Origin of the sequence: Nocardia brasiliensis (genome assembly GCF_042691675.1) — a bacterium.
GTDB lineage: Bacteria > Actinomycetota > Actinomycetes > Mycobacteriales > Mycobacteriaceae > Nocardia > Nocardia brasiliensis_D.
The window spans coordinates 2,843,025-2,956,370 of sequence record NZ_CP170507.1; the positions used below are offsets into that span (position 1 = coordinate 2,843,025).

Annotated in this window: 107 protein-coding genes and 4 pseudogenes (2 of these 111 running past the window's edge); 69 read left to right on the top strand and 42 right to left on the bottom strand. The window is 67.9% G+C overall.

The annotated features are described in order from the left end of the window. From ACFK0J_RS13245 to recN, 7 genes and pseudogenes are all read left to right on the top strand, one after another. Window positions 1-464 (top strand): annotated as a pseudogene (locus ACFK0J_RS13245) (tetratricopeptide repeat protein); its annotated part reaches 526 nt to the left of the window's first position; the annotation flags it as partial. A 576-nt stretch (window positions 465-1,040) separates the two neighbouring features. Continuing rightward, window positions 1,041-1,352, top strand: a complete 312-nt coding sequence (locus tag ACFK0J_RS13250; protein ID WP_378739836.1) for a hypothetical protein — start codon at window positions 1,041-1,043, stop codon at window positions 1,350-1,352. 140 nt (window positions 1,353-1,492) lie between these two features. Further along, window positions 1,493-2,401 (top strand): HAD-IIA family hydrolase, encoded by a 909-nt coding sequence (locus tag ACFK0J_RS13255; protein WP_378742821.1) that lies wholly within the window; start codon window positions 1,493-1,495, stop codon window positions 2,399-2,401. A 13-nt stretch (window positions 2,402-2,414) separates the two neighbouring features. Continuing rightward, window positions 2,415-2,726: a hypothetical protein gene (locus tag ACFK0J_RS13260; RefSeq protein WP_378739838.1), complete on the top strand. Its 312-nt coding sequence runs from the start codon at window positions 2,415-2,417 to the stop codon at window positions 2,724-2,726. A gap of 1 nt (window position 2,727) precedes the next feature. Then, on the top strand, window positions 2,728-3,549 hold the full coding sequence (locus tag ACFK0J_RS13265) for a TlyA family RNA methyltransferase (protein ID WP_378739841.1): 822 nt from the start codon (window positions 2,728-2,730) through the stop codon (window positions 3,547-3,549). Next, window positions 3,546-4,505, top strand: coding sequence for an NAD kinase (locus ACFK0J_RS13270; RefSeq protein ID WP_378739844.1), 960 nt, complete (start codon window positions 3,546-3,548; stop codon window positions 4,503-4,505). The genes ACFK0J_RS13265 and ACFK0J_RS13270 overlap by 4 nt, the downstream gene beginning before the upstream one ends. Further along, window positions 4,483-6,258 (top strand): DNA repair protein RecN, encoded by a 1,776-nt coding sequence (gene recN, locus ACFK0J_RS13275; protein WP_378739846.1) that lies wholly within the window; start codon window positions 4,483-4,485, stop codon window positions 6,256-6,258. Before ACFK0J_RS13270 ends, recN begins: the two co-directional genes overlap by 23 nt. On the opposite strand, the gene ACFK0J_RS13280 is transcribed toward recN, so the two are convergent. Further along, the gene (locus ACFK0J_RS13280; RefSeq protein WP_378739848.1) at window positions 6,255-6,674 is read right to left on the bottom strand and encodes an SRPBCC family protein; all 420 of its coding nucleotides are present in this window, start codon (window positions 6,672-6,674) and stop codon (window positions 6,255-6,257) included. The genes recN and ACFK0J_RS13280 overlap by 4 nt on opposite strands. A 115-nt stretch (window positions 6,675-6,789) precedes the next feature. Further along, window positions 6,790-7,515 (bottom strand): annotated as a pseudogene (locus tag ACFK0J_RS13285) (M23 family metallopeptidase); the annotation flags it as partial. A gap of 513 nt (window positions 7,516-8,028) precedes the next feature. On the opposite strand from ACFK0J_RS13285, the gene steA reads away from it, so the two are divergent. The 13 genes and pseudogenes from steA to ACFK0J_RS13350 all read left to right on the top strand — a co-directional run bounded on the left by steA (window position 8,029) and on the right by ACFK0J_RS13350 (window position 22,279). Continuing rightward, window positions 8,029-9,243, top strand: a complete 1,215-nt coding sequence (gene steA, locus ACFK0J_RS13290) for a putative cytokinetic ring protein SteA (RefSeq protein ID WP_378739850.1) — start codon at window positions 8,029-8,031, stop codon at window positions 9,241-9,243. A 13-nt stretch (window positions 9,244-9,256) separates the two neighbouring features. After that, window positions 9,257-10,201, top strand: a complete 945-nt coding sequence (locus tag ACFK0J_RS13295) for a copper transporter (protein WP_378739853.1) — start codon at window positions 9,257-9,259, stop codon at window positions 10,199-10,201. Between the two features lie 217 nt (window positions 10,202-10,418). Beyond that, entirely contained in the window at window positions 10,419-12,140 is a 1,722-nt protein-coding gene (locus ACFK0J_RS13300; protein WP_378739856.1) for a CTP synthase, read from the top strand. A gap of 4 nt (window positions 12,141-12,144) precedes the next feature. After that, entirely contained in the window at window positions 12,145-12,807 is a 663-nt protein-coding gene (locus tag ACFK0J_RS13305; protein WP_378739858.1) for an NUDIX domain-containing protein, read from the top strand. Between the two features lie 13 nt (window positions 12,808-12,820). Then, a complete protein-coding gene (xerD, locus tag ACFK0J_RS13310) occupies window positions 12,821-13,774 on the top strand; it encodes a site-specific tyrosine recombinase XerD (protein ID WP_378739860.1) in 954 nt (317 codons plus the stop codon). Window positions 13,775-13,845: 71 nt separating this feature from the next. Beyond that, on the top strand, window positions 13,846-13,986 hold the full coding sequence (locus tag ACFK0J_RS13315) for a hypothetical protein (RefSeq protein ID WP_378739862.1): 141 nt from the start codon (window positions 13,846-13,848) through the stop codon (window positions 13,984-13,986). Between the two features lie 225 nt (window positions 13,987-14,211). Beyond that, entirely contained in the window at window positions 14,212-15,156 is a 945-nt protein-coding gene (locus tag ACFK0J_RS13320) for a ParA family protein (RefSeq protein WP_246634729.1), read from the top strand. A gap of 554 nt (window positions 15,157-15,710) precedes the next feature. Further along, window positions 15,711-16,544, top strand: coding sequence for a segregation and condensation protein A (locus tag ACFK0J_RS13325; RefSeq protein ID WP_378742823.1), 834 nt, complete (start codon window positions 15,711-15,713; stop codon window positions 16,542-16,544). Between the two features lie 161 nt (window positions 16,545-16,705). Continuing rightward, the gene (gene scpB / locus ACFK0J_RS13330) at window positions 16,706-17,350 is read left to right on the top strand and encodes an SMC-Scp complex subunit ScpB (protein WP_378742825.1); all 645 of its coding nucleotides are present in this window, start codon (window positions 16,706-16,708) and stop codon (window positions 17,348-17,350) included. Between the two features lie 633 nt (window positions 17,351-17,983). Continuing rightward, window positions 17,984-18,964: pseudogene (locus ACFK0J_RS13335) on the top strand (pseudouridine synthase); the annotation flags it as partial. Further along, window positions 18,964-19,707, top strand: coding sequence for a (d)CMP kinase (cmk, locus tag ACFK0J_RS13340; RefSeq protein WP_378739864.1), 744 nt, complete (start codon window positions 18,964-18,966; stop codon window positions 19,705-19,707). The pseudogene ACFK0J_RS13335 and the gene cmk, both read left to right, overlap by 1 nt. Beyond that, window positions 19,704-21,122: a ribosome biogenesis GTPase Der gene (gene der / locus ACFK0J_RS13345; protein ID WP_378739867.1), complete on the top strand. Its 1,419-nt coding sequence runs from the start codon at window positions 19,704-19,706 to the stop codon at window positions 21,120-21,122. The genes cmk and der overlap by 4 nt, the downstream gene beginning before the upstream one ends. 245 nt (window positions 21,123-21,367) lie before the next feature. Beyond that, the gene (locus ACFK0J_RS13350; protein WP_378739870.1) at window positions 21,368-22,279 is read left to right on the top strand and encodes an AraC family transcriptional regulator; all 912 of its coding nucleotides are present in this window, start codon (window positions 21,368-21,370) and stop codon (window positions 22,277-22,279) included. On the opposite strand, the gene ACFK0J_RS13355 is transcribed toward ACFK0J_RS13350, so the two are convergent. Next, on the bottom strand, window positions 22,246-23,130 hold the full coding sequence (locus tag ACFK0J_RS13355; RefSeq protein WP_378739873.1) for a hypothetical protein: 885 nt from the start codon (window positions 23,128-23,130) through the stop codon (window positions 22,246-22,248). The two genes, ACFK0J_RS13350 and ACFK0J_RS13355, sit on opposite strands and share 34 nt — an antisense overlap. Window positions 23,131-23,269: 139 nt before the next feature. Between ACFK0J_RS13355 and ACFK0J_RS13360 the strand changes: the two genes are divergently transcribed. Then, window positions 23,270-23,608 carry a DUF3703 domain-containing protein gene (locus ACFK0J_RS13360; protein ID WP_378739875.1) on the top strand — a complete coding sequence of 113 codons (339 nt, stop codon included), beginning with the start codon at window positions 23,270-23,272 and terminating at the stop codon, window positions 23,606-23,608. A 109-nt stretch (window positions 23,609-23,717) separates the two neighbouring features. After that, on the top strand, window positions 23,718-24,476 hold the full coding sequence (locus ACFK0J_RS13365; protein ID WP_378739877.1) for an acyl-[acyl-carrier-protein] thioesterase: 759 nt from the start codon (window positions 23,718-23,720) through the stop codon (window positions 24,474-24,476). A gap of 46 nt (window positions 24,477-24,522) precedes the next feature. Here the strand turns inward: ACFK0J_RS13365 and ACFK0J_RS13370 are convergent, their stop codons facing one another. Continuing rightward, window positions 24,523-26,010: a mannitol dehydrogenase family protein gene (locus ACFK0J_RS13370; protein WP_378739879.1), complete on the bottom strand. Its 1,488-nt coding sequence runs from the start codon at window positions 26,008-26,010 to the stop codon at window positions 24,523-24,525. A gap of 258 nt (window positions 26,011-26,268) precedes the next feature. On the opposite strand from ACFK0J_RS13370, the gene ACFK0J_RS13375 reads away from it, so the two are divergent. After that, a complete protein-coding gene (locus tag ACFK0J_RS13375) occupies window positions 26,269-27,351 on the top strand; it encodes an amidohydrolase family protein (RefSeq protein WP_378739881.1) in 1,083 nt (360 codons plus the stop codon). A gap of 87 nt (window positions 27,352-27,438) precedes the next feature. On the opposite strand, the gene ACFK0J_RS13380 is transcribed toward ACFK0J_RS13375, so the two are convergent. Beyond that, on the bottom strand, window positions 27,439-28,188 hold the full coding sequence (locus tag ACFK0J_RS13380) for an IclR family transcriptional regulator (RefSeq protein WP_378739883.1): 750 nt from the start codon (window positions 28,186-28,188) through the stop codon (window positions 27,439-27,441). A 305-nt stretch (window positions 28,189-28,493) separates the two neighbouring features. Here ACFK0J_RS13380 and ACFK0J_RS13385 point away from each other — a divergent pair, with 305 nt between their 5' ends. Beyond that, a complete protein-coding gene (locus tag ACFK0J_RS13385) occupies window positions 28,494-29,315 on the top strand; it encodes a hypothetical protein (RefSeq protein WP_378739885.1) in 822 nt (273 codons plus the stop codon). Window positions 29,316-29,444: 129 nt separating this feature from the next. Here ACFK0J_RS13385 and ACFK0J_RS13390 read toward each other — a convergent pair whose 3' ends face one another. Next, the gene (locus tag ACFK0J_RS13390) at window positions 29,445-29,636 is read right to left on the bottom strand and encodes a hypothetical protein (RefSeq protein WP_378739887.1); all 192 of its coding nucleotides are present in this window, start codon (window positions 29,634-29,636) and stop codon (window positions 29,445-29,447) included. 67 nt (window positions 29,637-29,703) lie between these two features. Further along, window positions 29,704-29,910 carry a CsbD family protein gene (locus ACFK0J_RS13395; protein ID WP_378739889.1) on the bottom strand — a complete coding sequence of 69 codons (207 nt, stop codon included), beginning with the start codon at window positions 29,908-29,910 and terminating at the stop codon, window positions 29,704-29,706. Between the two features lie 167 nt (window positions 29,911-30,077). Here ACFK0J_RS13395 and ACFK0J_RS13400 point away from each other — a divergent pair, with 167 nt between their 5' ends. From ACFK0J_RS13400 to ACFK0J_RS13445, 10 genes are all read left to right on the top strand, one after another. After that, window positions 30,078-30,644 (top strand): RNA polymerase sigma factor, encoded by a 567-nt coding sequence (locus ACFK0J_RS13400; RefSeq protein ID WP_378739891.1) that lies wholly within the window; start codon window positions 30,078-30,080, stop codon window positions 30,642-30,644. Further along, window positions 30,635-31,231, top strand: a complete 597-nt coding sequence (locus ACFK0J_RS13405) for an Asp23/Gls24 family envelope stress response protein (RefSeq protein WP_378739893.1) — start codon at window positions 30,635-30,637, stop codon at window positions 31,229-31,231. Before ACFK0J_RS13400 ends, ACFK0J_RS13405 begins: the two co-directional genes overlap by 10 nt. Continuing rightward, window positions 31,228-31,605: an Asp23/Gls24 family envelope stress response protein gene (locus ACFK0J_RS13410; RefSeq protein WP_378739895.1), complete on the top strand. Its 378-nt coding sequence runs from the start codon at window positions 31,228-31,230 to the stop codon at window positions 31,603-31,605. The genes ACFK0J_RS13405 and ACFK0J_RS13410 overlap by 4 nt, the downstream gene beginning before the upstream one ends. A gap of 76 nt (window positions 31,606-31,681) precedes the next feature. Beyond that, entirely contained in the window at window positions 31,682-31,996 is a 315-nt protein-coding gene (locus tag ACFK0J_RS13415) for a hypothetical protein (protein ID WP_378739897.1), read from the top strand. 96 nt (window positions 31,997-32,092) lie between these two features. Then, window positions 32,093-32,581 (top strand): Asp23/Gls24 family envelope stress response protein, encoded by a 489-nt coding sequence (locus ACFK0J_RS13420; RefSeq protein ID WP_378739899.1) that lies wholly within the window; start codon window positions 32,093-32,095, stop codon window positions 32,579-32,581. Further along, window positions 32,582-32,770: a hypothetical protein gene (locus tag ACFK0J_RS13425; RefSeq protein WP_218476315.1), complete on the top strand. Its 189-nt coding sequence runs from the start codon at window positions 32,582-32,584 to the stop codon at window positions 32,768-32,770. Further along, the gene (locus ACFK0J_RS13430; protein ID WP_378739901.1) at window positions 32,767-33,093 is read left to right on the top strand and encodes an Asp23/Gls24 family envelope stress response protein; all 327 of its coding nucleotides are present in this window, start codon (window positions 32,767-32,769) and stop codon (window positions 33,091-33,093) included. The genes ACFK0J_RS13425 and ACFK0J_RS13430 overlap by 4 nt, the downstream gene beginning before the upstream one ends. Beyond that, on the top strand, window positions 33,090-33,629 hold the full coding sequence (locus ACFK0J_RS13435; protein WP_378739903.1) for a DUF6286 domain-containing protein: 540 nt from the start codon (window positions 33,090-33,092) through the stop codon (window positions 33,627-33,629). The genes ACFK0J_RS13430 and ACFK0J_RS13435 overlap by 4 nt, the downstream gene beginning before the upstream one ends. Beyond that, entirely contained in the window at window positions 33,626-34,201 is a 576-nt protein-coding gene (locus ACFK0J_RS13440) for an alkaline shock response membrane anchor protein AmaP (RefSeq protein WP_378739905.1), read from the top strand. Before ACFK0J_RS13435 ends, ACFK0J_RS13440 begins: the two co-directional genes overlap by 4 nt. A 349-nt stretch (window positions 34,202-34,550) precedes the next feature. Beyond that, window positions 34,551-34,919: an STAS domain-containing protein gene (locus tag ACFK0J_RS13445; protein WP_378739907.1), complete on the top strand. Its 369-nt coding sequence runs from the start codon at window positions 34,551-34,553 to the stop codon at window positions 34,917-34,919. A gap of 68 nt (window positions 34,920-34,987) precedes the next feature. Here the strand turns inward: ACFK0J_RS13445 and ACFK0J_RS13450 are convergent, their stop codons facing one another. The 4 genes from ACFK0J_RS13450 to ACFK0J_RS13465 form a co-directional block, all read right to left on the bottom strand. Then, window positions 34,988-35,431 carry a response regulator gene (locus tag ACFK0J_RS13450; RefSeq protein WP_378739909.1) on the bottom strand — a complete coding sequence of 148 codons (444 nt, stop codon included), beginning with the start codon at window positions 35,429-35,431 and terminating at the stop codon, window positions 34,988-34,990. A 49-nt stretch (window positions 35,432-35,480) separates the two neighbouring features. Next, on the bottom strand, window positions 35,481-37,196 hold the full coding sequence (locus ACFK0J_RS13455) for a CHASE3 domain-containing protein (RefSeq protein ID WP_378739911.1): 1,716 nt from the start codon (window positions 37,194-37,196) through the stop codon (window positions 35,481-35,483). Beyond that, window positions 37,193-38,452, bottom strand: coding sequence for a PP2C family protein-serine/threonine phosphatase (locus ACFK0J_RS13460; protein ID WP_378739913.1), 1,260 nt, complete (start codon window positions 38,450-38,452; stop codon window positions 37,193-37,195). The genes ACFK0J_RS13455 and ACFK0J_RS13460 overlap by 4 nt, the downstream gene beginning before the upstream one ends. Window positions 38,453-38,709: 257 nt before the next feature. Continuing rightward, complete coding sequence (locus ACFK0J_RS13465) at window positions 38,710-38,997, bottom strand: hypothetical protein (RefSeq protein WP_378739915.1); 288 nt, start codon at window positions 38,995-38,997, stop codon at window positions 38,710-38,712. Between the two features lie 429 nt (window positions 38,998-39,426). Here ACFK0J_RS13465 and ACFK0J_RS13470 point away from each other — a divergent pair, with 429 nt between their 5' ends. Further along, window positions 39,427-42,009, top strand: coding sequence for an MFS transporter (locus ACFK0J_RS13470; protein WP_378739917.1), 2,583 nt, complete (start codon window positions 39,427-39,429; stop codon window positions 42,007-42,009). 78 nt (window positions 42,010-42,087) lie between these two features. On the opposite strand, the gene ACFK0J_RS13475 is transcribed toward ACFK0J_RS13470, so the two are convergent. The 3 genes from ACFK0J_RS13475 to ACFK0J_RS13485 are packed head-to-tail and all read right to left on the bottom strand — an operon-like array spanning window position 42,088 to window position 44,265. Further along, window positions 42,088-42,729, bottom strand: a complete 642-nt coding sequence (locus tag ACFK0J_RS13475; protein ID WP_378739920.1) for a histone deacetylase — start codon at window positions 42,727-42,729, stop codon at window positions 42,088-42,090. Window positions 42,730-42,753: 24 nt separating this feature from the next. After that, window positions 42,754-43,419 carry a class I SAM-dependent methyltransferase gene (locus tag ACFK0J_RS13480; protein WP_378739923.1) on the bottom strand — a complete coding sequence of 222 codons (666 nt, stop codon included), beginning with the start codon at window positions 43,417-43,419 and terminating at the stop codon, window positions 42,754-42,756. A 51-nt stretch (window positions 43,420-43,470) separates the two neighbouring features. Next, window positions 43,471-44,265, bottom strand: a complete 795-nt coding sequence (locus ACFK0J_RS13485) for an SAM-dependent methyltransferase (protein WP_378739925.1) — start codon at window positions 44,263-44,265, stop codon at window positions 43,471-43,473. A gap of 202 nt (window positions 44,266-44,467) precedes the next feature. On the opposite strand from ACFK0J_RS13485, the gene ACFK0J_RS13490 reads away from it, so the two are divergent. From ACFK0J_RS13490 to ACFK0J_RS13515, 6 genes and pseudogenes are all read left to right on the top strand, one after another. Continuing rightward, window positions 44,468-45,445, top strand: a complete 978-nt coding sequence (locus ACFK0J_RS13490; protein WP_378739927.1) for a winged helix-turn-helix transcriptional regulator — start codon at window positions 44,468-44,470, stop codon at window positions 45,443-45,445. A 76-nt stretch (window positions 45,446-45,521) separates the two neighbouring features. After that, entirely contained in the window at window positions 45,522-46,982 is a 1,461-nt protein-coding gene (locus tag ACFK0J_RS13495; RefSeq protein ID WP_378739929.1) for a carotenoid oxygenase family protein, read from the top strand. After that, on the top strand, window positions 46,979-47,989 hold the full coding sequence (locus ACFK0J_RS13500) for an LLM class F420-dependent oxidoreductase (RefSeq protein WP_378739931.1): 1,011 nt from the start codon (window positions 46,979-46,981) through the stop codon (window positions 47,987-47,989). Before ACFK0J_RS13495 ends, ACFK0J_RS13500 begins: the two co-directional genes overlap by 4 nt. Then, a complete protein-coding gene (locus ACFK0J_RS13505; protein WP_378739933.1) occupies window positions 47,982-48,941 on the top strand; it encodes an acetyl-CoA C-acyltransferase in 960 nt (319 codons plus the stop codon). Before ACFK0J_RS13500 ends, ACFK0J_RS13505 begins: the two co-directional genes overlap by 8 nt. Window positions 48,942-48,976: 35 nt before the next feature. Then, a pseudogene (locus ACFK0J_RS13510) lies at window positions 48,977-49,502 on the top strand (thiolase domain-containing protein); the annotation flags it as partial. A 218-nt stretch (window positions 49,503-49,720) separates the two neighbouring features. Then, on the top strand, window positions 49,721-51,403 hold the full coding sequence (locus tag ACFK0J_RS13515; RefSeq protein ID WP_378739934.1) for a hypothetical protein: 1,683 nt from the start codon (window positions 49,721-49,723) through the stop codon (window positions 51,401-51,403). Between the two features lie 173 nt (window positions 51,404-51,576). Here ACFK0J_RS13515 and ACFK0J_RS13520 read toward each other — a convergent pair whose 3' ends face one another. From ACFK0J_RS13520 to ACFK0J_RS13530, 3 genes are all read right to left on the bottom strand, one after another. After that, complete coding sequence (locus ACFK0J_RS13520; RefSeq protein WP_378739936.1) at window positions 51,577-52,467, bottom strand: class I SAM-dependent methyltransferase; 891 nt, start codon at window positions 52,465-52,467, stop codon at window positions 51,577-51,579. 208 nt (window positions 52,468-52,675) lie between these two features. Then, on the bottom strand, window positions 52,676-53,047 hold the full coding sequence (locus tag ACFK0J_RS13525) for a helix-turn-helix domain-containing protein (RefSeq protein ID WP_378739938.1): 372 nt from the start codon (window positions 53,045-53,047) through the stop codon (window positions 52,676-52,678). 575 nt (window positions 53,048-53,622) lie between these two features. Continuing rightward, a complete protein-coding gene (locus ACFK0J_RS13530) occupies window positions 53,623-54,330 on the bottom strand; it encodes a GntR family transcriptional regulator (protein WP_378739940.1) in 708 nt (235 codons plus the stop codon). Between the two features lie 157 nt (window positions 54,331-54,487). Here ACFK0J_RS13530 and ACFK0J_RS13535 point away from each other — a divergent pair, with 157 nt between their 5' ends. The 4 genes from ACFK0J_RS13535 (at window position 54,488) to ACFK0J_RS13550 (ending at window position 58,890) form a co-directional block, all read left to right on the top strand. Next, a complete protein-coding gene (locus tag ACFK0J_RS13535) occupies window positions 54,488-55,765 on the top strand; it encodes an MFS transporter (protein WP_378739942.1) in 1,278 nt (425 codons plus the stop codon). A gap of 10 nt (window positions 55,766-55,775) precedes the next feature. Next, the gene (locus ACFK0J_RS13540; RefSeq protein WP_378739944.1) at window positions 55,776-56,441 is read left to right on the top strand and encodes an allophanate hydrolase subunit 1; all 666 of its coding nucleotides are present in this window, start codon (window positions 55,776-55,778) and stop codon (window positions 56,439-56,441) included. Further along, window positions 56,438-57,316 (top strand): biotin-dependent carboxyltransferase family protein, encoded by an 879-nt coding sequence (locus ACFK0J_RS13545; protein WP_378739947.1) that lies wholly within the window; start codon window positions 56,438-56,440, stop codon window positions 57,314-57,316. Before ACFK0J_RS13540 ends, ACFK0J_RS13545 begins: the two co-directional genes overlap by 4 nt. 257 nt (window positions 57,317-57,573) lie before the next feature. Further along, window positions 57,574-58,890: a lipase family protein gene (locus tag ACFK0J_RS13550; protein WP_378739949.1), complete on the top strand. Its 1,317-nt coding sequence runs from the start codon at window positions 57,574-57,576 to the stop codon at window positions 58,888-58,890. On the opposite strand, the gene ACFK0J_RS13555 is transcribed toward ACFK0J_RS13550, so the two are convergent. The 4 genes from ACFK0J_RS13555 to ACFK0J_RS13570 all read right to left on the bottom strand — a co-directional run bounded on the left by ACFK0J_RS13555 (window position 58,821) and on the right by ACFK0J_RS13570 (window position 68,167). Beyond that, complete coding sequence (locus ACFK0J_RS13555) at window positions 58,821-65,078, bottom strand: amino acid adenylation domain-containing protein (RefSeq protein ID WP_378739951.1); 6,258 nt, start codon at window positions 65,076-65,078, stop codon at window positions 58,821-58,823. The genes ACFK0J_RS13550 and ACFK0J_RS13555 overlap by 70 nt on opposite strands. Before the next feature lie 138 nt (window positions 65,079-65,216). Then, window positions 65,217-66,092, bottom strand: a complete 876-nt coding sequence (locus ACFK0J_RS13560) for a PaaX family transcriptional regulator C-terminal domain-containing protein (protein WP_378739953.1) — start codon at window positions 66,090-66,092, stop codon at window positions 65,217-65,219. Beyond that, on the bottom strand, window positions 66,073-67,308 hold the full coding sequence (locus ACFK0J_RS13565) for a kynureninase (protein WP_378739955.1): 1,236 nt from the start codon (window positions 67,306-67,308) through the stop codon (window positions 66,073-66,075). The genes ACFK0J_RS13560 and ACFK0J_RS13565 overlap by 20 nt, the downstream gene beginning before the upstream one ends. Window positions 67,309-67,312: 4 nt before the next feature. Further along, window positions 67,313-68,167, bottom strand: coding sequence for a tryptophan 2,3-dioxygenase (locus ACFK0J_RS13570; protein ID WP_378739958.1), 855 nt, complete (start codon window positions 68,165-68,167; stop codon window positions 67,313-67,315). A gap of 91 nt (window positions 68,168-68,258) precedes the next feature. Between ACFK0J_RS13570 and ACFK0J_RS13575 the strand changes: the two genes are divergently transcribed. Next, window positions 68,259-69,338 (top strand): alpha/beta hydrolase, encoded by a 1,080-nt coding sequence (locus ACFK0J_RS13575; RefSeq protein ID WP_378739961.1) that lies wholly within the window; start codon window positions 68,259-68,261, stop codon window positions 69,336-69,338. 4 nt (window positions 69,339-69,342) lie between these two features. Here ACFK0J_RS13575 and ACFK0J_RS13580 read toward each other — a convergent pair whose 3' ends face one another. After that, window positions 69,343-69,801, bottom strand: a complete 459-nt coding sequence (locus tag ACFK0J_RS13580) for a nitroreductase family deazaflavin-dependent oxidoreductase (protein ID WP_378739963.1) — start codon at window positions 69,799-69,801, stop codon at window positions 69,343-69,345. A 35-nt stretch (window positions 69,802-69,836) separates the two neighbouring features. Further along, window positions 69,837-70,799 carry an endonuclease/exonuclease/phosphatase family protein gene (locus ACFK0J_RS13585; RefSeq protein WP_378739965.1) on the bottom strand — a complete coding sequence of 321 codons (963 nt, stop codon included), beginning with the start codon at window positions 70,797-70,799 and terminating at the stop codon, window positions 69,837-69,839. A gap of 157 nt (window positions 70,800-70,956) precedes the next feature. On the opposite strand from ACFK0J_RS13585, the gene ACFK0J_RS13590 reads away from it, so the two are divergent. The 3 genes from ACFK0J_RS13590 (at window position 70,957) to ACFK0J_RS13600 (ending at window position 74,422) form a co-directional block, all read left to right on the top strand. Further along, window positions 70,957-72,243 (top strand): transcriptional regulator, encoded by a 1,287-nt coding sequence (locus ACFK0J_RS13590; RefSeq protein WP_378739967.1) that lies wholly within the window; start codon window positions 70,957-70,959, stop codon window positions 72,241-72,243. 80 nt (window positions 72,244-72,323) lie between these two features. Further along, a complete protein-coding gene (adh, locus tag ACFK0J_RS13595; protein WP_378739969.1) occupies window positions 72,324-73,847 on the top strand; it encodes an aldehyde dehydrogenase in 1,524 nt (507 codons plus the stop codon). Continuing rightward, the gene (locus tag ACFK0J_RS13600; RefSeq protein WP_378739971.1) at window positions 73,847-74,422 is read left to right on the top strand and encodes a DUF779 domain-containing protein; all 576 of its coding nucleotides are present in this window, start codon (window positions 73,847-73,849) and stop codon (window positions 74,420-74,422) included. Before adh ends, ACFK0J_RS13600 begins: the two co-directional genes overlap by 1 nt. A gap of 9 nt (window positions 74,423-74,431) precedes the next feature. Here the strand turns inward: ACFK0J_RS13600 and ACFK0J_RS13605 are convergent, their stop codons facing one another. Beyond that, the gene (locus ACFK0J_RS13605; protein WP_378739973.1) at window positions 74,432-75,439 is read right to left on the bottom strand and encodes a 1-aminocyclopropane-1-carboxylate deaminase; all 1,008 of its coding nucleotides are present in this window, start codon (window positions 75,437-75,439) and stop codon (window positions 74,432-74,434) included. A 37-nt stretch (window positions 75,440-75,476) separates the two neighbouring features. Then, complete coding sequence (locus ACFK0J_RS13610) at window positions 75,477-76,139, bottom strand: GntR family transcriptional regulator (RefSeq protein ID WP_378739975.1); 663 nt, start codon at window positions 76,137-76,139, stop codon at window positions 75,477-75,479. Between the two features lie 230 nt (window positions 76,140-76,369). Between ACFK0J_RS13610 and ACFK0J_RS13615 the strand changes: the two genes are divergently transcribed. The 5 genes from ACFK0J_RS13615 (at window position 76,370) to ACFK0J_RS13635 (ending at window position 80,992) form a co-directional block, all read left to right on the top strand. Beyond that, the gene (locus tag ACFK0J_RS13615; RefSeq protein WP_378739977.1) at window positions 76,370-78,025 is read left to right on the top strand and encodes a hypothetical protein; all 1,656 of its coding nucleotides are present in this window, start codon (window positions 76,370-76,372) and stop codon (window positions 78,023-78,025) included. Continuing rightward, window positions 78,022-78,444, top strand: a complete 423-nt coding sequence (locus tag ACFK0J_RS13620; RefSeq protein WP_378739979.1) for a FixH family protein — start codon at window positions 78,022-78,024, stop codon at window positions 78,442-78,444. The genes ACFK0J_RS13615 and ACFK0J_RS13620 overlap by 4 nt, the downstream gene beginning before the upstream one ends. Window positions 78,445-78,510: 66 nt before the next feature. Continuing rightward, window positions 78,511-79,659, top strand: coding sequence for a hypothetical protein (locus ACFK0J_RS13625; protein ID WP_378739981.1), 1,149 nt, complete (start codon window positions 78,511-78,513; stop codon window positions 79,657-79,659). Next, entirely contained in the window at window positions 79,656-80,201 is a 546-nt protein-coding gene (locus tag ACFK0J_RS13630) for a hypothetical protein (RefSeq protein ID WP_378739983.1), read from the top strand. Before ACFK0J_RS13625 ends, ACFK0J_RS13630 begins: the two co-directional genes overlap by 4 nt. Window positions 80,202-80,230: 29 nt before the next feature. Continuing rightward, a complete protein-coding gene (locus ACFK0J_RS13635; protein WP_378739985.1) occupies window positions 80,231-80,992 on the top strand; it encodes a type 1 glutamine amidotransferase domain-containing protein in 762 nt (253 codons plus the stop codon). Window positions 80,993-81,093: 101 nt separating this feature from the next. Here ACFK0J_RS13635 and ACFK0J_RS13640 read toward each other — a convergent pair whose 3' ends face one another. From ACFK0J_RS13640 to ACFK0J_RS13650, 3 genes are all read right to left on the bottom strand, one after another. Then, window positions 81,094-82,056, bottom strand: coding sequence for a ferritin-like domain-containing protein (locus ACFK0J_RS13640; RefSeq protein ID WP_378739987.1), 963 nt, complete (start codon window positions 82,054-82,056; stop codon window positions 81,094-81,096). Window positions 82,057-82,269: 213 nt separating this feature from the next. Beyond that, window positions 82,270-83,781 carry a M28 family metallopeptidase gene (locus tag ACFK0J_RS13645; protein ID WP_378739990.1) on the bottom strand — a complete coding sequence of 504 codons (1,512 nt, stop codon included), beginning with the start codon at window positions 83,779-83,781 and terminating at the stop codon, window positions 82,270-82,272. Between the two features lie 130 nt (window positions 83,782-83,911). Beyond that, window positions 83,912-84,688, bottom strand: a complete 777-nt coding sequence (locus tag ACFK0J_RS13650) for a hypothetical protein (protein ID WP_378739992.1) — start codon at window positions 84,686-84,688, stop codon at window positions 83,912-83,914. Window positions 84,689-85,043: 355 nt separating this feature from the next. On the opposite strand from ACFK0J_RS13650, the gene helR reads away from it, so the two are divergent. Continuing rightward, window positions 85,044-87,239, top strand: coding sequence for an RNA polymerase recycling motor ATPase HelR (gene helR / locus ACFK0J_RS13655; protein WP_378739994.1), 2,196 nt, complete (start codon window positions 85,044-85,046; stop codon window positions 87,237-87,239). A gap of 18 nt (window positions 87,240-87,257) precedes the next feature. On the opposite strand, the gene ACFK0J_RS13660 is transcribed toward helR, so the two are convergent. Beyond that, window positions 87,258-88,136: a LysR family transcriptional regulator gene (locus ACFK0J_RS13660; protein WP_378739996.1), complete on the bottom strand. Its 879-nt coding sequence runs from the start codon at window positions 88,134-88,136 to the stop codon at window positions 87,258-87,260. 177 nt (window positions 88,137-88,313) lie between these two features. Between ACFK0J_RS13660 and ACFK0J_RS13665 the strand changes: the two genes are divergently transcribed. Then, complete coding sequence (locus ACFK0J_RS13665; RefSeq protein WP_378739998.1) at window positions 88,314-89,255, top strand: SMP-30/gluconolactonase/LRE family protein; 942 nt, start codon at window positions 88,314-88,316, stop codon at window positions 89,253-89,255. A 95-nt stretch (window positions 89,256-89,350) separates the two neighbouring features. Here ACFK0J_RS13665 and ACFK0J_RS13670 read toward each other — a convergent pair whose 3' ends face one another. The 7 genes from ACFK0J_RS13670 to ACFK0J_RS13700 form a co-directional block, all read right to left on the bottom strand. Beyond that, window positions 89,351-89,818 (bottom strand): hypothetical protein, encoded by a 468-nt coding sequence (locus ACFK0J_RS13670; protein ID WP_378740000.1) that lies wholly within the window; start codon window positions 89,816-89,818, stop codon window positions 89,351-89,353. 62 nt (window positions 89,819-89,880) lie between these two features. Next, a complete protein-coding gene (locus ACFK0J_RS13675; RefSeq protein WP_378740002.1) occupies window positions 89,881-90,279 on the bottom strand; it encodes a hypothetical protein in 399 nt (132 codons plus the stop codon). A gap of 232 nt (window positions 90,280-90,511) precedes the next feature. Beyond that, window positions 90,512-91,354 carry a hypothetical protein gene (locus tag ACFK0J_RS13680; protein ID WP_378742827.1) on the bottom strand — a complete coding sequence of 281 codons (843 nt, stop codon included), beginning with the start codon at window positions 91,352-91,354 and terminating at the stop codon, window positions 90,512-90,514. 121 nt (window positions 91,355-91,475) lie between these two features. Next, a complete protein-coding gene (locus ACFK0J_RS13685) occupies window positions 91,476-91,724 on the bottom strand; it encodes a hypothetical protein (protein ID WP_378740004.1) in 249 nt (82 codons plus the stop codon). Between the two features lie 51 nt (window positions 91,725-91,775). Next, window positions 91,776-92,858: a hypothetical protein gene (locus ACFK0J_RS13690; RefSeq protein WP_378740006.1), complete on the bottom strand. Its 1,083-nt coding sequence runs from the start codon at window positions 92,856-92,858 to the stop codon at window positions 91,776-91,778. Continuing rightward, a complete protein-coding gene (locus ACFK0J_RS13695; protein ID WP_378740008.1) occupies window positions 92,848-94,020 on the bottom strand; it encodes an ATP-binding protein in 1,173 nt (390 codons plus the stop codon). The genes ACFK0J_RS13690 and ACFK0J_RS13695 overlap by 11 nt, the downstream gene beginning before the upstream one ends. A 71-nt stretch (window positions 94,021-94,091) precedes the next feature. Beyond that, window positions 94,092-95,489: a cytochrome P450 gene (locus ACFK0J_RS13700; RefSeq protein WP_378740011.1), complete on the bottom strand. Its 1,398-nt coding sequence runs from the start codon at window positions 95,487-95,489 to the stop codon at window positions 94,092-94,094. A 308-nt stretch (window positions 95,490-95,797) separates the two neighbouring features. On the opposite strand from ACFK0J_RS13700, the gene ACFK0J_RS13705 reads away from it, so the two are divergent. Further along, a complete protein-coding gene (locus ACFK0J_RS13705; RefSeq protein WP_378740013.1) occupies window positions 95,798-97,195 on the top strand; it encodes a glycosyltransferase 87 family protein in 1,398 nt (465 codons plus the stop codon). Between the two features lie 4 nt (window positions 97,196-97,199). Here ACFK0J_RS13705 and ACFK0J_RS13710 read toward each other — a convergent pair whose 3' ends face one another. Continuing rightward, window positions 97,200-97,748, bottom strand: a complete 549-nt coding sequence (locus ACFK0J_RS13710) for a TerD family protein (protein WP_378740015.1) — start codon at window positions 97,746-97,748, stop codon at window positions 97,200-97,202. A gap of 248 nt (window positions 97,749-97,996) precedes the next feature. Between ACFK0J_RS13710 and ACFK0J_RS13715 the strand changes: the two genes are divergently transcribed. Further along, window positions 97,997-98,203: a hypothetical protein gene (locus ACFK0J_RS13715; protein WP_378742829.1), complete on the top strand. Its 207-nt coding sequence runs from the start codon at window positions 97,997-97,999 to the stop codon at window positions 98,201-98,203. Here ACFK0J_RS13715 and ACFK0J_RS13720 read toward each other — a convergent pair. Together ACFK0J_RS13720 and ACFK0J_RS13725 are read right to left on the bottom strand one after the other, a co-directional pair. Next, window positions 98,126-98,953, bottom strand: coding sequence for a hypothetical protein (locus tag ACFK0J_RS13720; protein ID WP_378740018.1), 828 nt, complete (start codon window positions 98,951-98,953; stop codon window positions 98,126-98,128). The two genes, ACFK0J_RS13715 and ACFK0J_RS13720, sit on opposite strands and share 78 nt — an antisense overlap. A gap of 45 nt (window positions 98,954-98,998) precedes the next feature. Beyond that, window positions 98,999-99,772 (bottom strand): DUF4239 domain-containing protein, encoded by a 774-nt coding sequence (locus tag ACFK0J_RS13725; RefSeq protein ID WP_378740021.1) that lies wholly within the window; start codon window positions 99,770-99,772, stop codon window positions 98,999-99,001. 323 nt (window positions 99,773-100,095) lie between these two features. On the opposite strand from ACFK0J_RS13725, the gene ACFK0J_RS13730 reads away from it, so the two are divergent. The 9 genes from ACFK0J_RS13730 (at window position 100,096) to ilvD (ending at window position 109,051) form a co-directional block, all read left to right on the top strand. Next, the gene (locus ACFK0J_RS13730) at window positions 100,096-100,365 is read left to right on the top strand and encodes a DUF2277 domain-containing protein (protein WP_378740024.1); all 270 of its coding nucleotides are present in this window, start codon (window positions 100,096-100,098) and stop codon (window positions 100,363-100,365) included. Window positions 100,366-100,456: 91 nt separating this feature from the next. Then, window positions 100,457-101,041, top strand: coding sequence for a biotin transporter BioY (locus ACFK0J_RS13735; protein ID WP_378740027.1), 585 nt, complete (start codon window positions 100,457-100,459; stop codon window positions 101,039-101,041). Beyond that, a complete protein-coding gene (locus tag ACFK0J_RS13740; RefSeq protein ID WP_378740030.1) occupies window positions 101,034-102,149 on the top strand; it encodes a class I adenylate-forming enzyme family protein in 1,116 nt (371 codons plus the stop codon). The genes ACFK0J_RS13735 and ACFK0J_RS13740 overlap by 8 nt, the downstream gene beginning before the upstream one ends. Beyond that, entirely contained in the window at window positions 102,146-103,273 is a 1,128-nt protein-coding gene (locus ACFK0J_RS13745) for a thiolase family protein (RefSeq protein ID WP_378740032.1), read from the top strand. Before ACFK0J_RS13740 ends, ACFK0J_RS13745 begins: the two co-directional genes overlap by 4 nt. Beyond that, window positions 103,270-103,950 carry an energy-coupling factor ABC transporter ATP-binding protein gene (locus ACFK0J_RS13750; RefSeq protein ID WP_378740034.1) on the top strand — a complete coding sequence of 227 codons (681 nt, stop codon included), beginning with the start codon at window positions 103,270-103,272 and terminating at the stop codon, window positions 103,948-103,950. The genes ACFK0J_RS13745 and ACFK0J_RS13750 overlap by 4 nt, the downstream gene beginning before the upstream one ends. Further along, complete coding sequence (locus tag ACFK0J_RS13755; RefSeq protein ID WP_378740036.1) at window positions 103,947-104,549, top strand: energy-coupling factor transporter transmembrane component T family protein; 603 nt, start codon at window positions 103,947-103,949, stop codon at window positions 104,547-104,549. The genes ACFK0J_RS13750 and ACFK0J_RS13755 overlap by 4 nt, the downstream gene beginning before the upstream one ends. Beyond that, the gene (locus tag ACFK0J_RS13760) at window positions 104,542-105,957 is read left to right on the top strand and encodes a class I adenylate-forming enzyme family protein (protein WP_378740038.1); all 1,416 of its coding nucleotides are present in this window, start codon (window positions 104,542-104,544) and stop codon (window positions 105,955-105,957) included. Before ACFK0J_RS13755 ends, ACFK0J_RS13760 begins: the two co-directional genes overlap by 8 nt. A 558-nt stretch (window positions 105,958-106,515) precedes the next feature. Beyond that, window positions 106,516-107,283, top strand: coding sequence for an alpha/beta fold hydrolase (locus ACFK0J_RS13765; protein ID WP_378740040.1), 768 nt, complete (start codon window positions 106,516-106,518; stop codon window positions 107,281-107,283). Between the two features lie 61 nt (window positions 107,284-107,344). Next, entirely contained in the window at window positions 107,345-109,051 is a 1,707-nt protein-coding gene (gene ilvD / locus ACFK0J_RS13770) for a dihydroxy-acid dehydratase (protein WP_378740042.1), read from the top strand. Between the two features lie 5 nt (window positions 109,052-109,056). Here the strand turns inward: ilvD and ACFK0J_RS13775 are convergent, their stop codons facing one another. From ACFK0J_RS13775 to ACFK0J_RS13785, 3 genes are all read right to left on the bottom strand, one after another. Further along, window positions 109,057-110,421, bottom strand: coding sequence for a DUF5933 domain-containing protein (locus ACFK0J_RS13775; protein WP_378740044.1), 1,365 nt, complete (start codon window positions 110,419-110,421; stop codon window positions 109,057-109,059). 74 nt (window positions 110,422-110,495) lie between these two features. Continuing rightward, window positions 110,496-110,669 (bottom strand): hypothetical protein, encoded by a 174-nt coding sequence (locus ACFK0J_RS13780; RefSeq protein WP_378740047.1) that lies wholly within the window; start codon window positions 110,667-110,669, stop codon window positions 110,496-110,498. A 120-nt stretch (window positions 110,670-110,789) separates the two neighbouring features. Next, window positions 110,790-111,548 (bottom strand): DeoR/GlpR family DNA-binding transcription regulator, encoded by a 759-nt coding sequence (locus ACFK0J_RS13785; protein WP_378740049.1) that lies wholly within the window; start codon window positions 111,546-111,548, stop codon window positions 110,790-110,792. 74 nt (window positions 111,549-111,622) lie between these two features. On the opposite strand from ACFK0J_RS13785, the gene ACFK0J_RS13790 reads away from it, so the two are divergent. Together ACFK0J_RS13790 and ACFK0J_RS13795 are read left to right on the top strand one after the other, a co-directional pair. After that, complete coding sequence (locus ACFK0J_RS13790; protein ID WP_378740052.1) at window positions 111,623-112,828, top strand: MFS transporter; 1,206 nt, start codon at window positions 111,623-111,625, stop codon at window positions 112,826-112,828. 361 nt (window positions 112,829-113,189) lie between these two features. Beyond that, a protein-coding gene (locus ACFK0J_RS13795) for a hypothetical protein (protein ID WP_378740055.1) crosses the window boundary here: on the top strand, window positions 113,190-113,346 show its beginning. Its footprint extends 728 nt past the window's final position; 157 of the gene's 885 nt are visible here — the first part of the coding sequence; it begins with the start codon at window positions 113,190-113,192; its stop codon lies beyond the right edge, outside the window.

Here is a 113,346-nt window from a genome sequence, read left to right on the forward strand (position 1 = left end):
CGGGCGTCACCGCCTACCACGCGGGCGAATGGGCCGAAGCGCTGTCCGAACTGCGCACCGCGCGCCGCATGTCGGGCGGTTCCGGCCTGCTCGCGGTCATGGCCGACTGCGAACGCGGCCTCGGCCGCCCCGAACGCGCCATCGAACTCGGCCGCAGCGACGAGGCCCGCGCCTTGACCGGTGACGAGGCCACCGAGCTGCGCATCGTCGTCGCCGGTGCTCGGATAGACCTCGGCGAATACGACCAGGCCGTGGTCACCCTGCAAACCTCCGAACTCGACCCCTCCCGCACCGGCTCCGCCGCGGCCCGCCTCTTCTACGCCTACGCCGACGCCCTGGTCGCCGCGGGCCGCACCGCCGAGGGGCTCACCTGGTTCCTCAACGCCGCCGCCGCCGACCTTGACGGCGAAACCGACGCGGAAGACCGCGCCGAAGAACTCACCGGCGACGACCTCGAGCTGTAGCCCAACAGGCTGGCATCCCGTCTGAACAGCGAACCGGCAACCTGGCGCGGATCGTTGCGCCCCCGCTCAGCGCCCGCGCGGTTGTCGCGGTCCTCGGACGACCTGAAGCCGTAGTCGAACTGGCGGCTCCCGACTATGGACGAACCGGCGACGCGGCACGAACCGATGCGCCCCGCTCAGCGCCCGCGCGGTTGTCGCGGTCCTCGGACGACCTGAAGCCGTAGTCGAACTGGCGGCTCCCGACTATGGACGAACCGGCGACGCGGCGCGAACCGATGCGCCCCGCTCAGCGCCCGGGCCGTCGTTGCGGACCGTGACCGTCACCTGCACCTCATATGTGCACCAAGGACTTCGGACGGGGCATCGTCTTCCTCGATGTCCGTCAGAGGGCTGCTCGGGGTACGGAGTAACGACCCGCCGGGCGAAATTCGGTGGTGCACCGAGCATGCAAGCCGGATGGTTCGGAATATCAGGTCGTCTCGACATGGACCGCGTACTGTTCTCGTGGCGAAATCGCTACGGGTGTGCCGACTTTCGACGGCATGTCGCAGGGCGGTCTGATTTGAAGGAGATTCGATGAGTTGTGTCCGGGTCACTGCGTTCGTTGGCTTGGCTGCCGCGGCGTTGACCGCGTTGAGCACCGTTTCGGCCACCGCGGAGCCGTACGATTACGGACAGGAGGTCAAGCGGGCGTGCGAGCAGCAGGGCCTCGAGCCCACTGAAAGCATCTACCTCCCCGGCACTTTGCCCGCCACGGCGACCTGCCACGAGCCCGGCCAGGACACCGTCCGCTTCGTCCCCCTCCCCAAGGACACGTACTGCACCGTGCCCGGCGTCTTCCAAACCCCCGGCAAAGCCGACGGCGAAGGCAACTGCCTCACCGACTGAGGCACAACGAGCGGGACATGACGGTGGCAATTCGCGAGAGAACCCACCGTCATGTCCCGCTCGCCGCAAAGAGCTGTCGGCTGGCTGGCGTAGGGTTCGGGTTGTTCGGCACGGTGCTGATCGGTGACACGGAGAGTGGTGTGGAGCGGCTACGAGATCACTACGAAGCCTTGCTGCTGGATTTGGACGGGACCCTGTATCGCGGGCACGCGGTGATCGAGGGTGCGCCGGAGGCGTTGGCCGAGGGAGGGTCCGCACAGCGGCTGATGTACGTCACGAACAACGCCAGCCGGGGGCCGGAGACGGTTGCGGCGCACTTGGCGGAGCTGGGCTACCCCGCGACGACCGATGACGTGGTGACGAGCGCGCAGGCGGCCGCGCGGCTGCTGGCCGAACGGCTGGAACCGGGCGCGACGGTACTGATCGTCGGCACCGACGACCTCGCCGCCGAAGTGACCGCGGTGGGATTGCGCCCGATCCGCCGCTTCGACGACACCGCACCCGCCGCTGTCGTGCAAGGACATTCACCGCATACCTGCTGGGCCGACCTCGCCGAAGCGGCCTACGCGCTGCGCGCGGACGCACTGTGGGTCGCGGCCAACACCGACAAGACCCTGCCGAACGAGCGCGGCCTCGCGCCGGGCAACGGTTCGATGGTCGCGGCCTTGCGAACCGCGTCCGACCGCGAACCCATCGTGGCGGGCAAACCCTACGCCCCCCTGCTGGAAGACGCGCTCGTGCGTGCCGGAACCCGCAGCGCCCTGGTGGTGGGGGACCGGCTGGACACCGACATCGAAGGTGCGAACACCGTCGGTCTGGCATCGCTGCTGGTGCTGACCGGCGTCAGCACCCTCGACGAGCTGAAAGGCGCGTCCGCCGAGTTCATCCCTACCTATGTCGCAGACTCACTCGACGCACTGAACCACCCGCCGGTACCCGCCGAAACGGACATCGACGCCAGCGACCTCGCCGCAGACCTGGCCGACCGGTTGCGGCGCAACCCGGGACGAGCCGTGACGGTACGCGCGTCTGATACGGAAATCCGATAGCGTTGACGCCACGATGACTACTCCCATGCCCCGCCCGACCGGCCCCGGAACGCACCCCGGCGCGAACGGCCCCCGCCCCGGGGCCCCGCTGCCCGGTCAGCATCTGCCGGGCGCACCCGGGCGTCCGGAGCCGGCCGACCCGGAGCGCATCCGCAGCGAGATCGACGGCCTGCTCACCGAACTCACCACCCGCACCGACTGGCCGGGCGCGAACCCGACGGCCGAGGGCGCCGAAACCGGCACCGACATCACCCGCCGCGCGCGCATCCTCGAGCAGGCACATGACGTCCTCGTGCAGGCCCTGGCCACGGTGGACAAGATCTGAGGTGGCCAGACGCGCGCGCGTGGACGCCGAACTGGTTCGCCGCGGATTGGCGAGATCGCGGGAACACGCGGTCGAGCTGATCGGCGCCGGTCGCGTCCTGATAGCTGGAACGGTCGCCGTGAAACCGGCGACCGCGGTCGAAGCGGGCACGCCGCTGCTGGTCCGTGACCAACCCGACGAGGTGTCCTGGGCCTCGCGCGGTGCGCACAAGCTGCTCGGCGCACTGGCGGCCTTCGAGCCCGCCGGGCTCACCATCGCGGGCAAACGCTGCCTCGACGCGGGCGCGTCGACCGGCGGCTTCACCGACGTGCTGCTGTCGCGCGACGCCCGTGAGGTGATCGCGGTGGATGTCGGCTACGGCCAGCTGATCTGGCGGCTGCAGAACGACGACCGGGTGCGCGTGGTCGATCGCACCAATGTGCGCAACCTCACCACGGAAACCATCGGCGGCACAGTCGAATTGGTGGTCGGTGACCTGTCGTTCATCTCGCTCGGCCTGGTGCTGCCCGCGCTGGCCGCGTGCACCGCGCCGGGCGGTGACCTGTTGCCGATGGTGAAACCCCAGTTCGAGGTCGGTAAGGAACGCGTGGGTTCCGGTGGCGTAGTGCGTGACCCGGCACTGCGTGCCGAGGCGGTCCGTGATGTCGCTACCGCGGCCGCGGCGCTCGGCCTGCGTACCGAGGCCGTCGTGGCGAGCCCGTTGCCCGGTCCGTCGGGCAATGTCGAATACTTCGTGTGGCTGCGCAAGAACGGGCAGCCGGAAGACGACGGTGAGCGAGTCGCGACTCTCGTCGAGCGTGCGGTTGAGGAGGGTCCACAGTGAACGCCCCGACGAGGTCCGGTGGCCGGGAGATCTTGCTGGTCTCGCATCCGGGCCGGGCGGAGATCATCGAGACCGCCCACCGGGTAGCGAAGATCTTCGCGGACGCGGGCATCTGCCTGCGGGTGCTCGCCGACGAGGCGGACAGCACCCGATTCGAGACCGAGCCGGGCGGCTATCCGGTGCGGGTCGTCGAACACGCCCCGGACGCGGCCATCGGCTGCGAGATGGTGCTGGTTCTCGGTGGCGACGGCACCTTCCTGCGCGCCGCCGAACTGGCCCGCCAGGCCGGGGTGCCGGTGCTGGGAATCAACCTGGGCCGCATCGGATTCCTGACCGAGGCCGAGGCGGAGCACCTGGACGAGGCACTGGCGCACGTGGTTCGGGGCGACTACCGCGTCGAGCACCGGATGACCATCGATGTCACCGTCCGGGTGGACGACGAGGTGGTGCAGACCGGCTGGGCGCTCAACGAGGCGAGCATCGAAAACGCCTCGCGGATGGGCGTGCTGGAGTTGGTGCTGGAGGTGGACGGACGGCCGGTGTCGGCGTTCGGCTGCGACGGCATCCTGATCTCCACCCCCACCGGTTCGACCGCCTACGCGTTCTCCGCGGGCGGTCCGGTGGTGTGGCCGGAACTCGAAGCGTTGCTGGTGATTCCGAGCAATGCCCACGCACTGTTCGCACGACCGCTGGTGACCAGCCCGGAGTCCCGGATCGCCGTGGAATGCGTGGCGACCGGCCATGATGCGATAGTTTTCCTGGATGGCAGGCGCACCCTCGAGCTACCGCGCGGCGGCAGGCTGGAAGCGGTTCGCGGCGCCCAACCGGTGCGTTGGGTGCGATTGGATTCCGCGCCGTTCGCGGATCGGATGGTGCGCAAGTTCCAATTGCCCGTGACAGGCTGGCGGGGCCGACGGGAAACGGAGGGCACAAATGCTGACAGAGATCAGGATTGACGGCCTTGGTGTCATTTCCACGGCCACCGCGCAATTCCACGAAGGTCTCACTGTTCTTACCGGTGAGACCGGTGCGGGCAAGACCATGGTGGTCACCAGCCTGCACCTGCTGAGTGGTGCGCGGGCCGATGCGGGCCGGGTCCGGCTCGGCGCCGCACGCGCGGTGGTGGAGGGCCGGTTCACCGTCGACGACGTGAACGAGGCGGCTCGCGCGGAAGTGGCGCAGGTGCTGGAAGCGGCTGCGGCCGAACAGGATGACGATGGCAGCATCATCGCCATCCGCACGGTCGGCAGTGACGGGCGGTCCCGTGCGCATCTGGGTGGGCGCGGCGTACCCGCCTCGGTGCTCGCCGATTTCACCGCACCGCTGCTGACGGTGCACGGCCAGAACGATCAGCTGCGACTGCAGCGTCCCGATCAGCAGTTGTCCGCGCTGGACCAGTTCGCCGCCGACACGGTCGGCCCGCTGCTACGCAAATACGGTGTGCAGCGCCGATCCTGGCTGGATGCCCGCACCGAACTGCTCGAACGGACTGCGCGCAGCAGGGAATTGGCGCAGGAGGCGGACCGGCTGCAGCATTCGCTGTCCGAAATCGACGCCATCGCACCGGAACCCGGCGAGGACGTGCGCATTGTGGACGAGGTCCGCAGGCTCAGCGACCTCGATTCGTTGCGCGAGGCCGCGGCGACCGCGCACGACGCGCTCGCCGGTCCCGTCGATTCGCCCGAAGAGGGTTCCGGCGCACTGGAATTGCTCGGTACCGCCCGCGCCCGCATCGACTCGGCCGACGATCCCGCGCTGACCGCCCTCGGGCCCCGGCTCGGTGAGGCAATCGCGGTGGTGGTGGACCTGACCACCGAACTCAGTGGCTACCTTTCGGATCTGCCGTCGGACCCCGGCGCGTTGGATTCGCTGCTCACCCGGCAGGCCGAGCTCAAGTCGCTGACCCGCAAGTACGCGCCGGACATCGATGGCGTGATCGCCTGGGCCGACGATGCGCGCAACCGGCTCGGCTCGCTCGACGTCTCGGAGGAAACCCTGGCGGCCTTGGCGGCCGAGGTCGACATCGCGGCCGAGCGAGTGCGGGAGGCGGCCCGCAAACTGAGTGCCGCTCGCAAGAAGGCGGCGGGCAAGCTCGCCTCGGCGGTGAGTGCCGAATTGGGTGGTCTGGCAATGGGTAAGGCCAGGCTCGAGGTCGAGGTGCGGCCGATGCCCGCGGGACCGCAGGACTCGGCGCCGCTGAATATCGACGGAAAAGACGTGCACGCCGGGTCGTCCGGCATCGACGAGGTGGAATTCCGGTTGTCCGCGCACTCGGGGGCGCAGTCACTTCCGTTGAGCAAGAGCGCGTCCGGCGGTGAACTCTCCCGGGTGATGCTGGCCCTCGAGGTGGTGCTCGCCAGCTCGGATCACGGCGCGACCATGGTGTTCGACGAGGTCGACGCCGGGGTCGGCGGGCGCGCCGCGGTGGAGATCGGCCGCAGGCTGGCCCGCCTCGCGCGCACCCATCAGGTGATCGTGGTGACCCACCTGCCGCAGGTCGCGGCCTTCGCCGACACCCACCTGGTGGTCGACAAGTCCGATGACGGCAAGGGCAAGGTCAACAGCGGCGTCCGCGCGCTGACCAAGGATGAGCGGGTCATCGAACTGGCCCGCATGCTGGCCGGTCTCGACGACACCGAGACCGGCCGGGCGCACGCGGAGGAACTGCTGGAAACCGCGCGCGCCGAGAAATCCGGAGCGACCGTTTAACGCACGGCTTTCTGCGCGGCCTTGATGAACTGGGTGATCAGGTTCTGCAAGCCGAACTCCAGCACCTTGGCGGGCACGGGCAGGCTCGGCTCGGACTCCATCGTGTAGGAAACCAGCGTGCCGTTGTCGGCATCGGTGAAGGTGACGACGCCGACGTGCCGCTTCACCGGCGCGCCCTTGACGATCTTGTATTCCATCCGCTCACCCGGCACCAGCTTGGTGATCTCCTCGGTGACGCCGACCGGACCCACCCCCAGCAGATGCTGTGCGCCGACCCCTTCCCGCTCGGTCAGTCCCGGCTTCGTCAGCTTGACCTGGATCGGAAGGTACGGGCTGATGCTCTCGCGGTCGGCGAAGAGCCGATAGACGACATCGCGCGGGGCGGCGATGACGGCGTCGACAGTGGTGCTGGCCATGGGGTCTCCTCTTCGAGTTACCTGTGACCGGCAGCATATAGGTATCACCTGTGTGCACTGTGCCCGTGTGTTATGGGCGTCACAGACAGTTCGATCGAGGCATGGAAGTGGCGCTTCAGTCGCGTTCGGGGCCGAGGGCGATGCCGCGCGTGGCCAGCCAGGGGAGCGGGTCGATGCGGTCGGTGCCGTTGAGCCAGACCTCGAAGTGGCAGTGCGGTCCGGTGGCTTCGCCGCGGTTGCCGACGGTGGCGATCTCGTCGCCCGCGGTGACGTGCTGCCCGATGGAGACCAGCGCGGTATTGATGTGGCCGTACACGGTGATCGTGCCGTCGTCGCCGAGCAAGCGCACCCACATGCCGAATCCGCTGGCCGGGCCCGCGCTGATGACGGTGCCGTCCTCTACGGCGACGATCGGGGTGCCGATGGGTGCGGCCACGTCCACGCCGGGATGCAGGGCACCCCAGCGCATCCCGTAGCCGGAGGTGAAGGTGCCGGAGGTGAACTTGACGAACAGCGGGCGCAGCTTCGCCGCGGCTGCCGCGGACAGTTCGTCGGCGACCTTGCTGCCGTTGCTCAGCATGTCGCTGAATTGCCCGAGGTCGGCCGGTTTCTCGGGGAGTAGCCCTGGTTCGACCGTGGTCGGCGCGGTGTCCTCGACCTGTGGCTGGCCGAGCGCCATGGGTTCGACCGTGGGGGTCGGCGGATGACCACTGCTGGAAGCGAGGGTCTGGCCCGCGGCGACGAAGGCGCCTGCGGCGACCGCGACGATGGCGGCGCGACCCTTCAGCGCGGTCGGTGGCGGGGGCATCCGATGCTTGCCGCCGCGACGTTTGCGGGGTGCTGGACGATCGATCAGCGGCCACGGCCCATCGCTTGTCGAGTAGCTATAACTTTGCTGAGTTTTGTCTGAATTGTGGTGATCCGGGATGAATCGGGGTCCGTCACCGCGCAAATGGTGTGTGCTCATTCAGGCGCCCACCACGAAGCCGGTCGATGTCCGGAATGCCCTGAACGTGAATCAACAGGCAAAATGTCGGCTTTTCGGCACGCTGGCCCGGTGTATACAGTTGCCTCGAAGCACATCACGCTGTTGTTCTCCGTTTGCGTCCCGCTGAAATGCTGATAGTTCGATAGACGGTAACGAAACGGTAGCGGTCTCGCTCGTTAGGCGCGCGAATAAGTGACTGCGATGTGACACTCGACACGTTTGGCGGCTCGGCGTCGGCTGCTCGAAGGTTCAACCATGTTGTCCAGCGTGTCGCAAGTCGTGTCGTTGTGGTCACAGTGACGAATGTGGTAGGTGATACGGCGCGCCTCCACCAACGGTTGAGGGTTTGCGTGCAGCATCGGGGCCATGAAGATGCTGGCGTTGTTGTCGAGGAACACCGAAACGCTGCCCGGCCGCACCGGGATAGCCCGGGTCGATCGCAACACCCGGCGCCTGCTGAAACGTGTGGGACCGGGGGACGTCGTCGTGCTCGACGAGATGGACCTGGACCGGCTCACCGCCGACCGGCTGGTCGAGGCGGGGGTGGTCGCGGTGATCAACACCTCGCCGTCGATTTCCGGCCGCTACCCCAATCTGGGCCCGGAAGTGCTGGTGGCGAACGGGATCCTGCTGCTGGACACGGTGAGCTCGGACGCGTTCAGCAAGATCAAGGACGGCGTCAAGGTCCGCATCGACGAGGGCGTCGTCTATGCCGACAAGGTGATCAAGAAGGAGCCCGAGGTCCTGGTCAAGGGCATCGAGCTGACCGACTCCGATATCGCCGAGCGGATGATCGAGGCGCGTAACGGGCTGGCCGATCATCTGGAAGCGTTCGCGGGCAACACGATCGAGTTCATCCGCACCGAGAGCGCGCTGCTCATCGACGGCATCGGCGTGCCCGAGCTGGAACTGTCCATGAAGCACCGGCATGTGGTGGTCGTGGCCGACGGCCCGGACCACGCCGACGATCTGAAGCGGCTCAAGCCGTTCATCAAGGAGTACGTGCCGATCATGGTCGGCGTCGGCCGCGGCGCGGACACGCTGATGAAGCAGGGCTACCGCCCCGACCTCATCGTCGGCGACCCGGACGAGATCACCAGCGGCACCCTGAAATGCGGCGCCGAGGTGATCCTGCCCGCCGACACCGACGGCCACGCCAAGGGCCTGGAACGCATTCAGGACCTCGGCATCGGGGCGACCACCTTCCCGTCCACCGGTTCGCCCGCCGACCTGGCGCTGCTGCTGGCCCACCACCACGGCGCGTCGCTGATCGTCACCGCGGGCGCCGCCGCCACGCTCGACGACTTCTTCGACCGCAGCCGCCGGGAGAGCAACCCGGCCACCTTCCTGACCCGGCTCAAGCTCGGCACCAAGCTGATGGACGCCAAGGCCGTCGCCACGCTGTACCGAAATCGGGTATCCGGCATCGGCATCGCGCTGGTGGTGCTCGCCGCGCTGATCGCGGTGATCGTGGTGCTGCTCGCCTCGAACAACGGCACCGATGCCATGACGTGGGCCGCCGACACTTGGAACCGATTCGCGCTGTGGGCGCAGGGCTTAGTCGGCGCCGGCCCCAAATGACCAAGGGAGAACGATGATTTCGCTACGCCAGCACGCCATCTCGATTGTGGCGATCTTTCTGGCCCTCGCCATCGGCGTGGTGCTCGGCTCGCAAACGCTGGCGGCGGATCTGCTATCGGGTTTACGTGCGGACAAGACCGACCTGCGCCAGCAGGTGGACACGGTGTCGGAGCAGAACCGGCGCCTGACCGATCAACTGAACGCCGCCGACCGCTTCATCGCCGGAGCCGCAGGCCGGATCCTCGGCGGCACCCTGGCCGACCGCAGCGTCGCGGTGTTCACCACCCCCGACGCCGACCCCGCCGACATCGAAGGTGTGACCAAGTCGCTGGAAACCGCGGGTGCCACGATCACCGGACGGATCGCGCTCACCGATGCGTTCGTCGACGCCACCGAGGGCGATCGGATGCGCACCACGGTCACCAACGTCATCCCCGCGGGCACCCAATTGCGCACCGGCGCAGTCGATCAGGGCAGCCTGGCCGGCGACCTGCTCGGGCTGGTCATGCTGCTCGATCCGGGCAACGGGCAAACCCGCGGCACCCCGCAGGAACTGGGCCTGGTCCTGGAGACCATGCGCGGCGGTGGCTTCCTCGCCTACGGCGACACCCCGGTGCACCCGGCCCAGTCGGCGGTCGTGATCACCGGTAACGCCGCCAAGTCCGCCGAGAACAGTCAGGGGGCGAACATCGCCCGCTTCGCGGGCGCCCTGCGTGGGCGCGGCGCGGGCGTCGTACTGGCCGGCCGTGCCGGTGCGGCCGAGAATCCGGGCCCGCTCGCCGTCGTCCGCTCCGACGGCGCCCTGGCCACCGCGGTCAGCACCGTCGACAACCTCGATCGGGAAATCGGCCGCGTCACCACCGTGCTCGCGCTGGGCGAGCAGCTGAACGGCGGCACCGGCCGCTACGGCACCGGCGCCAAGGCGACCTCACTGACCCTCGCCGCCATGCCACGCTGACAAGCACTCCCGGCCACCACGCGCGAGTTCTGCGAGCGCCGTTCGCGGCCCGTCTCGCGTCCGAGTGGCCGAAGCGCACGCGACGAAGTCGCAAGTCTCGGCCACTCGGACGCGAGACTTCCCGGGGCCGCGAACACGCCGCGGCCACGCGGCCAACTAACAGCAAACGTGCGTGGCGTTAGTTCTGCAAGGCTGATCCGTGTTACCGTGAAGACCCGTGGGTCATACACGGAATCAGGCGCGAACGGCCACGAAGCACATCTTCGTCAGCGGTGGAGTCGCCTCCTCATTGGGTAAAGGTCTTACCGCCTCCAGCCTCGGTCAGCTGCTGACGGCGCGTGGACTGCGCGTCACGATGCAGAAACTCGACCCTTATTTGAACGTCGATCCCGGCACCATGAATCCTTTCCAGCACGGAGAGGTCTTCGTGACCGAGGACGGCGCCGAGACCGATCTGGATGTCGGCCACTACGAGCGGTTCCTGGACAGGGACCTGACCCGGGACGCGAATGTGACTACCGGGCAAATTTATTCGACGGTCATCGCCAAGGAGCGCCGCGGCGAATACCTCGGCGACACGGTGCAGGTGATCCCGCACATCACCGACGAGATCAAGAGCCGGGTGGTCGCGATGAGCGCGCCGGACTCGCACGGGCAGACCCCGGATGTGGTCATCACCGAGATCGGCGGCACCGTCGGCGACATCGAGTCGCAGCCGTTCCTCGAGGCGGCTCGCCAGATCCGCCACGACGTCGGCCGGGACAACGTCTTCTTCCTGCACGTCTCGCTGGTGCCCTACCTCGCCCCGTCCGGCGAGCTCAAGACCAAGCCGACCCAGCACTCGGTGGCGGCGCTGCGCAATATCGGCATCCAGCCCGACGCGCTGATCCTGCGCTGCGACCGTGAGGTGCCGCAGGCGCTCAAGAGCAAGATCGCGCTCATGTGCGACGTCGACGTGGACGCCTGCATCTCCACCCCGGACGCGCCGTCGATCTACGACATCCCGCGCGTGCTGCATCGCGAGGGCCTCGACGCCTACGTGGTGCGCAAGCTCGGGTTGCCGTTCCGCGACGTGGACTGGACCGTGTGGGGCGATCTGCTCGACCGGGTGCACTCGCCGCGCGAGACGGTCGAGGTCGCGCTCGTCGGCAAGTACGTCGACCTGCCGGACGCCTACCTGTCGGTCACCGAGGCGCTGCGCGCGGGCGGGTTCGCCTCGCGCGCCAAGGTCCAGATTCGCTGGGTGCCCTCCGACGAATGCGAGACCGCGGCGGGTGCGCAAGCCGCGCTGCGTGACGTGGACGCCGTGCTGATCCCCGGTGGCTTCGGCATCCGCGGCATCGAGGGCAAGGTCGGCGCCATCAGCTACGCCCGCGCGCGCGGCATTCCGTTGCTCGGACTGTGCCTCGGTTTGCAGTGTGTGGTGATCGAAGCGGCGCGGTCGGTAGGTCTGGTCGAGGCCAACTCGGCCGAATTCGAGCCGGACACACCGCATCCCGTCATCTCCACGATGGCCGATCAGGAGCAGGCCGTCGCCGGTGAGGCCGATCTCGGTGGCACCATGCGGCTTGGCGCCTACCCGGCCACCCTGGCGAAGGGTTCGGTGGTCGCCAAGGCCTATGGCAGCGAGCAGGTTTCCGAACGGCACCGGCACCGCTACGAGGTGAACAACGCCTACCGCGACAAGATCGCCGAGAGCGGACTGCGGTTCAGCGGCACCTCGCCGGACGGGCACCTGGTGGAATTCGTCGAACTGCCCGCCGACGTGCACCCGTTCTTCGTCGCCACCCAGGCGCATCCCGAGCTGAAGAGCCGCCCGACCCGCCCGCATCCGCTGTTCGCGGCGCTCGTCGCGGCGGCACTGAAATACAAGCTGGCCGAACGACTTCCGGTGGATATCCCGGACGAGGAGTTCGCCGGCGCGGCGGATCAGGCCTGAGACGATGACGGAGGACAGTGGCACCGCCGAACCGGGCAGCCACGATTTCGAGACCGTATCGAGTAAGACCGTCTACAGCGGCGCGATCCTCGCGCTGCGGCTCGACCAGGTACGGATGCCCGGCGGGCAGGTGGTCGAACGGGAAGTGATCGAGCATCACGGTGCCGTTGCCGTCGCCGCGATCGATGACGACGACAACGTGGTGCTGATCAACCAGTACCGGCACCCGATCGGCAGGCGGCTGCTCGAGCTGCCCGCCGGTCTGCTCGATCTGCCCGGCGAGGATCCGCTCGTCGCCGCTCGTCGCGAGCTCGCCGAGGAGACCGGGCTGGCAGCCCGGGACTGGGCCGTGCTGGTGGATGTGGCGCTCTCGCCGGGGTTCACCGACGAGGCGTTGCGGGTGTATTGCGCCAGCGGACTGTACGAAACCGACCAGCCGGAGCCGGAATTCGAGGAGGCCGACCTCGAGATCGTGCGGATGCCGGTCGAGCAGGCGGTGCGCGCGGCACTCGCGGGGGAGATCGTCAACGCGACCGCCGTCGCCGGTGTCCTCGCGCTCGCCGCGGCCCGTGCGGGCAATACCGAGCTACGGCCCGCCGACGCGCCGTGGCCCGGTATGTCCACCTCGTTCCTGCGCCGCCGGGCGGCCGAGAAGTCCACGGGCTGACGGGGGCGGCGGGGTGCTCGCCCGGCAATTGGACGCCTACCTCGACCATCTCGCGGTCGAGCGCGGCGTCGCGCGCAACACCCTCGGCGCGTACCGGCGTGATCTCGGCCGCTATCTGGACTTCCTGACCGGGCGCGGCATCACCGCGCTCGATCAGGTGGCCGAGGCCGACGTCGCCGAGTTCACCATGACGCTGCGGGCCGGGGGCGCCGAACATCCGCCGCTGGCAGCGAGTTCGGTGGCCCGCGCGCTCATCGCGGTGCGCGGGCTGCACCGCTTCGCCGCGGCCGAGGGCATGACCACCACCGATGTCGCGCACGCGGTGAAACCGCCCGCACCGGGCCGCAGGCTGCCCAAGGCGCTGCCTTACGACCAGGTGTTGAAGTTGCTGGAAGCCGCGGGCGGTGGATCGGCCGACGATCCCGAAGCCGCGCCGGGCACCGATGGCGGGCCGCGTGGCCTGCGCGACCGCGCGCTGCTGGAACTGCTGTATTCCACGGGCGCACGGATTTCCGAGATGGTCGGCCTGGACGTCGATGATCTCGACACCGAAGAACGCGCCGTGGTGCTGCACGGCAAGGGCGGCAAACAGCGCATGGTGCCCATCGGTCGGCCCGCGCTGGCCGCGGTCGACGCGTACCTGGTGCGCGGGCGGCCGATGCTGGCCGCGAGCGGAAAAGGCAACGCCGGAGCGCTGTTCCTGAACGCGCGCGGCGGGCGGCTGTCCCGGCAGAGCGCCTGGCAGGTGCTGCAGACCGCCGCCGAACGCGCGGGCATCGGCGCCGCCGTCTCGCCGCACACCCTGCGCCACTCGTTCGCCACGCATCTGCTGGACGGCGGCGCGGATGTGCGCGTGGTCCAAGAACTCCTGGGCCATGCGTCGGTGACCACCACGCAGATCTACACGCTGGTCACCGTGAGCACCCTGCGTGAAGTCTGGGCCACCGCCCATCCCCGCGCCCGCTGAAGCGGATTCGGCGCGCGGGCACGGTGCACGCTTTCGGTGCTTCGGCCGATGGCCCCGCGGAGTTTTTAGCCGTGCTGACACCGGGTATCGTCCCGTTCGAGTACTTCCGGCAGCTCGGCCGAATCGCCCGCGGCGAGGCGGAATGGGACAGCATGGATGAGTTGCACGACCGCTTCGACGTGCATTTCGATGGTGACCCGGAGTGGCGCTGACGGATACGAGGTAGCGTTTTGCTGTTCGCGGCCCGGCGTGGTGCCGCGAACACGCCGCGCGCGTCGCGGCACTTGCACGCTCGCAAGCGGTAGCGTCTAACGAGAGTCGGACCGTACGAAAGCGAGGGTCGGGCCTGATCCGCCTCGCTACGCTCGGCGAGGCAACGGGCAGGAACGTATAAGGAGCAGCGGATCGTGACATCAGCCGGAGCGGCAGAGCCGCCGATGGGTGCTGGGGCGGAGCCGCTTACGGGTGCGCGCTCGGGTCCGTACTCGGAGGCCGCGGCCGAAACCCTGTGGGGCACCGGGGCCGAACCCGTCCCCGAGGACGCAGCACTCGGACCGACCGGGCGGCCACTGCGCCTGGTACCGGATCCGCCGCCACTCGACCGGCACGGCGACGCCCTCATCGTCGCCATGTGCAACCAGAAGGGCGGCGTCGGCAAGACGACCTCCACCATCAACCTCGGTGCCGCACTGGCCGAATACGGGCGCAAGGTGCTGCTGGTCGACCTGGACCCGCAGGGCGCGCTGTCGGCGGGATTGGGTGTGGCACACCATGATCTCGACCTGACCGTGCACAACCTGCTCGTCGGCTCCAAGGGCTCGATCGACGACGTGCTGATGCCGACCCGCGTCGAGAACATGGATCTGCTGCCGAGCAATATCGATCTGTCGGCGGCGGAAATCCAGCTGGTCAACGAGGTCGGCCGGGAACAGTCGCTCGGCCGGGCCCTCGAGCCCATCCGCGACCGGTACGACTACATCATCATCGACTGCCAGCCCTCGCTCGGTTTACTCACCGTCAATGCGCTGGCGTGCTCGGATGGTGTGATCATTCCGATGGAATGTGAGTACTTCTCGCTGCGCGGGCTCGCGCTGCTCAACGACACCGTGGAGAAGGTGCGCGACCGGCTGAACCCCAGGTTGAGCCTGTACGGGATAGTGGTCACCATGTTCGACGCGCGACTACTCCATTCGCGTCAGGTGATGGCGCGGGTCGTCGAGGTGTTCGGCGATCTGGTCTACGACGCGGCGATCTCGCGGACTGTCCGGTTCCCGGACGCCAGCGTGGCCGGCGAGCCGATCACCACATGGGCACCGAAATCCGGTGGGGCCGAAGCATATCGGGCGATGGCGCGGGAAGTCATCCACCGGTCCGGCCGGTGATCGGCAGTAACGACCCCGCGCCACCCGCAACTACCCATCCATCCGGCCCGGGGTCTGCCATCGGCGGCTCCGCACCGGGTGATCTCCTCGAGCGGGCCGACGCAGGCCCGGACGATCCCGACGAACAGGCCGACAGGTTGACTTCGAGCGAAGATGCGTCGGGGGACGCGGCGGCGCCTGAAGACGACACCGCGGCGGGTGGTGACACCGCGCCAGCGGCCGAAGACCCCGCGCCAGCGGCCGAAGGCCCCGCGCCAGCGGCCGAAGGCCCCGCGCCAGCGGCCGAAGGCCCCGCGCCAGCGGCCGAAGGCCCCGCGCCAGCGGCCGAAGGCCCCGCGCCAGCGGCCGGAGACCCCGCGCCAGCGGCCGGAGACCCCGCATCAGCGGCCGGAGACCCCGCATCAGCGGCCGGAGACCCCGCGCCAGCGGCCGGAGACCCCGCATCAGCGACCGAAGCCCCCGCGCCAGCGGCCGGAGACCCCGCGCCAGCGGCCGAAGAACCCGCACCAGCGGCCGAAGAAGCAGCGCCGAAGGAAGAGAAGTCCGGATTCCATCTGCGGCTGAGCAACTTCCAGGGGCCGTTCGACCTGTTGCTGACGCTGATCAGTTCGCGCAAGCTCGACGTCACCGAGGTGGCGTTGCACCAGGTCACCGACGAGTTCATCGCCTACACGAAGGCGTTGACCGCCGCGCTGTCCGACGGCACCTACCCCAACGCCGCGGCGAATACCTTGCGAGCGGACAAGATTCTCGACCAGACCACCGAATTCCTGGTCGTCGCCGCCACCTTGCTCGACCTCAAGGCGGCGCGGTTGCTGCCGTCGGGGGAGATGACCGACGCCGAAGACCTCGAACTGCTGGAAGCACGCGACCTGCTGTTCGCGCGGCTGCTGCAATACCGGGCGTTCAAGCAGGTGGCGGAGCTGCTCGGCGAACTGGAGGCGGTCGCGCTGCGGCGTTACCCGCGCGCCGTCGGCCTGGAGGACCGCTTCGCCGACCTGCTGCCCGAGGTTACGCTGGGAGTAGACGCGCACGAATTCGCCGCGATCGCCGCGGCGGCCTTCCGGCCCCGCCCGGTGCCCAAGGTCGGACTCGACCATCTGCACGCGCACGCCATCTCGGTCGCCGAACAGGCCGCGCTCGTGCTCGAACGGCTCAAACTGCGCGGCAAGGGCGGCTGGACGACCTTCAGCGAACTGGTCGCAGACTGTGCTGTGCCGATCGAGATCGTCGCACGCTTCCTGGCGCTGCTCGAGCTGTACCGAGGCAAGACGATCGAGTTCGACCAGCCGGACCCGCTCGGGCAGCTGTCGGTCAGCTGGATCGGCGACGACGCCCAGGACGGCGAGCCGACCGACACCCTGACTATCGAGGAGGACTACGGGTGAGAGACATCGCTGATACCGCGGTCACGGATACGACGGTGGGCGAGCACCCCGAGGACGCGGCCCCGCCGAGCGACGCGGCACCTACCGACCAGGCCGAGGGTCCCGAAGCCTCGGCATCGAACGCCACCACCTACGACGCGACACCGGTCGCCGACAGCACAGTGTCGGAGTTCACCCCGGAACCTCTCGATGACGACGAATTCCGCTCCGCGTTGGAAGCGATGCTGCTCGTTGTCGACGCTCCGGCCCCGGTAGAGCAGCTGGCGGCGGCGCTGGACGACACCACCGAGCGGGTGGACGAGGTGCTGCGTCAGTTGTCCGCGGAACTGTCCGCGCGCGGTAGCGGGATCGATCTGCGTTTCGTCGGAGACGGCTGGCGCTTCTATACTCGCAGCGAGTACGCGCCATATGTGGAACGGGTGCTGCTCGATGGCGCTCGCACCAAATTGACGCGAGCGGCTTTGGAAACTCTGGCGGTGGTGGCATACCGTCAGCCGGTGACTCGGACCAGGGTCAGCGCGGTGCGCGGCGTGAATGTCGATGGGGTGATGCGCACGCTGCTGGCCAGGGGCTTGATCGCCGAGGCAGGTGTCGACCCGGAAACCAACGGGACGATGTACCGCACGACCGAGCTGTTCCTGGAACGGATCGGACTCGCGTCGCTGACCGACTTGCCGCCACTGGCGCCCCTGCTCCCAGGCGTCGACCTGATCGATGAGATCAACGAGAGCCTGGATACGGACCCCCGTTACACCAGGCTGAAAAAACCCGCTGAGGCCGACTTGGACCTCGGCAGCGAGGATTGACAGGACAAAATGAATACTTCCGCTCGCCGAGATGGCACACCGGATCGCAGGAAACGCAGCGACCAGCCCCCGACCAGGGGCGGAGCAGCCCGAGACGCGGGCGCGGATCGACGGGGGACCGCGCGCGGCGCCTCGCGTGGCGAAGCCGGCTACCGCGGCGCCACACAATCCGACACCCCGCGCGGAACTGTCCAGCGCGGAAATACCCAGGGCGGCAACGCGTATCGCGGCAGCGCCGGACAGGGTGGCGGCTATCGCGACCGCACCGAGGGCGGCAGCGCGTATCGCGGCCGTAGCGAAGGCAGCTCCGCGCAGGGCGGTAGCTCCTATCGCGGCCGCTCGGAAAGCGGCTCCGCGCAGGGTGGCAACAGCTATCGCAGTCGAAGCGAGGCCGGTACCGGTGGCAACGCGTATCGCGGCCGTACCGAGGGCGGCTCCGCGCAGGGTGGCAGCAGCTACCGCAGTCGTAGTGAAGCCGGTACCGGTGGCAACGCGTATCGCGGCCGTACCGAGGGCGGCTCCGCGCAGGGTGGCAGCAGCTATCGCGGCGGTAACGCGCAAAGCGGAAACTCGTACCGTGGCGGCGGCAGCCAAGGTAGCAACGAATACCGCGGTAACCCGCAGGGCAGCAGCGCATCTCGGACCGGCTCGCCAGGCACCACCGGGCGCGGTCCTGCCCAGGGCGGCACTACCGGCCGCGGATCTGCCCAGGGCGGCATCCCGCAGCGCCGGGCGACCCAGTCCGCGCCGACCGGTAAGAAGAAGAACCCCAAGCCGCAGCGTCAGACGCATTCGGCACCGCAGCTCAGCAACGCCAAGCCCGCCAAGCGTCAGCACGTCGAACCGCCCGCCGCCGCGGGCCACGTCAAGATGCCGTGGGGTGAGGGCGAGCGTTTGCAGAAGGTCCTCGCCAAGGCCGGTGTCGCTTCGCGGCGCGCCGCCGAGGAGATGATCGCGCAGGGTCGCGTCGAGGTCGATGGCGCCATCGTGGTCGAACAGGGCCTGCGCATCGACCCGCAGACCGCCGTGGTCCGGGTGGACGGCACCCGCGTGGTGGTGCGCGAGGAACTGGTGCACGTGGTGCTGAACAAGCCGAAGGGCTGGCAGTCGACCATGTCCGACGATCTCGGCCGCCCGTGCGTCGGTGACATCGTCGCCGAGCGGATCGCCGCCGGTCAGCGGCTGTTCCACGTGGGTCGTCTGGACGCGGACACCGAGGGTCTGCTGCTGCTCACCAACGACGGCGACCTGGCGCACCGGCTGATGCACCCGTCCTACGAGGTCTCCAAGACCTACCTGGCGACGGTCAACGGTGAGGTGCACAAGTCGATCGGCAAGAAGCTCAAGGACGGCATCGAGCTGGAGGACGGCCCCGCGAAGGTCGACAGCTTCCAGGTGCTCGAGCTGGGCCAGGGACGTTCCCTGGTGAAACTGGTGTTGCACGAAGGGCGCAAGCACATCGTGCGCAGGCTGCTCGACGCGGTCGGCCATCCGGTGACCCGGCTGGTGCGCACCAATATCGGTCCGGTCGCGCTCGGCGACCAACGGCCCGGCACGCTGCGCGTGCTCGGTCGCGGTGAAATCGGCAAACTCTACGAGGCGGTGTCGTTGTGATGGGTGTGGAGATTCCGGTCGAGGCCCCGCGCCAGTTGTCGGGAACGAGTCCGCTCGTTGTCGCCATGGACGGCCCGTCCGGCACCGGAAAGTCCAGCGTCTCGCGCCGCCTTGCCACCCGGCTCGGCGCCCGCTATCTGGACACCGGCGCGATGTACCGGGTCGCGACGCTGCGCGTGCTCCGCGCGGGCATCGAGCTGACCGACGCCGCCGCGATCGCCGCGGCGGTCAAGGAGCTGCCGCTGTCCATCGGCACCGATCCGCGCCGTGAGGTGATCGAGCTCGACGGTGAGGACGTGTCGTCGGAGATCCGCGGTGACGCCGTCACCAAGGCGGTTTCCGCGGTTTCCGCGGTGGCGGAGGTCCGTGACCTGCTCGTCGCGCTGCAACGCGAGATCACCACGGCCGCCCAGCGCATCGTGGTCGAGGGACGCGATATCGGCACCGTTGTGCTGCCCGCCGCGGACGCCAAGATCTACCTGACCGCCTCGGCCGAGGCCCGCGCCCATCGGCGCAACCAGCAGAACATCGCCGAAGGCCGCGGCGACGACTACGAGGCCGTGCTCGCCGATGTGCAGCGGCGCGACAACCTCGATTCCACCCGCAAGGTGTCCCCACTGCGTCCGGCCGACGACGCGGTGCTGGTCGACACCAGCGACCTGAGCATGGATGAGGTCATCGACGAGCTGTACCGCGTTGTCGCGCAGCAGATTTCGGCGACCAGGACGGGAGGTTCCCAGTGACGGAAGACGTTATCGCCGGTGACGGCATCTGGAGTGACGAAACCGATTGGGAGCTCACCGATCTCGACGGCGAGTTCGACGGTGAAGAACACGTCGCCATGCCGACGCTGGCGGTTGTCGGCCGCCCGAATGTCGGCAAGTCGACCCTGGTGAACCGGATCCTCGGTCGCCGCGAGGCCGTCGTCGAGGACGTCCCCGGCGTGACCCGCGACCGGGTCTCCTACGAGGCCAACTGGTCCGGTCGTCGTTTCCTCGTACAGGACACCGGCGGCTGGGAGCCCGACGCCAAGGGCTTGCAGCAGTCGGTGGCCCGACAGGCCGAGATGGCGATGCAGACCGCCGACGCGATCCTGCTCGTGGTCGACGCCGTCGTCGGCGCCACCGCGACCGACGAGGCCGCGGTGAAAATGCTGCGCCGCTCCAAGATTCCGGTGATCCTGGTCGCCAACAAGGTCGACGACCAGCGCGTCGAATCCGAGGCCGCCGCACTGTGGTCGCTCGGTCTCGGCGAACCGCGCATGGTCAGCGCCGCGCACGGCCGCGGCACCGGCGACCTGCTCGACGACGTGCTCGCCGTGCTGCCGGAGACGCCGCGCGAGGGCACCGGCGGCACCGGCCCGCGTCGCGTCGCACTGGTCGGTAAGCCCAATGTCGGCAAGTCCAGCCTGTTGAACAAGCTGGCCGACGACGAGCGTTCGGTCGTGCACGATGTCGCGGGCACCACCGTCGACCCGGTCGACTCGCTCGTCGAACTCGGCGGCAAGGTCTGGAAATTCGTCGACACCGCCGGTCTGCGCCGCAAGGTGTCCAATGCCAGCGGCACCGAGTTCTACGCCTCGCTGCGCACCAAGGCGGCGCTGGAGGCCTCCGAGGTCGCGATCATGCTGATCGACGCCTCGCAGCCGATCACCGAACAGGACCTGCGAGTGATCAGCATGGTCGCCGACTCCGGTCGCGCGCTCGTGCTGGCCTTCAACAAATGGGACCTGGTCGACGAGGACCGCCGCCTGCAACTCGACCGTGAGGTCGATCGCGACCTGGTCCGCGTGCCGTGGGCACAGCGGGTGAACATTTCCGCGCACACCGGCCGCGCGGTGCAGAAGCTGGTGCCCGCGATGGAAACGGCACTCGAGTCGTGGGACAAGCGCATCTCGACCGGCCGCCTGAACACCTGGCTCAAGGAAGTGGTCGCGGCCACCCCGCCGCCGATGCGCGGCGGTCGCCTGCCCCGCATCATGTTCGCCACCCAGGCGACCACCCGTCCGCCGACGTTCGTCCTGTTCACCACCGGCTTCCTGGAGGCGGGCTACCGCCGCTTCCTGGAGCGCAGGCTCCGCGAGGAATTCAACTTCGACGGTTCCCCGGTACGCGTCTCGGTGCGCGTCCGCGAAAAGCGCGAACGCGGCAAGAAGTAACCCGTCCGGCTGTGCCATGAAGAGCCCCGAGGCCCGCAACCGCCTGCCTCGGGGCTCTTCCGTGTGCAGACCGATGTGCCGCACACCGGTTCTGTCAGCCGCACACCGTGTATACGGGGTATGCGGCTGACCTCGAGGGTGTGCGCGAACGGGTGTATACCCGATAGGCGAGGTGTGGTCGGAAGGTGGAGATCGAGGGCATGGCTGGGGACGAGGTGGGTGCACCTGGGTGGCGAGGCGTTGCCGTGGTGCGACCCAGCCTGCTGATGCTTGCCGGGGCGATCGGTACGGCGGAGTTGCACGCGCATCACACCGTGCAGGTGCTCGTCGGTCGTAGCGAGGTCGTGCTCGGCGATGGGTTTGGGCAGGAAGTGGTTTGTCGCGCAGCCGTTATTCCGCCGAATGTGCCGCACGCGGTTGTTCGGGGCACGGCGCATGGTCTGCTGGTCCACTTCGATCCCGAGTCGGTCGCCGGTGCCTTGCTCAGCGTCGTGCCGCGTCCGCGAGATACGGCCGCCGGATGGGTGGGTGCGGCTGAGGAACTAGGTCTGGATACCGACAGCACGTGGTTGTGCGGCGGTGGTGCGTCGTCCGAAACCATTGCGGGGGAATGGTTCCGAGACGTCGACGGCGCGGATCCGAACCGAGTGCGGGACAAGGTAGGCGCCTGGGTGCGCGCTACGCTGGCGCTCGGACCGGACGCGTGGTTACCCGACGCGACGTCGCCGCCCGAAAGCCCGGACAGCACCGGCCATCCGGCGACCACCCGGCTGCACCCCGCAGTCGCGCAAGTACTCCGAACGGTGCCCGCCCGTCTCGACAACGGCCCCATTCGTCTCCGTGACCTGGCTCGCGAAGTACATCTCTCGGAAAGCCGCCTGACGCACGTGTTCTCGGCGGATCTCGGCCTGCCCTTCCGCGCTTACGTGCGGTGGCTCCGCGTCCAGCGAGCCGTCGAGTTGCTCGCCGCCGGTCACTCCCTGACCGAGGTCGCGCATGGTGCGGGCTTCGCCGACAGCGCACACCTGACCCGAGTGTGCCGCCGCATGTTCGGCGCCCCGCCCTCGCTGTTCAGTGGCATCCGGTGGGACACAGACCTGCCGTCCGGTGCCATCGCTCGCAGTCAGGCTTCCAGCGCGGCACGCAGTCGGTCGTAGCCGGGGGAGAGACGGTTCAGCCCGGCGATCAGTGCCGCGTCGTCGCCGGTGACGAGTGGATACTGCAAGCCACCGACGACGCGGGATTGCTCGGCGGCAATGGCGGCGGCCGCGGTGCGGCCGAGCAGAATCAGACTCCCCGCGGCATCGAGCAGACGGCGGCTGCCGAGCCGAATACCGAAGATGGCCAATAAGTTCCGAACCGCCGGGTCGAGTCCCCGCGCGACCAGCTCGGCGAGTTCGTCGATGGCGGCGCAAGCGCCGCCGAGCCAGCGGATGGCTTGCGGCATCGATGATTCCAGCGCATCGACGGGAGAGACCACGCGGTTGCGCACGAACGCCGAACGCATGACGAACGGTGTATCGATATAGCTGACCTGCTCGCCGCGCCAGGCCTCGGCGAAGGCCGCTGTCGGCAACGTCGCGAACGGATGCCCCTGCGGATCGTGCAGCAGCACGGTGTCGCCCTCGACACCGAGCACGACGACGTAATGGTCCGCGCCGATGGCCTTTCCGGAGCCCGGGCGGTACAGCATCAGCCCCAACTCCAGTGGCCCGGCCAATACCGGCCCCTGCGTGCAGGCGGCGCGCAAGCGGTCGAGCGCTTCCGTCGCGGACCCGCCCGCGGTGCGCGTGCACGACCACCCGATCAGGTCGATGGCGGCGTCCAGGCCGATCTCGGGATGCCACCCGACGGGATCGAAGAACGGCAGTGTGCCGTCTTCCACCTGCGCGCCGAACGGTGCGCCGGTCAACGTTTCGATCACCCCGACCGAGGGTGCCTGATCGCCCAAGATCATGGCCAGCGAATTGCTGTAGCAGTACGGGACGGAACCGATGTATGCGTGCATGGCCTCAGCGAAGGCCCTGACACGGTGTCAGAGTCAACCGCAAGGAGTCGCAGCAGGTTTGTTCAAGCGTGGCGGTAGGGCGGCACGGAAGTGTTGGTGCGAGAGAATTGTCTCGAACCTGGAGGAAACCGTGGCTGCTATGCCGCCCACTGTCCGCGCCGCCTTCGAAGCCGAGTTGGCTTCGGCCGATGCCACCACCGATCTCGACGAGATGTGGCGCTGTCTCGAACGCGCGCACATTCTGTCCCAGGAGTGGGCGTGGCCGCACACCCGGGCGCACTGGCACATGTTCCGGCTCGCCGCGCGCTGCCGCGATCGGCGGGAGATGGTCGGCCAAGTCGTCCGGCTGCTCGTCGCGGGCCCGGGTTCCGCGCTGGGCCGGTCGCCGCGCGGCAACACCGGTCGGACCGCCGTCGGACTCAGGACTGTCATGCCCGTTCCGCCGGACCTCGACCGCATTTTGGCCGCGAGTGAGTGATCGACGGCCGAGCCGAGCGGCGGGATGAACTGAACCCTGCTGTGCGATGCGCGACACTCTGCGCGTGCCGACGCGCGAGCAGTGATCATGACCTGGCAGTATCCGAGGCATGGTCATTCCCAGCGTGCTGCCGGAACGTCCGACCGCCGGAACCCCGTTCGAAACGGGGTGGCCGGTACGCCTCGCCGACACCGACGGCGACCAACGCCTTCGGCTCGACGCCATCGCCCGCTACCTGCAAGACATCGGGTTCGAGCACCTGGACGCCGTCGAGGACGGCGACAGCCATCGGGGCTGGGTGGTGCGCCGCACGGTGATCGACGTGCTGAAGCCGATCCAGTTCGGGGAGCGGGTCACCCTGCGCCGCTGGTGCTCCGGACTGTCCAATCGCTGGTGCAATATGCGCGTCCAGATCAGCGGCAGCAGCGGCGGGCTGGTGGAGACCGAGGCCTTCCTGATCCATTTCGGCACCGAATCCGGCGTGCCCGCGCGGATGAGCGACCGCTTCATGGAGCCGATGCTGGCCAGCACCACCGAACACCGGCTCCGCTGGAAGGCCGCCCTCACCGACCCGGTGCCGTCCACCGACTCGCCCGAGGTCCGCGTGCGCCCCTTCCCGCTGCGCGTCACCGATATCGATCTGCTGGACCACGTCAACAACGCCGTCTACCTGAGCGGCGTCGAGGAAGTCCTGGCCGACCACGACGACCTCAAGTCGGGTGCGCACCGCGCCATCATCGAGTACGCCAAGCCGCTGAAGTCCGGCGATCAGGTCGCGCTGGTCGCCCATCGGGCAGGCTCGGCTCTCGACATCTGGTTCACCGTCGCCGAGGAAACGCACGCGGTCACCCGGGTCATGCCGCTTTAGGCTCTGGACTCGGCGAATCCCACGCCAGCGCGAGCAGAGCTCCGGCCTACCCCGCCAGGTCCGCGACGGTGGCGCGGGCACCCTTGGCGTACAACGAATCCAGCGCCGCGACATAGGCGCTCACGAACCGTGGTTCGTCGATCAGATCACCGAAAACCGAACGCTCACCGAGGAATGCGGTGCGGTCGTCGCGTTGGCGGCGGGCCAGCGGGGCCAGCCGGTCGCGCAACCGGTCCACGACCTCGATCGGTCCGCCCTGTTCGTCGATGCCTTCGGCATAGCGCGCCCAGCTCGCGACAATCGCTGCCGCGCAGGTGATCTCACCGTCGTCGGCCAGCCGTTGCCGGATCACCGGCAGCACCCATTTCGGTATTCGATCCGAGGTGTCCGCGCACAGTCGCGCCACGGTGTCGCCGATCGCCGGGTTGGCGAAGCGCTCGATCAGCGTGTGCTTGTACTGCTCGAGATCGACGCCGGGCACCGGTCGCAAGGTCGGCGTCGCCTCGATGTCCATGTACCGCAACAGGAGTCGGCGGAACACCGGATCCTGCGCCGCGTCGTGCACGAGCCGATAGCCGCTGAGGTAGCCGAAATACGCCAGTGCCTGGTGGCCCGCGTTCAGCAGGCGCAGCTTCATCAGTTCGTAGGGCGCGACATCATCGACCAGCTGGACACCGACCGCGCCGTAATCCGGTCGGCCGAGGGTGAACGAATCCTCCAGCACCCACTGCGCGAACGGTTCCGTCACCACCGGCCACCGGTCGGTCACGCCGTACCGGCGCGCGACCTCCGCCGTCGCCTCGGGCGGTGTCATCGGCGTGATCCGGTCCACCATCGAGTTCGGGAACCGCACCTCTCGCGCCACCCAGTCGCCGAGCTCGCGGTCGCGTAGCCGGGCGAACGCGCTGAACGCCGCGCGCGCGACGTGCCCGTTGCCCTCGATGTTGTCGCACGACAGCACGGTGAACGGCGCGACACCGCGCGCCCGTCGCCGCGCCAGCGCCTCGGTGATCAGACCGAAAATGGAGGCGGGCACCGCATTCGGCGCGAGGTCGGCCCGGATGTCCGGATCGTCGGCGTCGAACGCGCCGGTGGTCGCCGAGAAGTGGTAGCCGCCCTCGGTGACGGTGAGCGAGACGATCCGGGTGCCCGGATCGGCCAGCTTCGCCAGCACCGCCTCGGGATCGTCCGGCGCGTACAGGTACTCGACGATCGAACCGACCACCCGGGTGGTCCAGCTGCCGTCCGGTGCCAGCACCGACAGCGTGTACAGCCCGTCCTGCGCCCGCAGCACATCGCGCATCCGTCGGTCGCCGGGCAGCACGCCGACCCCGCAGATGCCCCACTCGCGCGCGCCACCGAGCTCGAGCAGCCGATCGATATACCTCGCCTGATGCGCGCGGTGAAACCCGCCGACACCGAAATGCACTATGCCGGTGGAGATTCCGGACCGGTCATAGGTCGGTGTGGCGAGGTGGGAGCCGAGTTCCGGCAGGGACTCGGCCCGCAGCGGCACGCTTTCGGCCCAACTCATAACTATCCGTCCTGTGCACGTCACACTCCGGATGGTGCCCTCTCAGCAGTAGATCACACGCCGAGCACGCATCGAGAAGTCATGCGGCCCGAGTCACAGTCGAGCCCGAAGGTGTGCTGGGTCGCCGTAGGTCACGAATCCAGGCGCAGTGCCGCTGTTCCGTCCGGTGACGGGTGCCCGGATCGCTGGGAGGAGCTACCGTGCACTAGCGGGGCGGCGACGCCCCGCTTCGGCATGACAACCGCACCGGAGGTTTGCGTGACTGTCGACTCCCCAGCAGCCGGTAAGACCGCCCTGCGCAACGTTCGCGTCTTCGACGGCAACGGCCTCACCGATCCGACGACGGTGGTGATCGACGGGGCGGTGCTCGGCACCGACCCCAGCGGCGCCGACGACACCATCGACGGCCACGGCGCGGTCCTGCTCCCCGGCCTCATCGACGCGCACGTCCACCTGCACGGCCCGGAATCGCTGGACCAACTCGCCACGCACGGCGTCACCACCGCGCTGGACATGACCATCTGGCCGCCCGAAAAACTCGCCGCGCTGCGAAACCAGCTGGGCACCACGGATATTCGTAGCGCTGGCACGCCGATCATCGGTGCGGGCGGCATGCACGCGCAGATTGCCGGGATGGCCGAACACGCCATCATCCGCGGGCCGGAGGAGGCCGAGGCGATGGTCGCCGAGCGGGCCGCGGCGGGCTCGGATTACATCAAGATCATGCTGGAAGCGCCGGGCCAGGGCGGGCCCGATGCCGCCGCCGCCAAAGCGGTGGTCGCGGCCGCGCACGCGCGCGGACTCCGAACCGTCGCGCACGCAGCGTCGCTGGGCGCGTACGCGCTCGCCTCGGACGTGGGCGCCGACATCGTCACGCACGTGCCGATGGATGGGCAGCTACCGACCGAAGAGGTGCGCCGGATGGCCGCCGAAGGCCGCGTCGCCGCACCCACCCTCGTCATGATGCAGGGCACAGCAACGGCTTTGGGTGTCCTCGGGTTCGCCGATTGCCTGGCCACCGTCGCCGCGCTGCAGGCCGCCGGTGTCGACATCCTCGCGGGCACCGATGCCAACGCCACCCCGGGGATCCCGTGCCAGCCGCCGCACGGCGACTCGCTGCACCGCGAGCTGGAACTGCTCGTCACCGCGGGCCTGCCGCCGGTGGAAGCCCTACGCGCCGCAACATCCTTGCCCGCCAAGCACTTCGGCCTGTCGGACCGAGGTGTGATCGCTCCCGGCATGCGCGCCGACCTCGTCCTGCTCGACGGCGACCCGCTGGCCGACATCCACGCCACCCGCGCCATCACCCGAATCTGGTGCGGCGGCATCCCGCGCTCCTGATCAGACGCCGAGGCCGCGTGCGAGCGGTACCGGGCAAGCCGTCGGGGTGTCGCCCCACTGCCTGGGCGACACCCTGACGGCTCCCCGTCAGAGCGAGATCACGCCCTGCGACCGCAATAGCCTGGTGAGATTGGCGCTCACCAGGCCCGCCGCCCGCAGTACCGCCTCCGCCACCGCCGGGACCCGCGGTAATTCGGTCACCGTTGCCGCCAGTGCGGCAACAACCTCACCGCCGGGCCCGCGCACCGGCGCCGCGACACAGGCCAGGCCGAATCGGCTCAGATCGGTGTCGTAAGCGAGTCCCCTTTCCCGTGTCACGGCGAGTTGCCGGTTCCACTCCCGAGCCGAAAACCCCTCGGGTGGGGTGGGATCGGCCCGTCCGACGGCCAAGGCCTGCTCGGCGGCGGTACCGGGCGGCAGCAGCACCCCGGCCCGCAGCGGAAAGATCTCATCGATCTCGCGCCCGATACCGCCGATCAGCATTGTGTGCCCCCGATCGGTCACCGACAGGCTGAAACCACCCCGATCCGTCGCCGCGGTCAACTGCCCGAGCGGTCGGGCCGAGGCGGCCCGCAGCAACCGAGCGGGTTGCCAGGTCTGCCCGAGCCGGAACACCCGGGGTCCGATCTGATAGCGGCCGCTGCGGCGTTGCACCGCTCCCTCCACGACCAACTGGTTGAGCAGCCGGTAGGCCGTGGCTTTCGGTAATCCTGCGTCCGAGGCCAGCTGGGTCAAGCCCAGTTCGTCCCCGTGCGCGAGCACCTCCAACAGGGCAAAGGCCCCCTCGAGCACGCCGCGGCCCCCCATGGCCGCCCTTTCGATCGTCGCTTCGCTCACTCTCTGTCCTCCCATGCAGATAACGCAACGAACCGAGCACGTGGTCCTTATCGCTCGTGGTCCGACAAATGGAACGTCCGGTTCGCTGATCAGACCGGCGCCTTCCGCGGCGGGCCGGTCGGTCTCAGCATTGATCCGTCGCGCTGAACGGGCGCCGGACGTTTCTCGCTTACTGCGAAGAGTCTCCGGCTCCCGCCCTTCATCCACGTTTCACCGACGTCTCATGGCGTCGAGCCGACGAGGACAGGGGGAGGGCGTCGGCGTCTCGGGGGATATTTCGGGCAGACGAAATCGAGGGAGATCACATGGTCGACAGTCTTTTCGCAGACGTGTCATATTTTCAATCGCCGGTCGACGATTCCTATCCGTTCGGAATCCTGAGCTTCCGCTCCAATGACGGCACGTTTCGCGATCCGAACTTCGCCGCGAACTACGAATGGGCCTGCCGAGCAGCCGATTCCGGCCGTTTGGCGTGTTTCATCGTCTACTTCTACTGGCGGCCGAACTGGCTGGAGACGGTGGACACGCACCGCGAGATGGTCGCGCAAATGGGTGGTCCACACCCGCGGATGATCACGATGATCGATGTCGAATCGGGTGGAAATCCCGGCGGCGATCAATCCGCCGGCATCAACGCGGCGTACTGGAATGTGGCCGAATGGCTCGGCGACCGGCGGCGGGTAATCGGCTACGCCAACCGAGGCGATTTCTTCACCATGTGGCCCGACCGCCCGGAGGGTCTGCGCATGGTGGGCGCCGGCTACGGCAGCGACCCGAACCTGCCCGGCCAGATCGCGCATCAGTACACCGACGGTCAGGGCTGGGGCGGGGGCCTGCCCGAGGGCTGCCCGCCGTTCGGTGAGTGCGACATGAACGCCGCCAACGGCCTGTCACCCCAGGATTTCGCCGCGGCATGCGGCGTCGCAATAGAGGAGGAATTCATGTCCGCATTGAATGAAATGGAGCAGCGCGAGCTGCTGGACAAGACTCGCGAAATCTGGATCCAGCTGCACGGCATACACGGCAACGGCTGGCCGCAGCTGGGACAGAACAGTCAGGGGCAAAATCGCACCCCCGTCGATGCCATCGCCGCCATCGAAGAGGCGTTGGAACGCGCCCGCACCTAGCGAGCGAGGGGCTGGTATTCGCTGATCGAGTGCTGGTGCGACCGGAATCCGGAGGACGCGCAACGGGTGGTGACTTCAATGGCGAATGTCATCAGCGTGTTCGGCCGCAACGACGCGGCTCGCAGCGCATCAAGTCTGGTGCGGCAAGATGATCAGTGCGAGTACCAGCCCTACCACAATGCTGGCGCAGGCGGCGACGGTCGCGGCAACAGACTGCGTCAGGGCGGCTACGCCGATGGTCAATGCCAGGCAAGTGGCCGAGGCCAGCACCGCGGTGCCCGGCTCGATCCCGGCGATTCTGGTCGGTCGATGATCCGTCACTGTCCTACCCCTGTTCGAGCCGGGCGGCGTGCGGCCGAGTCAGCGGCCGCACGCCGCGCGGAGCGGGCTACTTGCCCAACGCGCCCTTGGCCTTGTCCACCGCGTCACCGATGGCGTCCTTGACGTTCTCCACTGCGCCCTTGACCGCGGACTCGACCTGGTCCGCCTTGCCCTCGGCGCGCAGGTCGTCGTCACCGGTCGCGTTGCCCGCGGCCTCCTTGGCCTTGCCGCCGAACTCGTCGACCTTGTTGCCGATCTTGTCGCTCAGAGACATCGAAACCTCCGCTGTGTTGAGGCGCATCCGGGTCGGATGTGCATGTCGTAAGGACACGTGGCCCCACCGAAGCGCACGCAGCAACCACTGAGACAACGATCACGTCATACTGACAGTGACGCTTTCCGATCCCCGGTGTCTACGTGATGAGCGGTGGAGGAGGTGCTGTGACCACGACAGAAACGGTTGCCGAGACCGCGCCGGACGATGCGACCCTGGTGAGCAGGGCTCGGGACGGCGACGTAAGGGCCTACGAGCAGCTAGTACTGCGCTATCAGGCGCGGATGTTTCGCCTCGCGGTCAAGATGCTCGCCGACCGCTCGGACGCCGAGGATGTCGTCCAGGAAGTATTTCTCGGCGCCTGGCGCCGTCTCCCACAGCTCAACGAGGACGGCGCTTTTGTCGGCTGGCTCTATCGGATGACGACCAATCGCTGTTTGAACGTGATCCGGGCCCGTCGGCCCACGGTCGAGGTCGACCCGGACACCACAGAATCGTCCCGCTCGGATCTTCAGCCCGAGCATGCGGTGCAGGTGAGCACGCAATTGGAAGCGCTCAACGCGGCGCTGCAGCTGCTCACGCCCGAACAGCGCGCCTGCTGGCTGCTGCGCGAGGTGCACGGGCTGTCCTATGAGGAGATCGGCGACATCGTCGAAGTGAATACGACGGCGGTGCGCGGCCGTATAGCCCGGGCGCGAGCCCACTTGTCCGAGGTGATGAAACCATGGCGGTGAACGGAACGACAGAACAGGATTACCGGCTGCCCTGCGGCCGCGAGATCGAACATGTCTGGGATCGGCTCGACGCGGTCGAGGCGGGGCTCGGCGACGACCACGAGAAGACCTGCCCGCACTGCCGGTCCGCCAGGGACAGCCTGCATGCGCTGCGCGCGGCGACCAAGGAGCTGATCGAGGAGCCGGAACCGGCGCCACCCGATCTGACCATGCGCATCATGTCCGCGGTGCGCGCCGAGGCACGCCGTGGCCGGACGCTGAGCCTGCCGACGCCGTTGCCGGGCACGGTCGAGGTGAGCGAGCAGGCCGTCGCGACGGTGTTGCGCTACGCCGCCGATTCGGTGCCCGGTGTGCGGGCCAGGCACTGCCGGGTGCGCAGCGTCGGGCTGGGCCAGGACGGGGCGGCCCAGGTCGAGGTGGAGCTGGCGGTCGCTATCCGGTTCGGGCACACCACGATCGGCGAGGCCTTGCCGATCGTGCGGGAAAGGGTCACCGCCGCAGTCGATGCCCAGATCGGACTCACGCTGGTGGCACTGGATCTGATCGTCGCCGATATCTACCACGAAACGGGAGAAGCGCCACGATGACGACCGATGCTGTCTCCGATGTGGTGATCGAAGCCCCCGTGGTCGCCGCGGTCGCCGCGCAGGCGGCCTGCGCGACGCCGGGCGTGGTGCGGCTGGAACCCGGTGTGCGCGGGCTGGTCTCGACATTGGTGCGGGTGGGCAAGCAGCGCCTGACGGTTGCCGACCCCGCGCCGGCGGAGGGCGTCCGGGTGCGCAGGAGCCCATCGGGCGCGCTGAGTGTGCAAGTGGACGTGGTGATTTCGGCCGATCGCGGGGCAGCGGCGGTCGGTCGCGCAGTGCAAGAGGAGGTTTCGCGGGTGGTGTTCGAACAGACCGGGCAGACGGTCGACGACGTGTCGGTGTCCATTCTCGATATCGAACCGGAGCGGCAGTGAGGGAGCGTCAGCGAGCGAACCAGCAATACAGCGTGCCCGAGCGTGCGACGGAGCCGAGCGTCAGCGAGGCGAAGTCGTGAGTTCGGAGATCATCGCCTTGATTCTCGGGGCGCTGGACACGATCGACGGCATCCGCCCCGCGACGCCGCTCGGCGCGGAGAGCCCGGCCTGGTGGCCCTGGGACCCACGGGGTTTCTCGGTCGATCTCGGGCCCGGCCGGGTCGAGGTGCGGGTCGCGGCGGGCCAACTGCCGCTGGCGCCGCTGCTGGAGAAGGCCTCGGCGGCCGTGCGTACCGCGTTGACCGGCACCGAATGGTCCGATGCGCGTTTGCGTCTGGTCGTCGCCGAACTCGACGCCGCGGCCTTCGGCAAGGAGGAGGGGGTTACCTAGCTCACACCTTGCGGCCCGTGACGATCGGGTCGGACTCGGTGTCGATCTGTATGAAGCCCGATATCCGCTGTACCCCAAGGGAAAACAGGAGGAGCAATGAACGCGACGACCACCGAGAAGACCACGGACAACAAGGCTCAGTCGAGTAGGACATCCTCGGCGTCGGAGAAGCCGTCCGAGAAGGACAGCAAGCTGGTCAGCGAGCAGGGCACCACCACGATCGCCGATATCGTCGTGCAGAAGGTGGCCGGTCTCGCGGCCCGCGAGGTGCGCGGTGTGCACGATCTAGGCGGCGGCGCGGCGCGGGCGTTCGGCGCCATCCGCGACCGCATCCCCGGCGCGTCCGCCAGTATCGGCCAGGGAGTTTCGGTCGAGGTCGGGGAGACCCAGGCTGCCGTCGACCTCGAGCTCGTTGTCGAATACGGTGTCGCCATCGCCGAATTGGCGCGGGCGGTGCGGCGCAATGTGATCAACGCGATCGAGCAGATGACCGGGTTGTCCGTGGTCGAGGTGAACATCAACGTCAACGACGTGTACATCCCCGGCGACGACGATGAGCCCGCGCCGAGCAGCCGGGTGCAGTAGATGAGTGCCACAGCGATCTGCCTCGCGGTCGGGCTCGCACTCGGATTCGCCGGTGCCTTCGGCGGATTCGGCGCCTTCACCATCGTGCTGCTGTTCGCCGTGCTCGGCCTGCTGGTCGGCCGTTGGCTGGACGGCGAGCTCGATCTGGCCGGACTGCTCCAATCGGCACAGCGCAAGGGCAGGCGATGACCACCGCCGTGGTCGCCGAGGAGTACCCCGGCGCCACCACCTTCGCGCCGCGCGCGGTCCGGCGGATCGTCGCGCAGGCCGCCCGTGAAGTGGCCGGGGTGGGTGCCGAGGTGCAGGTGGACGCCGAGGTTTCCGCGGACCGGACCGCACTGGATGTCCGGCTGCCGATCCGGTATCCCGCGCCGGTCGGCCGGGTGACCGAGGCGTGCCGCGCGCACCTGGTCCGCCGGACCCGCGAGCTGACCGGCTTGGCGGTGACCAAGATCGACATCGTGGTCGCCGAGCTGACCACCGACACCGAAACGGGAAGGAGAGTGCGGTGATTCGCAGGCCACGCCGGGTGATCCCGGCGATCGTGGTCGCGGTGCTGGTGCTCGCCGTCTGCGTGGCGGTGGCGGTGTCGCTGATCCAGCGTCTGGTCGGTGCGCGGGAGTACCTCTCCTATGACACCGTCGCCACCAACCTGCACGGGCTGACCTGGCACGACATGCCGGTGCTCGTCGCCGGTGTGGCCGCGGCGGTGCTCGGGTTCGTATTGCTCGCGTTGGCGCTGTGGCCCGGCCGGGCGGCGGTACTGCCGCTCGCCGCCGACGACGGAATGTCGGCGGGGGTGACGCGCGGCGGCCTGCGTTCGGCGCTGCGCAGCACCGCGGGCACGGTGGACGGCGTCAGCGCGGCGCGAATCAAGGTGCGCCGCAAAGCGGTCAAGGTATCCGCTCGGACCGACCGGGCGGGCTCCGACGGCCTGCCCGAAGCCATCTGCGAGACGCTCACCCGCCGGGTCCAGGAGATCGGCCCGCAGCCGGTGCGCCGGGTTCGAGCCAAGTTGCGCGGACCGAAGACAGGAGAGACAGGATGAGCCGAACCAACCGCCCGGCCGCATTGAACCGGACCATGCTCGGGCTCACCGGACTGCTGCTGCTCGCCGCGGGCGTGCTGGCCATCGCCGCGCATTACGGGCGGCTGCGCTGGGTGCAGTCGGACGACACCCTCGTTCCCGGCACCGCCGCCCCGCCCGCCTGGGTGCTGTGGGCCGCGGTAGCCGTCGCCGTGCTGCTCGGCCTGCTGTGCCTACGCTGGTTGCTGGCGCAGGTGTTCCGGATGCCCAAGTCGGTCACCTGGCGTACCGGCGGCACCGAATGGGCGGGGACCACCATTCTGGAATCGTCCACGGCCGCGGCCCCCGTCGCCACGGATATCGAAAGTTACGAGGGCGTACGCACGGCCGCCGCCTGGTTGTCCGGCGAGCGCACCGCGCCCGAACTGCACTTGGTGGTTACCGCGGAACCCACGGCCGATATAGCCCAATTGCGGCGCAGAATTCTCGGCCACGCGGTGACCCGGCTGCGCGAGGCGCTGGAGGTCGATGTCATCCCCGTCACGCTGGAGCTCGACTTCGCCGAGGATCGACGGCCCGCCCGAGTGCGCTGAACGGTTGCTGGCCCCCTGAATTCGATCTCGGCGACCCGTGTGTGGCGTATTGCCGGACGAGTCTGCCCAGGTGCGCCCCATGTTCGCCGCGGACAGATGACCGCTTGGTCCTGTTCGCCGCAAAATTCTCAGTGGCACCGCAAGCCGAGGCGGGCGCGGCGTTGGGGATCCGCCTACGGTAGTTTGACGCGATGGATCATCTCCGGCCCGTGCTCAGGCGGGCGGAGGGTCGACGCGTCGGAGGTAGCGAAGTGGCGATGCCAGGCAACCGGTTCGGTGGAGCGAGCTCGGGTCGGTCGAGCCGAGAGGACGTAGTGCTCGGCGGCGTGGGTATTCGGGTGGGTGCCCGATGAGCGCGGACGGGAAGGCCAGGGAACTGGAAGCCGAAGTGCGGTCGGTGGATTCGATCCGGATTCTGTCCATCACCGGCGAGATCGACATGGCCTCCGCGCCGCGGTTCCAGTCGGCGGTGGACGAGGCGCTGCTCGATCAGCCCGCGACGCTCGTGGTGGATCTGTCCCGGGTGGAGTTCTTCGGTTCCGCCGGGTTGAGTGTCCTGCTCGTCGCCGCCGAGGCGGTGCCGGAGGGTCAGCTGCGGGTGGTGGCGTCGACGCCGGTGCGGCGACCGATCGAGGTGACCGGGCTGGACAAGCTGCTCAGCGTGTACAACAGCGTGGACGACGCGCTCGCCGTGGCGCAACCGCGCCGCCCGGCCTGAGGTCGCGGCAGCGCTGCCCGGCGAGCCGGGCCACCGCTGCCGAAGTAGCTCAGCGCCGCGGCGGTAGCTCAGCGCTGCCGAGGGAGCCGGACGACCTGGACGAAGAAGTCGTCGATGTGCTTGATGGCCGTGACGAACTGGTCCAGGTCCACCGGCTTCGTCACATAGGCGTTGGCGTGCAGTTTGTAGCTGCGCAGGATGTCTTCCTCGGCCGCCGAGGTGGTCAGCACGACCACCGGGATGTGTGTCAGGTCCGGATCGGCCTTGATCCGCTCGAGGATCTGGCGTCCGTCGTACTTCGGGAGGTTCAGGTCCAGCAGGATGAGATCCGGCCGCGGCGCGTTCTCGTATACACCCTGCTGGTAGAGGAAGTCGAGCGCCTCCTGGCCGTCGTGGGCGACGTGCAGGGTGTTGCCGATCTTGTTGTCCTCGAAGGCCTCCCTGGTCATCAGTTCGTCGCCGGGGTCGTCCTCCACGAGCAGGATGTCGATGGGCTGGCCGGGGGTCGTCAAGAGAAATCTCCTTGCGCGGGTCGGTGCTGGGTCGGTGGAGACAGGCTGGTCAGGGGGAGACAGGCTGGCTCGACGGGCTGGTTTCGCCCGGCAGGATAGTTTCGCCGGTGGAGCCGGATTCGCCAAGCGGGCTGGTTTCGTCCGGCGTGCTGATTTCGCTCGATGAGCCGGTTTCGTCCGGCGTGCTGGTTTCGTCCGGCACAACGGGGGAGTTCAGGGTGAACCAGAAGCGCGTGCCCTCGGTGTACTCGGTATCGAGCCAGATCTTGCCGCCGTGGTGTTCGACGATCTTCTTGCACAGGGCGAGCCCGATGCCGGTTCCGGTGTATTCCTCCCGGCTGTGCAGCCGTTGGAAGATCACGAACACCTTCTCCGCGAACTCCGGCGGGATGCCGATCCCGTTGTCGGACACCGAGAAGCGCCAGCCGCCGGTGTCGCCGTCCGGCGCGCAGTCGAGCCGGACCACCGGCGACCGGTCGGGGGCGCGGAACTTGATCGCGTTGCCGATGAGGTTCTGCCACAGCATGGTCAGCAGCGTCGGGTCGCCGGTGATCTTGGGCAGCTCATCGGGACGTTCCAGCCGCAGATCGGTGTCCTCGGCGGCCGATGCGAGGTTGGTCATCGCCTTGTCCAGGGTCTGATCCAGACCGATCGGTATGTTGCCGTCGATGACGCGACCGACCCGGGAGAAGGTGAGCAGGTCGTTGATGAGCACCTGCATGCGCTTGGCGCCGTCCACCGCGTAGGCGATGTATTGGATGGCGCGCTCGTCGAGTTGGTCGCCGTAGCGCTTTTCCAGCAGCTGACAGAACGCGGCGACCTTGCGCAGCGGCTCCTGTAGATCGTGCGAGGCCACATAGGCGAACTGCTCGAGTTCGGCATTGGAGCGGCGCAGCTCCACCGTCTGCGCGTCCAGCTCGGTGGTCTGCTCGGCCAGCGCCGCCTCCTGGACCCGGGACGACGCCAGCTCGGCAACGACTCGGCGGCGCATGCCCTCCACCGCCTCCGCGACGGTGGCGAGATCGGCGGGTCCGCGCGCGGTGATGTGATGGTCGAAGTCGCCGTTGGCGACGCGCAAAGACGCCGCTTCCAGATCGTCCAGCGGGCGAGCCACCAGCTTGCGCACCAGGATGGTCAGCGCTACCGCGGCCAGCAGGAAGGCGGCGACCATGGCACCCAACGCCGTATCGCGAATGTTCCTGGCACGTTCCAACTCCGCGCTGTCCCGGTCGACGGCGGCGGTGAGGTCGGCGTTCTGCGTGGCGAACAGCGCGCGAATACGGTCGAACGCCGTCTTGCCGCGCGCCGACGCGGCAGCGTCGACAGCGCCGCCGGTGGAGACCGTGGCGGCCAGCGGTTCGGCGTAACCGGTGCGCCACTCGTCGGCGGCCCGCTCGACCGCGTCGAGATCGGCGAGCAGTTGCGGGCGGTCGGCGAGCAGCTCGCGGATCCTGTCCGCGGCTCGGGCCTCGTCCTGCTTTCCGTCGAAATAGGGTGCGAGGAACTGGGCATCGGCGCCGATGGCGTAGCCGCGGATGCCGGTCTCCTGGCTGAGCAGCGCACTTTGCAGCCGGTAGGTCTCCGCGGCGGCGGGGTGCAGCCGGTCCACCAGTCGGTCGGCGACGTTGTTGGTCTTCGTGAGCAACTGTGCCCCGATCGCGGCGCCGGCGATCACCAAGATCACCATGAGTGCCAGTACGAGCATGAACCAGCCCTGCACGGTCAGTCGACCGGCCAGCGACCGCTTCCGGGAAGACGTCGTCATCGATTGTCCTGATTCAGGTTTCGGTGATTCCACTGCAAGTACATGACCGCCACGTCGTCGGCCAAACCGCCGTGTGCCTCGGCTAACTCCTCCGCGCGCCGGATCAACTCGTCGACGAACACCGCGGGCTCCGGGTCGGTGACCGTGCGGGCCAACTCCAGCAGGCCCTCCTCGCCGAGCCGGTCCTGCCCCGCGTCGGTGTGGCCCTCGAACAGGCCGTCGGTGAACAGCATCAGGCCCGAGTCGACCGGCAGCGCGATCTGGTGGCTGGACCATTCGGCGCGGCCCGGCAGGAAGCCGAGTGCCGGACCGCCCGGCACCTCGACCCAGTCCACCTGCGAGCCGGTACGCAGCAGCATTCCGGGATGCCCGGCCCGGGTGACCAGGACGGTGTGGTCGTGCGGTCGCAGGGTCAGGCTGGTCAGGGTGGCGAAGGTCTGCTTGCCGGTGCGCTCGGCCAGCAGCACCTCTTCCAGCAGATGCAACTGCCGGAGACCGAAGATGTCGCTCAGCACCAGGGTGCGCCAGGCCAGCCGCAGGGCCACCCCGGTCGCGGCCTCGTCGGGGCCGTGCCCCGCCACGTCCCCGATCAGCACGTGCACGGTGCCGTCGGCCTGTTGCACCACGTCGTAGAAGTCGCCGCCGAGCAGGGCATTGGCCCGGCCGGGCCGATAGCGCGCGACGATGTCGACCGCGCGCTCGCCGCGCAGCAGCGGGGTCGGCAGCAGGCCGCGTTCGAGCCGGGCGTTCTCCTGCGCGCGCATCTGGCTGGCCCGCAGCGCCGCGGCGGCGCGCTCGGCCTGTTTTCGCTGGATCGCGTAACGCACTGCGCGGCTGAACAACTCGGGTTCGATGCGGCCCTTGACCAGATAGTCCTGGGCGCCTTCGGCGACCGCGGCCAGGCCGATCTGCTCCTGGTCGAGGCCGGTCAGCACCACCACCGCGACCTGGTCGGTGTACTCGCGCACCCTGGCCAGGGCCTCGAGTCCTTGTGCGTCGGGCAGGTGCAGGTCGAGCAGCACGCAGTCGGGGAGACCGGCGGCCAGTCGCTCCCTGGCCTCGGCGACCGACCGCACCCACCGCACCGGTAGACCCGGTGCGCCGTCGGCGATCAGCTCCTCGACCAGCAGGGCATCGGCCTCGTCGTCCTCGACCAGCAGCACCGATAGGTCCTGCCAGTTCCAGACCGCGGCGTCGAGGGGGTTACTACCGCCCCCGCCCAGGAGGCTCGTGCGCCCGCTTTGCCCGGAAAGCATCGACTCCGGTCTCCTTTCGTCCGCGTTGCTACTCATCGTCGCTGGACACGACTTACGCGGAATACCCAGAATTCCGGCGAGCACCCTTGACACCTGCCAGGTCACGATGCCACATCGGAGTCGGCCGCCTCACCGACACGCGGGCAGTGTGTGAACCGCGCCACTCAATCCGGCCGTGGACCGGGCGATCTCGGCCTGGTGTGCCGGGCACGGCCTACCCGGTGCGCCAGGTGGTGAAGTCGAATTCGAGGTATTGCTCACCGGCAGAAGGGATATGGGTGAGCGTGAGGTCGGCGATTACCCTGATCGGTCTGTACGCAGAGGTGACTGCCGGTGGGCAGGTGGAACATGTTGTCGAGGGTTGCGGTCCAGGCGGCCGGTGGGATCGCCGTGCAGCCGTCGCGGCCGCTGCCCGCGTCGTTCCGCGGGATGGCGAAACGCGCGACCACGACGCCGACCACCCCCGCGGCCCCGCCGACCTCCGTCCAGAAGTGGGTCGAGTCGTCCGACCCGCCGCCGCTCGGTGCGGGGCCGTTCTGTGACATCCGTTGCTTCCCCCTGTCGCCCGATCGGAGCCCCGCGACCGCCGAGCCGCAGCCCGTGCCGCAGAAGCGCCTCGCATGGGGCGAGGCACGAAAGACCTTACATAGCAAGCGGCTATCTCGGCGTGGGTTTTCGCGAAGCCCACCCGCGGTGGCATCCGCTCGGTGTGGCTCTGTATTGTTTGCAATAGCAACTAGTTGCGCAGGTCAAGCAGTCCCGCTGGTGAAAGTGGTGCGGCCCCTTGCCCGCTGGCCGGTCCGCCGCGCGCCGGTAAGCTCGCCGACCTGTTGCACGCTGAGATCAGTTGAGAGCAGTTCGCTTGTGGCACATGGCTCGGCCGAGCGCCGAGCCCACCCGATCGACGGCCGTGCGTGTGCCGGCGGCCCCTGAGACAACTCCATGAGAGACAGCCGACCAGAATTAGGGCGCACATGACGAATTCCACCACCCAGGCAGCGCCGCCGGGGGACGCGGTCGAGGGCACCGCACTGTCGCACCGGCAGATCATGACCATCCTGTCCGGCCTGCTACTCGGCATGTTCCTGGCCGCCCTCGACCAGAACATCGTCAGCGTGGCGATCGTGAAGATCTCCAACAGCTTGCACGGATTCGATGAACAGGCATGGGCCACAACGGCGTACCTGATCACCGCGACGATCACCACGCCGCTGTACGGCAAGCTGGCCGATATCTACGGGCGCAAGCCGTTCTACCTGACGGCGATCGGGCTGTTCATCATCGGCTCGGTGGCCTGTACCTTCGCCACCTCGATGTATCAGCTGGCCGGCTTCCGGGCGTTCCAGGGTCTCGGTGCGGGTGGCTTGATGTCGTTGGCGTTCACCATCATCGGCGATATCGTGCCCGCCCGCGAACGGGTGCGCTACCAGGGCTACTTCATGATGGTCTTCGGCACCGCCACCGTGCTGGGCCCGGTGCTCGGCGGCTTCTTCTCCGACTACGACACCCTCGGCGGCATCGACGGCTGGCGCTGGGTGTTCCTGGTGAACGTGCCGGTCGGGGCGCTGGCCCTCACCGTGGTCGCCAAGGTGCTCAATGTGCCGCACCAGCGCCAGCATCATCGCATCGACTGGTTCGGCGCGGTGGCGCTGGCGGTCTGTGTGGTGCCGCTGCTCGTCGTCGCCGAGCAAGGCAGACACTGGGGCTGGACCTCGCGCCGGGCGTTGATCTGCTACGGCATCGGTGTGCTCGGCTTGCTGCTGTTCGTGCTCGTCGAGTACCTGATGAAGGACGCGGCGCTGATTCCGTTGCGGCTGTTCAAGAGTTCGACCTTCAGCGTCACCATCGCGGGCGGCTTCATCGTCGGCATCGCCATGTTCGGCGCCATCACCATGGTTCCGCAGTACTTCCAAGTGGTGCGCGGGTTTTCGCCGACGAAGGCGGGCCTGCTGATGCTGCCGCTGGTGCTCGGCATCACCATCGGCTCACAACTCGCGGGCCGGATCACCAAGAAGACCGGACGCTACAAGATCCTGCCGGTGGCAGGCACGTTCATCATCGCGGTGGGTGCGGCGCTGTACGCGCAGGTGCACTACGACAGCCCGCTGTGGCAGCCGCTGGCCTACGGCGCGGTGATCGGACTCGGCCTCGGTGGCTGCATGCAGACGCTGATCATCGCCGCGCAGAACGCGGGCCCGCGGTCGGACATGGGCGTGTCCACCGCGTCGGCGACGTTCTTCCGGCAGATGGGTGGCACCCTCGGTGTCGCGGTGTTCTTGACAATTCTGTTCAACCTGTTGCCGCACAAGATCACCGACGCCTTCGGCGGCGAATTGCCGCCCGGTTTCGGTCCAGAGCAGCTCAGTGCGATGCAGAGCAACACCAGCGGCATCGCGGACCTGCCCGAGCAGTTGAAGGTGCCGATCCTGACCGGCTTCACCGATGCCATGCACGGCGTGTTCTACGCCGCCGCCGGGGTCGCGCTGCTGGCCTGCTTGGTGCTGATGCTGATGAAAGAGATTCCGCTGCAGGATGATCCGGTCCCCGCGGCGGCGCGAAAGACCCCGCCAGAAGTGGCGTCCAGTTGGGACGAGGATCAGGTCTGGGAGGGTGCCGCGCAGGTGCTCTCGGAACCGGAACCGGTGCTGGTAGGCGCCGTCGGCAGGTCCGCCACGGTCGAGCAGCACAGCAACGGCTCGCACCAGTTCGCCACGGCCGCAGCCGGTTCCACGGTCACCGTGCTCGATTCATCGGATGGCTTCGGCGAGTACGGCGAACGCGCGATCGGCGGGCACATCCGTCGCGAAGACGGTCATCCCGTGCCCGGCGCCGCGCTCACGCTGATCGACCAGCGTGGGCATCAGGTGTCCCGGGCGACCGGAAATGCCGAGGGCCGCTATCTTATCGGCGTGCCAGAGGCCGGCGGCTACGTGCTGATCGTCTCGGCGAATGGTCACCAACCCGCGGCAGTCACGGTCGCGGTCGGGCACGAGGCGCAGCAACTCGATCTCACCTTGCTCGGTTCCGGCGAACTGTCAGGTGTGGTCCGGTCGGCCGGTCGCGGCACGCCGCTGCCCGGCGCGACGGTCACACTGACCGACCCGCGGGGCGAAGTGGTCGGCACCGCCGTCAGCGCCGCCGACGGCGCGTACACCTGCCACGGCATCGTCTCCGGCACCTACACGGTGGTCGCGATCGCCGAGCACATGCGGCCCAGCGCAACCACACTCACCGTCCCCGACACCGGTCTGCTCCGCCACGACATCGAATTGGCCCCGATGGCCGTCCTCACCGGCTCGGCCCGGACCGAGGACGGCCGCGTGGTGCCGGACGCCCAGATCAGCATCCTGGACGCGACCGGCGACCTCACCGCGACGGCACGCACCGACGAGAACGGGCGCTACGTCGTCAGTGATCTGCCCGAGGGGCGGTACACGGTCGTCGCCCGCGGTTACCCACCGGTCACCAGCCAGGTCACCGTTGCGGGCGGCGAAGTCGACCACGACGTGAAACTCGGCTACCAGCCCGACGATTCGCCGGATCAGACTCGACCGTGATCGGTGCTGCCCGGCGTCTCGTCGTCGCGGGCACCGACGCCCCTTGCCGAATTGTGCTGCCCGGCAGGGGCGATCGCGTCAGTCGGTGAGCAAAGCGGTGACGGTATCCGGGGTCCAGCCGAGATCGGCGCCGGGGCGGGTCGCCAGGTAGGTGGCGGTGACGTCGACGGTCCAGCCGTGCGATTCGATCAGACCGGCGGCCAGGTGCCGTAGATAGGTGGCCGACGGTGAGTTGCCCGGAAGGTCCGTGTGCTGCCATGGCGCGGTGCAGGTGATGATCGGGTGACCGTCGAATGTCCCAGCGCACGACAGTGTTTCGTATCGACCCGGCCCGAGCGGGGCGCGGCCGTGAGTGACCGCTTCGGTCAGATCCAGGTCCGTGCCGGGTAGTCGGTACATCTCCTGGGCCGCGATATCGGAGAACTGCGCGAGGGTGAGGAGATAGGCGCGGGCGGCAGTCTTCCCGGGCCCGTCCGGATCGTAGAACGCCCGCCCGCCGGTCCACACCAACGATTCGGTGGCGAAATACAGCAGGCCCGGCAGCATGATCGGCACCGAGCGCGCGGGCTCGCCCGGATCGCGGCAGCCGGGCACCGCACGCGCGCCACCCTCGGGTGTGCCGCCCGCGAGGTAGCACCGCAGCCGGCTGAGGTGCATGTTCGACCCGTACGCCGCGTACCAGACCAGGCCCGTTGCCTGGCCATCACCGTTCTCGGTCACCCCACCATCTTGCCGCCGGAGACGTCAGCTCCGCTGGAACACCGCGCGCCACCGCGGGCGACCGGGCTGTCCGGCGGGGGCTACCTGCTCGACGCGGATCGGCCGGAGACCGTCGCGGGCGAACGCGTCGATCTCGGCTCGGGTGAGTGGCCACGGCGGGCCGTCGACCTCCTCGCCATCCGCGCGGATACCGGCGATTACCAGCAGATCGCCACCGGGGGCCACCATCCGCGAGACGTTCGCGGTCGCGTCGGCCCGCAACGACACCGGCAGCGCCTGCACGGTGATCGACTCCACGACCAGGTCGAAAGCGCCGAACCACGCGGCGGGCGGATCGAGCAGATCGGCCACCACGTAATTCACCATGGACGACGGAAAACGTTCTCGCGCAACTTTTATCGCGGTCTCCGCGATATCGAACGCGGTCGTGTCGAAGCCGAGCCCGGCAAGGTGCTCGGCATCGCGGCCCAGCCCGCAGCCGACCACCATGGCCCGCATCCCGCCGCCCACCCGTTCATGCCGTTCGAGCCAATCGACCAGGAGGGGATTCGGCTCGGCGGCGTCCCAGGGCACCACCGCCGCGCCGTCGGCCGCCGCCACGTACAACCGCTCGAACCAGCCGGTCGGATCACCTTGCGCCAGCGAATCAGCGGCAAGCTGGTTCGCATCCGCGTTACGAGAATCGGTCACCGCGCGAGTCTGTCAGGCGGCTTCGGTGTCCGCGCGACGAGGATCGGCAGGTCATGGTTTGCGGGCGACGGCGCCGTAGGAGTACACCGACGCGGCCGCGCCGATATCCGGCTTGTCGGCGCGCCACTCGGTAATCTCCACGAAGCCGGGCTCGACCATTTCCAGGCCCTCGAACGCCGACTTGATCTGGGTGGCCGGGCGCGGGTTGTAGGGCACGGCGCCGGTCTTCGCGTACTCCTCACAGAGTTTCACGAATGCTTTGTTTTCATCCGAGGTGTCCCACAGAGTGAGGTAGCTGCCGGACGGCACCGCGGCCATCACCGTCCGCACGATGCGCTGGGACTCTTCGAACGAATCGGCATGGCCGAGCACGCCCATGAACATGACCCCGACCGGCAGATCGAAGTTCAAGATGTTCTCGGCGTCGGCGATGATCTGCTCGGGCCGGTGAATATCGGAATCGACGTAGGTCGTGACGCCCTCGCGGGTGGTGCTGGTCAGCAGCGCGCGAGCGTGGGTGAGCACGAGCGGGTCGTTGTCGACATAGACGACCTTGGCGTCCGGTGTGATTTCCTGAGCGACCTGGTGCGTGTTCTGCATCGTCGGCAAGCCGGTTCCGATATCGAGGAACTGTTTGATGCCTTGGCGGGCAACGAAACCGACGGAGCGGATCAGAAACTGCCGCGACTGCACGGCCATCGTCCGAATGTCGGGATAGATCTCCAAACTCTTGTCGCCGACGATCTGGTCGATCTCGTAATAGTCCTTGCCGCCCATCCAGTAATTCCAGATGCGGGCCGAATGTGGAACGTCGGTGCGGATCAATGTGCCGCGCTCTTCGGACATGATGTGGACTCCTCGACAGTAATCGGGTCTATGACGAGTCCGCAGCACGCACTCACACCGCACCGCGTCCAGGGTCAGGTATCTGGTCCCCGACGGTACAAGGTTCAACCCGGTCAGGAGGGTGGGATCGCGAGGAAATACCGTGACGATCGTTGGGGTTCCAGTCGGGCAGATTCCACTACAGTTAATGAAGTACCGTTCGATGACCGAAGAGCTGGAGGTGTGCCCGCGGATGGCAATCGAGTCGACCGGCGGCGGGCAACCCGCCACGCACCCCGTCGCGGCTACCTTCGACCTGCTCGGCGACCGCCTGACGCTGACCATCCTTCGGCACGCTTTCGTGAACCGCACCCGCCGGTTCAATCAGTGGATCGAACGCACCGGTGCACCGCCCGCCGTACTCACCGCGCGACTCGCCGCCCTGGTCGACGCGGGCGTCCTGGTCCGGATGCCGCAGCCGGGATCGCCGGACCGCTTCGAGTATCTGCTGACCGAATTGGGCCTGGCGACCTGGGAAATCCTGGTTTCCGTGTGGGGCTGGCAGCGCGAGTGGACCGCCGAGGGCGCGCTGCATCCGGACCTCGTGCACGGCGCGTGCGGACATCGGGGACCGCCGGTGCTGATGTGCCGCGGCTGCGGCCGCACGGTGACCGCCCGCGATACCGAGGTCGACCTCGGCGACGATGCGTTGTGGCGCTTCACGTCCAGTGGCCGACGCCGTGCCCGGGCCGCCGTTTCCGTGCCGACCGATATGCGGTTCGACGAGGTGATGGCCGCGATCGGGGACCGCTGGAGCGCCACCGTGACGGGTCTCGCGCTGGCCGGTGTGCGGCGGTTCAGCGCGTTCCGCGCGGCCATGGACATGTCACCGACCACCTTGACCGAGCGACTGTCCCGCCTCTGCGACGCCGAGATCCTGCGCCGGTCCGGTGCCGGGTCCGGCCGCGAATACCGGTTGACGCCGCGCGGGCGGGCACTGTTCGCGATATTCGCTTTCCTGCTCGCCTGGTCGGAGCTGGCTCATTCCGGAGCGCCCGAACCGGGCCTGCGCATCCGGCATCGCGAGTGCGGTGCGGTGCTGGTGCCCGCGTTGCGTTGTCGCGGCTGCGATGCCCGGCTCGAGCGCACCGACGTCCGGTTCGAACCGGTGACGCGGGCTGTACTCGACCGCCTCGCCTGAGGCGTCCACTAGGCACTCTTGACACTCTCTGCTGAGACGCGTATCACTTCATTAACTGTAGTGGAGGTTGCAAGACGTGACGCTCGAGGAAGAACTCATCGCACCGGCCGCGCAAGCGCTGACCAACCCGTACCTGGAGGGCCCGTACGCGCCCACCGCCGCGGAGGTCACCGCGACCGACCTCGCCGTGCTGCACGGCGAACTGCCCGCCGACCTCGATGGCGTCTATGTGCGCAACGGCCCGAACCCGCAATTCGCGCCGATCGGTCGCTACCACTGGTTCGACGGCGACGGGATGCTGCACGCGGTGCATTTCGAGAACGGCAAGGCCACCTACCGCAACCGCTTCATCCGCACCACCGAGTTCGAAGCCGAACGCGCCGCGGGAACGGCGTTGTGGCGCGGCGTGATCGAGCCGTGGGACGACAACCCGCCGGGCGATCGCCGGGAACGCAACTCCGCCAACACCGACGTCGTCTTCCACCACGGCAACCTGCTGTCCCTGTGGTACCGCGCGGGCAAACCCTATGCGCTGGACCCGATCAGCCTGGAGACCCGTGGTGTCGACACCTTCGGCGGCACCCTGCCCGGTGAGGTCTCCGCACACGCCAAAGTCGATGAGCGCACCGAGGAATTCATTTTCTTCGACTACGGCATCCACGCGCCGTACCTGCGCTACGGCGTTGCCGACCCGTCCGGCAAGGTCACCCATTACACGGGGCTCGAGCTGCCCGGTCCGCGGTTGCCACACGATATGGCGATCACCGAGAACTACTCCATTCTGATGGATCTGCCGCTGTACAACGACCCGAAAGCCGCTGCGGCGGGCCGGTTCAAGCTGTTCTTCGACCGCACGCTGCCGAGCCGTTTCGCGGTGCTGCCCCGGCGCGGCGACGGCGCGCGGGCGCGCTGGTTCGAGGCCGCGCCCGGCTACATCTATCACACGGTCAACTCCTGGGAGGACGGCGACGAGATCGTCATGGTGGTCTGCCGGGTGTCGAAGCCGAGCCCGGTGTCGGACCGCACCAACCCCCTTGCGCAATTACTCGCGTATCTCCGTCCCGAGGCGACACTGCACCGGTATCGCTTCAATATGCGGACCGGCGCCACCATCGAGGAGGCGATGGACGACGTCAATACCGAGTTCCCGGCCATCGATCAGGGCACCACCGGACAGCGCGGCCGCTGGTCGTATCAGATGCGGTTGTCGGTGGACCGCACCATGCTCTTCGACGCGGTGATCAAGTACGACCTGCACACCGGCGCCAAGCAGACCCAGCCGTTCGGCGAGGGATTCTTCGGTAGCGAACTCACCGTGGTGCCGCGGCCGGATGCGCGCGCCGAGGACGACGCCTGGCTGACCATGTTCGCGTTCAACAGCCACACCCAACTGTCCGAGGTCTGGATCTACGACGCCGCCGACCTGGCCGCCGGACCCGTCTGCCGGCTCGGCCTGCCGGTCCGTGTGCCGCTCGGGTTCCACGCCACCTGGGTCAGTGGTGACCGGATGCGCGCGGCCGCACAGTCGGTCGAGTGAGTGCCCCCGCGCGGATGAGTGCGACCGACCACCCGCTGCTGAGTGTCAGCCTGCCCTACTGGCAAGACCGGGATCCGTTGGATGCCCTTGCCGTCGCCGAGGCGGCCGAGAAGCTCGGCTATCACCGGCTCTGGGTCGGGGAGATGGCGACGTTCGACGCTTTCGCCGTGGCCACCGCGATCGGGCTGGCCCCGGGCCGAATTCCGTTGTGTGTAGGGCCACTTGCCGTCGATGTCCGCACTCCGGCCACCATCGCCATGGGGGTCGCGAGTGTGGCCGCACTCACCGGTCGGTCCGTCGATGTCGCCATCGGTAGCTCGAGCACCGTCGTGGTTAGCGGCTGGCACGGCCGGGAAAGGCGCAGCACCGCAGTGCATCTGGCGGAGTCGGCACGGATACTGCGCGGCCTGCTCGCGGGCGAGAAGGTCGAATTCGAAGGTGCGATGGAGCGCACCGCGGGCTACCGCCTCCGGCTGGCGCCGCCGCACTCGTCGATCGCCGTCGCCGCCTTCGGTGCCCGCGCACTGGCCGCGGCCGCCCGGACGGCTGATCGCGTGGTGCTGAACTTGGTTACGCCGGAACAGGTTTCGCGGTGCGCGGCCCTGGTGCGCGAGGCGGCGGATCGGGCAGGCCGCCCGACGCCCGCGATCGCGGTGTGGGTCACTGCCGCCGCCAACCCGACAGCCGACATTCTCGCCCGTGTTCGCCGCGGCGCCGTGGGATATCTGCGCGCACCCGGCTACGACACCATGTTCGAGGATGCGGGATTCGGCGAGGTGGTGCGGCTGGCGCACAGCGGCGCCCACCCGCGCGAAGTCCTGGCGGCGGTGCCCGACGAATTGCCCGCGGCCGTCGGCATGTTCGGCGACGGCGCGGCACTGGCTCGTCGACTCGACGCGTATCGCAGGGCGGGCACCGACGAGATAGTCGTCGTGCCCGCCACTTCGGCCGAGGATGCGGCGGGCTATCACACGCTCGACACCCTCGCGCGGATCGACCATGCCTGACGCCTACATCTACGACGCGATCCGGCTGCCCCGCGCTCGGGTCCGCAAGACCGGCGGGACCCTCGCCGAGATTCCGCCCTACGAATTGTTCGGTCAACTGCTCGTCGCTCTCGAAAGCCGTTCGATCAGTGCGGATTCGGTCGACGACATCCTCGTCGGCATCAGTACGGCGGTGAGGGAGCAGGGCGGGAACCTGGCCCGCGCGGCGGCGCTGTGGGCGGGTTGGCCGGACCGGGTGCCCGGTGGCGTGGTGTCCCGGTTGTGCTGTTCCGGCCTCGACGCGGTCGAGAGCGCTGCCGCCAGGGTCGCCGCGGGCTACGCGGACGTGATGGTGGCGGGCGGAGTGGAGTCGATGTCCCGGGTGCCGATGCTCTCGGATCGGCCCGCTATCGTGACCGACGCCGATCTCAGCGAACGCACCGGATTCGTCACGATCGGCGTATCCGCCGATCTCACCGCGGCGGCGTCGTTCGGCATCACCCGCGTCGAATTGGCTGCCTACGCCGTGCGCTCACACCAGAAGGCCACCGCCGCACTGACTTCGGAGTCCATGGTGCCGGTCCGCAAGGGCGACACGGTGCTGCTCGACGCCGATGAGGGCGCCCGCGCGGACGCGACCAGCGCCGCCTTCGCCGCGCTGCCCGCCCTGTTCGGCGACGATCCCGCATGGCAACGGGTGGCTCGTCGCCTACCCGGGTCACCGCGCCCGGCGGACGGGCCGCACACGATCACGACCGCTCCGCAGCTCGCCGACGGCGCCGCTGCCGTGGTTCACGCGCACGGGCGGCGAACACGCGCTGGTCACCATTCCCGCGGCCCTCGGGCTCGGGTCCGCCGTGGTGCTGCGGCGCTTGAACTGAAGGAACACATATGCCCGAGTCCCTGCCCCGCGCAGCTGTTTCCGCTCCCGAAACGCGGGCGTCTGTGCAAATTTGTCATCCCGAGGAGATAGTGCGCGAGTATCTCGAGCGCGGTTGGTGGCAGCCCGTGCCCGGCGAGGCGGCCGCGGGATACCTCGGCGCCGCCGCCTGGGTCGGTCACGAGGCGCAGCGCGCACCAACCCGCTTGCGCAGACCAGGAATTGGACATATGGCCCAGGCAGCTTCGGTGCCGACGACACCGCGAACCCGCCGGTGGTCGGTCGGCTGCGCCGCCAGGACTGCGGTTGGATGACCGATGGCGCCGCCGCCCTGATTGTCGTATCCGACCGATTCCTGGCGCGGCGCACCGACTTACGGCCCGACACGCGGGCGGCGAAAGCTGGAAGGCGGTGGAAGGCGGTGATATTGCGCGTGACGGCCGCCTGCCGCTCAATCCCGGCGGCGGATTGATCGGCGGTGGTCATCCCGTCGGCGCGACCGGTGTACGCATGGTGCTCGACGCGTACAAACAGGTCACGGGGCAAGCGGGAGCCTATCAAGTGCCGGGGGCACACCGATTCGGCACCCTCAACATCGGTGGGAGCGCCACGACCACAGTGAGTTTCATCGTGCAGAGCGCGACAGGCCCGTGATAGTGAAGGCATAACGTTCCTGATTTCGTGTTTCCGCTACCTCGCCGCGACAGACCGAGCGGCCTGTTCGAGGAGCTGCGGGCGGACATGCCGCGGCGCGCCGCATTCACCCGGCAAATCGACGGTTTTCGCTGGCAACGGTGCGTCAGCGGGGAATGCGATGTAGCCTTCCCACGCGTGATCACTTGTCTGCCATCGAATCTCCTCCTGGAGCCGAAATGACCATCCAGCATCCCATTGAGGACGAGGTCACACAGCTGGCGAGGCGGGTCGAGAAGGCCCGCGGCCGGCTGGCATACCAATTCGATCCCGCGTTGACCGAAGCGCTCTCCGAGGACGAGCTGCTAGCCGAACGTGAGCTGGCCGAGAAGATTCGCGGGCAAGATCGTGGTCAGCGCTGGAAAGAGGCCCAAGCCGCCGCTGCGGCGGCCGACCGCGCCAGGCAGACCACCGAAGCGATCGAGAAGGCCGACATGCGAGATCTACTGGTGGCACGCAAGGCAATTGCCGCTCAGCGCCGTGAGTCGAGCCCGCATGCCAAATTGGCCTCGCTATATCGGCACCGGGCCTGGTCGCTGCGCGCGCTGGCCGGTGTCGTCGGCGCGGGCATGCTGTGGTCCGCGGTCAATGTCCAGCACAACATCGCGCCCGGCGGGCCGAGTGATCCGCTGTACTGGTTCAGCTACCTGCTGGAGGGGATGATCAGCGTCTGCCTGATCATCATCATGATCGGCACGAACAAGGTTGCCGAATGGGGTGTCGTCGACAACCGCAAGCAGGTGGTCGCCGCCGAGGTCGCGCTGCTCTCGCTGACCGTCACCCTCAACACCTACCCGTATCTGCGGGCCGAGCATTGGTACGACGCCGCGGTGCACGCCGTCGCGCCGGTGATGATCGGTGTCGCGCTGCTCATCCATGACGCCGCCAGCGCGCGCTACGGCCTCGCCATTCACCGCGCCACCGAGCAGGTCCGCGATCTGCCCGATCCGGCCGAGCAGATTCGCCGCACCCTGCCAGCGATCGCCAGCTATCGGCTGCGCCGCTCGGCCGCAGAGGTGATGGCGTCCAGCTCGATCGCCGAGCTGACCGTCGAGGCCGAACCGGACCCGCTCGCGGAATTGGACGCGGGACCGACCAACGAGCCCGTCGTGGACCCCGAGATCGAACCGGCGGTCGTGCTGCCCGAGGGCGAGGACGCCGCACCCGACAGTGCGCCGATCCGGTCCGCTTTCCGTTCCGCCGCGCCGGTGGCGCCGTCGAAGGCCGCGGCGACGGTGAGCTCCGTGAACGGTGCCGCCGACGTGAAGCCCGAGACCAAGCCCTTGGTCAAGGCCGAAAAAGACACTGCGCCCAGCACTTCCGAGCGCAAGGCCGGGACACCGGTGCAGGCCGATGAGCTTGCCGCGGCCACCGTCGCGAAGAGCGCGCCGACCGTGGCGAAGACCAAGTCCACCGCTTCCGCGAACACCGAAAAGCGCAGCGCGCCTGCCGATGTCGACAGCAAGAAGCCTGTTTCGGCGGCGAGCACAGCCAGCACACCGACAAAGCCCGTAAATCCGGCGGCCACCAAGGTCACCTCGACCAAGGTCACCTCGACCAAGGTTGCCGCTGAGCAAGCCGCACCCGCGAAGGCCAGCAAGCCCGCCGCCCCGGCACCCACCGACAGGGTCACCGTGCCGTCGGCGGACCGGCCGTCCGCGCCGACCGCGGCCGTCAAGCGGCCCGCCGTGACCGAGGAAAAGGCGGAAGCCCCCGTCATCCCCACTCCGGAAATTCACGACACCGGACAGTTCCGCATCGCCGAAATCCTGGAACAGGAACTCGCCGAACTCCAGGCGGCACGGCGCCGCGCCCGCACGAGCCGGAAGACGTCCACCCCCGCGGCGAGCCGCGACCGGTAATATCGCCGTGTTCTAGACGGCACGGTGCCTGCGGACCGGTTGACGGACGTGCTCGTGCACGGTCAAGACATCGCGATACCCCTCGGCGTCGTCCGCGAAATGCGCGCCGAGGCAGCAGGATCGGCGTGGGACCGGGTGCGGGTGACGCGCGGCCGCCTTGGCCGCGCGGCGGCTCAGGATGGTTTGACGGCGGTCAGGTAGCTCATGGCGTTGAACATTTGCGCGAAGGGTTCGGCGGTCACCGTGAGTGGCCGGTCATAGCGCTCGGTCAGTTCCATCGATGGCAGGCTGGTCGTGGTCCAGCCCTGCGCGGTCAGCCATTCCGCTGGGTCCGTGCGTTCGTCGGTGTACAACAGCGCGGCGAGGTCGATCTTGCCGAAGGGCGTGCCCTGCAACTGTTCTGCCTGGCGGTCGATGATCTGCTGAACGTCGACGCTGTTGTCCGGGGTCTCGGCGGCCAGTCTGCTGCCGGGGGCCGAAAGTTGATCTATCCGGGCGAACAGGGCGTCCTGCGCGGGGCCCGGCAGATAGGGGAGCAGTCCCTCGGCCGACCACACCGTGGGCAGAGTCGGGTCGAAGCCCGCCTCGATGAGCGCGGCGGGCCAGTCGTCGCGCAGGTCGACGGCCACGGCGCGGCGGTCTGCCTTGGGGGTGGCGCCGGCTTCGTCGAGCACCTGCTGTTTGAACTCCAGGACCTTGGGCTGGTCGATCTCGTACACGATCGAGCCTTGCGGCCAGTCCAGGCGGTAGGCGCGGGCGTCCAATCCGGCGGCCAGGATCACCGCCTGCGTCACTCCGGCCGCGGCCGCGGTCAGGAACAAGTCGTCGAAGAATTTGCTACGCAGTCCGATGAAGCCGGTGAGCGGATTGTCCGCCCACCGCGTCGGATCGGTGACCAGCAGATCGGTGTCCGGATCGCCCGCCGCCGCTACGAAACGGGCGGCATATTCGTCCCGGACCAGGGCATCCGGCTCTTGCGTTGCGACCGCGCGTGCGGCCGCGACCTGCAGTGCGGTCATTCCGACGCTGCTCACGATGTCCCAGGTGTCGCCTTCAGTACGCATGCTGCTCCTCGGAGTCCTTGAACGACCTGCGCGACAAGCCGTTCCGGGGGCGGGAGCGCACCCGATGTTCGAACTTCCGGCCGTCGACGGGCCTGGCAATTCGAACCGAACCCGCATGTCGGCGTGGCAATTACGCTGCTGTCGATAGGGGTAGAGCGGTAACCGAGTTGATCATACGACCGGGTGGGCGACTGTGCAGAGTGCCTGGTCAGCCGGTGATATCGAGGCCCGGATCGGCGGGTTGCCGGCCATGAGCTCGGCGCAGTTCCGAGTTGATGCGCTTGGCCTCGGCGAGTTGGTCTTCGAGGATGACGATGCGGCACGCGGCGTCGAGTGCGGTGCCCTGATCGACCAGTTCCCTCACTCTGGCGGCGATGCGAAGTTGGTAGCGGGAGTAGCGGCGGTGGCCGCCGTCGGAGCGTTGGGGCGTCAGCAGTTCGGCGGCGTCGAGGGCGCGGAGGAAGGCTTGGGTGACACCGAGCGCATCGGCGGCACTGCCCATGCTGTAGGCGGGGTAGTCGTCGTCATCTAGCTTGTCACCGGGATTGGCGGTGGCCGAGTCGGCACGGGTCTGTTCCATGAACACCTATCTGGGAAACAAGAATCGGGCCCCGGCGCTAGCGCCGGGGCCGTGAGGGGGCTTTATTCCACATATCGGTCAGAGCGACCGGCTTCGTCGTCCCACATCCCATGCTGCAGGTGGGTGTGTGGGGATCGCATCTTCAGGACTGTCGACCACCTCCTATTCATGGAGCCGCGATGCCGGTACGCGTTGCGATATCCACTACTGCTGCGATATCGGACAACACTGCGATTTCCGAACGCCGAGAGCGCGTCGGAATCGGGCACCGCTCCCTGCCTTTCCTGGTCTGCCTCCCTCCCCTCCGGTGGCGCTGTCTTCAGCCGCCCGGAGGGGAGGGTCCTTCAGTCACTTCATCTCATTCCGGGAAGTTCGTTCCCTACCCGGCCCATGCGACTTTCTTCTCTGCTGACGAGATGAACTTTATAACAACTGCGCCCGAATGTCTACAGTCGCGACTGTAGATTTTCTCCGCGTGTCATGTCCGGTCACGGCGGGCGCCAACCGCCGGTCAACGCGTCGGCGCACCCCCGTCGGCAAGGGCCGCTGATGGAAAGGTGGGGTAGGTGGGAGGGTTAGGCGACGACGCTGACGTATGCCGCGCCGATGTGGGATTCGGCGTCGGTGAGGTAGTCGGCGAGCATCTGCTCGGCCTCGGCGCGGCGGCCGGCGACCAGTGCTTCGTAGATCTCGTGATTGCGCGCCAGATAGGGCTCGTGGAAGGCGAGTGGGTCGGCCATCACGTGGAAGACGAGGCGCAGCTCGTTCCATACGCTCGACATCATCTGGTCCAGGCGCCTGCTGCCGTTGAGGGCGGCGATCGCCTTGTGGAAGTCGATGTCGGCGGTGCCGACACCGGTCCAATCCTGTTTCGCGGCACAAGCATCGGCCCGCGCGAGGGCGGCGGCGAGCTCGGTCGGGTCCTGGGTCGCCCGGTCGAAGCCGTGGACCGCCGCACCCTCGACGATGCGGCGGCACCGGTAGAGCTCCGCGACGTCCTCCGAGCTGGGGATGCGGACGAACGCACCACGGTTGAGTTCGTGGGTCACCAGGCGTTCCTCGATCAGCGAGCGGAACGCTTCCCGGAGGGTGTTGCGGGAAACGCCCAGTGCCGCACAGATATCCGGCTCGGACAGCCGGGTGCCGGGTCGCAGCGATCCGTCCAGGATGCTCGCGCGCACGATGTCGGCGGTTTGCGAACTGCGACTGGAGCGGGCGAGCAGACCTTTGTGTTCGGACAGTGCCGCGTAGACGGGGTCGGGCCGATCTACCGGTGTCGTCATCCAAACCTCCGCGGACCAGTGGCTTTGCCACTCGAGCATAGACCACCGATCGAACTGCCAGCCGACGATCCAACTCAAGGATTGCAGAATCGTTCAACGATCCGTACTCTACTGTGACGTACGTCGCTCTACCGAGCTCGAGCATTGCGAGGCAGCCATGAGCCTTTCCACGGACATACCGGCAGAACCGGCCGAGACGTCGCAACCCTTCGACTGGTTCCGCACGATGAGCGCCAAAGGCAAGCGCGCCTTCATCGGCGCGTTCGGCGGATTCGGCTTGGATGCCTACGATTTCCAGGTTCTGCCGCTGGCGCTCGGCGCCATTTCGTCGTACTTCATGATCAGCTCCGGCAAGGCCGGACTGCTCACCACGGTGACGCTGCTGGTGTCCGCGCTCGGCGGCGCGCTGGCCGGGGTGCTCGCCGACAAGATCGGCCGGGTCCGCACCCTCCAGCTCACCGTAGCCACCTACACGCTGTTCACTGTGCTGTGTGGCTTCGCGCCCAACTTCGAAACCCTGTTGGTATTCCGGGCATTACAAGGTCTCGGCTTCGGTGGCGAGTGGGCCGCGGGCGCGATTCTGGTCGCTGAATACGCCCAGACCAAGTATCGAGGCCGGGCGGTCGCCTATGTGCAGAGCTCCTGGGCGGTCGGCTGGGGCTTGGCGGTGCTGGTCTACACGCTGGTATTCCAATTCGTCAGCGAGGACCTGGCCTGGCGGGTGCTGTTCTGGACCGGTGCGCTGCCCGCAGTGCTCATCGTCTGGGTCCGCCGCAATCTGACCGATTCCGAGACGGTCACCCAGCGACGCGAGTCGGCGGGCAAGCGGGCCGGATCGTTCCTGACGATCTTCCGGGGGGACCTGATCCGCACGACGCTGTTCGCCTCGCTGCTGGCCACCGGCGTCCAGGGCGGCTACTACACCCTCGCCACCTGGCTGCCGACCTTCCTGAAAAAGAGCAGGCACCTGAATGTCGTTGGCACCGGCGGTTATCTGTTCCTATTGATCGGCGGCGCGTTCCTCGGGTACGTCACCGGCGGCATCCTCGCCGACCGGCTCGGACGCAAACGCACCATTCAACTGTTCGCCGTGTTGTCGATGATCTTCATGGTCGGCTATATCCAGGTTCCGGCGGGGGCGAACACCTTGGTGCTGTTCCTCGGCTTCCCGCTCGGCTTCTGCACCTCGGCCATCTTCTCCAGCTTCGGCTCGTTCCTTTCCGAGCTGTACCCGACCGCCTCTCGCGGCACCGGACAGGGCTTCACCTATAACTTCGGCCGCGCGGTCGGCGCGGTATTTCCCACTGCTGTCGGCTTTTTGGCATCCACCACGCTGGGCCTGACGGGAGCCATGATGTTCGGCGCGCTCGGCTATCTGATCGCGGTGATCGCGCTGTTCGGCCTGCCGGAAACCCGCGGTCGCGAACTAGCCTGAAGGAGAACGGATGTCCGCGATCACCGTGCCGACGGCACCGCTCCGGATCCTGCCCGCGGGGGATCGGTCGGTGCTCGTCGCACCCGATGACGACGCCGACCTGGTGGCGTTCATCGACCTGCTGCGCCGCGAGCTGCCTTCGGGTGTGCACGATTTCCTGCCCGCCGCGCAGACGGTCCTGATCACCTTGACCGACACCGCGGACAGCCGGGTGGTCGAGGAGCGGCTGCGGGAACTGTTCCGCAGCGCGCAGGCGTCCGGTGGGATCGGGACGGCTGCGCAACCGGACGAGATCCGCAGCATTCCGGTACGTTACGACGGGCCTGATCTGGAAAGTGTTGCGGCACAGTTGGGTATCACGGTCCGCGAACTGATCACCGCCCATACCCGGGCTCCGTGGCGGTGTGCGTTCATCGGATTCGCGCCCGGCTTCGGCTATCTCGAAACCACCGAACCGGGCTTGGCCGTACCGCGCCGGGCGCAAGCGCGGACCTCGGTGCCCGCGGGGGCGGTTGCGCTGGCCGACGGGTACAGCGCCGTCTACCCGCGGCGATCACCCGGCGGATGGCAGCTCATCGGCACCACCGATGTCCGCATGTGGGATCTCGGCCGAGTCGAACCGTCCCTGCTGCGGCCGGGCACCCGAGTCCGTTTCACCGAGGTGGCGCTCGAATGAGCCGTGCCGTGCTGCGCATCCTCGATGCCGGGCCGTTGAGCACCGTTCAGGACCTCGGCAGGCCCGGCTGGTTCTCGATCGGGGTCGGGGTATCCGGTGCCGCCGATCGACGTTCGCTGAAGCTGGCGAATCGACTCCTCGGCAATCCCGAGGATGCCGCGGGCATCGAAACCCTGCTCGGCGGACTGGAATTCGTGGCCGAAGCGCCGGTGCTGGTCACGGTGACCGGTGCCGACGCGCCGATCACCGTCGACGGGGTCGCCCATGCGCACGCGTCCGTCATCTCGTTGCGCGCCGGGCAGCGGTTGAAGCTCGGCATGGCCGCCGCCGGGCTGCGGGTATACGTCGGGGTGCGTGGCGGCGTCGCCGTCGATAAGGTTCTGGGCTCGCGTAGCAGGGACACCCTCGCGGGTCTCGGCCCCGAGCCGTTGACCGCCGGGGTGGCGCTCGGCGTCGGCGCTGCACGGGCGTACCCGTGGCCGAATGTCGCTGTGGCACCGGTGCCTTCGATGAACTCGGGGATCGTCACCGTCGGCGTCCTGCTGGGTCCGCGCGACGACTGGTTCACCGATCCACGGTCGCTGTTCACCGGCGCCTGGCAGATGAGCGACCGCGCCGATCGCGTCGGCGTGCGGCTGGCCCGCGTCGGCGACGGTCCACCGCTGACCCGGATCAACGACAAGGAGCTGCCGACCGAAGGCATGGCGCTCGGGGCGATCCAGGTCCAACCCAGTGGGGAGCCGGTGGTCTTCCTCGCCGACCACCCCATCACCGGCGGCTATCCGGTGATCGGCGTCGTGGTCACCCCCGACGTCGACCTGCTCGCCCAGCTACGCCCTGGACAGCACCTGCGGTTCCGCCCTGTGCCGTCGTAACAGGCTGACCCGACTAGTTCAGGGGTGAACCCCAGCGCCCCGGCGACACCATAGCTAACTACCAACGCAGTTATGCAGCTTGCACAGCGGCGGAGCGCAAACCCTGGCTGGTTGCGTAGTGACACGACCTTCGGACGTCCTGTGCAATAGGAACTCTTCCGGTCCATCGGGCGCTCGGATGGTGTCCCGGTTGGCGGCCGCTGCTCTCGGCGGCTTCTAGCTCTGCTGTCCGTCAAGCCTGATGAAGGAACTGGATTGTGATCGGTTTTCGCTGTGCCACATTCGCTGTAGGGTTCGCCCTCGCTGCTTCGCTCACGGTTGCCGGGACGGCGACCGCGGGTCCCGACTCCGGCCAGGCGGGCGGCCAGCCTGCTTGGCCGGTCCGGCCCGACGAGAACCAATTTCCGCCGCTGCCGAGCGAAACCGACATCTACCCCTTCATTCCCGTCCCGATGCCCGCGGACGACCGGTGGTACGACGATCCGGCCGATCTCGATCGCTACGCCAACGGTGACGTGATCCGCAAGCGCGTGGTGACCAGCTACCTGCTCGGGGTGCCGTGGCCGCCGGTGCACACCGAACAGATCCTGTACCGCTCCACCAACAGCCAGGACGAGCCGATCACTACCGCGACCACGGTGATGATCCCGGGCATTCCGTGGCTGGGACCGGGGTCGCGCCCGGTGGTCTCCTATCAGGAGGCGATCGACGGTCTGGATCCCGCGTGCAACCCCTCGCATACCGTGCGCGCGGGCACCATGAAGGAAACCCAGCTGCTGCTGCAATTCCTCGGCGAGGGCATGGCGGTGTCGATCCCGGACTTCAACGGTAAAACCAGCACAACGCTGGCGCCGAGCGAGGGCCGCATGGTGCTCGACGGCGTCCGGGCGACCCGGCGCGCCGGCTTGGGTCTCGCCGACTCGGCGATCGGGTTGTGGGGATATTCCGGCGGCGGCAGCGCCAGCGCTTGGGCGGCCGAACTACACCGGAGCTACGCCCCTGAACTACCGATCAAGGGCAGCGCCCAAGGCGGCGTGCCCGGTGACAAGCACGCGATGACCATGTTCGCCATGGATGCGGGAGCAGGCATTGCGGGGCAAGCCGATTTCGTCGGCTGGATCTGGCTGATCGGCTTGTCCAGGGAGTTCCCCGACCGGATGCCGCTCGACAAATACCTCACCGACGACGGCATGACCATCGTCCACGATATGGAACGCCGATGCCTCTACACCGCGGCCGCCACCGGCGCGTGGCGTCCACTGAAGAACTACCTGAAGGACCCGCAAGCCTTCCTCGCCCCCGACATCCAAGCCGTCCTGCACCAAGACAGCCTCGGCTACGCCGACACCCCGGACATCCCGATCGCCATGTGGCACTCCACCACCGACCCGATCGTCCCGATCGCCGCCATCGAGCCCGTCGTCCAGCGCTACTGCGCCGCTGGCACCAACCTTCGTTTCTTCAGAATCCCTGCCTCCGAGCATATTTCGGCGGAGCTTATCGGCTACGAGCCGTCACTGCTGTGGCTCACGGCTGTCTTGGCGGGCGCCGACCCTGGACCGACCATCTGCTGACCGGAACCACGCACTGCCACTGGAAGAAAGCCGTTGGCGATGAATTCTTCGATATACGCGTCCAGAGCCGCCGACGTCACCGGCGGGCATTCGATGCCGGTGTCGGCGAGTGCGCTGCGGGCGTGCGCGTCACACCAGTTCGGACGTCCGAGCTGGAGATAGTTCGGGCTCAGCAGGGCGGCGCGGACCAGCGAATCATCGCCTGCGGCGTTGCGCCGCCGGGATTCCTCGGCAAGGGTGGCACGGGCGGTATCCAGCGGGACGGTGCGCACGGGGAGCCCGTGGCCGCGCAGGCACGCGAAGATGGCGCCTACCGCCACCGGCTTCTTGTTGACCAGGTGGTACACGATTTCCGGCCGGGGTCGGGCGCACAGTTCGACGATGGCACGGGCCACGTAGGTCACCGGGACCAGGGAAACGGTCTCGGCGGCGACATTCGGAGCCATCCCGAGGACGGCGGCGGCGCGGATCATGTTCCAGAACGAGTCGTCGATGCTGTTCAAGCCGACTTCCGGGTCACCGCAGATGGTTCCGGGGCGATAGATGCCGACCGGGACGCCCCGTTCGCCCGCCTGACGGACCAGTTCCTCGGCGGCCCACTTCGAGGCGAGGTAGCCGTTGTCGGGCAGTTGGCCGGGTCGGAGCCGCGCGGTCTCCTTGATCACTCCGGAGGTCGCCGACGACGGGACGGTGGTGCCGAGGGTGGAGACGAAATGCACCGGCTTGAGTCGTCGAGTCGTGGCCAGGCGGAGCACATCTCGGGTGCCCTCGACATTGGCCGCCCGCAGTCGTGGGTAAGGCTCGATGTGATTGACGCGGGCACCGTTGTGCAGGATTACGTCGATGTCTTCGGCGAGCTGGGCGTGCTCGGCGTCGGAGAGTCCCAGTCGTGGTGCGGCGAGATCGCCTGGGACGGCGACGATCCGAGCGGCGAGGGTGTCGTCCCATAGTCGATAGCGGTGTAGCGCCTGCCGGATCCGTTCGGCGCCCTGGTCCGCGGTATCGGCACGGACCAGACACACCACCCGTGCGTCGGTGCGCGCCAACAGCTCTCGGAGCAGGTGCGCGCCGAGGAAGCCGGTCGCACCGGTCAGCAGTATTTCGCGGGGCGGTCCGGAGTGTGCGGGCAGGCAATCGTGTACATCGATGCCTTTGTCGAGTACGGCGTCCTCGGCCGGTGTCGCCGCCTGGACCTGCTCGGCTGTGCCGGTGAGATGGGCGGCGAGGCCGCCGACCGTGGGCGTGGTGAGCAATGCCGACATCGGCACTTCGCGTTGCAGCCGCGACGAAAGCCGTTGATGGAGCGTGAATGCCATCAGCGACGAACCGCCGAGCTCGAAGAAATCGTCCGTCACCCCGATCGGGGACACCGCCAGCACCTCGGCGAAGACTTCGGCGATCGCGTGTTCGAGCGGCGTCGACGCGACGATGCCGTCGCGCGAGGCGAACACCGGCTGCGGTAGCGCCGCGCGGTCGAGTTTGCCGCTGGTATTGACCGGCAGGGAATCGAGAGGCACCACCGCGGACGGCACCATGTAGGCAGGTAGTACACGAGATACCGAGTGCCGCAACGCAATCGGGTCGAGAACGACGTCCGGCGACGCGACGACATAGCCGACGAGCCGAGCTCCGGAATCGGACGGCTGCACCGCCACTGCTGCCTGCCGGACGGTGGGATCGGCGAGCAGGACGGTTTCGATCTCGCCGAGCTCGATCCGGTGCCCGCGAACCTTTACTTGAAAGTCACTGCGCCCGAGGTAATCCAGTGTTCCGCTTGCGTTCCAGCGCACCAGGTCCCCGGTCCGATACATCCGGGAACCCGCCTCGGACGGATTCGCCACGAAGCGACCGGCGGTCGATCCGGGCGCACCGTGGTACCCGCGCGCGAGCTGGACTCCGGCCAAATACAGTTCACCGACCGCACCGACCGGTACCGGCCGCAATCGGGTGTCGAGTACGAAGACGCGCGAATTCCATTCCGGCACACCGATCGGCACGGTACCCGCCGGATCGGCGGGGTCCACGCGATGCTGGGTGATGCTCACCGCGGCTTCCGTCGGACCGTACAGATTGTGCAGTTCGGCGCGGCAGATCGCGTCGAACGCCCGCGCGGTCTCCGGCGCGAGCGCCTCGCCGATTACGAAAACAGCACGCAACGAGGACACTTCGGCCGCAGTGGCTTGTCCGGCGAATGTTGTCAGCATGGTCGGCACGAAATCGGTGAGGGTGACCTGGTGCGCGGCGATCAGCCCGCACAGCGCGGCCGGATCGCGGTGCTCGTCCGGCGCTGCGAGCACCATGCGCGCGCCCGCCGACAGCGGCAGGAAATATCCCCATACCGACACGTCGAAGGTGGCCGGAGTCTTCTGCAAATAGCAGTCGGCGGCATCGACCAGGTAGTGCCGCCGCATCCAGGCGAGCTGGTTGACGATCGAAGCCTGGCTGACCACAACGCCTTTCGGGCGACCGGTCGATCCGGAGGTGTAGATGACGTAGGCCGGATGGTCGCCGCGCAGCGGCGCTCGCCGCTCGTTCCGGCGCACCGGCGTGGAATCCAGTCGGGACAGATCCAGCAGGTCGACGGCTTGCGCCGAGGCGACCGTGAACGCGTCCCCGCTGGTGGTCAACACGCACCGCGGAGCCGCGGATTCCAGTATGTATTTGATCCGTTCGGCCGGATGGTCCGGATCGATGGGCACCCAGGCGCCACCCGCCTCGACGATCGCGCACAGTGTGACGACCTGGTCGATGGAACGCCGCATGGCCACCGCCACGACGGTCTCCGGGCCCACGCCCTGTCCGATCAGCCAGCGGGCCAGCCGGTTCGATCGATCACGCAACTGCCCGTAGGTCACCGTCGCCGAACCGAAGATCACCGCGACGGCGTCCGGCGTAGCCGCGGCATGACGGAGCAAGGCCGTACCCAGGGTCTCGGGGGCAGCCACGTGATCGGTTCCGGCCGACCAGGATTCGATCTGCAGTCGCTCATCCGGGTGCATCATGTCGAGGTCGCCGACCGGGACGACGGGATCGGCGGCGACCTGATGCAGGACGCGAATGTAGGCGTCGAGGAACCGCTGTACTGTCGGTTCGTCGAAGAGATCTGTGGCATAGCAGATCTGGATGACGATCTGGCCGGGCGCACCGTCGGCGGCGTGGCCGTCCAGCACTGTGATGTGCAAATCGGTCGTCGCCGTCATGACGTCGATGTCGATCGATGAGCAGGTCAGGCCCGGCAGCGCGAATTCGGCCTTGCCGAAATTTTGGAACGCGAATCCGACCTGGTACAGCGGATTCCGTCCCGGCGACCGCACCGGGTTCACCGCGTTGACGACGTGCTCGAACGGCACCTCGGAATGCGCGAAGTTCAGCAGATCGCGGTGCCGGGTGCGGTCCAGCAGCGCCGCGAAACTCTCGCCGAGGTCGACCCGGGTTCGCGACACCATGGTGTTGACGAACATGCCGACGAGACCGTCCAGCGCCGGTTCGGCGCGATTGGTCATCGGCACCCCGATGGCGATGTCGGTACTGCCGGACAGCCGGGACAGCAGGACAGCCAGCGCCGACCGCATCACCATGAACAGCGTGGCCTTGTGGTCGCTCGCGACGGCGAGCAGCGCACGGTGCAGGGTGGCGGGTACCGACTGCTGCGTGGCCGCGCCGCGCAGCGACGCCGTGTTCGGTCGCGGCCGGTCAGCCGGTAAATCGAGCTCGTCCGGAAGCCCGGCCAGTTCCCGCTGCCAATAGGAAAGCTGTTGGTAGAGAATAGAATCAGGGTCCGCACGGGATCCGAGCAGATCCTGCTGCCACAGCGCGTAATCGGCATACTGGATGTCGAGTGGACGCCACGCAGGGGCGGTACCAGCGCGGCGCACGGTGTAGGCCATCGCGATATCGCACGCCAGCGGCGCCAGCGAGGAGCCGTCGGCACAGATATGGTGCACGGCGCACACCAGCACGTACTCTTCGCCGGTCCGCAGCAGTCGAACGCGCAGCGGCACTTCGGCAGCGACGTCGAAACCGCGCGACAGGATGGCGCGCACCCGATCGGCCACCACGTCGGAGACCGCCGCAGTAAGGTCCTCGACGGCGAAATCGGCTACCACCCTTGCTGTTTCGATCAGCCGCTGGCGTGGCCCTTCGGCATCCGCGGGATACGCCGTGCGCAGGATCTCGTGGCGGGCAACCGTATCGGTGAACGCCGCACGCAACGCGGGGACGTCGAGGTTTCCGGACACCCTCAACGCGAAGCCGATATTGTCCACCGCGGATCCGGGGTCGAACTGATTGCGCAACCAGAACCGCAGCTGTGCCGGTGACAACGGCACCCGCGCGGGCCGGGACCGCGCGAGCAACGGGGGTCGAGCCGTATCGAACCGCTGCGCCTGAATGGCCCTCGCCAGCGCACCCACGGTCGGATGATCGAACAGCAGCCGGGTCGGGATCTGTGCCTGCCATGTCTCGCTCAGCCGCGCCGCGACCTGGGTGGCCAGCAGCGAATTGCCGCCCGCGGCGAAGAAGTCGGAATCCGCGCCGAGGCGATCCTGCCCCAATACCCGAGCGAAGACCTCGGCGATCAGCTCCTCACCGAGGCCGGACAGCGGCCGACACGCGATCTGATCGACGGCACGGGCTCGCAACACCGCCCGATCCGCTTTGCCGGTGGGGGTCAGCGGAATACGGTCGACGGCGATGATCGAGGTCGGCAGCATGTACTGCGGCAGCTGACGTCCCAATGCGTTCGCCAGCTCGGCGGTGTCGAGTGTCCGCCCCGGATCGGGCTGGACGTAGGCCACCAGGGCCGTCGCTCCCGCCGCGGTCGTGCGGTCGACGGTGACCGCCGACCGCACCCCTGGCTGCATCGACAGCGCCGACTCGATCTCGCCGAGCTCGATGCGGAAGCCACGAACCTTCACTTGATCGTCGGTGCGACCGAGGTATTCGAATTCGCCATCGGTACCGCGCCGGACGATATCGCCGGTGCGATACATCCGAGCGCCGGGCACGCCGTGCGGATCGGCCAGGAACCGCTGGGCCGTCAAGGCGGGCCGAGCGTGGTAACCGCGGGCCAGTCCGGGGCCGGAAACGTAGAGTTCGCCCGCCGTGCCGACGCCGACCGGACGTAGTCGCTTGTCGAGCACCCGGCAGCTAATCCCCGGCAGTGCCGACCCGATGGTCACCGGCGCATCCGGTGCCAACGGCGGACTGATGGTCACCATGATGGTGGTTTCGGTCGGCCCGTAGCCGTTGCAGAATCGGCGACCGCGAACCGCCCACCGGTGCACCAGTGCCGCGGGACACGGTTCACCGCCGACGACGACTACCCGCAGCGTGTCCAGTCCGGTCGGCTCCAGCGAAGCCAGCGCGGACGGTGTCAGGAAGGCATGGCTGATCTCGTGTCGCGCGATCACGCTCGCGAGCTCGGCGCCGCCGTAGACCGTCGGCGGCGCGATCACCATGGTGGCGGCGGCGCCGATGGCCAGCAGCAGCTCGAGCACCGAGGCGTCGAAACTCGGTGACGCGAAATGCAGCGTGCGCGCCGCCGGACCGATCGAGTACCTGGCGACCTGCTCGGCGCAGAACACGGCAAGACCGGCGTGGGTGACTGCGACCCCTTTGGGGACACCCGTCGAGCCGGATGTGTAGATAACGTATGCCGTATTCGAAACCCGAAGCAGCGCAGCACGATCGAGATACGAAATGGGGTTGGCCGACTCGGCTGACATCCGCGCGACCCACTCCGCGTCATCGATCGCGAGCCACCGCACACCGGTCGGCAGCGTCGGCGCGCACGCGCGGTTGGTGAGCCCGAACTCGGCGGCGCAGTCGGTGACCTGGAACTGGATGCGCCTGCGCGGAAAGCCGGGATCGATCGGCACGAACGCGGCCCCGGTCTTGGCGACGGCCCATACCGCCAGCACCGCGTCGATCGATCTGGGCAGCGCCACCGCGACCATGGTCTCCGGGCCGACGCCCATTGCGAGCAGAATCCGAGCCAGCTGGGACGAGCGCGCGTCGAGTTGGCGGTAAGTGATCGAAGTGTCGTCGCAGACCGCCGCGACACCATCGGGATTGCGCTCCACCGCCGAGGCGAGCAGTGCGGCGAGGGTGGGTGAGTGCGCCGTCGATATCCGGCGGGAACGGTCACGACGAGCGGACGAGGCGGTCCGCTGAATACCACTGGTCAAGCTATGGGTCCCGCCATACGAAGAGAGAAAGGGGCCTGATGTTATAACGCGGCAGCCGGGTTTACCACCGCTGGGAGCTGCGACGATCCGCGCACGCCGAGTCCTGGCAGCCTGGGGCGCAGGCACACTGGGCCGAGGTCATTTACGGGTGCCCGCCATGGTTCTGGCAATGCTCGACCGGACCCACCGTCGGCTCGGTTCCAGACAGCGTTGTTGCGCGTCCGCGAAGAGGCGAACGCTGGCGGGGCCCGGCCAGTCGGCGGGCAGCATGCTCGCGGGGAGGCCGGGGTCGAGATAGGGGATGATGCGCCATTCGTCGAGCAGCGGGACGAAGAGGTCGAATGCCTGTCGGTCGGTGAGCTTTTCGAGGGTGACGATGCCGCGGTGATGGTCGAGGAACGCGCGGTGCCGCTCGGCCAGGGCAGGCAGGTCCCACCACTGCGTCGCCGCTGCGCGCAGGGTGCCGGGGACCGTCAGATCGGTCGCCCGAAAGGACGTCACATACTCGCCGAGGCCCAGCGCCGAGACGATCGCGGACGCTTCCGCCGCCAGATACTCCGGGCAGATCCACAGGCCCGCGGAGACCGTGCCGCAACCGATCGAGGACAGGCGGCGGCGCAATTGATGCCGTGCGGGACGCTGGGACTCCGGTATCCCGAACGAAATCAGGTGCCAGGCGTCGCCATCGGCCATCTGCCGGAATCCGAAGATTCGAGGGTCGCCGCGCGAATACATCGCTTCGGCGGCGGCGGTGAGGCGGTAGCCGTTACGTCCGTCTCGCGTCTCGGCGTCGAGCACGCCCTTGCTCTTCAGCCGGGCGACGGCCGTCCGGGTGCTCTGCTCCGGCACGCCGAGCCCGGCCAGCAAGGCGCTGAAGTCGGCGATGGCGATCCAGCCGCCGAGGTCGCGAACGTACGCGCCGAGCACCGTCCGGGCCAACGAGGTGGCGCTGCCCGGCCGCGAATCGATGTCGTCGAGGACGGCCCCGGCCGGGTCAATCCGTGGTGAGTTCATCGCGAATCGCCGACACCCCGGCAAGTACCTCGGCGAAGGTGGTGCTCAGCGGGCTCAAGCCGATCCGGATGCCTTGCGGTGGGCGAAAGTCCGGGATGACGCCCCGTTGCCAGAGTCGCGCGGTGATCTCCTTGAATCGTGGGTGGTCGATCGTCACGTGGCCACCACGGCGGGCTGGGTCGGTGGGTGAGGATACCCGCACCCCCAACGGCACCAGCGACGACCGCACGAGTTCAAGGGCGAATTCGGTGAGGGCGACCGACTTCGACCGCACGGCCGCCATCCCGGCCTCCTCGATCAGGTCGAGCATGTCCTGGATGGGGAGCATGCCGATGATCGCCGGTGTGCCGCTGATGACCCGCCGGATGCCGGTAGCGGGGACGTACCCCTGCGCCATCTCGAAGGGACTCTCCCGACCCATCCAGCCCCAGATCGGCTGGGTGAAATCGGCGAGGTGCTCGGCCCGGACATACCCGAACGCGGGCGCACCCGGCCCGCCGTTCAGATACTTGTAGGTGCAGCCGACCGCGAAATCGACTGCCCAGGAATCGAGTTCGATCTCCACCGCGCCCGCCGAATGACACAGGTCGAGGAGCAGCATGGCACCCGCGTCGTGCGAGACGGCGGAAATGGCGGCGGCGTCGAGCAGGTAACCGGATCGGTAGGCGACGTGACTGAGTACGACGAGTGCGGTGCGCTCGGACACGGCGTCGGCGACATCTCGCGCGGTGACGCCGCCGGTGAACTCCGGTTCGATCCAGCGCAATGTCAGATCGAGTTCGCCCGCGATCGCTTCGAGCAAGTACCGGTCGGTGGGAAAGTTGTCGCGGTCGAGCACGATCTCGGTACGCCCCGGCCGCAGCGCGAGGGCACCGCGGGCCAGCTTGTACAGCAGCACGGTGGTCGAGTCGCCGATCGTGGTCTGCCCAGCGGCGGCACCGAGTACCGCGGCGCCGATCCGGTCGCCGATCGTCACGGGCAGGTCGAACCACTGCTCGTCCCAGCCGCGGATGAGCCGGCCGCCCCACGCGTCGGCGACGAAGGCGGTGAGCCGTTCGGCGGTCGCCCGGGTGGGGCGCCCGAGTGAGTTGCCGTCGAGGTAGGCGACGATCTCCGGATCGTCGCTGCCCAGAAAGCGGCTCGGGTACGCGCGCAGCGGATCGGCCTCGTCGAGAGCGCGGGCGCGCATGGCGAAGTCGAGCGGTGTGGTTGTCATGGTGTCAGTGTCCGATCTCCGTGCGTACGGCGAAAAGTTCGGGGAAGAAGGTGAGGTCGAGCGCGCGCTGCAGGAACCCGACCCCACTGGATCCGCCGGTGCCGCGCTTCATGCCGATGGTGCGCAGCACGGTGCGCATGTGCCGGAACCGCCACAGCTGGAAGTTCTCTTCGAGGTCCACCAGCTCTTCGAATGTCTCGTAGATCGACCAATGCTGCTGGGGCGCTTCGTAAACCGATTTCACCAGGGGGAGTAGATCGGGATCGAGAACGTAGGCCTTCGTCACGTCCCGATCCAGCGTCGAGCGCGGCACGTCGAGCCCGGTGCGCGCGGCATGGTGCCAAAACGCGTCGTAGAGGCTGGGTTCGTGCAGCAGCGTGTGCAACTCCTTGTGCGCCAACGGATCTGCTTCGAAGACCCGAAGCATGGAGGCATTCTTGTTGCCGAGAATGAATTCGATGGCGCGATATTGCGCCGACTGGAAACCCGACGAATTCCCGAGGACGCCACGGAATTGGGCGTACTCGGTGGGGGTCAGGGTCGCCAGCACGGACCACTGTTCGGTGAGGGTCTTCTGGATGTGCTTCACCCTGGCAATGCATTTGAGTGCGATGCCGACGTCGTCGGCATCGAAAGCCGCACGCGCCGCCCGGGTTTCGTGCAGGACGAGTTTGAGCCACAGCTCGGTGGTCTGATGCTGGATGATGAACAGCAACTCGTCGTGGTGCTCCGGCCTGCTGACCGGGTGTTGTGCGCTGAGCAAGGTGTTCAGGTCGAGATAGCCGCTGTAGCTCATGCGGGAGCTGAAGTCGGTGACGATGTCGTGTTCGAGGGCGCGGGTATTGTGCTCGACGGTCATGAGAATCCCCATTGGTCGGGTGCTGCCTTGACCCCCACGGTATGACATCATCGTGACGTGCGCTAGGTATGTGTCATAGAAAGGGCCGGTGGTGAGCGAGCTGCACGTCGTCTTCGGACCCGATGCGGTCACCCACTGGCGCACGGCCGCGGAATTGCTCGCCGAGGCGTTCGCCGAGCACGAGGTGTCCGGTGAACTGGTGCCGACCGGGGATGCGGCCGAGTTCGCCGCCGCCGTACGCGCTGCCGGTCCGGACGACGAATTCATTGTCGTACCCGGATCGGCCGCATTACCCGACGATGCCGCTGGACGTGTCATCCGGGTGGACTTCGGGCGCTGCGAGCCGGACCTTTCCGCCTGCGTGCGCGCGCACATCCGCGGGCGTGGGCTGGAAGGTCTCCGCTACGCCGTGACCAGCTGGTACTTCCATCGGTTCCAGCCACCGACGGTGGTCGGCTACGGACCGCACCCCCATCAGCGAGTGGACCTGCGAATCCCGCCCGGCCCCGGTCCCTTCCCGGTGGCCGTGCTGATCCACGGTGGGTACTGGAAGCCGTGGTGGGATTTCGACCTGATGGACGCGATGGCGGTCGACCTCACCGCGCGTGGCTACGCGACCTGGAACGTCGAGTATCGGCGGCCCGCCGAATCCGACTGGGCCGCAACGACGGAAGACGTCGCGACCGCGTTCGCCGCGATCGCCACCGCAGCGGAGGCGCACCGGCTCGACCTGGACCGCATCGTCGTCCTGGGCCACTCGGCGGGCGGGCAGTTGGCGTTGCGCCTTGCCGCCGACACCGCGCCCGCGAATCTACGGCCCGCGCTGGTGGTCAGCCTGGCGGGCGTACTGGATCTGCAGGCCGCTGACCACCGCCACTTGGGCGACGGCGCGGTCGCGGCGGCCCTCGGGCAGCGCTACTCACCCGAATCCGAGGTCTACCGGCAGGCGTCGCCGATCGCGCGACTCCCGATCGGCGTCCCCCAACTGGTGGTGTGCGGTTTGCACGACGAACCGGACATGCTGGAGATGAGCAGGCATTACACCGACCGCGCCGCGGCGGCCAACGACCGTGTCACCATGCTCGAGGCGCCCGGCGAACACTTCGCGGTGATCGACCCGGGCAGCGAGATCTGGCGTCAGATCGTGCAGTGGCTGGCGAACAACGGCTGAACCCTCAGCCTTGGGACGGCGGGGTGGCGGCGCTGTTCGTGCGCGGGATCAAGGCGAAGAGGGGGATGGTGCGATCGGTCTTGGTGCGGTAGTCGGCGTAGCTGGGGTAGATGGCGTCGAGTTGGGGCCAGGCGGCGTCGCGCTCGGCGGCGGACAGTTCGGTGGCGACGACGGGGATGGTCTGCTTGCCGATCTCGATTTCCGCTTCGGGGTTGGCGCGCAGGTTCAGCACCCAGGCCGGGTGGGTCGGGGAGCCACGATGCGACCCGGCGATCAGGTAGCGGTCACCGACCTGCCGGTACAGCAGCGGTGAGGTGCGGCGCTGCCCGGATTTGCGTCCGACGGTGTTCAGCAGCAGGATCGGCGCCTGCCCGATCCGGCCGCCGAGCTTCCCGCCGCTCACTCGGTACAGGGATGCGTTGAGGCGCGCGAAGATTCGTTCGATCTGGTTCTGCATCGACATGCCACCAGACTAAGCCGTCGCCCCAACTCGCCGGGCTAGTTGCGTGCCCGGTTCAGCTGGATTCGCGCCACCAGGGCACGGTGGTCCGCGCCTGGTAGGCCGACCGTCTCGGTCGCTACCGCGCGCCCACCGGCGACGAGGATATGGTCGATGCCGACCAGGGGTGGCCAGCGTTTGTCGGTCGGATAAGTGACCAGGTGTCCGGCGCCTGATTGTTCGGCGGCGTCGCCGAAACGGCCGGAGAGCATCGAGCGGTACTGCGCGTGATCGTAGGTCGCGTTGAAGTCGCCGCCGACGATCGCGGGCCTGCCCGCGGGTGATCGGTCGAGAATTTCGCGCAGGCGGGACAGTTCGTCGGCCCAGACGTGCGTGCCGTACACGGGTGGTACCGGATGGAATGCGTACACCGTGACCGGCCCGACGTCCGGAATGGCTGCGGTCGCGGAGAGCTGGTTCAACACGAACCCGTCGTATTCGACGGTTTCCGAGAGCGGGTAGCTGCTCCAGATCCCGGTCCCGGTCGCGGTCCTGCCCGGCGAGAGATACCGGTGCGGCAACAACTGATCGAGCCCGGCCCTGCCGAGATCCTCGACGCCCGCGGGTGTCAGTTCGTTGACGGTCAGCAGCATGATGTTCCGCGCGCGTACCTCGTCGACCAGCGCCCGCGGATCAGCTCCGTCGAACAACAGATTGGCCTGCATCACCCGCACCGCGGGCCCGTCGTCGTCGCCCGAGTGGCCGATGTACAGCGGAATTTGCGTCCCCGCCGCGGCCGCCACGACAACGATCGCGACCACCGCACCGATCCACCGTCGCATGACGCCGAACGCCACCGCACCGACCAGCGCGGAGCTCATCAGGTACGGCGCACCCGCCGCCGCCAACACCAGCAGCCGAGAAGACGACTGACTGAAATGCAACGCGATCCCGGCAACTCCGGTCAGCGTGCCGAGCCACGCCAGAACCTCGACCCCGACCCGAACCACTTTCGATCTCACACCGCACAGCCAAACACGACCGCCACAGCCCGTCTCCATCGGCTCGACGGGCCCGTTGACTGCTCGCTCCGTTCTGGGACCGGAGGCGCCTGAACTGGTGCACTCTTGATCGCAGGCAGCGGCGCGCGCATTGATCGGGGCGGATTTGCCGAGGAGGATGGAATACGTGGTCGGTGGTGCGGATATTCGGGCGAATCCGTGGGTGGCGCTGCGTCCGGACGAGGACGCGGAGCAGGTGAGCACCGATGTGTCGGCCGCCCATGAATCGTTTGTCGAGCGGGGTGACGCGCACGCGTCGGTGCGGCAGGTAGTCCGGGCGTCCTGGGTGCGCAGCCGTGGCAATGGCATCGATCCGGACCGGCAGGTCGGCCGGACTTCGCTGACCGGCATCGAATTGGAGCGCTATCGCAGCGCGCATCCGATGTCATCGGTGCGCCCGGTGGTGCAGACGTTGCTGGTCGAAGACGCACGAGACACCGGGCTGTTGATCGCGATGAGCGACGCGCACGGCCGATTGCTGTGGGTGGAGGGCGATTCCGCGGCCAAGGACCGGGCCGCGGGCATGAACTTCGTCGACGGCGCGGACTGGAGCGAAGCCGCCGTCGGCACCAACGCGCCGGGAACGGCACTGGCACTTGATCATTGCGTGCAGATCTTCGGGGCGGAGCACTACAGCAGGCTGGTCCATCCGTGGAGTTGCGCGGCGGGTCCGGTGCACGATCCGGCGACCGGCCGGATACTCGGCGCGATCGACATCACCGGCGGTCCACGCGTCGCCGCACCGGAAGTGCTGTCGCTGATCAAGGCGACGGTGGCCGTAGCCGAGTCCGAACTTCGGGCACACCCGGTGTCGGTCCCTACGGCGCCGCGGGCGGAGCTGCTCGGTTCTCGGCCTGCCCTCCTGTTCGGCACCGAGCGAATCGCTTTGTCGCGCAGGCATTCGGAGATCTTGCTGCTGCTGATGGAGCACCCGGAGGGGCTGGCAACCGAGCACATCGCCGTGCTGCTGGACGAGCGGGATCTCGACGCGGTCACCGTGCGCGCCGAAATCTCGCGCCTCCGCAAAATTCTCGGCGGCACGGCGCTGGGGTCGCGACCCTATCGGCTACTGAGGGAACTCGATTCGGACGTGGGCGAGCTGCGGCGGAGTTTGCGCCGCGGCGATATCGGTGCGGCCGTGGCCCTATACCGCGGGCAGTTGCTGCCCGCATCGCGGGCGCCCGGGGTCGGCCGGGTGCGGGAATCGCTGCGGGCGCGGATGCGGGCGGCCATCCTGAAGTCCAGGGACCCCGCGATTCTCGGCTGGTGGATCGCGACCCCCGACGGCCGGGACGACCGTGGCGCATGGTCGGCCTACCTCGCCTCGTTGGAGCCGGATTCGTCGCTGTATGCCCAAGTGGCAGCGCAGATCGCCATGCTGGATCAGGAACTGGGCCGGCGATGAGTCGTTCCCAACGGTGATGCAACGTTGGGACTCTAGTGTCGGGGATCACAGGGGGGCCGCCGTGAACACAAGGAGTTTCGATGACCGTATACGCACGTCCTGGTTCGCCGGATTCCCCGACGAGCTTCCAATCCCGCTACGACAACTGGATCGGCGGCCAGTGGGTGGCGCCGGTCAAGGGGCAGTACTTCGAGAATCCGACACCGATCACGGGTGAAAACTTCTGCGAGGTCGCGCGTTCGACCGCGGAGGACATCGAGCTCGCGCTCGACGCCGCGCACGCGGCGGCACCGGCCTGGGGCAAGACCTCGGCGGCCGAGCGCGCGGTGATCCTGAACAAGATCGCCGACCGGATCGAGGAGAACCTCGACGCGATCGCCATCGCCGAGACGTGGGACAACGGCAAGCCGATCCGGGAAGCGCTGGCCGCCGACATTCCGCTGGCGATCGACCACTTCCGCTACTTCGCCGGAGCCATTCGCGCCCAAGAGGGTTCGCTGTCCGAGATCGACAACGACACGGTGGCCTACCACTTCCACGAGCCGCTCGGCGTTGTCGGACAGATCATTCCGTGGAACTTCCCGATCCTGATGGCGACCTGGAAGCTCGCTCCGGCGCTGGCCGCGGGCAATGCCGTAGTACTCAAGCCCGCCGAGCAGACCCCCGCCTCGATCCTGTTCCTGTGGAGCATCATCGGTGACCTGCTGCCGCCCGGCGTGGTCAATATCGTGAACGGTTTCGGTGTCGAGGCGGGCAAGCCGTTGGCCTCGAGCAACCGGATCGCGAAGATCGCGTTCACCGGTGAGACGACCACCGGCCGACTGATCATGCAGTACGCGTCGCAGAACCTGATCCCGGTCACCCTCGAGCTCGGCGGCAAGAGCCCGAACATCTTCTTCTCCGACGTCATGTCCGCCGAAGACGACTTCATGGACAAGGCGCTCGAGGGCTTCACCATGTTCGCGCTGAACCAGGGTGAGGTGTGCACCTGTCCGTCGCGTTCGCTGATCCAGGCCGACATCTTCGACCAGTTCCTTGCCCAGGCCGCGCTGCGGACAAAGGCGGTGCGCCAGGGTGATCCGCTGGATTCGGAGACGATGATCGGTGCGCAGGCGTCCAACGATCAGCTCGAAAAGGTGCTGTCCTACATCGAGATCGGCAAGGGTGAGGGCGCCCAGCTGGTGACCGGTGGCGAACGCGCGATGCTCGGCGGCGACCTCAACGGCGGCTACTACGTGCAGCCGACCATCTTCACCGGCCGGAACTCGATGCGGATCTTCCAGGAGGAAATCTTCGGTCCGGTGGTGTCGGTGACCTCGTTCACCGACTACGACGACGCCATCGCGATCGCCAACGACACCCTGTACGGCCTCGGGGCCGGGGTGTGGTCTCGCGACGGCGGCACGGCGTATCGCGCGGGCCGCGACATCCAGGCCGGTCGGGTGTGGACCAACACCTACCACCAGTACCCGGCGCACGCGGCGTTCGGCGGCTACAAGCAGTCCGGTATCGGCCGGGAGAACCACAAGATGATGCTCGACCACTACCAGCAGACCAAGAACCTGTTGGTCAGTTACGCACCGAAAGCCATGGGCTTCTTCTGATGTCGGGCGAACACGCACCGCGAGAACGGGACACGGTGACTGTCGCCCCGCCCCGTTTGGTTGCGACCGCGGCGGCGGCGGCACTGTTGCGCCGCCTCCGCGAGGTGCACGGTGCGCTGATGATGCACCAGTCCGGCGGCTGCTGCGACGGATCGTCGCCGATGTGTTACCCCTTGGGGGAGTTCATCGTCGGCGATCGCGACATCCTGCTGGGCATCATCGATCTCCGCCTCGCGGTCGGCGAGGTGCCGAGCACTCTGCCGTCCGACGACCGTGACGCGGTACCGGTGTGGATATCCGGGACCCAGTTCCAGGCTTGGAAACACACCCAACTCGTCATCGACGTGGTCCAGGGGCGAGGCTCGGGCTTCAGTCTGGAAGCACCGGAAGGATGGCGATTCCTCAGCAGGGCAAGGGCATTCACCGCTGCGGAGAACGAAGCGCTCGACTCGGCACCACCGGTACTCGGCTCCGACTACGCCGACGGCGTCCGTCCGCCGATACCTGACGCCGCGCAGGTTGTGGCGCAGGCAGCGGACGCGTGCCCGGTCCCCGCACCATCGACCGCGAAGTAATCGCGGCGATCAACGGAAGACACCGCTGTAGGCGTTCAGGGCGGGCTGTCCACCGAGGTGCGCGTAGAGCACGGTGGAATACGCTGGAATATCACCGTTTCGGACGAGATCGATGAGACCGGCCATGGACTTGCCCTCGTAGACGGGGTCGATGATCATGCCCTCGAGGCGACCGGTGAGCCGGATGGCGTCCAGGGTGGACTCGACGGGGATGCCGTAGCGGTCACCGGCCCAGCCGTCCAGCACGATGATCTCGTCGTCGCGCAGGTCGCGGCCCAGGCCGATGAGTTCGGCTGTGCCACGGGCGATCTTCGCCACCTGCGCGTGGGTCTCGGCGAGCTTCGCCGAGGCGTCGATGCCGAGGACCCGGCGGGGACGGTCCTGGCCCGCGAAACCGGCGATCATGCCCGCCTGCGTGCTGCCGGTGACGCTACAGACCACGATGGTGTCGAAGAAGATGCCGAGTTCACGCTCTTGCCGCTGCACTTCGTAGGCCCAATTGGCGAATCCGAGACCGCCGAGGGGATGGTCGGAGGCACCCGCGGGGATCGGGTACGGGGTACCGCCCGCCGCCTCGACGTCTTCCAGCGCTCGACGCCAGCTGTCCTTGAAGCCGATCCCGAATCCGGCCTGAACCAGCCGCACGTCGGCGCCCATGATGCGGGACAGCAGGATATTGCCGACCTTGTCATTGACGGGATCCGGCCAGTCGACCCAACTCTCCTGGACCAGAACGGCTTTCAGGCCCGCCTTGGCGGCGACCGCGGCCACCTGCCGAGTGTGGTTGGATTGCACGCCGCCGATGCTGACCAGGGTGTCCGCGCCCTCGCGCAACGCGTCGTGAACCAGATATTCCAGTTTGCGAGTCTTGTTGCCGCCGAAGGCCAAGCCGCTGTTGCAGTCTTCCCGCTTGGCCCAGAGGCGGGCGCCGCCGAGGTGGTCGCTGAGCCGGTCCAGCGGGTGGATCGGGCTCGGTCCGAACAGCAGGGGGTAACGCTCGAAGGTGTCGAGAGACATCGGTATTCCTCGGGGGCCGGTGGGAGAGCTATCGGAGTCAGGGAGTGAGGGTTTCGAGCAGCGGCACCAGCGTCTGCCAGTTCGCCCTGGTGCCTGCCACCGCACCTTCGACGTCGCCTGCTTCGCACAGCGCGATGATGCGCTCGTGTTGAGCCACCGAGCTGCGGCCGCTCAGTGAGGAGAAGCGCAGGCGCTCCACCCGGCGCAGGACCGGGGTGAACTGCTCGAGCACGCTGCGGATGGCGTCGTTGGCGCTGGCGGTGACCGGGATCCGATGGAAGTCGTCGTCCGCGGCGATCGCGGCAGCGACGTCGTTGCGGCGCAAGGCCTCCGCGAAACGGGAGTTGGCTTCGCGCATGGCCGCCAGTTCGTCGGCGGACAGGTTGGGCAGTGCCTCACGGACGGCGAGTTCGTGCATGGCGGTGGTGACCGACTGGGCGGCGCGGACCGCGCGCACGTCGAGCGGACTGACGATGGTGTAGCGACCGGGTTTCGTCTGCACCAGTCCCGCCTGCTCCAGCCGCATCAGCGCCTCGCGCACCGGTGTGCGGCTGACGCCGAGCCACTTCACCAGGTCGTTGTCGTTGAGACGTTCGCCGGGGGCGAGGGTGCCGTCGACGATGGCGTCCCGGATCGCGCGGTAGGCGTTTTCCCGGAGCAGGGATCTGGCGACGAGACCTTCGTGCTGCGGGACCGGCATGCAATATATTGCATTCCACCGCAGCTCGATTGTCAAGGCGGCCGATCAGGTTGTGGCCCAGCCGGATTCCGTCGCCAGCCCCGTGCGCCCAGCCGCTGACGACCAGGGCCGAGTGCTCGGATCGGGGTATTGTCCGGGAACACCCCCATGGCCGCATCACTCCGGCGGGGTAGACGAGATCCCCTCTGGAGGTGATGATCTCGCCGGTTCGGGTGCCTACCATGGCGGGCGTGACTGTCGCCCGCGCTGTTCGCTGTCGCGTCCTGCTCGTTGCGGGATTGTGGACCCTGCTCGTCTCGGCCGGGATGGCACCCGCGTTCGCCGACTCGGCCGCGGCGGGCGGAGATGTTTCGGTCGCCCAGTCCCTCGGCGATCGGGAACTCACCATTGTGCTCCGCCGGGTGACCAGCGTGCCCGGGCCGTTGCGCGTCGACGTGGTCACCCACGCGGGCACTGCCGCAGGCGATCTCACGCTCGCCGCGACGCCGACGGGAGCCCTCGGGTCCGACTCCCGGCTACCCGCACCTGGTGTGCCGACCGCCGAAGCCGTTGTGCGACTAGGTGGCGCACCGGGGATGTACTCGGCCACTCTCGAGATGGATCGGCCCGGCCCGTGGGAACTCGCGATCGGCGACGGCGTGCGCGTGGCGCGGATCCCATTCGTCGTGCCCGAGCAGGTCACCTCGCCGCCGGAGCGGCTGGTCTACGGGGGTTTCCTGGTGGCCGGTGCGCTGCTTCCGGTTTCGGTGCTGTTGGCGATGCGGGCTCGGCGCAGCGGGTGGGCGTTGCTTCCGGCCGGCGGGATGGTGGCGGGGATGGCCGTGTCGGTGACCGCCGCATTGCTCTCGGCCTCGTTGCCGCTGCCGCCGCAGCCCGGCGGTCAGCTCGATCCGACGGTGGACAACGTCACCGATCCGTATTCGGTGCGGCAGCCGATGATCTCGGACTTCTCCCGCCCGCCGGTCCTGCTCACCGTCGAGGGCGGTTCGGTGTCCGCCGGACGGCCGAGCGATTTCGACCTGGTGCTGATCGATGCGGCTACCGGTGCGCTGGTGGACGACCTGCTCGTGCACGACAGCGCGCTCATGCATCTGCTGGTGGTCGGCCCGTCCGGCGGACTGTCCCACCTGCACCCGATTCGGACCGGGCCCGGCCGTTACCAAGTGCATATGACCGCGCCGGAGCCCGGTCGCTATGCGCTCTCGGCCGAGTTGGCCCGGCGCGGTGGTGGCGTCCAGATGGCGCGTGCCGCAACCGGATTAACGGTCACGCCGGGCGATGCGTCGGCCGCGCCCCAGCCGCCCAGCGCCCCCTTGCATCTCGGGGGTGGCGACACGAGTGCGTCGATGGTCGTCGACGGCAACCGCATTACCGTCAGGACAACCGCCGCGGTCGCCGGAACACCCACCACGATCACCGCCGAAGTCGGCGACACCGCCGATCTGCAACCGTGGCTCGGCATGGTCGGCCATCTGATCATGGCGGGCCCGGTGCCGGAAGCCGACACGGATATCGCCGCGGCCGTTCACAACTCGGCCATCTGGGGGCACGCTCACTCCATGGGACCGACCTCGATGCAAGCCATGGGCGACATGCCAGGGATGAGCCGCACGCACAACATGTCGGAAATGACCGGCACCCATGACATGCCAGGGACGGCTGGTGGGAACGCCGCCGCGGGACGCGGAGTCATGCTGATGCCGCCGATCAACGGCGAGAGTCCGCCCGACGAAACGGTGGCCGCGTACGGACCCGACGTTCCGTTCACCTTCACCTTCCCCGTCGCGGGCCGGTACCGGCTCTGGATCCAGGCCGAGCGGAACTACACCGTGCTCACCATCCCGGTCGTGCTCGACGTGGCGGCGGCGCAGGGGGCCCATCGATGACCGCCACCGGTCGGCGTCCGCTGCGTGTTCTCGCCATCGCAGGCGCCGTGCTCGTGCTCGTCGCCATCGGGTGGCTGGTTTGGCCGCGCTCACCCGCGCCCGTCGTACTGAATGCCGGTACGCCGCAACACCTCGTCACCGTCACCGTCGACAGCCTTCGCATCGGCGACACTGCTGTCGATGTCACCATCACCGACCGCGCCGGTACCCCGATCGACCATGCGGCAGTACAGGTTCAGGCGATCCAACCGCTGATGGGCCACGCCGGGCCGCCGGTTCCCGCGAGCTCCGCCGGGTCCGGTCGCTTCCACGCCGCGGCGGTATCGCTGATGATGACCGGACCCTGGGAGCTGCGACTGTCGATCGACGGACACCACGGCGTGGATCAACTCACGCTGCCGCTCTGGGTCGGCGGCTGAGACCGGTCGACAACCGCAGGCCGCAACACGAACCGCAGGAGCACGACACAGGAGGGACCGATCGCCATGAATATTTCCGCACCGTCCGACGCGACCGAAGACAGTGGCGGACCGAAGGCCGTCGAAGGCGCATCCGACGACAGCACCGCGGCCCGCGTCGGCGCGTGGGGCGTGCTACTCGGCACCGCGGTCACGCTGGTCGGGCTCAGCTGGGATATCCAGTGGCACAACGACGTCGGCCCCGACACTTTCTTCACCCTGCCGCACCTGTTCCTGTATTCCGGGAGCGCCATATCGGGTTTCGCCAGCCTGGCCATGGTGCTCATCACCACCGCCGCGCAACGCGCGGGACGGCCGGTGCCGCGGATGGGCGGCACACCCATTCGCGTGTTCGGCAGTAACCTCACCGCCCCGCTCGGCTACATGGTGGCCGGGGCGGGGGCCGCGTTGTTCCTGCTGTACGGCCTGCTGGATATGCAGTGGCATTCGATCTACGGCTTCGACGCGGTGCTGAACACCCCGTCACACGTGGCGCTGTTCCTCTCGATCACGCTCACCATGATCGGCAGCATCATGGTCTTCGCGGCCCACCGTGACCACCGCTGGGGCCAGTTCGGCATCGTCCTGGCAATCCCGATCCTGATCACCTTCGCCCCGATCCTCGCCGAGGCGCTGAACAACCTGGAACCGCCCGTCGATCCGACCATCCTCGGCATCGTGCTGTTCGGGCCGATGCTGCTGGTCCTCGGTGCCGCGGTGCTGGCCCGCCCGGGTGCCGCCATCGCCATCGCGGTCGCCCTCGGCGGCATGCAGGCGATCCTGTGGTGGTTCTCGCCGTGGGCCGCGGAAACCTATGCCTCCGCGATCGGGTTGCCGCTGCGGGACGGTCTCGGGTCGCGGCCACCGTCGCTGCCCGCCCTCATGCCGATGTTCCTGATCGTCGCCGCCGTCGCCGTCGAGGGCCTGTTCTGGTTGGCCCGCACGCGCGGCTACGACGCGAACAAGATCGTGCTGGCAGCGGGCTTGGTGACCGGTGTTGTGGTCGGCCTGACCTTCCCGCTGCAACTGCACCTCACCCACGCCATGTCGCGCCTCGAGGTAAGAGACGTCGTCACGGCCACTCTCGTCGGGATTCCATTGGGTCTGCTCGCCGGGTTCCTCGGCGGCCGATTCACCCGCATGCTGCCGGTGCCCGCTACGGAGGCCGTCCGATGACCACGCTGCGCAAGTTCGCCCTCACCGTGCTCGCGACGATCACGCTGTCCTTGGTCGCGATCGCCCCGGCTTCCGCGTACGCGCCGGTCGACATCGTGCACACCGAACGGGTCCAGGTCGGCCCGTACAACCTCACCGTCGGGTTCTCCACCTGGCCGATTCGCGCGATGAGGTCGTTGGACTTCACCTTCATGCCGGACGGCGGTATCGCCGACAAATCCGGGACCCTGCGGATGGTGGGTCCCGCGTTCAAGAACTGGCGCCGCAACGCGCCGCTCGTGCGCCATCCCCGCAAACGCGACTCCTGGGGGCTGGACATCCTGGCGATCGACGATCCCGGCACCTACAGCATCCGGTTCACCCTCGACGGCCCGCTCGGGCACGGCGAGGGCGCCCTGGACGGTCTGGAAGTCCTCGACCAGCCGGGCCCGCCACTGCCGCTGAGCTGGACGATCGCCAGTTTGCCGCTACTCGGCCTACTGGCCTTCCTCGCGGTGGCCTGGCGGCGCACCCGACCGGGTCGCCAACCATTGCCACTCTGAATCGGCAACTTTACGGCTAACCTCGTTGGATGATCCTGTTCCTGCTGCCCGAGCGCGATTACGATCCGACCGAATCGGCGGTGCCGTGGGCGGCACTGCGGGACGCGGGCGTGCCGGTCCGATTCGCGACGCCGGAGGGCCGGGTCGCCCTCGCCGATGAGCGGCTGGTCGAGCGAGGGTTCTCGGTGCTTTCGCCAGTGCTGATGACCCGTTCGGATGCGTTGCGGGCCTATGACCGGATGCGCGAGGATGCCGACTTCCAGTCGCCCATCCCGTATTCCGACGTCGTGGACGACGAGGTGTCGGGCGTTGTCGTGCCCGGCGGGCATGCCCCCGGGATGAAGACGATGCTCGAATCAACGGTCGCCCAGGGCATTTTCGGTCGCGCGCTGCTGGGCGGCAAGCCGGTCGCCGCGGTCTGTCACGGGGTGCTGCTCGCCGCGCGAGCCAAGGACCCGCACACCGGCCGCTCGGTGTTGTACGACCGCCGGACCACCGCTGTCACAGCAACTCTGGAATTGTCGGCGTGGAATCTGACACGGTTGCGGCTCGGCGATTACTACCGGACCTATCCGCAGACCGTGCAATCGGAAGTCACTGCCGCACTGCGTGACCCGCGCCAGTTCGAACGGGGACCGCTACTGCCGCACCGCGATAGCGCGACTCGCCTGCACCGTGGGTTCACGGTTCGGGACCGCAACTACATTTCGGCCAGGTGGCCGGGCGACTGCCACCGGCTCGCGGCCGAATATCGCGATCTGGTGCTGGAACACCGCAGCGCCGCACGCTGAGCGCATCGGACAGCGGAATGTGCGGACGTTCCGCGGAGCGTCCGCACATGCCCCAGTTACCTTCTCGCGCACTCCCGCCGGGGGAGCGGGCCGGGTCAGCCTCAGTTGAGGCCGGTGACCTCCTGGGCGATCGCCGCGAGCCGAGTCTGGGCGGCCGAGACGACACCGTGCCGGTTCTTGTTCGCTTCCTCGTACGCGACGATCGCGCGCACGTCGGCGGGGTCGGTCAGTTCCCGGATCGCGGCGACGGCTTGGTTGACGTTCAGCTCGTCGTAGTCGCTGATCGGCAGCTCCCGCGGTTCGAGGACACCGGTAGCGGTGCGGACCGAATGCAAGGCGTCGGCGGCGGCGTCGGCACCTTCGCGTCGGGTCACCTGCTCGGCGGTCTGGAGCGCGGCGTCGCGGGAGGCGGCCAGCGTTTTGACCGCGACATCACCCGCGTGTGCGCCGCGGGCGAGCAACTCGCCGAGCGCGGGTGGGGTGGAGCGGAAGGTGTCCAGCGCCCGGTCCAGGCCGCGGGCGGACCAGGTGACCGGGATGGTTACCAGCTTCACCACGGTACCGGTGGCCGTCTGGAGCGGGGTGTGGCGCAGTGCGGCCGGGCCGCCGAGGGCCTCCTCCGCCAAAACTGTGGTCAGCCAGGCCACGGTTGCCGAGTGCGCCTCGATCAACCTGTCCGCCAATGCCACCACATCGGAACGCTGGGCGGTGGTCGCCAGCGCCTTGATGTAGCGGGCGCGGTCGAGGAGCTGGTGTTCGAGGTTGAGGTCGCCGAGCAAGGCCTCGTCGAACGGCTGGGCCTGTTCGCCCACCGCCTTGACCGTAGCGGCCGCCCGTCCCAGGAAGGGACCGATCAGCTGCGGGACGCCGCCCAGTTCGCGGATGGCGGCCTCGATGGCTTCGGCGCGGGCGCGAGCGTTGTCGGCGTTCTGGGACAACTCGCGGCGCACCGCCTCCGTCCGGGCCTGCGCAATGCGTGTTTCGGCGACCTGGATTTCGGTGTTGGTCAGATCGCGGACGGCGCGCAGCTGCGCCAGCAAGGTAGTGATGTCGCGTGTGCTCATGTGAATCTGGTCCTTTGACGTTGACGTCAGGTCGGCGCAACGCTGCACCCGCTACAGTGAGTACCCCGCACCGCCGTCCGAAACATTGCGCCGCAAACGATTTGGATCGCATCGGCGCGAAACCGTTCACCGCCGCACCGGCAAGTCGCCCGCTAGCTCGTGTTTCGGACATGGCTGAGGGCGGGCAAGCGCCCGCCCTCGGCTAGATGATCCTTACTCGTGTGTAGGTGCTTCCTCGGACGTCGCCGCCGCGGCGCGGTCCGGTGGGTTGTCGCTCGCCGCATAGGTCTGCATCGCGTCGGCGATCGCACCGGTGTTCACGGTCAACGCCGTGTCACTGATGTTGGCGGTGGTGTCGCAAGACCGGTGGTAACACGGGTCGTAGGGTCGGCCCGCAGTTCCGCCGAACAGCTGCTGTTCTTGGCGCGTCTTGATCCCCTCCGCGCCGGTGAACAGGCCGCCGACCGGAATGCCGACCCGCATGAACGGGCCGTAATCCGAACGCCCGTCCAGCGCGGTGCGGACGTGCGGAATGTTGCGGGAGTCGAAGTAGCGGTTGAAGTTCTGCTCGATCGCGACGGAGCCGGCCGGGCCGCTGCTGCCGTTGTAGATCTTGTACGCGAAGTTCGACGAACCGATCATGTCGAAGTTGAGGTAGAGCTTGATCCTGCTGCGCTCGGTGGCGGACAGGTTCGACACGTAGTACTTGGAGCCGATCAGGCCGAGTTCCTCGGCGCCCCACCAGGCGAATCGGACCTTGTTCTTCGGCTGGGTGGTGGCCATCTGCAACGCGACCTCGAGGAGTCCCGCGCTGCCCGAAGCATTGTCGTTGATGCCCGGCCCGGCGCGCACGGAATCGAGGTGCGCTCCGGCCATCACTACCTTGTCGGCGTTGCCTTGCCTGCTTTCCGCCAGCACGTTGTGCGTCGTTGCGGGCAGGGCTTCGGTGTCGGTCTTCAGCCGGACGACCTTGTTCTTCGAGGAGGCGAGATCCTTGCCGACGGCGAAACTCGTGCCGACCACCGGGATGGTGATGCCGGTCTCGTCGAGGGGCTCGGTGAAGGTGTCGGTACGGCCCTCCTGGCCCTCGTTGAAGATGATCACGCCGGATGCCCCTGCGGCCTGGGCGTTTCGGGCCTTGTCGGCGAAGGTGCAGGTGCCGCGCTGCAGCAGGGCGATGTTGCCGCGGGTGAACTTGGCGAAGTCCGCCTTCTCGCAGCCGGAGGTCGAGGTGTTCGGCTGCGGGCCGGGCGGCAGGACGAGGTCGACGCCCTGGACCGTCGCGCGCTTGTCACCCGAGCCCGAGTAGGTCGCGGTGGCGAAGTCGCCGAGCTCGCTGCGGTCCGGCGGGGTCGATTTATATGTCTTGGGCCCGGCCGAGACCTCTTCCATGACCGCCGTCGTCCGTTCCCGGAACGCCTGGAAGGTGAACGCCTGCAAGGTCACCTGGTAACCCACGCGGCGCAATTCACCGGCCACATAGTCGCGAGAGGCGTCATAGCCGGGTGTGCCCGCGGCGCGCGTGCGACCGTTGGCGTTGGCGATGGTCTGGAACCTCTCCAGGTGCTGCTTGACGTCGGGCGCCTGGATCGAGTCGGCCGGTGGCCCGGGCGGCGCACCGGGTTCGGCATACGCTGACCCGGTCAGCGCGAGGGATAGAACGAGAGGCACAGCGGCGGCGGCGGCGATAACGTGGCCTGCCCTTGCGCGAAAGGTGCGGGGCATGTCGGCTCCTTCGAAGGGACGGAAAACTCCCGATGATCGGAGGTTAAGCCGGTGCGTCGGCTCGGTGAAACCCCAGTTGAGAGTGGGGAAATGGGGTTTCCACAGGGCTAGCCGCTTCGTGGGATGCTGTTCAGGTCAGCAGAATTCCCCGCAATCTTTCATCGGGTGGGAACTGGTTCGTCGTCAGGTAAGAGACCCAGTCGGCCGAGTCGAAGACGCAGTTGCCCGATCGAATCCAGTCGAAGTCGGCCGCGACCAGTTGCACCGCCCGCCACAGGTCGGCGTCGACGTCGTCACGGCGGCTCATGGTTACGCCACCGCCGGAATGCCGCACACAGAAGACGCCGTAGTCGGTCTCCGCTAATCGAGGCAGGGTCTGCAAGAAACACCCGTCTGTATCCAGTCCCGCCTCCCGTGGCGAACGACCACCGAAGACCCGCCACACAACCGGTGTTCCCAGCACCGTGCTGACTCGGGTGGACCAGAACCGATCATCGTGCCCGGGGTCGGACATAATGGTGAGTTCGTCACGCGTATACGGTTCGGTGCGCCGGCGTTCCGTTGCGACATGCCGCACCGTCACCTCGTCGGCCACCAGTCGGACCCGGCCATAGTCGATGCGAACGACCATGCGCCCATTGAGATCGCCCGTATCGACGCCTTCCAGGCAATGGTCGGGGGCGGGGACGGCTGGCGCGGCGAACTCGACCGGCGCGTCGGCCACCAGCTCGTACACCTCGACCACCGACACATCTCCCGGCCGCAACCCCAGCTGGACATATCCTTCCAACTCGAGGGTGACCGCTCCGTCGGGTGACTGTTTTACCCGCGCCAGGTGGCCGTCCTCGAATCCGTGGCGCTGGTCAAGCCATGCCTCGAGCACGGAAACGGTGGAAATGCGGATCACAAAGCGATCCTGCCGGACAGCACCCGATTACTACCAGGAAATAACTACGGCCGCAGGTGTTTTCGATCGGCTTGCCGTCGATTCCGAGGTCGCCGAGCTCGCTGAACTACCCGCAGTCGAGGAGTCAGCCGCAAGAAGAGTTGAGGGCCGTCCAGAGCGGACGAGCGAAGAAAAGAGGAGTTTGTTTACTCCTTCCACTTTCAACATATAGCGCACCCGGGGGCTTGCGGCAAGACCCGGGTCATGCCGCACAATTGCCCGCCTAGGGTCAGAACCTGCGGAAATGAGAGTTCGTGACTGCGCGTGTGGTGGTGATCACGCGGGTTCATCGAGTCAGGATAAAAGTAAGGGGCACATGCCTACTCAGGGGTACCAAGACGAATTGCGGTCCGAGCGTAGCTACGTTGCCGGGCTCTACACGCGGCTCGACGCCGAGCGCGCGCGAGTAAAGGGTCAGTACAGCGCGGCGTTGCGGGGAAACGGCGGGACACCCATGGAGCGCGATGTCGAGGTGCGCGCGCTGGCCAGAGAGGTGAAGCGGCTGGACGTGGCGGACAACGGATTGTGTTTCGGCCGGTTGGACACGCTGTCGGGCGAACATAGCTATATCGGCCGGATCGGTCTGTTCGATGAAGCGAACGAGTACGAACCGTTGTTGCTCGATTGGCGGGCACCGGCGTCACGCGCGTTCTATGTCGCCACCGCCGCGAATCCGGAGAACATGCGGCGGCGCCGCCAGTTCCACACCCGCGGGCGTCAGGTGGTCGATTTCACCGACGAGGTGCTCGGCCGCCCCGATGGTGACGAGCGTGGGGACGCGGCCCTGCTCGCGGCGGTGAACGCACCCCGCGGTGCCGGAATGCGCGACATCGTCGCGACGATCCAGGCCGAACAGGACCAGATCATCCGGCTCGACCACCCTGGGGTGCTGGTGATCGAGGGAGGCCCGGGCACCGGGAAGACGGTGGTGGCGCTGCACCGCGTCGCATACCTGCTCTACACCCAGCGGGAACGGATGGAACGCCAAGGTGTGCTGGTGGTCGGTCCTAACCCGACGTTCCTGAACCACATCGCCCACGTACTGCCGTCGCTGGGCGAAACCAACGTGGTGTTCACGACCACCGGTGACCTCGTGCCCGGGCTGCACGTCACCGCCGAGGACACTCCGGCCGCCGCGCGGCTCAAGGGTTCGCTGCGGATCCTGGACGTGCTCGCGGCGGCGGTCGCCGATCGGCAGCGGCTGCCGGAGCATCCGCTGCCGATCGAACTGACCGACGTCACAGTGCGGATCGACGCCGAGACCGTGGAGTGGGCGCGGGAGGAGGCGCGCGCGAGCGGACGGCCGCACAACGAGGCGCGCGCGGTGTTCATCGAGATCGTCACGTACGTGCTCACCGAACGTGCGATAGCCCGGATCGGCCAGGGGTGGCTGACCCGCGCGGACCGGGAAGCGTGGGAGCAGTTGCGGGCCGACCTGCTCGCGGAACTCGCGGACAATGCCGAGTTCAATGCCGCACTCGATGAACTGTGGCCCATATTGACGCCGGAAACTCTACTAGCACAGCTATATACGTCTCCCGAACGGCTGCGGGCGGCAGGCGCCGACCAGGCGCTGCTGCGTGCCGAGGGCGACGCGTGGACGGTGTCGGACGTGCCGCTGCTCGACGAACTGATCGACTTGCTCGGCCGCGACAAGCCGGTCGATCAGGCGGCCGAACGGGAACGTAAGGCCGAGGCCGCGTATGCCGCCGGAGTGCTGGACCTCATGGTCGGCCGCGCGGACATGATGGACGACGAGGACCACCTGTTCGCCCAGGACCTGCTCTACGGCGAGGACTTGGCGGATCGCTTCGTCGAACGCGACACCAGGGAACTCGCCGAACGTGCTGCCGCGGACCGTGATTGGACCTATCGGCACGTCGTGGTCGACGAGGCTCAGGAGCTGTCCGAAATGGACTGGCGAGTGCTGATGCGGCGCTGCCCGAGCCGATCCTGCACGGTGGTCGGCGATCTCGCCCAACGCCGGTCGCCCGCCGGAGCGACATCGTGGGACCAGATGCTGGAGCCGTACGTGCCCGGCCGCTGGGTCTACCGGTCGCTGTCGGTGAACTACCGCACCCCGGCGGAGATCATGACCGTCGCCGCCGCGCTGTTGGCCGAGTTCGCACCCGGGGTGCAGCCGCCGGAATCGGTCCGCTCGTGTGGCGTCCGGCCGTGGTCCAGGCAGGTTACCGGGGACGAACTAGCCACTGCCATCGGGGAATTCGTACAGGACGAAGCTGGTCGGGAAGGCACGAGCGTGGTGATCGGGCCGCCGGGGGTGCCGGGCGTGGTGGCGGCGTCGGAGACGAAGGGCCTGGAGTTCGATGCCGTCCTGGTCGTGGAGCCGGAACGGATCCTCGCCGACGGTCCTCGCGGGGCGGCCGAGCTCTATGTCGCCCTCACCCGCGCCACCCAGCGTCTCGGCGTTCTGCATCGGGGCCCATTGCCGCAGGCTTTGACCGGGCTCACCGAAATCAAAACACCCGCCCAGGCGGGGAATCGACGGTAGGCGTCGGGGTTTCGGCGACTAGCGCGTCTGATCGATGTCGAGAATGGTGAGGAATGCCGACGCCGCCGGCGTGGGGCCGGACAGGCTCCAGGCGACGTACTCGACGCGAGCCGGTGCGTCGGCGACCTCGATGACCACCACACCGGTGAGCCGGGGCACGTACGCGGCGGGCAGCATGGCGACACCGAGGCCCTGGCCGACCAGCCGGGCCAGGAAGTCCGCGTTGGTCACTTCGAAGGCGACGTCACGGTCGAGGCCCGCCGTCGCGAAGGCGTGGTCGGAATGGGCACGTCCGGCGGTGTCGGCAGGCAAGTCCACGAAAACCTCGGTGGCGAGCCTTCGGAGGTCGACCACCGGTTCCCCGGCGAGGGGATGATCCGGCGCGACCACGGCGACGAATCGGTCACGGGCCAATTCTTGGACGGCGACACCTCGGGGTCGGGTTGTGGTCGGCACGCCGAGGAAGGCCAAGTCGATCGCGCCTTGCTCGACCTGCTCGACGAGCTCCTCGGACGGGCCGACGCGCAGGCTGATGCGGACCTGCGGGTACCGCTGGTGGAAAGCACGCAGGGCGGCCGGAATATCGACCGCGGCCACGGTGGAGATCACGCCGACGGCGAGTCGTCCGCGCACCTCGCCGATGGCCGCGGCGACCTCGGCGGCGGCGCGCTCGGCGGCGTCCAGACACTGACGGGCAGCGGGGAGGAACGCCGTACCGGCCGGTGTCAGCCGGACGCGACGGCTGGTGCGTTCGAACAGTCGAGCATCCAATTCCCGTTCCAGGCGCGCGATTTGGTGGCTGAGGGCGGACTGCACCACCAGGCATCGCTCGGCCGCCCGGGTGAAGCTGTTCGTCTCGGCGACGGCGACGACGTAGCGCATCTGCTGGAGCTCCATGGATCAATCTTGTATCGAGATCGGTGGGGTGACAAACATGCATTGGACTGATTGATCGCTGCGGGTGAGACTCGAAGGTGAAAAGCTCAGCAGCGCAGGTGGTTCCGTGGGGGGCCTGCGGCTGGGCGCGCGCCGGTAGCAGACTCCGGCCGACCTGACGACAGAGAGAACGATGAAATGAAGCGAGTCCTCGGTATCTCGTTCGCGCTCGCCTGCCTCGTTGTGACCGTGCTGGCACCCACGGACCGGGCGATGGCGGACGGTGCGGTGTTTCCCACCACGATCGCCCTGCCCGCCGGATTCCGGCCGGAAGGTATCGCCATCGGTGCGCTGCCGGTAGCCTATATCGGCTCCATGGCGGACGGCTCGATCTATCGCGCCAACCTGGTGACCGGACAGGGTGACATCCTGAGCCGCGGCCCGGGCACGCCAGCGCTCGGACTCCAAATCGACCACCGCGGTCGACTGTTCGTCGCCGGCGGCACCGGTGGCGACATTCGCGTGGTGGACATCTGGACGGGCGCGGTGCTGGCGAACTACCAAGTCGCCACGGCGCCGGACACATTCGTCAACGATGTAGTGCTCACACCGACGGGCGCGTGGTTCACCGACTCACGCGCGGCCGTGCTCTACCACCTGCCCATCGGTCCCGACGGTGCACTGCCGCGGCCCGAGGCGGTGCGACGACTTCCGCTGACCGGCGACATCGCCTATGTGCCAGGCGCATTCAATGCCAACGGCATCGTGCGCACACCCGACGGCGCGGCCCTGATCATCGTGCAGTCGGTGACCGGCCACCTGTTCCGCGTCGACCCCGCGACAGGCGCGACACGGCAGATCGCTCTCGGCACCGAGGCACTACCCGACGGCGACGGACTGCTCTTGGACGGCAGCACACTGTATGTCGTGCAAAACCGGCGCAACGCAATCGCCATGGTCACCCTAGACCCCGAAGGCACGACCGGCACCGTCCAACGCCGAGTCACCGACCCGCGCTTCGACGTACCGTCGACAGTCGCCACCTTCGGCGGCCGCATGTACCTCCCGAACGCCCGCTTCAACACCCCACCCGAGCCGACCACCCCCTACACCGCCGTCGCGATCGATCAACCCCGATAAGCGCCCCGCAGCCGAAGCGGCCGTCGCCTGTTGTGTAGGAACGGAATCGACGGCCGCCCGGGTCGAGACTTCTTCGAATTCGGTGGAGCAGCGGATCAGGAGCCCACCGCCGTCAGGTCGGAATAGTTGTCGACCCAGTCGTGTACCGTGTTCCCCTTGTCGTCCTTGAACTGCGTGGCGCCGCCGTACTGGTAATGGTGCCGCAAGCTGTCCGGCCTCGTGGTGCCGGACGGGCAGATCGGCTCGAGCTGCATCCTCGCCGGGAAATTCTTCTTCGAATGCAAGGTCACCTCGAGCTTGTCTCGCTGATCTGGACGAATGGTGAACTCCCCGGTGAAAGTATCGTCGTAGTTGTAGGGGGCGTCGCGTGCACCATCCGCTTTTTCGGTCGGATACAGGACGACCTTCCAATCGACCGAAGAGGACCGCATCAGTTTCCCCTTCCACTCACCGTAGTAGTCTTCGGCGTGCGTGCCGCACTTATCGGAGTCCGCGGCGTCCGCGGTTGCGGCACCGATGCACCCCATGGTGACCAGCGACATGACCAGCGTCAGCGATCCCATTGCTCGTTTGATTGTTCGACCTCCTCCTCGCGAGTGACATGCCTCGGTAAGTCGTATCGAGCTCATTCGACCGTGCGCTTTTCTGTGATCGCGGCAGGGCTGTTGCCGATCATTTCCAAGTTGATCTCGACTTCGCCAGCTTGGAATTTGTCTCCCTCGCTCGGAGTGATGGTGAATTTCTTGGTCTTATCCTCGCCGTCGCACTCGGCCTTCGCCTCACCTCCGCCGATGACCTTTTTGCCGTCGGAGGTCTGCTCGACGGAGAGGACAAGACCGTCCACCTCGTCGCTGTGGCACAGATAGTTCACGGTGACCGCGAGGCCGGACTCGGCCAACTCGACGCTACCGATCGACGCCGTGGGTTCGGGTTCAGCTGGCGGTCCCGCATGAGCGACGGCCGTACCGATCAATACAGTGCCTCCAGCTGCGACAACGGCCGAACCGAACATGGAAAGCTTCATAGAAACCCTTCTGTCGGAGTTCAGAATCCTGTGCCACGGGCGGATAGACCGGAGACTGCGCTAGTTCCATCTGAGAGTGACAACGCATCTTCTTCGGAGCCGCGAAGCATCGGGATTGGTCTCCACGTTCGCCATGTACACGGCCGCCACTGAAGCAACCGACGATCAGCGGACGGCGCGCGATCGACAACGGGCACGAACTCCTACGGCGTGTCCGGGTCGGCAAGCCCGCTCAGCGGGGACGGGGCGGTGAACTGCGTGGGCGGGCGAGGTCCGCTCGGACGGTGGTGAGGCGATCGATGTCGTGTTGTTCGGCGAGGCTGTCGTCGACACTCAACAGGGACAGCAGGCGGAGTGGGCGATGAGAACGGGCGGCCGCTTCCAGCTTGTGGTGGCCGTCGAGCAGGAAGTGGAGCAATGACCAGTGTATGTAGTAGTCGTCGCGGCTCTCATCGGCCATGGCCGGCTGGCATATGTCCAGCAGTGAGACCGCCACCGCCGTTGGCGTCGAAGAGGTTTGGAGCTGCTGCTGGTACTGCGCTACTCGGGTGGCGTCGTTCCAGGTCGGCGGAACCATCGGGACGACGAACTCGTGCAGATGGGCATCGGCGCTCACCGGTGCGTCGAATGTCCGGTAGTAGACCGTCTGTGGGTAATTGGGTAACCCCCAGAACGAATCGATACCCCACGTCGCGACCTGCTCGTGAGCGAAGTAGTCGTCGGGGTCCAGCGGATGCACGAGTCGCGGGTCGATGCCCAGCAGCATCGGCACATACCTACCGAACGGAAGTAGTTCGGCAAACGGTGCGATCACCGACTCGTCCAGCGCGTCGAGTCCGGCGGTCAACCGTTCGGCAAGACTTGCCACCGACAGTGTCTTGTGGGCCCCTTCCCGTCGCTTGAACAACATCGGACAGGTGCCACACCAATAGCTCAACTCGAAAGCAGGCTGCCCATCGACCAACAAGACCCGCTGGGCGGCCTGTGCCGGACCAGGATTCGGCTCCTCACCGAACCGAACCACAGCATGCCGCGGGTCGCTCCCCAACTCCCGAATAGCGCCACTAGCGAACATCGTCACCTGGCAACAATATCCGCAGCGACCTCGGCGATACTGACCATTCGACGCACCGGAAACGTTGCACCACGGCCTGTCTCGTCGACAGCGCGCCCAGCGGCAGGGTGCCCACTTCCGGCTACGGGCCGCGGCGGGACCGGTCGCTGTCTTCTAGGAATTCGCTGACCAGCTGTCGAAGTTCGGGGACTCGAGCGCCATCCAGTTCAGCGATCAACGCATCGGCCTGCTGGGCGATGCGTTGAGCGCGGGCCAACAGGTCGGCATCGCCAGGCCATTGGTCGGCCTGCAAACGAAGCACCGCCCGCAGCAGGTCTCCCGGATAGCAGTCGGCTATAGGACTGCGGCCGAGCGACTTCGGCATCTTCATCGCGTGGCTCGAAGTCGCTACCGAAACTCTGTGACGCCAGGCGGGTGCCGATCAGCACGCGCGGCGGGGTCCGGTGGCGTCGGAGTGTCCGTCTGCTCGCAGTGGTGGGGTTCGGTCGAGGGTGACGGTTACTGTTCCGGCGCGGTCGATTTCGGTTCGGCGGTTGCCGCAGGTCTGGTCGACGAGGACGGTGGCGAGGTTGTGTCGTCCTGGGGGGAGTACGCGGACGGTCACCTGTCCCTGGTGGGTGTTGTCGAGTTCGCGGGTGACGACGTCGCGGACCAAGGTGCGGATGCGGGAGGAGGCGGCGTCGAGTCCACCGTCGTCGAGCAGCATCACCTCGATCCCGCGCTGGCGGGCCGCGCGGGCGGCGCCGAGGACTTCGGGTGTGGACAGCTGCGGTGCGCGCAGTTCGTCGCGGAGTTCGGCTTCGAGCAGGCGACATTCTTCCCGTTCATCGGGCCGGAACGGGACGGCCGCGGCGATGCGTTCGAGCATCGGGCGCGCGCGCCGGTCGAGCCGGTCGAGTTGGCGTTTGCGTTCGGCGTTCTGGGCGTCGAGCCGGGCGTGCTTCGCGGCGCGCGCGGTCGACTCGATCTCGAGTTCGTGCAGCGAGCGCAGGGTCGGGCGCATTATCGCGGCGAACGCCGCGGCGATGGCGACATTGACCAGCGGAACGACCGCCTGCACGTACGCGGTCGGCTCGCCGCCCGCCGCGAGCACGACGGCGAGCCAGGTTGCCCCGGTTCCCGCCCAGGCCAGCACGTTTCGGCCGCGCAGAACGAGCAACGCCAGCGCGCTACCCGCCATGTAGGCGGTCCACACGCTGGTGTGCGCGTGCAGCTCGGCGGTCACTTGATCATTGGCGATCAAGGCACCGACCGGCCCCGCGGCTGCCACGAAGACAGCCGCGTAGGTGTGGATCGGTTTCCCCATGTCGAGTACGACGACGACGGTGGCGGCAACGATGAGCGCGGCGGCGGCGACCAGGGAAACCGACATAGGAATCTCGGCCCTGCGCATCGAACGGATCATCACTGCGGCGTCGGTGGCCAGCACCACGGCGATGATCGTCAGCACGGTGGAGCGCCGCCCGCTGAGCAGTCGGCTCAGGTCGCCGTTGTCAGGTCTCATCGGGGGCGTTCCATTCCAGTACGACCCTGGTGCCGGCACCGGGGCGGGAATCAATGATGGCGCGGCCGCCTGCCTCGCGCATCCGCCGCAGGATGCTGACCGTGAGGCCGAGCCGATTGGCCGCAACCTGGCCCGGGTCGAAGCCGGCGCCGTCGTCACTGACGACAACGGTGATGCCGGACTCCCGCGCCACGATGGTCAACTGCCGCGCCACGGTGCGCCCCGGCACGGCGGCGTGCCGCACGCTGTTGCGGACGGCTTCGGCGGCGGCCTGGCTGAGCGCGGCCACCGCGGCGGAGTCGATGCGCAGGTCGGCCGAGTTGCAGTCGTGCCGGACCTGAACGCGCAGTTCGGTATCGATGGCGCCGCCCGCTTCGCGGGCGATGGCCTCGACCGCTTCGAGATCGGTGCACAACTCGTTGACGCGTCCGATGGCGGCGAATTGACCGAGGGCGTGATTGGCCTGCCGAGCCAGCATCGAGGGACTGCCGCCGCGGGAGGTGTCGAGCAGAGTGGCCAGCACTTTGTCGTGGATCAGCCCCGCGAACCACGCCCGCTCGCCGGCCCGCGCCTCCTCCGCCGCCGCGAGCGATGCCTGGTCATGTGCTCGCGCGCGCTCCTTGTCGAGCAGGTGGGCGGCGCGCCGAGCCAGCTGGGTGATGTAGACGAAGGCGACCGTGATCCCGATGATCCGGACCGAGGTGAGCGCGAATTCCGTCCAGGTGACGTCGCCGGTGGCTCGTCCGGTCGATGATGCGGCCAGCATCCCGACGGCGACCAGGTAGACCGCGGTCACCGGGGTCCGCCAGGCCAGCGTGGCCGCGACCCCGCCGAGCGGAACCAGCCGATAGATCCACGCCACATCGTCGGTGATCTGTCCCTGCTGCACCGCGAACCCGGAGAGCCCGACGACCACCGCGAAAACCGTTGCGTGCGTGGCGGCTATGCCCCGCACGGTGGGCAGTGCGGCGCGCAGGGCGGTTCCGGCCAGCAGCAGAGCGGTGCCGAACACACCGGTCAGGGCCAGCACGGTCCACCATGCCGGGAAGTGCCGCGACTGCCCGGCGATCTCGGCGGCGTCACCCGCACCGAATATCCACACGCCGAGGCCGAGCGCGAAGGCGAGGATGCGATCGATCTGTTCGGCGGCGGCTCGGGCCACCGATGAGCCCCGCCTGCGTCCTCCCGATAGCGCGGCCGCCGTTCGACTGAACAGCGACGGCGAGAGTGGGGTCATCGCGGTTCTCTGGCCTCGAGCCCGGACAGTTCGCGGTTCGCCGCAGCGGGTCTGGCCGTGTAGACGGCCCGGACCCGGCGCTTCGGCCGCAGGTTGATCGTCAGTTTCATCGCCACGTCACGGTCGATGTGCACCGTGCCGCCGCTGAGCAGCAGCGCGGTGAAGATCTGGCCCTCCAGCAACGCGAGGGCCGACCCGATGCACACATGTTCGCCCGCACCGAAAGGCAAGTAGGACAGTCGTTCCCACGCCCGCTCCGCCTCGGGAGCGAATCGGTCGGGCACGAACGCCTCGGGATCCGGGAACTGCCGAGCCGAACGGTGCATCACGTAGGGGGCGACGAACACGATGGTGCCCTCGTCGATCGCGTACTTCCCGATCCGCGTCGCGCAGGCGGCCTCCCGCAGGAAAGCCGGGGACGGCGGATACAAACGCATCGACTCCTTGAACACCTGCAAACAGTACGGGAGCAGCGGGAGATCGGCAGCCGTCGGCGTCGCACCGCCGAGGATGTGGTCGGCCTCGCCTCGGGCCCGGTCGGCGATGCCGGGATGCCGAGACAGCGCGTACGCCGTCCAGAACATCGCGTCGGCACTGGTCTCGTGCGCCGCCGCCCACAGGTTGATCACCTCGTCGACGAGCCGGTCCGGGCTCATCGGCGCGCCGTCGCGGTCGCGTCGGGCGAGCAGGGCCGACACGATGTCGTCGTGTCCCTCGGGATCCCGGCGGCGCGCGTCGATCACCCGCGCGGTCCAGTCGCGGACCAGACCGAGATCTCGGATGAACTCGCGGTTGCGTTTCGTCGGAATGTTCAACGGCGCGACGATCGGTCGCGACATCGCCCGCATTTCCCAGTCGAAGATCCTGGTCGCCGCGGCCACGACGTCGGTGTGGTCATCGAGCGGCTCGTCGATCAGCAGTCCGGCGACGACGTCGTGCATCATCTCCTGCACCGCGGCCAGCAGATCCAGCTCACCGGCCGTCTGCCACCGCGTCAGATGCGCCTGCATCCGCGTTGCCATCACGTCCACGTACTTCGGCACCCGCCGCGCGGTGAACAGCGGCGCGACCATCGCGCGCTGCGTGCGATGTACCTCGCCCTCGGAGATGATCAATCCCTCGCCCAGTGCGGGCAACAGCGTTCCCGTCACCACGCGTGCCCGCCGGAATTCCGCGGCCCGTGAGACGAGTACCTCATGGATCTCCTCGGGCCCGGTGACCAGGACGGCCGGAAACCGGCCGATCCGAAACCCGGCCACCGGTCCCTGGTCGTCGGCCATCCGCCGCATCACCGACAGCGGATCACGAAACCACCGCATGGCTGTGCCCAACGCGAGCAAACCACCACGTCCGTGGTCCAGTTGCTCAATTTCCCCCGCCCGATCATCGTTCACTGACGATTCCTCCCGTGGTCGCCATCGAAGTCAGAGCGATTCGCCAGCCGACCGCACATTCTTCAGTTATCGGGGCGCTGACGAGCAGTCTGTCTGTGCGGGATGATATTTGGGCAACGGCTCGTAGTCATGCCCGCAGAACTAGGGTGGCGGCGCCGTGTCGACGGTGTTTGCGCAGGTCAGCAGCGTCCTCCCGGGCCGTTCCAGCCAGCCTGTTCAGGGTCGGCCGCGCCGGCGGGCGTGGGTGATAGGATGATTGCTCTTAGTTTAGCTAAGCAGTTGCTGGTCTGCGTGTGTTGCCTCACCTGATGAAGGAAAACAACTCCATGGCTGTCATCCCGCACACGGGGGAACAGCGCGGTGCCGGTGCGGTCGAGAAGTCTCGTGCCCCGCGCAAGATCGCGGCGCTCGGTGCCGCGATCGTGTTCGCCTGCATTTCCGTCGGTGCCTGGCTGGAATTCATCCGGCTCAATTGGGATATGTACTGGCACCAGGTCGACCTGCAGGTTTATCTGTGGGGCGGCGCGGCTGCCGCGCTGCATCCCGAGCTGTTGTATGACGGGCGCGGGCCGCTGAACCTACCGTTTCTCTATCCCGTCTTCGCCGCGTGGATCTGTGCGGAATTGGCCAAGTTTCCGATCAACTATGTCGGCACCGGAATCGTGGTACTCACGTTGCTGTCGCTCGCGGTTAGCGTGTGGAGTGCCGGAGTGCTCCAGCAGCGGCGGCGCGGACTCGGTTTGGCCGCGACGACGATTGCCGTCAGCGCCGCCGGGCTCTGGCTGGAACCGGTGCAACAGACGTTGCAGTTCGGACAGCTCAGCGTCATTCTGATGGCGTTGGTGCTTGCCGATCTCGCCATTCCCAAGAACCGTTGGTATCGCGGCATTCTCATCGGCGTCGCGACCGGGATAAAGCTGACGCCCGCGGTGTTCGTCGTCTACCTACTCATCACCCGTCAGTTCCGGGCCGCCGCGGCGGCCGGAGCGGCGTTCGCGGCCACGGTCGCCATCGGCTTCTGGTATCGGCCGGCGCAGGCAGTGCAGTTCTGGACGACAACGATGAACTCGCAGAACCGGGTCGGGTTCGCCTATGTGCAGAACCAATCGCTCAACGGACTGTTCGGCCGCCTGCAATGGTCGACCTGGGAGGACAGCAGCGCGTCGCTGGTCTGCGCGGGCATTCTGGGGATCGCCGGGATAGCGGCGGCCCGAATCGCCTATCTGCGCGGCGACGAATTGCTCGGTGCGCTGCTCGCGGCCACCGCGATGCTGCTCGCCTCGCCGATCTCCTGGACCCACTACTGGGTATGGATTGTTCCAGCGCTGATGTGGGTGTTCCATGCGCTGCGGCATCGGTCGCTCGGTATCCGAATCGCGGTTCCGGCGGTTGTTTATCTGTTCCTGTTCGCGTGGCCGATGCGCGTGGACCGGGTCGGGTCGTGGGATCCGGATCTGCCTCTGCTGCCGCAAGGACTGGTCTGGTTCGTGCCGCAGACCGACGGCCGGGAATTCCATTGGGCGCTTTGGCAATTCGTCCTCGGCGATGCGTACACCCTGCTCGCTGTCGGTGCACTCCTCGTCGCGACCGGCTGGCTACTGCTGCACCGGCCCGGTAAGCCGGTGACGGAATCCGGCAGCGCCGCGCCGGTCGAAACCGAATCCGGCCGTTCATCCCGGGTGGATGAGCTGGTGGATTCCCGGTAGTGATCTACCGGACGAAGGTCTTCAGCTGAGCCACCGCTTCGGCGGGATGCTGCGCCCGGATCCCCTCGCCGATGGCATCGAACCGCCAAACATTGTCCGAGCGCGTCAGTTTGCCCATGACCAGGCCGGTGTATGACCCGCCGCCGGTCAGGTCGTAGCGGGCGATTTCGGCACCGGACACGCCGTCGATTACCCGGCAGAACGCATTCTCGATCTGCTCGAAAGTCTGGCCCGTGTAGCAGGTCACGATGAAGAACACGGTGCTGACCTCCGGCGTCAACCTGGTCAGATCGACGGTGATGATCTCGTTGTCGCCGTCGCCTTCACCGGTGGTGCTGTCGCCGAGGTGCCGCAGCGAGCCGTCTCTCGAGGTGAGCTGTTCGTGATAGACGACGTCCACGATGTTGTCGTCGGCGAACAGCAGCGCCGCCGCGTTCAGGTCGATGTCCTTGCCGCCGCCGAGCCACCGGTTCTTGCGGACCGGATCCCAGCCGAGGGCCATGTTGACGTAGTCGAGTCCCACGCCGTGGTCGTCTCGCAGCGTCACGAACATGAATCTCCCCACAGCCGTCCCGCCCGGCCCGCGGTCCGGGCCGGTTCGCCGACCAGCCTTCCCGGCACACCTTCCCGTAAAGATGCCGTAAAAATGAACGTGAGGCAAACCGCCGGTTCGGCGTTGCACGCAGGCGGCCGGCAACTGCTCTCCTCGGCCGCCGAGCTGGCGCGCACCGTCGGGCTCGCGCCTCCGGCACGGCCGGTGAGCTGAAGGTCGCCTTCACCAGATCGGGCTCCGACAGCGATATTTCGCAGCGCATCAGGGACTTTCGCAAGGAATTCCCGGACATCGCCGTGTCGATGATTACCGGATGGACCGCGTGGAATCTCGACCTGCTGGAATCGGGTGAGGCGTTGCGGCAGTTGACCGGGGGGTCATCCGGCATGTTTGCGCCTGATGATGGTGATGCCGCGAACCGTGGTGAGGATCGTTATCAGCATGATCGTCAGTAGCTGCATGATGTTCCAGGCGATGGGGTCGGCTGTCAGTTCGGCAGCCTCCAGGCGCGTCGGCCGAGGCGGTGTCGGCAAAGGCGGAATATCCGGAATCGCCGCCGTGATCGACGGTGCCGGTGGGGCGGCCGCGTTGGGAGTCGGCAGGGCTGGCACGTCGGGGATCGGACGGCCGGGGACCGGCGGGTCGAGTTGGAGCGGGAGACCCGGCGCGGGCGGCGCGCTGTCGAGCGGCCACAGCAGGCAGACCAGCGCGCCACCGGTGACGGCGCTACCGACGGCGGCACTGCCCAGCCCGGACGCGCTGGAGCCCAGACCTGCCGACCCCGGCCGGAGCCCGCTGCCGGTCGCGATACCGAGGAGGATCAGCGCGCTGCCCACCGCGACGCCGCCGGCGCACGCCGACCGGACGCTGCCGGAGTCGAGTTCCGGCACCTGTTCGGAATCCTCCGCCACGACCTCGGCGGCCTCGTCAGCGAGCGCGGGTCCGGTATGGCCGCTGCCTGCGCTGCCTGTGCCGAGGTCGCCATAGTTTTCTGTCGGAGCGCTCGGACCGAGATCCAACGAGTTCCCCTCGAACGTGCTTCCGTTCGCGGCGGAGCCCGGAGACGAACTGCCGGTGGCGATCTCGCCGAGGGGCGACCACTTCGGCGGTTGCAGATCGGCGGCCGCGACAGCGGGCCGACCGGCGAGCAATGCCGCGACAAGAGGCAGCGCTGTCGCGAGGGCGAGTCCTCTGGTGTGCGCCATCCGCGGGCCTCCCATCCGCTGTCGGTATCCGGTCCGGGGGAGCCGCTAGGTGATGTGCTGGTAGCGGGACAGCGCCAATTCGAAGGCGTCTTTCGAGACGATATTGCCACCGGAGAACGGTCGATCGAGGCCATAGATCGCGACAATCGCGGCGCCGACCACCACCCCGAGCAGGGCCGTCATCATGAGACTGCGCTTGGTCACCGGGACACCGGACAGCAACGCGCTGAACAACAGCAGGACCGTGGTGAACCACAAGGCCGTGTACAGGAAGCCCGGCATACCGAGTGCCGCGTCCATCGCGCGGTCTTGGCGCGCCTGTGCGACCGCGTCGAGCCCGGCCGACGCGCTGGCCCGCAGGTCAGTGACAGTGGCGTCCTGGGACTGGATCGCCATAACGGCATCCCGCAGGGTGTCGAGGGTGGCCTGGGTGGACTGGCTCAGCGTGCCTTCGTCGTCCATCACCGCCCACTCCGTGGTGACGACCTGTTCGGTGTATTCGCGGACCAGGCCCTGTATTCGGTCGTGTTCGGGATCGGGCATCGCATGTGCGGCCCAGTAGACGTCGATGAGCGCCTTGGACTCGGCGACGGTGTGGTTGTGCGCGTTGTCATACTGCTGCCAGCAGATCACCACAACGAACGCGGCCACTGCCATGAAGAGGGTGTTGATCAAGTCGACCACCATGGTGCCCGGCGCGTCCTCCGCCGACTGCCGCCATGAGGTCGGGCGCAGCCGATCGCCGACCACGAAGACGACGACCGCCGCGGCCGCGACAGCGAGGGGCACGATCAACAGTTGAGTTAGCTCATTGGCCATGGCGCGACCTTTCGGGACGGTCGATCGCGGAATATGTGCAAGCGGGTCGGCAGGCGGCAGAAAGCCAGGCGCAAAACAGATCATTCGAGCGAATGTTGCTACACGACAGTGCATTTCGATCGATATTGATCGTAGGCCGCGGAACCCGTTGGGCGCAGCGGAAATTCGAAGATTGTTCAGTATTATTCGGATGGTTACGACACGTGTTCGATCGGGTCAACTGTGCATAACGTCTCGCGCCGAATTCCGAAAACGCGGACAGCCGGCCGACCGGTGGTTATCTTCCGGGGGCGTGGCGAGTCGTGGCGGATTAGCCTCGGGGTATGTGCCGAAACATCACTGCCCTGCGGGGGCTAGAGCCCGCGGCGACGCCGGAGGAGATTCAGGCGGCCGCGCTGCAGTACGTGCGTAAGGTCGGGGGACTTTCCAGCATCTCGGCGGCCACCCAGCCGGCGGTCGATGCCGCCGTCGCGGACATCGCGGCGGTCACGACGAGGCTGTTGGCGCAGCTGCCGGAGCGCAAGGTGCCGCCGAAGTCGGTTCCGCCGTTGCGTCGGCCGGAGGTCCAGGCTCGGATACACGCCCACGATTAACCGGTATCGGGTCGCCGTGCGCGGGTGAGCCGGGCGCCGACCGCCTGCTATCTTGAACGTCGTTCAAGCTGGTAGCGGGAGGAAGTTCGTCGTGGACGGTGTCGAGAACTCTCGGGGGTCGAGGGTCGCTTTTTCCGCGCGGGACATCGCGCAGGTCGCGGTATTCGCGGCGCTGATCGCGGCGATGGGTCTGCCGGGCGCCATCACGGTCGGCTTCAGCGGCGTGCCGATCACGGTGCAGACACTCGGCGTCATCCTGGCCGGTGCGGTGCTCGGGGCGCGCAAAGGCACCGCCGCGGTAGTGGTCTTCCTGGCGCTGACGATGATCGGGCTGCCGCTGCTGTCGGGTGGTCGGACCGGACTGACGGCAATGGCGGGACCGAGCGCCGGATACCTCGTCGGATGGGTGCCGGCCGCGCTGGTCATCGGCTTGCTGACCGCCCGGATCCTGCCGAAGTACCCGCTGGCGCTCGGTCTGTTGATCAACGCGCTCGGCGGGATCCTGGTGATCTATCTGTTCGGCACCATCGGGCTGCTGCTGCGCACCGATCTGGACTTCCGGCACGCGATCACCACCAACTTCGCGTTCATCCCCGGGGACCTGGCGAAGGTTGTCGTCGCGTCGGTCGTTGCCAAGGGCGTGCACCGGGCGTACCCCGGCTTGATTCGTGCGTAGTCAAGGACTCGGTGGCTCGGGCGATCGGCCTGCCATCGAATTCGACGGCCGCACTTACACTTACGCCCAATTCGACCGTGCCGTCGAGCTATGGATCGAACGGGAGACCGCGCCGGTCTACGACGCGTCGACACTGTCGGTCCCGGACGCGTTGATCTGCGTCTGCGCCGCGGCGCGCCGGGGTGTCCCGGTGATCGTCGAGAATCCCGACGCACGCCCCGACCGCGTGAGCATCCCGCCGTCGGCCTTCTTGTTGGTGACGACATCGGGCTCCACCGGCCGTCCGCGACCCCTCGCGCGCACGGCAGCGTCCTGGTTCGACAGCTTCCCCGCGTTCACGCGCATCACCGGCGTCGAACCCACGGACCGGGTGCTGATCACCGGCCCCTTACACGCGACGATGCACTTGTTCGGCGCACTGCACGCCCTGTGGCGCGGCGCATGCGTCACCGACGATCCGTCGCGGGCCACCGTGGTTCACGCGGTACCGGCGGTGCTTCGTGAAGTGGTGCGCAAAGCCCCGAAGTTGCGGACGGCCATCGTCGCCGGAATCGCCCTGGACGACGGTGCTCGAGCGGCCGCGGACGGCGTGGAGATCATCGAGTACTACGGGTCTGCCGAGGTTTCGCTCGTCGCGGTCCGTCGGGTGCCGGAGCCGCTGCGCCTGCTGGACGGTGTCGATGCCGACATTCGCGACGGCCTGCTCTACGTCCGAACCCCGTACCGCGTGCTCGGCGCCCCGGAATGGTTCGGCGTCGGCGATATCGCGGAACTCGGTGCGAACCGCGAGCTCACGGTCCGCGGCCGGGGCGCGTCCGCGATCAATGTCGGCGGCACCACGGTGGTCGCCGAGGACGTCGAGCGCGTTCTGGAAAGGCTCGACGGCGTCGCCGCGGTGGCGGTAATCGGCTCTCCACATGCCGTGTTCGGCGAAATCGTCACGGCCGCAGTACAACTCGATGGCGTCGAGATCGACGCGGTCCGTGCGCAAGCGCGCCGGGTGCTGATGAAGGAAGCCATGCCCCGTCGCTGGGTGCCGCTGCCGACGCTGCCGAAGACCGCCAGTGGGAAGGTGGCCAGAGGTCAGCTGAAAGACTTGCTGGCATGAACCCGGTCCCCGTTCTGGTCGCGCCGCGTCGAACCCCGATCGGCAACGCCGGGCACGGATTCGCCGAGCTGACGACGACCGACCTGGCGGCCCCGGTGCTGCGCGAGGTGCTGTCGTCGCTGCGCGGCGTGGGCGTGACCGCCGAAGTGGATGATGTCGTGCTCGGCAACTGCCTCGGGCCGGGTGGCGATCCGGCGCGGATCGCGGCGCTGCGGGCCGGTCTCGGCGTGCAGGTGCCCGGCGTCACCGTCGATCGCCAGTGCGGGTCCGGCCTCGACGCGGTGATGCAGGCGGCGCTGCGGGTGCGCAGCGGCGCCGACGAACTCATCCTGGCGGGCGGCGTCGAGTCGGCGAGCACCGCGCCGTGGCGGTTCTGGCCGCCGGTCTCGGACGCCGAGCCTGTCCGCTATACCCGCGCTCCCTTTGCGCCGCAAGGCTTTCCAGATCCCGACATGGGCGTGGCAGCCGACGATCTCGCGCGCGCTCGTGGCATCAGCCGGGAGCGGCAGGACGCGTATGCCGCCCGTTCACACGCCCTCGCCGCGGCCGCCGACTTCTCCTCGGAGATCGTGCCGATCGGCGAGGTGTGCCGCGACGAACGGATCCGCGTCGGCATGACCGAGGCGCGGCTTGCCCGGCTGCGCCCCAGTTTCGGCGTAGACGGCACGGCGACGGCGGGCAACTCGTGCGGCATCTCGGACGGGGCGGCGGTGGTGGCGGTGACCAGCGAGTCGCTGGCCGGGGGGCTGCCCGCGTTACGGATCATCGGCGCCGCGGTGGCCGGATCGGATCCGGCGTACCCCGGTCTCGGGCCGGTGCCCGCGATACGGAAACTGTTGCGGCGCACCGGAGTCGATCTCGCCGAGATCGGCATCATCGAGATCACCGAGGCCTTCGCCGCCGTCGTGCTCGCGGTGTCGGACGAACTGGGGTTGGACGAAGCCAAGCTGTGCCCGCAGGGCGGCGCCATCGCCATGGGGCATCCCTGGGGTGCGTCCGGCGCTATCTTGTTGGTGCGGTTGGCAACTCAGATGCTGCGCGAAGGTGGACCGGCACTCGGGCTCGCGGCCTGTGCCATCGGCGGCGGGCAGGGGATTGCCATGCTCGTGGAGCGTATCGCGTGAGTGAGATCGTCTTTTCTTCGGTCAGCCACCGTTTCGGGGACCGAAAAGTATTGCGCGGCATCGACCTCAGGATTTCCGAACGCCGCGTCGGCATCATCGGGGCCAATGGTTCCGGCAAATCGACCTTGGCGCGCATGATCAACGGATTGCTGGCGCCGACGTCGGGCACCGTCACGGTGGACGGCGTGGACGCGGCGCGCAAGGGCGCGCAGGTGCGGCGCAAGGTCGGGTTCGTGTTCACCGATCCCGACACTCAGATCGTCATGCCCACGGTCGCGGAGGATCTGGCTTTCTCGCTGCGCCGGACCGGACTGAGCAAGCAGGAGGTCGCGGCGCGGGTCGAGGAGATGCTGGTCCGGTTCCGGCTCGACGAGCACGCCGACCATCCCTCACATCTGTTGTCCGGTGGGCAGAAACAACTGCTCGCCATCGGCGCGGTCCTGATCCGCAGACCCGAGGTGGTCATCGCCGACGAGCCGACGACACTGCTGGATCTGCGCAATGCCCGCGTGGTCGCCGACGCATTGGACGCGATGGACCAGCAGGTGATCGTCGTGACGCATCAACTGGCCCTGCTGGACGGTTTCGAGCGGGTCATCGTCATCGATGATGGTGTGGTGGCATTCGACGGCACCCCGGCCGCCGCCGTCCCGGCCTATCGGGAATTGGTCGAATGATCGGGCTGTACCGTCCGGGGGACTCGTTGCTGCACCGGCTGCCCGCCGGGGTGAAGCTGTTGCTGCTGATCGTATCGATCGTGGCGGCAACGGTGTTCGTGCACAGCCCGATTCAGGTCGGTATCGTCGGTGTGCTGGTGGCCGGACTGTTCGCGCTGGCCCGCATTCCGGTGAAAGTCGCTGTGGCGCAACTGCGTCCGGTGGTGTGGATGTTGCTGATCATCGCCGTGTTCCAGGTGCTGATCACCTCGCCCGCGCGGGCGGTCGTCGTGTGCGGCGTGCTGCTGATCTCGGTGGCGCTGGCGGCGCTGGTCACGCTGACCACGCGGGTGACGGATCTGCTCGATACCGTGACGCGAGCGCTCGGGCCGCTGCGCAAGCTCGGGGTCGATCCGGATCGGGTCGGCCTCGTGCTGGCGCTGGCGATCCGGTGCGTTCCGTTGCTGGCCGGGATCGTGCACGAGGTGGGCGAGGCGCGCCGGGCCCGCGGCTTGCAGTGGTCGATGACGGCGTTGGCGACGCCGGTGCTGGTGCGGGCGTTGCGCACCGCGGACGCGATGGGCGACGCCCTCGCCGCGAGAGGAGTGGACGATGAGTGAGCTGCTTGCCGAGCGCATTGCCCGGCGCGCTGCCGAATACCCGGCGTCGACCGCTGTGGTGTCCGGTCGCGAGCGCGTCGACTACCTCGAGTTCTGGTCGCGCGTCACCCGCGTCGCGGCCGGTCTCGACGGCATGAATCGCGTTGCGGTGCTGCCCACCTCGGATGTCGAATCGCTGGTCGTGGTGACGGCGGCCGCCTACGCCGGGGTGAGTGTTGTACTGCTGCACCGGCATCTGTTGCCGAATCAGCTGACCAGGGTGCTCCAGCTCGCCGAACCAGGTGCCGTGGTGGCTTCGGCGCAGCAACACCGCCGCCTGGCGAAAATGGGGTTCGACGGGCCCATCCAGACGGCGGGCACGCTGGCAGCGGCGGGCACGGCGGGCCGGGCTCGCCCGGACACCGAACTGCTGGTCGGCATCACCTCCGGCACCACCGGTGAACCGAAACTGTTCGTGCGCAACCAGCGATCGTGGGCGACCACGTTGGATCGCTCCGACACCACCTTCGATATCGGCGACCGCGATCTCGTCTCGGTGCCCGGCGTCCTCGATCACACGCATTTCCTGTACGGCGGCCTGCACGCGCTGACGCGCGGGGCGACGGTGGATCTGCGCCCGGTCGTGCAATCTCTGAATGACGGTGCGACACATCTGTATTCGGTGCCGACGATCGCCTGGGACGTGGTGCGGTCGGGCGCCGGTCCGTTCGGCGGTGTCCGTGCGGTGTTGTCCTCGGCGGCCCGCTGGCCGCGCACGGGAAGGCAAGCGCTGCAGGCAGTTCTGCCGAACGCGTCGCTCGTGCATTTCTATGGGGCGTCGGAATTGAGTTTCGTGTCCTTCGACCGGGGACTCGGCGACACCGACCAGAATTCGGTGGGTGAACTGTTCGACGGCGTCGAAGCCGAGATCCGGGACGGCCTGGTTTTCGTGCGAAGCGACATGCTCTTCGACGGCTATCTCACCGAGCACGGCATGGCCGACGGTCCGGTCGACGGATGGATGTCGGTGGGGGACCGGGGCGAGGTGGTCGGAAATCGGCTGCGGCTCTTCGGCCGTGCCAGTGAAATGTTGATTCGAGCCGGGCTCAATGTGGAACCCGCCGCCGTCGAAGCCGCACTCACCGCGATACCGGGAATCGCGGAGGCCGCCTGCATCGGTGTCCCCGACCCACGGATGGGCGAGGCGCCCGCCGCCGCGATCGTGGTGGACGACGACGCGCCGAGCGCCGAGGAAATCTGGCGGCACCTGCGGGTGACGCTGCCGAGCCCGAGCATGCCGGTGCAGGTTCTCACCCTGGCCAGCCTGCCGCGCACGCCGCGGGGAAAGCTCGATCGCCAGGCCCTGGCCGAAGCCTTTGCGTCCCACCGGGGAGAAGGGCTGCCCGCCGAAGTCACGGTGCCCGAATAGTCGACGTGCCCGCCGGGGAAATGGAGGCGGGCTTGCCCCGTGTCCGCGCAACACGGGGCAAGCACCGAAAAACTCAGAGCCCTCCGAGAAGGAGGTGCAGAACGCTTCCGACAACTTCGATCAAACCGGCGAGCAAACCCATTGTTCTCTCCTCAGATCTCGATCTCGTTCTCGAAGAAGGACTTTCCATTCTTCGAAACGGAGCTTACCGAGATTGTTATTTCCACCTGGTTACACATTGTCACGGTAAAGTTTCCAGCTAAAAGTAGCGACCGGTATGTTTTCTGTTGTGAAACTTATTGCCGCAGAATGGATTCGGCGCGGACTAGGCCAGTTATCAGTTGCTGTCCATTTGCCGATCTGCAAACTGCTGAACATTCGGCGCGCGCGCCCATCGCCGTGAATTGCTATAGCAATTACGCATATTCGATGACCTCGTTCTACCTGTCCGTCGGAACGAAGGGACATCGGCAGGGTCGGCACATGCCAGAACCTGAGATCCCGCAGATCGGTACTCTCGTCCAGGAGTTCGGCCAGCCAGTGGACAAGGAGTAGCGGGTGCCCATCGCACGCAGCAACGGACACAAGATCGCATATGAGGTATTCGGGGACGGACCCCCGCTGGTGCTACACCCCGGCATGTTCCAGATCGGCGCGCACTGGACCGAGGCCGGTTACACCGCACCCTTGGCAGAGACCCACACGGTGATCGTGCTTGACCCGCTCGGCTTGGGAGCCAGTGACGCGCCGCATGATCCGGCGGCCTACGCCCTGCCGCGCCGGGCCGAATACGTCACCGCCGTGCTCGACGAGGTCGGTGCCGACCGGGCAGCGTACTGGGGCTACTCATTGGGCGCGTTGACCGGCTACGCCGTGGCCGTGCACGCCCCCGAACGCCTCACCCGGCTGGTCGCCGGCGCCTTCGACCCCATCGAGGGATACCGCTCCGCCACCGCCCTGATGCTCGAACACCTCGGCCTCCCGGCCGACACGGATATGTACCCCCTGATCGAACAGGGCTCGATCGCCGCCATCCCGGCGCTGGCCGCGGTGATCGAGGCCGCGGACCCGGCAGCCCTGCGCGCCAACTACGCGGCGTTCTCCACCGAGCCGGGCCTGCACGCCCAACTGGCCGACTCGGACGTCCCGATGCTCATGTACGCGGGCACGGGCGACCTCTGGTACGACGCGGTGCGAACCTTCGCCGAACGCACCGGCACCCCCTTCTTCTCCCTCCCCGACAACGACCACGTCACCACCTGGGACCGCGCCGCCGAGGTGCTTGCGCACGTCCTACCGTTCCTCGCGGCCGCCCACCCCGCCTGACCACCGGCCAATAGCTGGTCGGTGGCGTGTCGCCGATCGGACCGGAGGATGATGAACAACCGTGTCCAACGATTCGAACGTCCCTGACATCAAGCCCCGCAGCCGCGACGTCACCGACGGTCTCGAGAAGACCGCCGCTCGCGGCATGCTCCGGGCGGTCGGCATGGGGGACGCCGACTGGGAGAAGCCCCAGATCGGCGTTGCCTCCTCCTGGAACGAGATCACGCCGTGCAATCTGTCCCTCGCCCGGCTCGCCACGGCGAGTAAAGAGGGTGTGTTCGCGGCCGGTGGTTTCCCCATGCAGTTCGGCACCATCTCGGTGTCCGACGGCATCTCGATGGGCCACGAGGGCATGCACTTCTCCCTGGTCTCGCGTGAGGTGATCGCGGACAGCGTCGAGACGGTGATGCAGGCCGAACGGCTGGACGGTTCGGTGCTGCTCGCCGGCTGCGACAAATCGCTGCCCGGCATGCTGATGGCGGCCGCCCGGCTGGACCTGGCGAGTGTGTTCCTGTACGCGGGTTCGATCTTGCCCGGCATCGCGAAGCTCGCCGACGGCACCGAGCGCGAGGTGACGATCATCGACGCGTTCGAGGCGGTCGGCGCGTGCTCGCGCGGACTGATGAGCCGCGCGGACGTGGACGCCATCGAACGGGCCATCTGTCCCGGCGAGGGTGCCTGCGGCGGGATGTACACCGCCAACACCATGGCCAGCGCCGCCGAGGCGATGGGCATGTCGCTGCCCGGCAGCGCGGCGCCGCCCGCCACCGACCGCCGCCGCGACGGCTATGCCCGGCGCAGCGGCGAGGCGGTGGTCGAACTGCTCCGGCGCGGGATCACCACCTCGGACATCCTGACCAAGGAAGCATTCGAGAACGCCATCGCCGTCGTGATGGCCTTCGGCGGCTCCACCAACGCCGTGCTGCACCTGCTGGCGATCGCGCACGAGGCGAATGTCGACCTGAAGCTGGCCGATTTCGCGCGAATCGGTCGCCGAGTGCCGCACCTCGCCGACGTCAAGCCCTTCGGTCGGCATGTGATGACGGACGTGGACCGGGTCGGCGGCGTGCCGGTGATGATGAAGGCACTGCTCGATGCCGGTCTGCTGCACGGGGATTGCCTGACCGTGACCGGTCGGACGGTGGCGGAGAACCTGGCCGAGATCGCACCCCCGGACCCCGACGGCAAGGTGGTGCGGGTGCTGACGTCACCGATCCATCCGACCGGCGGCATCACCATCCTCGACGGTTCGCTCGCACCCGGCGGCGCCGTGGTCAAGTCGGCGGGCTTCGACTCCGACGTATTCACCGGCACGGCACGGGTTTTCGACCGGGAGCGGGCAGCAATGGACGCGCTGGAGGACGGCACGATCAGCGCGGGCGACGTGGTGGTCATCCGCTACGAAGGGCCCAAGGGCGGTCCGGGGATGCGCGAAATGCTCGCCATCACAGCGGCGATCAAGGGCGCGGGCTTGGGCAAGGACGTGCTGCTGCTCACCGACGGACGATTCTCCGGCGGCACCACCGGCCTGTGCGTCGGCCATGTCGCGCCGGAAGCGGTCGACGGCGGCCCGATCGCCTTCGTCCGCGACGGTGACCAGATCCGCCTCGACGTCGGCGCAGGCACCCTCGACCTCTTGATCGACCCCGACGAACTCACCCGCCGCGCCGAAGGCTGGAAGCCCTTGCCACCCCGCTACACCCGCGGCGTACTCGCCAAGTATTCGAAGCTCGTCGGCTCCGCCTCCTACGGAGCCGTCTGCGGCTGAGGCCCCTAGCGGCGCTCGAGGTCGGCGGGTTCGGCTTCGGGCGCCGGGGCGGCCTGGTTGCGGGTGGGGGTGAACCAGGTTTTGTAGAACAGGAACGACAGCGCAGTGAGCAGGCCCAGAATCGCGATGCCCGCGGGGATCGGGTGATCGGCCATCGGCTGGGCGAGGTAGCGGGTGGCCAGCAGCGTGGCCGCGAAAGTGACTATGCCCAAGGCGACTACGCGGATTCGGGCGTGGTCCCAACCTCGATCGGGGTCGCGCAGCGCGGATTCGACGGTCAGGCACAGGGCGGCACCGGCGACCAGGTCGACACCGTAGTGGGCGCCGAGACCGAGGGTCGCGATGAGCGTGCACACCAACCAGAACGCGCCGCCCCAGCGCAACCAGAGCGGGCCGCGTCGGGAGTGGATGAACAGCGACAGCGCCCACGCCGTGTGCAGTGACGGCATGCAGTTGCGCGGGGTGATGCCGTCGAAGGGCATCGGCCCGACCGAGAACGGCAGCGCTGGAACGATATTCGGCCAGACGTCGGCGATCTCCAGGCCGTTGCCCTGCGGCCCGTACGCGAGCACCGGCCCCACCACCGGGAAGAGCACATACCAGAGGGGTCCGATCAGCCCGAGCGTCAAGAAGGTTCGCACCAGATGGTGTCGCGGCCACACACCGGTGGTCACGCCGCGCAGCTGCCAGACGGCGACGACGATGGCCGCGACGGGCAGCTCGAAATAGACCCAGCGCACCAGTCCGAGCGCCGCAGGTCCGGCCGCGTCGAGCGCGCGCCCGACAACCCAGGAGGGGTTGCCGAGCGCGTGATCGGCCAGTTGCGCATACGGATCGAGGACCATCGGGCAGGCCCACGCGGTGATGTCGAGCCAGATCTCGCCGACCTTGGTCGCGAGAATCAGCAGCGCACCGAAGGCGATGGCGCGCAGCGCGGTTCGACGGCGCACTCCGGACCACCGCACCGCGGCGATCACCGCGAGCGCGGTGAGCACGATGGTCGGCCCGTTGCCGACGGTGAACAATGTGCCCTCGACCGCCCGAATCGCCACGAAGACAAGGTCGATGGCGATCGCCGCGGCCAGGGCCAGCACCCGGACCCGGGTCGTGACGCCGACCAGCGCGAGCAGAAACCCGGCCCACGATGTGCTGGCGGACTTCGGCCTACCGACATAGTCGCGGAAGAGACTGGTCAGCGGGCCGAGCGCATCGAGATGGGCGGCCATGAGCTCGCCGGCGATGAGCACGACCACCACACCCGCGATGCCACACCAGATAGTCGACGGTCGAACGCGACGTTCCAGGAGCCGCGCCACACCCGCTCGCTCGGCGGGTGGGGGCTGACTTCCTGGCGCGTCGTGAATAAGCATTCGGACATCGTAAACACGATGTGAACACGACCATGCGGGCCGGTGAACCCAGGCCGGGCGGCGCGCCTACTCGGTCATAGCACGAGAGCCAGCGCCAAGACGATGCCGAGGACCGCGGTCGCGGTCGCCCCGACCGAATTGATGATGACCACCCCGGCGGTGAGGACCGCACAGACCAGCGATCCGAGCCATGCTGTGCCTCGATCGAAACGCGACTCCTGGGCGCGATGTGTCGTTCTCACAGTCATGGCCCCGGCCTACCCTCCGGTTTCGCCGTCAAACAGCGCCGCGCCGTTCGGTTCTCACAGAACGTCCATACGGTTCACCGGGTCTGCAGCTCCTGTGACGCGTAGGCGAGCGCTGTGGGTTCACACCCGCCGGACGGCGACGCCGAGGGCCGCGAGCGCGGCGGTGTCGTCGGCCGCGGCGGATTCGTCGGTGACGACGGCGTGCAATGCGGCGGCGGGGGCGACGAACGCGAGGGCGGTGCGGGAGAGTTTGGCCGCCTCCGCGACGGCGATGACTCGACGGGACGAGGCGATCGCGGTGCGTTTCACGGCGGCGTCGTCGAGGTCGTAGGCGGTGAGGCCGTCGGCCGCGGTCAGTCCGCAGCAGCCGAGGATCGCCGTGTCGAAACGCAGCGCGCTCAGCGACGCGAGGGTCAGCGGGCCGGTCAGCGCCAGCTCGCCGGCGCGCGGCGTCCCACCGGGTACCAACAGCGTGAGCAGCGGTGCGCCGGTGAGCGCGTTCACCGCGTGCAGCGACAAGGGGAGCACGGTCAATCGGCGGTGTGCCAGGACGTGGGCCACTTCGAGACAGGTGGTGCCGCTGTCGAGGACGACGGACTCACCATCGGCGATCAGGCCCGCGACCTCGGCGGCGATGCGTCGCTTGAGGTTTAGTCCCTCGCGGGCGCGCATGGCGAAGGGCGGCTCCTCGCCGCGCAGCAGCAGGCTTCGCGCGCCGCCGCGATAACGCTCCAGCACGCCCTGACCGGCCAAGGTCTCCAGGTCGCGGCGGATGGTCATCTCCGATGCGCCGGTGCGCTCGGCCAATTCCGCTACGCCGAGCTGGCCTGCTTCGCGCACGGCATCGGTGATCTGCTTCAGTCGATCTACGCTCGCCACACGCCTAATTGAACATTTACAGTGTTCGAAAGTCAATCTTACGAACATCGATCATGTCCGATATGTTCGGAGGCATGCAGAGATCGTTGCGGGCCGCTCGACTGGCCACGTTCGCCTTTTTCGCGCTGAACGGCTTCCTGATGGGGATGTGGGTCGTCCACATCCCCGCCGTCGAACACCGGGTGGGGATCGGTCATGCGACGCTCGGCTGGCTGTTGCTGCTGCTCGGCGCGGGTGCTTTCGCCGGTATGCGGCTGGTGGGGCCGCTCGCCGATCGCTACGGGGCGCGCGTCGTAGTGCCGGTCAGTGCCGCACTGTGCGCCGCCGCCGTGATCCTGCCGGGACTGTCGCCGAATGCCTGGACGCTGGGTGTCGCGCTGCTCGCGCTCGGTTTCGGCAACGGATGTCTGGACGTCGCGATGAACGCCCACGCCGTCCAGGTCGAACATCGTTACCAGAGGTCCGTGATGTCGGCGTTCCACGCCACCTACTCGCTCGGCGGTGTCCTCGCCGCACTGGTAGGCGCCCGCACACTCAGCTGGGGTTGGACCCCGGCGACGGCGCTCGGTGCGGCGGCGTTGCTCGGCCTCGCCGGTGCCGCTGTGGCAGGCCCGGCGCTGCTGCGGCCCGAAAGTCCCCGCCCCGCTGCGGTTTTCCCGGCGGGGGAGCGGCGTGCGACACCGCGACGAATCTGGTTGCTCGCCGGTCTCGCGCTGCTGCTGATGCTCTGTGAGGGCGTGGCCAACGACTGGAGTGCGCTGCATCTGCGGGATGTGCTGTCGGCGTCGGCCGCCACGGCCGCCCTGGCCTACGGCGCTTTCGCCACCGCCATGACCGTCGGCAGGTTGCTCGCCGACCGTCTCGCCACCCGTTTCGGGCCGGTGGCGGTCCTGCGCTACGGGGCCGCCGTTGCCGCGCTGGGTTTGACGGCGGCGGCACTGTCGCCGTGGATTCCGCTGGCATTGCTCGGCTGGACCGTGTTCGGCGCGGGGCTGTCCGGGTGCGTGCCGCAACTGTTCAGCGCGGCGGGCCATGCCGACCGAAATGCCGCGGGCGCCAACGTCGCCCGCGTCGCCGGTCTCGGCTACCTCGGCGTGCTCGCCGGGCCCGCCATCATCGGACCGCTGACCCACCTCGTTCCGCTCAATGTCACCCTCTTGTTGCCCGTTGCGTTCTGTGTTGTCGCCGCGGGCGCGGCCAATGTTCTACGCGCACAGCCGTCGTCGCCTGCCCCCAGCTCGCCATCGAACGCCGCGGGCCCATTCCAGCCGACCCACTGATCGGGTGTCGGCTGAATACCCTCTGCCGCTGACTGTTTCGCCGCCTCTCCCCACTCGCACTGGGGAGAGGCGGGCGAGGTCATTCATGCCATCATTCAGTCAGTTGTTCAGAAATTGGCGGCGGCCCCCTGGTCGTCGGCTGAGACACATACTCGCACAACAGTTCTCGCTCCTCGTTCGGTCATGCCCCGCGGCGTCCGCGCGCGGCGAGCAAGCGGAATGTCTGCCGCAGCCAGCGTCAGCAGGACAGCCTGCCTACCCCCGCTCGTCTGCTCCGAAATGAGGTTCCCGTGAACCGTAAGCATTGTCTGCCCGTAGAACCGCTTGTCTGGTGCTGTCGTTGGGGCCCGGTTCCGTGGCAATGGCGGCGCCCGTGCCGAGCGTCGTCGACGTCGTGCCCGCCCAAACTGCCGCGCCCTTCTGCTACGAGGAGCCCTCCCAGCCGACCGCCGATATCAGCGACTTGAAGGCGCGCTTCTCCAGCCGGAACTGGATGCAGACCCTGCAGGCCATGTATC

Excerpts from the sequence above, each read along its gene's own strand:
- ACFK0J_RS13250 (WP_378739836.1), top strand. The coding sequence starts at position 1,041 with ATGAGTTGTGTCCGGGTCACTGCGTTCGTTGGCTTGGCTGCCGCGGCG.
- ACFK0J_RS13260 (WP_378739838.1), top strand. The coding sequence starts at position 2,415 with ATGACTACTCCCATGCCCCGCCCGACCGGCCCCGGAACGCACCCCGGC.
- recN (WP_378739846.1), top strand. The coding sequence starts at position 4,483 with ATGCTGACAGAGATCAGGATTGACGGCCTTGGTGTCATTTCCACGGCC.
- ACFK0J_RS13280 (WP_378739848.1), bottom strand. The coding sequence starts at position 6,674 with ATGGCCAGCACCACTGTCGACGCCGTCATCGCCGCCCCGCGCGATGTC.
- steA (WP_378739850.1), top strand. The coding sequence starts at position 8,029 with ATGAAGATGCTGGCGTTGTTGTCGAGGAACACCGAAACGCTGCCCGGC.
- ACFK0J_RS13295 (WP_378739853.1), top strand. The coding sequence starts at position 9,257 with ATGATTTCGCTACGCCAGCACGCCATCTCGATTGTGGCGATCTTTCTG.
- ACFK0J_RS13305 (WP_378739858.1), top strand. The coding sequence starts at position 12,145 with ATGACGGAGGACAGTGGCACCGCCGAACCGGGCAGCCACGATTTCGAG.
- ACFK0J_RS13320 (WP_246634729.1), top strand. The coding sequence starts at position 14,212 with ATGGGTGCTGGGGCGGAGCCGCTTACGGGTGCGCGCTCGGGTCCGTAC.
- cmk (WP_378739864.1), top strand. The coding sequence starts at position 18,964 with ATGGGTGTGGAGATTCCGGTCGAGGCCCCGCGCCAGTTGTCGGGAACG.
- ACFK0J_RS13355 (WP_378739873.1), bottom strand. The coding sequence starts at position 23,130 with ATGCACGCATACATCGGTTCCGTCCCGTACTGCTACAGCAATTCGCTG.
- ACFK0J_RS13360 (WP_378739875.1), top strand. The coding sequence starts at position 23,270 with ATGCCGCCCACTGTCCGCGCCGCCTTCGAAGCCGAGTTGGCTTCGGCC.
- ACFK0J_RS13365 (WP_378739877.1), top strand. The coding sequence starts at position 23,718 with ATGGTCATTCCCAGCGTGCTGCCGGAACGTCCGACCGCCGGAACCCCG.
- ACFK0J_RS13370 (WP_378739879.1), bottom strand. The coding sequence starts at position 26,010 with ATGAGTTGGGCCGAAAGCGTGCCGCTGCGGGCCGAGTCCCTGCCGGAA.
- ACFK0J_RS13385 (WP_378739885.1), top strand. The coding sequence starts at position 28,494 with ATGGTCGACAGTCTTTTCGCAGACGTGTCATATTTTCAATCGCCGGTC.
- ACFK0J_RS13395 (WP_378739889.1), bottom strand. The coding sequence starts at position 29,910 with ATGTCTCTGAGCGACAAGATCGGCAACAAGGTCGACGAGTTCGGCGGC.
- ACFK0J_RS13405 (WP_378739893.1), top strand. The coding sequence starts at position 30,635 with ATGGCGGTGAACGGAACGACAGAACAGGATTACCGGCTGCCCTGCGGC.
- ACFK0J_RS13410 (WP_378739895.1), top strand. The coding sequence starts at position 31,228 with ATGACGACCGATGCTGTCTCCGATGTGGTGATCGAAGCCCCCGTGGTC.
- ACFK0J_RS13420 (WP_378739899.1), top strand. The coding sequence starts at position 32,093 with ATGAACGCGACGACCACCGAGAAGACCACGGACAACAAGGCTCAGTCG.
- ACFK0J_RS13425 (WP_218476315.1), top strand. The coding sequence starts at position 32,582 with ATGAGTGCCACAGCGATCTGCCTCGCGGTCGGGCTCGCACTCGGATTC.
- ACFK0J_RS13430 (WP_378739901.1), top strand. The coding sequence starts at position 32,767 with ATGACCACCGCCGTGGTCGCCGAGGAGTACCCCGGCGCCACCACCTTC.
- ACFK0J_RS13440 (WP_378739905.1), top strand. The coding sequence starts at position 33,626 with ATGAGCCGAACCAACCGCCCGGCCGCATTGAACCGGACCATGCTCGGG.
- ACFK0J_RS13445 (WP_378739907.1), top strand. The coding sequence starts at position 34,551 with ATGAGCGCGGACGGGAAGGCCAGGGAACTGGAAGCCGAAGTGCGGTCG.
- ACFK0J_RS13455 (WP_378739911.1), bottom strand. The coding sequence starts at position 37,196 with ATGACGACGTCTTCCCGGAAGCGGTCGCTGGCCGGTCGACTGACCGTG.
- ACFK0J_RS13460 (WP_378739913.1), bottom strand. The coding sequence starts at position 38,452 with ATGCTTTCCGGGCAAAGCGGGCGCACGAGCCTCCTGGGCGGGGGCGGT.
- ACFK0J_RS13465 (WP_378739915.1), bottom strand. The coding sequence starts at position 38,997 with ATGTCACAGAACGGCCCCGCACCGAGCGGCGGCGGGTCGGACGACTCG.
- ACFK0J_RS13470 (WP_378739917.1), top strand. The coding sequence starts at position 39,427 with ATGACGAATTCCACCACCCAGGCAGCGCCGCCGGGGGACGCGGTCGAG.
- ACFK0J_RS13485 (WP_378739925.1), bottom strand. The coding sequence starts at position 44,265 with ATGTCCGAAGAGCGCGGCACATTGATCCGCACCGACGTTCCACATTCG.
- ACFK0J_RS13490 (WP_378739927.1), top strand. The coding sequence starts at position 44,468 with ATGACCGAAGAGCTGGAGGTGTGCCCGCGGATGGCAATCGAGTCGACC.
- ACFK0J_RS13505 (WP_378739933.1), top strand. The coding sequence starts at position 47,982 with ATGCCTGACGCCTACATCTACGACGCGATCCGGCTGCCCCGCGCTCGG.
- ACFK0J_RS13515 (WP_378739934.1), top strand. The coding sequence starts at position 49,721 with ATGACCATCCAGCATCCCATTGAGGACGAGGTCACACAGCTGGCGAGG.
- ACFK0J_RS13520 (WP_378739936.1), bottom strand. The coding sequence starts at position 52,467 with ATGCGTACTGAAGGCGACACCTGGGACATCGTGAGCAGCGTCGGAATG.
- ACFK0J_RS13525 (WP_378739938.1), bottom strand. The coding sequence starts at position 53,047 with ATGGAACAGACCCGTGCCGACTCGGCCACCGCCAATCCCGGTGACAAG.
- ACFK0J_RS13530 (WP_378739940.1), bottom strand. The coding sequence starts at position 54,330 with ATGACGACACCGGTAGATCGGCCCGACCCCGTCTACGCGGCACTGTCC.
- ACFK0J_RS13535 (WP_378739942.1), top strand. The coding sequence starts at position 54,488 with ATGAGCCTTTCCACGGACATACCGGCAGAACCGGCCGAGACGTCGCAA.
- ACFK0J_RS13540 (WP_378739944.1), top strand. The coding sequence starts at position 55,776 with ATGTCCGCGATCACCGTGCCGACGGCACCGCTCCGGATCCTGCCCGCG.
- ACFK0J_RS13545 (WP_378739947.1), top strand. The coding sequence starts at position 56,438 with ATGAGCCGTGCCGTGCTGCGCATCCTCGATGCCGGGCCGTTGAGCACC.
- ACFK0J_RS13560 (WP_378739953.1), bottom strand. The coding sequence starts at position 66,092 with ATGAACTCACCACGGATTGACCCGGCCGGGGCCGTCCTCGACGACATC.
- ACFK0J_RS13565 (WP_378739955.1), bottom strand. The coding sequence starts at position 67,308 with ATGACAACCACACCGCTCGACTTCGCCATGCGCGCCCGCGCTCTCGAC.
- ACFK0J_RS13570 (WP_378739958.1), bottom strand. The coding sequence starts at position 68,167 with ATGACCGTCGAGCACAATACCCGCGCCCTCGAACACGACATCGTCACC.
- ACFK0J_RS13580 (WP_378739963.1), bottom strand. The coding sequence starts at position 69,801 with ATGTCGATGCAGAACCAGATCGAACGAATCTTCGCGCGCCTCAACGCA.
- ACFK0J_RS13590 (WP_378739967.1), top strand. The coding sequence starts at position 70,957 with ATGGAATACGTGGTCGGTGGTGCGGATATTCGGGCGAATCCGTGGGTG.
- adh (WP_378739969.1), top strand. The coding sequence starts at position 72,324 with ATGACCGTATACGCACGTCCTGGTTCGCCGGATTCCCCGACGAGCTTC.
- ACFK0J_RS13600 (WP_378739971.1), top strand. The coding sequence starts at position 73,847 with ATGTCGGGCGAACACGCACCGCGAGAACGGGACACGGTGACTGTCGCC.
- ACFK0J_RS13605 (WP_378739973.1), bottom strand. The coding sequence starts at position 75,439 with ATGTCTCTCGACACCTTCGAGCGTTACCCCCTGCTGTTCGGACCGAGC.
- ACFK0J_RS13610 (WP_378739975.1), bottom strand. The coding sequence starts at position 76,139 with ATGCCGGTCCCGCAGCACGAAGGTCTCGTCGCCAGATCCCTGCTCCGG.
- ACFK0J_RS13620 (WP_378739979.1), top strand. The coding sequence starts at position 78,022 with ATGACCGCCACCGGTCGGCGTCCGCTGCGTGTTCTCGCCATCGCAGGC.
- ACFK0J_RS13625 (WP_378739981.1), top strand. The coding sequence starts at position 78,511 with ATGAATATTTCCGCACCGTCCGACGCGACCGAAGACAGTGGCGGACCG.
- ACFK0J_RS13630 (WP_378739983.1), top strand. The coding sequence starts at position 79,656 with ATGACCACGCTGCGCAAGTTCGCCCTCACCGTGCTCGCGACGATCACG.
- ACFK0J_RS13635 (WP_378739985.1), top strand. The coding sequence starts at position 80,231 with ATGATCCTGTTCCTGCTGCCCGAGCGCGATTACGATCCGACCGAATCG.
- ACFK0J_RS13640 (WP_378739987.1), bottom strand. The coding sequence starts at position 82,056 with ATGAGCACACGCGACATCACTACCTTGCTGGCGCAGCTGCGCGCCGTC.
- ACFK0J_RS13645 (WP_378739990.1), bottom strand. The coding sequence starts at position 83,781 with ATGCCCCGCACCTTTCGCGCAAGGGCAGGCCACGTTATCGCCGCCGCC.
- helR (WP_378739994.1), top strand. The coding sequence starts at position 85,044 with ATGCCTACTCAGGGGTACCAAGACGAATTGCGGTCCGAGCGTAGCTAC.
- ACFK0J_RS13660 (WP_378739996.1), bottom strand. The coding sequence starts at position 88,136 with ATGGAGCTCCAGCAGATGCGCTACGTCGTCGCCGTCGCCGAGACGAAC.
- ACFK0J_RS13665 (WP_378739998.1), top strand. The coding sequence starts at position 88,314 with ATGAAGCGAGTCCTCGGTATCTCGTTCGCGCTCGCCTGCCTCGTTGTG.
- ACFK0J_RS13670 (WP_378740000.1), bottom strand. The coding sequence starts at position 89,818 with ATGGGATCGCTGACGCTGGTCATGTCGCTGGTCACCATGGGGTGCATC.
- ACFK0J_RS13675 (WP_378740002.1), bottom strand. The coding sequence starts at position 90,279 with ATGAAGCTTTCCATGTTCGGTTCGGCCGTTGTCGCAGCTGGAGGCACT.
- ACFK0J_RS13680 (WP_378742827.1), bottom strand. The coding sequence starts at position 91,354 with ATGTTCGCTAGTGGCGCTATTCGGGAGTTGGGGAGCGACCCGCGGCAT.
- ACFK0J_RS13685 (WP_378740004.1), bottom strand. The coding sequence starts at position 91,724 with ATGAAGATGCCGAAGTCGCTCGGCCGCAGTCCTATAGCCGACTGCTAT.
- ACFK0J_RS13690 (WP_378740006.1), bottom strand. The coding sequence starts at position 92,858 with ATGAGACCTGACAACGGCGACCTGAGCCGACTGCTCAGCGGGCGGCGC.
- ACFK0J_RS13705 (WP_378740013.1), top strand. The coding sequence starts at position 95,798 with ATGAAGGAAAACAACTCCATGGCTGTCATCCCGCACACGGGGGAACAG.
- ACFK0J_RS13710 (WP_378740015.1), bottom strand. The coding sequence starts at position 97,748 with ATGTTCGTGACGCTGCGAGACGACCACGGCGTGGGACTCGACTACGTC.
- ACFK0J_RS13720 (WP_378740018.1), bottom strand. The coding sequence starts at position 98,953 with ATGGCGCACACCAGAGGACTCGCCCTCGCGACAGCGCTGCCTCTTGTC.
- ACFK0J_RS13725 (WP_378740021.1), bottom strand. The coding sequence starts at position 99,772 with ATGGCCAATGAGCTAACTCAACTGTTGATCGTGCCCCTCGCTGTCGCG.
- ACFK0J_RS13730 (WP_378740024.1), top strand. The coding sequence starts at position 100,096 with ATGTGCCGAAACATCACTGCCCTGCGGGGGCTAGAGCCCGCGGCGACG.
- ACFK0J_RS13745 (WP_378740032.1), top strand. The coding sequence starts at position 102,146 with ATGAACCCGGTCCCCGTTCTGGTCGCGCCGCGTCGAACCCCGATCGGC.
- ACFK0J_RS13755 (WP_378740036.1), top strand. The coding sequence starts at position 103,947 with ATGATCGGGCTGTACCGTCCGGGGGACTCGTTGCTGCACCGGCTGCCC.
- ACFK0J_RS13760 (WP_378740038.1), top strand. The coding sequence starts at position 104,542 with ATGAGTGAGCTGCTTGCCGAGCGCATTGCCCGGCGCGCTGCCGAATAC.
- ACFK0J_RS13775 (WP_378740044.1), bottom strand. The coding sequence starts at position 110,421 with ATGCTTATTCACGACGCGCCAGGAAGTCAGCCCCCACCCGCCGAGCGA.
- ACFK0J_RS13780 (WP_378740047.1), bottom strand. The coding sequence starts at position 110,669 with ATGACTGTGAGAACGACACATCGCGCCCAGGAGTCGCGTTTCGATCGA.
- ACFK0J_RS13790 (WP_378740052.1), top strand. The coding sequence starts at position 111,623 with ATGCAGAGATCGTTGCGGGCCGCTCGACTGGCCACGTTCGCCTTTTTC.